This is a genomic window from Fibrobacter sp. UWOV1 (genome assembly GCF_900142495.1).
Taxonomy (GTDB): Bacteria; Fibrobacterota; Fibrobacteria; order Fibrobacterales; family Fibrobacteraceae; genus Fibrobacter.
Genome location: NZ_FRBA01000008.1, coordinates 1 through 111,744, shown reverse-complemented (window position 1 = coordinate 111,744; position 111,744 = coordinate 1). Strand labels below are relative to the sequence as shown.

Below are 111,744 nucleotides of genomic sequence, written 5' to 3'. Positions count from 1 at the left end.
GTGTAAGGGTAAAACAGCTTTTGAGAAAAAAAGTTCCTCAATTAGGAATTAAAATAAAGGACTGTTTTCATCCCTTATTTTTCTCCAACAAAATAAAATGATAAAATTATTTGGACCATGGCATGATCAGAAAGCTACCCTTCCACGACTTTCCATTCGCCGACGGTTCGCTTTTCTGCATCGAACGTAGCACCGATTTTGAACAACTTTTTCGGCGAGCCGTCCTTGGTCATCGTAGCCGAGTATGGAATCAAGTATCCCTTGTCGTCGATTTGTTTTAACGCATCATCCACAGTCGCGGAAGAGTCAAGCTTGAACTCGAAAACGTAAACAGCATCGGCTGTCTCCACGACGGCATCGGCGCGACCAGCGGCACTGCATTCCTCGGTACGCACGACATATGGCGTACAAAGCTTGAATATCAGAAACAGCACCGTCTTGTAGTGGTTTTCGTCCTTGCGTTCCGCATTGTACGGGATGCCGCTCATGAATGCACGGATGTGGGTCATCGCATCGTCGATTTTACCTTCCCGCAGCGCCTTCGTGAAACGGAGCATGAATATGTCGTTGTCAACAACGTCGTCCATCGCGTAATAGGGCATCAGCGCCTTCAGAAAACCGAGACGCACTTCTTCGTTCGGGAATCCAATCTTGTACGCGAAACCATCAAAATTCTTTATCGTCAGGTAACCGCTCTGGTAAAGCATCGGGATAGGGTTCTTGGCAGTCTCCGTCGGAGCGTCGAACATGTCCTGCGTAGCCTCGAACCCGGTATCGAAAGGAGTCGGATCCACCTTGTACTTGCGCATGAGCCGGGTCAGAATCGTCGGCGTACCGGTCGCAAACCAATAGTTGGCAAGCTCGCGTTTGCTCAACGCATTGATAAGGCTGAACGGATTGAACACGTCCGGCGAATTCTTGCTGAAGTGGTAGCCGTCGTACTGGCGTTTGAGCGCCTCGCAAGCCCCGTCGTACGTGAGCCCGTTCTTGTCGGCGAGCGCCTGAATTTCGGGCTGCATCTGTGTCAGAACTTCTTCCTTCGTGATACCGCAGATGGCCGCGTACTCGTCATCCATGGTAATGACGTTCAGGTTGTTTAGTTCGCTGAAAATCGAGAGCTGGCTGAACTTGCTGATACCCGTGAGTAACACGAAACGGAGGATGCCGCCCAAAGCCTTCAACGGACTGTAGAAGCTGCGAACCTGGACTCGAATATCCTCAAAAGATTCCATACCGAAGGTATCTAGCATCGGGGCATCGTATTCATCGACCAGCACAACCACCTGGCTACCAGTCTGCTCATGTGCTGCTTCAATTATTCGTGACATACGGACGCCCCAAGTATGGTTGTCCGGTTCAGGTGTAACCGCGAATCTTTTTTCTTGAGGCTCTAAAATTTTGTTCAACGAATTTGCGAGGGAATCTTTGTCCGAGTATTTTACAATGCTCATGTCAAGCCGGATGACCGGATACTTTTTCCACTCGGTCTCGAGCTTTTCCATCGCGAGGCCCGCGAACAGCTCCTTGCGGCCTTCGAAATAGCATTGCAGCGTGCTGACCAGCAGCGATTTCCCGAAACGGCGCGGACGGGACAGAAAGTAATACGGGTCCGTATGGGTCAACTTGTAGACAAGGTCAGTCTTGTCTACATAATACATACCGTCTTCGCGAATTCTCGCAAAATCCTGCACGCCAATGGGGAATCTCTTTAACGCCATACTGTTAATATAATAAAAGTGTGCAAGGCGAACAAGCGGGGCCGCTTGCGGACCCATTTGGGAGCCGCAGCCACGGACGCTGTAAGCGTCAAAAAACACCCCAGGAAATACGTGTCAACCATACATGTCAACCGCCTTGCTAGCCTTAATTTACGGAAAAAGGCCGCTGGGGCGACCTTTGATGATTGTACTACGCACAATACAAAATAACTAGGTACTCCCGTAGTATATGTCCTTGTCAAAGATAATTTATCTACAAAAATGAATGAGAGGCTTTAATACTCTGTCTGTATTAGTTTTCCGTTTTTTAACTCAGTGACTAGAATATCGTAGTTGTAGGCGGAACTTTCAGAACAGAGCCCGGTATCTGGATTTTGCAATTTCTCGAAAAATTGTGAATTATAAACAACCCCAAGAGCCGTTTGCAGAGTCATGCCCTGTTCTTCCATCAGCCACTTGGCAATGTCGCCTACAATGCTCTCGATAAGGAAATTCTGTTTGTTCGTCATTTGGAAGCCTGTCCAAAATCCTTAAACGGTCTGCACATGGCAAGGTCTATTTTTTCAATTTCACAGTTGGAACCATGATATAGAATCATAGAATCTGCCCCCCGTTCCTCTGACAAATTGCAGTCAAATCGTCTATGGTGTCATCAAACGAAAGCAAATGCTCTGCACCATAGTGGGTTTGCAGAAAATCAATTCCCTTAAACAAACTCAGGTAGTTAAATGCCTGCCTAACCGAAAGCTCCTTCGCCTTCGCAAATTCACCGATTGCGGCAATAGTCCATGTAATTTGTTTTTCCACATAAGGAAATATATAAAAAAGATGTGGAAAGTCAACGTATTTAAATACAGAAGGGGCGTATACCAATTGCAAAATTGTTGCTGATATCCCAGACTATCGCCGACCCTGCTTGTACATACGGAAAAAGGCCGCCGACGGCGACCTTTGGGGTGTTTCTTAATGAATATAGTAGCTTATGCGACCATCTTATTTAACCCCAGTATGGTTCAAAAAAGAACCGCGGCCAGCTGAAAGCTAGTCGCGGTTTCTTTAAAGGATTTTCCTTTAGGAATTAAGCGTTGCGCTCTTCGAGCGCAGGCATATCGCCTCGGTCATAGGGAAATGCAAGCATTTCCCTGCGACGCTCGGCTTATGGGACTGCTATGCAGTCCTTTGTTCTTCGCCTCGGTTATGGACAAGCAAGCTTGTCCGCAACTCTCGGTTTACGAACAATTATGCCTTATTCAAACGATCCTGGATCATGTCGATGATGTCGGAAAGTTCCTTCGGGAGGTGCTTGCCGAACTTCGGATAGTGGTTTTCCTTAACGTCAGCGAGTTCCTTCTTCCAGCCTTCCACGTCAACCTTCGTGATCTGCGGGAGAGTTTCCTTATAGTAGTCAGCGAGACCATCAGTATTGATGGCGCCTTCCTTCGGCATGTAACCGATCGGAGTTTCGACAGCGTTGTCAACACCGTTGCAGCGGTCGAAGATCCAAGCGAGCACGCGGCTGTTGTCGCCGTAACCCGGCCACATGAAGCCACCCGGAAGCTTTTCGTTGTTGGCATCCTTGCGGAACCAGTTCACGTAGAAGATCTTCGGGAGCTTGTCTTCGGTAGACTTCTTACCGATTTCGATCCAGTGCTTGAAGTAGTCACCCATGTTGTAGCCGCAGAACGGGAGGATGGCGAACGGGTCGCGACGGATCTTACCGACCTGAGAGGCGTCAATCGTAGAGGCAGCGGTGATTTCGGAACCCACGATGGAGCCGAGGAACACGCCGTGGTTCCAGCTGAGGGACTGGTGGACCAGAGGAATGGTGGACGGACGACGGCCACCGAAGAGGATTGCAGAGATAGGCACGCCTGCCGGATCTTCCCATTCCTTAGCAATGCACGGGCACTGCTTAGCCGGAGCGGTGAAGCGAGCGTTCGGGTGAGCCATTTCTTCGCCCTTAGGAGCCTTGTCCTTCGGGAGAGCGTCACGGGTCTTGCCCTTCCAGTCAACGAGCTTGCCCTTGGCCGGGTAGCCGATGCCTTCCCACCACACGTCGCCGTCTTCAGTGAGGGCGCAGTTGGTGTAAATGGTGTTCTTTTCTGCAGAGATAAGAGCGTTCTTGTTGGATTCTGCAGAAGTACCCGGAGCAACGCCGAAGAAGCCGGCTTCCGGGTTGATAGCGTAGAGACGGCCATCCTTACCAAACTTCATCCATGCAATGTCGTCACCGATGGTTTCGACCTTCCAGCCCGGGATAGTCGGGATGAGCATAGCGAGGTTCGTCTTACCGCAAGCAGACGGGAATGCGCCAGTCACGTACTTGACTTCGCCCTTCGGGTTGGTGAGCTTGAGGATGAGCATGTGTTCAGCGAGCCAGCCTTCGTCGCGAGCGAGAACGGTAGCGATACGGAGAGCGAAGCACTTCTTACCGAGAAGAGCGTTTCCACCGTAGCCCGAACCGTACGACCAGATGAGGCGTTCTTCGGGGAACTGAGTGATGTACTTGTATTCAACGTCAGCGCAGGGCCAGATGCCGTTGTCGCTTTCGCATTCGCGGAGCGGCTTACCAACGGAGTGGAGGCACGGAACGAAGTCAGCGTTCACGTCTGCATTGAAGATGTCGAGAACCTTCTTACCGGCGCGAGTCATGATGTCCATGTTGAGAACAACGTATTCGGAGTCCGTGACTTCGATACCGTTCTTGGAAATCGGGGAGCCGAGCGGGCCCATGCAGAACGGAATCACGTACATGGTACGGCCGTGCATACAACCCTTATAGAGCTTACGCATCGTCTGCTTGAGTTCAGACGGGTCGATCCAGTGGTTGGTCGGACCTGCATCTTCTTCCTTCACAGAAGAAATAAAGGTACGGGATTCGACGCGGGCCACATCAGACGGGAGAGAACGGAACAGGTAGCAGTTTTCCTTCTTGGCGAGCTTCGTGGCGAGGCCAGCCTTGACGCACTTCTGCATAAGGGCATCGTATTCTTCCTTGGAGCCGTCAACGACAACGACGTTGTCCGGTTCGCACATGGCAATCATTTCATTCACCCAAGTACTGATCTTCGGGTGCTTGATATCGTTAAGGGTAAGACTCATTATGAGCTCCTGTTTGGTTTAACGTTAAGTTTCGATAATTTCGAACGCGATAAAATTTACAAAAAACAATGTCCAAATTGCAGGGGCGTTGGCAATTTTTTGAACTAAATCACCCCATCCATCCGCCACACGCAGTCCGCCCCAAATACGGCGCTTGAAAAAATTTCACTTTTTTTGTTTTTTTTTGCTAAAAAGTTTACATTTCGGCCTGAAATTACATAAATTAGGCTTGTATACACGAAAAAGGGTTAATACCCCTCATTATAAGGTTATTGCTATATGAGTTGGTCTTATTCTAGAGAACACCAGAAAAACATCCTTTGCATGATCATGGCCGGCGGTCAAGGCAGCCGTTTACAGCCCCTCACCCGCGACCGCGCGAAGCCTGCCGTCCATTTTGGCGGAACTTACCGCATTATCGACTTTGTGCTGAACAACTTCATCAACTCCGGCATCTTTAAAATCAAGGTCTTGACCCAGTTCAAGAGCGATTCCTTGAACAAGCACATTTCTGCCGCCTGGAATTTGAACGCCAGTTTGGACCAATATGTGGACTTGGTGCCTGCACAGATGCGCACTGGCGACGACTGGTACAAGGGAACGGCCGACGCCATTTTCCAGAACATCAACCTGATTACCGACGAACGTCCGGACCTCGTGGCTATTTTCGGTGGCGACCACATCTACAAGATGGACATCAACCAGATGATTGATTTCCACCTCTCCCGCGCCGCCCTTTTGACCATTGCCGCTATTCCGGTGCCGGTCTCCGAAGCACGCGAATTCGGCATTATCGAAGTGGACGCCGACAACCGCATGATCGGTTTCGAAGAAAAGCCCAAGAACCCCAAAGAAATGCCCGGCAACCCCGGCTACTGTTTGGCCAGTATGGGCAACTACATCTTTACGAGCAAGTTCCTGGTGCGCGAACTCTTGAAGGGCGCTCAAAACGGCGCGACCGACTTCGGCAAGCACATTATTCCGAGCCTGTACAAGGACTACCCCGTTTACGTGTACGACTTCAACACCAATATCGTGCGCGGCGAACAGGCCAGCACCAAGGGATACTGGCGCGATGTGGGAACGCTCGATGCCTTCTTCGAAGCGAACATGGACCTGTGTTCCGAAAACCCGCCGTTCGACCTTTACAACAACTACTGGCCCATCCGTACTTTCAACTGGAACCAGCCTCCTGCAAGGTTCTTTGCCGGCGAAGGCAACGCCCACCAGGGTGCAGCCATTGACTCTATCGTGTCGTCGGGCTGTATCATCGGTGGCGGTACGGTGGTCAAGAGCATTCTCTCCCCCGGTGTTTCTATCCAGAAAGACGCCCTTGTCGAAGAATCGATACTGTTCCCGAACGTGACCATTGGCCCGGGTGCCAAGGTGCGCCGCGCCATCATCGAAAAGGGCCTGCACATTCCGGCCGGCTTCCAGATTGGCTACGACCTGGAACGCGACAAGAAGCTGTTCCATGTGACCGAATCCGGCATCGTCGTGCTCGCGAAGGATACAATCATTAAGGCTTAATCTATTAGCTTTTTGCGACTAAAAAACCCCGACAAAGTCGGGGTTTTTCCATATTCAAACGGATGGTTTAGTTAATCAACGATGATTTCTTCATCATCCCAATCACCCCAATCGCCGTAATCACCCATGTCCATGGATTCTTCGTCAAGTTCCCATTCGCCATCCTGGCAGATCACGGGCATGCCCATCATAGTGCTCTTTGCACCTTCCTGATTGCACTTCAGCATATCCTGCGCAGCGTCCTCATCCAAGGTCCATTCACCTTCGTCGCAAGTCAACGTCATAGAAAGACCGGCAATGACCGTGTCCTTCGTTGCGCCTTCAGTACTGCACACGAGGCCTGCCTCCATGGCTTCTTCATCGGCATCCCAAAAGCCATCTTTGCAAATCAAGGGTGCTTCCATGCCGAAGACAACGTCTATCTTTTTTTCACCTTCGACGGAACAAGGCTGATTGTAACTACCCATAGGGTTATTCACATCCGTTTTCGGATCAGGATCCGTTACAGGATCATCTATAGGATTATCTATAGGGTCATCAATAGGATTACTGTTGCCGCCATCAGACCCCTCATAAACAGGGGTGTCGTTGTCGAGACTGTCTTTCTTACTCGGATAATCATCCTCTTCCTCTTCGTCATCCATATTAACGCCAGAAGAGATATCCTTACACATACCTTCAGCTAGGGATTTGAGTTTGGCAACAGTCACCCCCGCAGCCTCAACTTTAGTCGTTACCGTATTGCCTTCGCAAGTGACTTCGGCATTTCTGTCGTACTTGGCTTCCTGGCATTCCTCTTCGACAGCCTCCTTCGGCATACCCTTGTAGGTCGAAGCGGTAATAAGATAATCGCCCTCGATAGTCTGCTTGACTTCAACGGTTTCACCGCCATAGCTCATGGATCTTGTTACGGAATTAGCGTCTGAACTCACGTTACAACTCGGCGTGCCGCCACTAGCGCTACTCGAAGAGTCTCCGCAAGCCATGAGGCCGAATGCAGCAGTCAAAGAAAGGGCAAATCCAAGTTTTTTCATATTCATCATCGTCTCCTTGTATGTTTTGCAAGAAAGATATCTTTTTATTACAAAAAAACAACAGTTTTTTTCAAAAAAATTTACCCAAGCATAAAATATGTGTTTATTCACAAAAAAAGCCCCGACATAGTCGAGGCTTTTTAGGTATTTTGGGAGAGAAAACTACTTTAAGCCAGGGGTTTGTTCAGGAATTTCGCCGCCACCCGGCATCGTAAAGCTGGAATCGCCCCAGTTGCCCATGCCGCCCGGGAATCCACCGGTGCTGTCGCCACCGAACATTCCACCGAAGTCGGGCATCTGCATTTCCCACTGACCATCCTTGCAGATATAGGTCATGTCCATGCTAAAGGCGTCACCCATTCCCATGGATTCAGTCTTCGTGGCACCTTCTTCGTCGCACTTGTTGGCTGCAGCAGTCGCTGTGGAATCATACACCCACTGACCGTCCGTGCAAACTAACACGGCAGCACCCATCATATTCTGGGTAGCGCCTTCTTCGTCACACTTCATCATGTCGGCGAAAGCCGTGGAATCAAAAGTAAAGCCCGTAGTATCGAAATCAAACGAACCTGGGCCAACATTGGCAGATGTATCTACCGGGGCGTCCGTATTGGGTTCTTCGTTTGCGGGTTCCTCGCTTGCAGAACTTGCTGCCGGAGGTTCATCTGTCTTGCCTTCAGAGCCTTCTTTTGCAGGGTCTGTCGATTCTTTTGTAGAACTCCCTACACTTGAAGAACTTGCAGGGGCTTCATCTCCACCGGCATTAGATTCACTCGAAAGAGTCGGCTGATCTTCACCGCCTGCAGGTGTTTCGGAACTAGCCGAAGAGGAATCGTCGCAAGCCATGAAAGTGAACATGGATGCAGCAACTACTGCAAAGCCCAACTTTTTTAGATTCATATTGTCACTCCTTGAAAAAGATATCTTCAATATAAGCATTTCTTACTCAGAAACACGCTGTTTAAACAATTTTAAACAATATTTCGAATAGTCTTGAAATAATTTTTACACACTTATAAAAACATTGCATTCTTCGCTTTTTCGCACAAAACAGCCCAAAATTTCTAAATTTGTGCCCATGAGTGAAGAAAACCTGAGCCAAGCGCCGTGTAACGAAATGTCCCAAAAATTGCAAGAAATTGCCAAGGCCCCCAAATACCGTGGCGCCATTTTCCAGATTGAAGCCGACGAAAAAGGCCTCGCCCTGGTCGATGTCAAAGAGGCTAGCCTTAAAGTTTATTTGATGATTGACCCGGAATGCGACAAGATTCTGGAAACCAGGTTCTTTACCTACGGCGGCCCGATTTTTACCGCACTCGCAGACACCTTCTGCAAAAAAATCCAGATGGCGACCATCGACGACGCCTGCGCGATTACCGCCGAAAGTTTGGAACTCGAACTCCGCGACACGCCGGACGTGCCTGCCATTGCTGCAACCGCGCCCGAGATCAAGCAGATGAACACGCTGATCAAGCGCGTTTACGACGTGTATCCCGAAAAAAAGGCAACCGCCATTCTGGTGCGAGAAAAGATGGAGCGCATCAAGTACCGCACGCAAACCGCCGAAGGCCGCGCCGAAGCGGACGCCGAATGGAATGCCCTCACCAAGGTTCAGAAGATTGAAAAAATCGAAGCCTGGCTGCACCAGTCCGTACGCGGCATGCTCCAGGGCGACGGCGGCGACGTTGAAATTCTCGACTTGACCGAAGATAACCGCCTGAAAATCCGCTACCAGGGTGCATGCGCCGGTTGCGGTTCTGCCATGGGTGGAACGCTCTTCTACATTGAAGACGAACTGAAGAACAATGTTTATTACAACCTGATTGTGGAACCGGAAGACCCGCTCGACAACATTCAGCAGAATGAAATGTCCGATGCCGACCGCAATTTGGCCGGACTGGACGACAACAATCCTCCCCCGAGCCTATTTTAAGATGTGAGATGTGACAAATGCACAAGGCGAGAGAAGCGACAATGCTTGCATTGGCATTTCCGAGCCGAGCATTTGGTACTTGAGCGTAGCGAAAGTACAAATGTGAAATTTGGAATTAATCATTACATATTACACATTGTTTTTTATATTGTAGTGAGTAAAACATCAAAGGAAACTCTATGTCCGAAGAACTCGTTTTGAAATTCGTTGACCCGAAGCCGATGCGCTACGGTGAAAACTCCCACCAGTCCGCAGTGTTCTACCGCGACCCGACCTGCACCGAAGCAAGCCTCGCTACCGCCAAGCAGCTCTGGGGTAAGGAACTTTCTTACAACAACATCGTGGACGCTGACGCAGCCCTCGAAATGGCCCGCGAATTCAGCGAAGGCAATGCCGTCGTTATCGTGAAGCACATGAACCCCTGCGGACTTGCAACGGGTGAATCCCTCCGCGAAGCTATGGAAGCAGCCTGGGCAGGTGACCCGGTGTCGGCCTTCGGTTCCGTGATTGCTGTGACCCGCAAGGTGGACCTCAAGACTGCTGAATTCTTGAAGGGCCGCTTTGTCGAAATTTTGCTCGCTCCGGCATTCGACGACGACGCTCTCGAATTCCTCAAGAACAAGTCCAAGGACATTCGCCTCCTCGAAGTCGGCGAAATCAAGAAGGCAACGCACTGCAAGGTGTACAAGCACGTGATCGGCGGCATGCTCGTTCAGGACCGCGACGTGGACACCTACGAAAAGTTTGAATGCGTGACCAAGGCCCAGTTCCCGAAGAACAAGGAAGACCTCGCCCGCTTTACCTGGCTCGTGACCAAGCACACCAAGTCCAACGCCATCGTGATGGGCTACGAATACAAGCCCGGCTACTTCCAGGTGATGGGTCTTGGCCCCGGCCAGCCGAACCGCATCGACTCCAACCTCCGTCTTTGTCAGCCGCGCGTTCGCGACAACGTCGCCCGCATGGAAGATGCCAAGCCCTTCTTCGACGAAAACGGCAAGTGCATTAACGAAGCCGGCCTCAAGGCTCTCGAAAAGAAGGTCTTCGGCGAAGTCGTGATGGGTTCCGACGCCTTCTTCCCGTTCCCGGACAACGTCGAAGCCGCCCACGATGCTGGCGTGCGCTACATCGTGCAGCCGGGTGGATCCAAGAAGGACGACCTCTCTATCGAGAAGTGCGACGAATTCGGCATCGCCATGGTGTTCACCGGCATGAGGCACTTCCGCCATTAAGGGTCGCCTATGGTTCCAACCTCCCAAAAGGAAATCAATCAGCGGGAAAAGGACCTGTATTACACGGTCCTTTCCTTCCTGAAAAAAATTCGCAAGGCGGGCAAGACTACAGCGAAAGAGTGGGACGAATACCGTTCCGCTATCAAGAGTGTTGCCATGACCGCCGATATGGGGAAGGCCGCTGACCTGTGGACCATGGACAACTTGGACCAGTTCAGCCCCGACAAAAGCCAGCTCCCGCCGCTCAACGACATGGAATACGTGGCACGTGTGTCACCGGAATTCTTGTCGCAGCTCATGGAAGCGCTCTATTACGGCATGCTTAACCCGACCCAGGCGAACATGATTTCCGACGAGATTCAGGACGCCGATCCGGAATACGTGACTTCGGCCTCGCTCGAGGAACTGCTCGTGAAGCTCTGGATTGGTAACGCCAAAAGCTACCGCAAGATGATTGCAAACTAATGAACGAACGCGTACGTGTAATTGGTGGCGGCCTTGCAGGCTGCGAAGCGGCTTTGCAATTGGCGAGCCGCGGTTTTAAGGTTGATTTGTACGAAATGCGCCCGGTGAAAAATACACCTGCGCACAAAGACGGCCATCTCGCCCAATTAGTTTGTTCCAACAGCTTTAAGGCTTTGGGCATTACATCTGCCCACGGACTTTTGAAGCAGGAACTCACGATGCTCGGGAGTTTTTTGCTGGATTCCGCCCGAGAAGCGGCCGTGCCCGCAGGCGACTCGCTCACCGTGAACCGCGACATTTTCAGCGAATCGGTCGAAAAGAAGATTGCTGAGTCGCCCAACATCACATTACACCGCGAAGAAGTCACGAGCCTCGAGGGCGACTGTCCGACTCTTGTAGCCGCAGGCCCCTTGGCAAGCGACGCTCTCGCCGATGACATTTTCAAGCGCCTCGGCAGCAACCGTCTACACTTCTTTGACGCCATCGCCCCGGTCGTCGAAACCGACAGCATTGACTTTGACCACGCCTTTTACCGCAACCGTTGGGAAAAGGGCGAAACGGCGGACTTTATCAACTGCCCGCTCGACAAGGAAACCTACACAGAATTTGTGCGTAAGCTCTGCGAAGCCGAAAGCACCGAGCCGCGCCCGTTCGAAAAGAACGAACTGTTCGAAGGTTGCCTCCCCGTCGAAGAAATGGCCCGACGCGGTTACGAGACGCTCCGCCACGGTCCCATGCGTCCGATTGGCCTTGGGCTAGGCAACAACGGAAAATTATGGTACGCGGTAATCCAGCTCCGCGCCGAAAACAAGCAGAAGACCTTGTTCAACATGGTCGGTTTCCAGACGCGCCTCAAGTGGGGCACGCAAAAGGAAATCTTCACGATGGTGCCGGCACTCCGCAATGCAAAATTTGCGCGCCTCGGCTGCATGCACCGCAACACCTTCATTGAATCGCCCAAGTTCCTGGATAAAACGCTTCGCTTGCGTCCGGACCTTGAATGCGCCAAGGGCATTCCGCCCACATGGTTTGCGGGCCAGATTACCGGCAGCGAAGGCTACACCGAAGCGGTCGCCACCGGCTGGTACGCCGCCTGGAACATGGCACAGACGATTCTGCACGGGCACGCCGACCCGCTCCCCGACGAAAGCTGCATTGGTTCTCTCATGAACCGCCTTGTGGAAGAAAACGAAGACTTCCAGCCGATGAATTTCAACTTCGGGCTGCTCCCCCACCACGAAGGTTTAAAGAAGAAGAACAAGAAGGAAATTCTTGCCGCCCGCGCCGAAGAATCCGTGCGGAAATGGATTGCGGATAGGAAGATTGTCTAGTCTTGGATACAGCAGACAAATCACAAAAAATTGTCTGATTTTCATTTTTTCTTCATATTCTCCCCTAAAAAGGTATATTCCATTAATAATGGAGGAAATATGAAATACAAATACGGAATTGTTCTACCCTTCGCATTTATTTGCATTGTCGCCTGTTCCAGCGACGACGTAAGCAAAGCTACAGACGATCCATCACCAGAATCTTCCTCCAATTCGTTAATAAGTTCTTCAAGTGATTTACAGACTAGTTCCTCCAGCGAATTACCCATGGACCAGTCATCCAGCAGCGAATTTCCCGCTATTCCTGAATTCTTTGAAGATTCCTGCACCGCGTCTGGAGGGCAGTTCCTGTATGGCGCCTGCATTTGCCGGTCTGAACTCTGCGACATTGCCGAAGCCTGCAATCCCGAAACAGGAAGATGCGCCAACTTTGTTGAAGAGGAATGCCCTGTAGACATAAACGAAAGAACTGCGGATTCGGCGCATTACTACCGTTTCAATGTGTATGGCGGTTGCCAGATTATCGGGGCCTACGACGGAAGCGATTCTACGGAATCTTTTTACGGGGATTTCTATTTGTTACGCAACCCGGGCGGACTCACCATGACATACACTAACTTACTGGCATCCTTAAGCATATACAACCGCGAATTTGTAGGCAGACATGGCGACATAGATGCTGAATCCGTGCATGCAACAGTCCCTATCACCAAGGCTCAGCTCAAGGCCAACGTGCCTGACTTCTTTAACGCTTTCTATCCGGATACGGCAGGCCATGAAAGAACGATTGTATTTGAATCAGACCTGAACGAGGACCACACTCTTGATTTGATAATGTACTGCGATGACAAGGTCTTTGGTTGTAAAAGCATGGCTTTGGAACTCGGTTGCAAGGAAGCCTATATAGACCATTCCGAAGTCCTGGCGGTTTGCGATTTGGAGACGACCCAGAAAATGCAAATGAGAGGAATTATCCTCGGGATTAACAGACCCGAGGAGCTAGATGTTCTGTTGCCTGATATTTTAGATTAGGAGAGAGGCATCGCCGCATTATCGGGGTAGCCAGAGTGCCAAAATACTCACTTTGTTTCGTATTTTGCCCTTCGGGCTTACTTGAACTTCGTTCAAGTTAAGGCCTAAAACCATCTGAGTTCGCTTCGCTCTCGATGGTTTTAGTCTAACTGATCAGTTCGAATGACTATACAAATATGAAAATCGCACCCCGTTGGGGTGCGACTTTCATATCGGGGTAGCCAGATTGCTGCGCCGGCTTCGGTTTCGCTTCGCTCACTTCCCGGCTTGCCCTTCGGGCTTCACCTTCGGTGAAGCTAATCTGGTTACCTATGATACAAGAAAAGCCCCCAAAAGGGGGCTATTCTTGTATCGGGGTAACCAGATTCGAACTGATGACATTCTGCTCCCAAAGCAGACGCTCTACCAGGCTGAGCTACACCCCGAGTGTGTGCAAATATAGCAAATTATTTCAACATTTTGGAAAGTTATTTATAGTTTTTATTCGGTCCTGACGGACCGGGGTAACCAGATTGCCAAAATGTTCACGTTGTTTCACATTTTGCCCTTCGGGCTTGCTTGAACTCCGTTCAAGTCAAGGCTTAAATCCGTCATGTTCGCTTCGCTCTCGACGGATTTAATCGAACTGACGACATTCTGCTCCCCAATAAGACAGCAAAGTCTTAAAAAGAAAAACCGATTCTAGAAAATCTAGAACCGGTTTCCTGAGCTACGAAGGGCTCGAACCTTCGACCCACGCCTTAAAAGGGCGTTGCTCTACCAACTGAGCTAGTAGCCCGAACGCACCCAAATATATTAAACGTTTCGCCTTTTGTAAAGGCGATTCTTGCATTTATTCGTAAAAATTAACGCTTTTTTGAGGATTTTCCCGCTCGCATTGCAACAATATTTGTAAATTTCAATCATGAATTTCAAACACCTTCTGACAGCGGTCTCGGCACTACTCGTAATTCCCGTAGCAAGCCATGCCTATTTCACTCAAGGCGATGCCGGACAAGAGGTGTTTTCGTTCATCAACACCTTTGATAGCCCGCGTAATGCAGCTCTCGAAAAATCGGCCGGTGCAGGCGTATCTACCGACCCGACGATTGTCCAGCTGAACCCGGCAGCAGTCATTTTGCCCGAAGGCAAGAACCACATTGCATCGGTTCACTGGCAAACGGGCGACATGGCTGACAACCAGGGTAGTATCAGCTATACCGGGCATTACGGCAAGTACATCTTCCAGGTTTCGTACAACTGGCTTTCTTACGGCAGCATTGAAGGTTACGATGAATATGGCAATGCCACGGGCAACGACTACGAACCGTTCAGCCAGCTGGCTACAGCTTCGGTAGCCTTCCCGCTCAAGCATATCCGTTTCGGTGCAACTCTTAAATTTGCAGCCGACAAGCTCACGGACGACGCCGGAGACCGCACGGCCCTGGGAGCCGCATTCGACTGGGGTCTCACCTGGCAGTCCGAAAGCAAACGCTACGGTCTGGCCGTTATGGCACGCGACTTCGGTTGCCTGTTGCGCGACTACGTAGACGATGGTGAGAACGATTACTACCCGATGTCGCAGACGTTTGCCATCGCGGGCTTTTTCAGACCCAAGGTTCTCCCCCGCCTCACAGTTTATGTCGACAACGATTTCCCGCGTTACCAGGAAGCCTTCTTGAGCTTGGGTGGCGAATACGCACTCGGCCAACATCTCTTTGTTCGCGCGGGCTTTCAGCGCACGTGGCTAGACTTGATCCGCGACGCCAAGGAACTGATGGCCTCTGAAGATCGCCCGGATGAAACGAACAACGCCCACATGTTGAGCGCAGGCCTTGGCTACGCCATGGACTTGCTTGCCCTTGATTACAGTTTCTCGTACCTTGCCCAAGGTATGGGTCACGAACACAGGCTTGGCGTGCGAGTGAATTTCTAATTCGGGCTTGCAATGCGGCAGTTTGACGTTATCGTTCTCGAAGAAAACTCCCCGCTATTCAATAATTGGATTCTCCCTTTTGAAGACCCAGCCCTCGGCTGGTTGCACGACAGCGACTGGAACCGCCCGTTACAAAGCATTGATGCCGAATGGGTGGTTTTTGCCAACCCCGCCGTGAAAATTGACCGCGACTTTCTGAATAGTTTGGCCGAATGCATCGAAGGATTCCCGATGGTGGATGCCTTTGCGCCGAGGGTTAAGTTTGAAAGTCACTTTTACGGCGGTTTGCTCTTGAACGGCGCGAAGGGTTTCGCCCCGATTTCTGAAAACGAGAAGATGCGATTTGTCGCGGCTCCAAGCCCGATGATTGCGGTATTTTCGAGCCGGATCATCCAGCGCACCGGGCTGTTCGATTTGGACCTGCCACCCGAATTCAGACTGCTGGATTACACGCTCCGCATGGCGCACGCCGGCGGCAAGATGTTCAATGTGCCGTACCTGGTAGCCTCATTGAACGAAGGCAATTATGCCAGACACTTAACAGGGCAATTCTTGCACGAAAAGCAGGCGATCGCTCCGCTGTGGGAAATCTATTACAAGAGCCTCCCCGTAGCCCAGCTATCTGCCTTCACGTTCCGCCATCTGACCATGCTCCCAAAATTCTTGGGGTTTGATAAAAACAAGAAACGCCGTCAGTTCAAGCGCGACAAGGCCACTTCGCTGTCGAAACTAACCGCGGATTACCTCAAGGAAATTTCCCTGTAAAAGAAAACGAATCTCGTTTCCTAATCACTAACCACTGTCTACTGCCTACTGTCTACTAAAAAAACACCCAGACGGCAAGCCAGAAGACCATCAGGCAAAATTCCATTTCCTTTGAAATTTTAGAAAGGAACGTGCTGCAAAGGGTCATGCAGAGTAGGGCCGCAATTCGGGTCCAGGCAATGTCGATACCGCGGTAATAAAGGGCGATGCCACCAAAAAGTTCAATCCAACACCAGAGCGATTGCGCAAGCACCAGATAACGCCTGCGATAAAGCGGAAGGGAGGTGGTCGAAAGGCAGAGGCAGAGAGCCAACATGCGGAACGGGTAATGTTCCAGAGTCGGGTCGTTAATGTCGCCGCCAAAATAGCAGAACACCCCGAACAGGACCAAGAAGCCGGCAAGCAGGCCTCCATTGCGGTATGGCGACGAGCCCTTGCGCCACAGGAACGAGGCGCAACCGAGAGCGATGAGGCAAGAGAGCGAATTGGCAAGAGGCGTCATTTTTCGCCCTCCTTTACCGATTCGGGTACGGCGTTTTCGGCAAGCACGCGCATGTAATTCACTAGCCCAAGCGCTTCTTCTGACGTCAAGCGGTCCGCGTAAGGGTTCATGTTCACGCGACCATTCAAAACGACCTTGACAAGAGAATCGACGCCAAGACTATCGATTCGCTGCACACTCAGTTTTTGCGGCACAGGGTAAAATTCGCGCACGAATTTTTCGTTGAAGCGGCCGTCTGTTCCGTGGCATGTGGCACAGCGGGCATTCCAAACGAGACGGGCATGATTTTGAGAAACCGGAGTATCAACACCTATCGGTTGCGAATCAAGTACTTTCGATGATTTTTCAGAAGAACCACCCGCAAAGAACGCCCCAAGGCAAACCGCCGCCAAAACGAGCAAAACTACGCACAGAGTTTTTTCACGGCGAGTCATGTCGAAGGATTTTTCAACAAAGTAAGCGCGAACACACAGCGTAAAGGCTGTCACGACAGCAACAATCGGATACAGGAGCGGAATCACGTTCGCAATCGAAAGATCGACATTCGCAAACACGCTCTGGCCCCACACCCACACAGAGAAGAGAATGGCAGCGGCAAAGCCCACAAGCAAGGGGAATCGCAGGATGCGGTATTCTTCGGAAGACCAGGGCTGCATGTAAAAGCCCTTTCTGAGTTTCTGGATGCCGCGCACGCCCGTGAAGTTTTCTTTTTCAAATTCTTCTTGTTCGGCTTCGGCCAGATCGGTGCCGTCGACTTCGCCAAAATAGGAGCCTGCACCTTCCATTTTCCTGTTCAAGTAGCGACGAATTCCAAAGAACAGCAGCATGAAACCGCCCACCGAGAAGGCGACAAGGCCCAAGTCAATCCGTCCAAAAGTTGCCGAGGCCGCCGTGGGCGAAACGAGATAGTAGCGTTCCAGGAATAGGCCGACGAGAATCGAGACCGAGAAAAAGATTCGGCCAAGACGGTGTTCGCGAATCACCGACACCATTCGGAGCTGCGGAAGGACTCCGGCAAAAATAAACGCCGAAGTGCAGAAATATCCTTTAAGAATGAGATCCCAAATCCAGATGGCGCAAAGAATCCAGGTGCAAATGAGTTGCAAGCGTTCCAAAAGACGCACGCGGTAGCCTTCGGCACAAATCAAGAGGTTCACGAGCGCAAGGCCCGAAAGAATTGCCCCCGCGATAAAGTAGACCGGAAAGAATGCGCCACGCCACTCCGGCACAAACGTGGTTGCAAAATCAAGGCTCACAACCGTATGCACCCAAAGCACCAACGGGAACAGGAGCCACGCCAAGGGCTTACGGTATTTATCGAGAGCCGGAATTTCGCGGGACTTTAAATGCACGCCAAAAAACAAGAGCGACAGGAGCGCATACACGGCTATGCAACAGAAGTCCCAAACCAGGGGCGAACGCACATTCGCGAAATTGCCGCGGGCATCGAGGAAGGGGGCCACCATGTAAAAGTTATCGATGACGCCCAAGTGCATCAGCGGGAAAATTCCTGCAAACACAAGGCTCACGAGCGTCGAAAGTTCCGCAATCAAGGCGGTGCGGCGGTCCAGCTTGATATCAAGCGCAAGGAATATCGCCGACAGGAGCGTGCCGGCATGGGCAAGCCCAATCCAGAAAACAAACAGGCTAATGGGCGTTCCCCAGAAGGTCTGGGAATCCACCATCCAAGCCGAGGGACCCTGATAAACAGAGTACCCTAGAGCATAAAGCCCCGGCAAGAACAACGTGAGCCCCAAAATCATCAGGTAGCGAAACATTAGCGCCTCCCCCGCATAAATACCACGGAAGGATCCAGATTGGCCAGTTCTCGCGGCGCGTACAGCACACGGTTCTTGGTGAGCTGGACAAGCGGTGACTTTTCGTCGAGCCAGTTTCCAAAGATGATGGCGTTCTTGGGACAAGCTTCGGCACAGGCGGTTTTGACGCCGCGGCCACGCCATTCGGCATCGGTGCCCACGGTGAGCGAGGTCTTGAATTCAAGGCGGTCGTTCTGCAGGCGGTGCAGGCAAAGACTGCATTTTTCCATAACACCCTTGTCGCGGAGCGGAACTTCGCGATTGAACTGGCGGGCAAGCCCGAGTTTTTGGGCGTCGTTGAAATTGAACTTTCGGGCCTGAACGGGGCAGTTCGCGCCGCAGAAACGGCTTCCGGTGCAGCGCTTGTACATCATGGCGCTCAGGCCGTCGGGGGTGTGATTGGCGGCACCTGTCGGGCATACGCGTTCACACGGGGCATTCCCGCAGTGCGCGCACATGAAGGGGGTGCCGCCGCGCATGTCGACCCAGTGCATAAAACGTCCGCGGGCGGCATCTTCTTCGGGAACGAGCGGAACATTGTTTTCAAGGTTGCAGGCCAGGATGCACTTGCCGCAACCATCGCAGGCATCCAGATCTATCGCCATGCCGAATCGATTGAGAGTCGAGGCCCCCGGAATCTTGAGGGCACCCGGAGTCGGAATCTTCACGAGGTCGAGGGATTTTTTCGCCTGAGACATGGCGAGCTTGACTTCGTCTTCAAAACGCTTGAGTTCGGGCACCGAGAGCTGCGACGCGATATCGCCGAGGACCGCCGACTTGCGGCATCCGTACAGCAGCCCCATGACAGCCACCAGCGAGCAACTCTTGATGAATTCGCGACGATCCATTCCCATAAGATACCTTACCGCGCTAGCGATGGCAAGCGGCGCAGTACGTGGCCGCCGGTTTAAAGCCTTTTTCTTTGAAAGTTTCACCGCGATGGCACTTTAAGCAACTCTGCATGTCGAATCTTTCACCGCCGTAGCGGTTTTGCATATGGTTTGAACCGTGGCAGTCGCTGCAAGCAACACCTGCAGCCGCATGCACGCCGTGATGGAACACCACATGTTCCGGCAAAATCCGCTTGTGCGACCAGGGGCGGTCATCGGCCTTGGCCAAGACGGAATCCAGCGTCTCGATTCCCGGATTTTCAGTCAACGGAAGCCTGTGGCAGTCCATGCAGTCCGCCTTGGAGGGCATGTAGGCATTCGCCGAGGCGCGAGCGCCCGTATGGCAGGCGGCGCAATCCAAACCGATGGAATCGCCGTGCAACGCGTGGTCAAAAGGAATCGGGCCCGGAGCATGTTCAGGAACGCGCGACTCCCCCATCAAGAAATCCGCCAAAAAGAACGCAAAGACCACACCGAACGCCAGCGCCGCTATTCTGAACGAACGATTCCGGAATAAAATGTTATGCCGAGTTGTTTTTTGCATTTTTAATTACACATTCCACATCCCACATTACACACTTTACTTCGGCCTTCCCGGATCATCCGGATTCTTGAGAATGTACAGGAGCCATGCCGTCATCATTTTCGCCTGTTCTTCGGTAAGCGGAGTGATTTCCATGGCCGGCCATTCTTCGGGGTGTTGCGGAGTCGGGTGCATCAGGTAGCGCACCATGCCTTCCGGATTTTCGGCATAATGCTCCACATTGTCGCGCATCGGCGGGGCGGCAAACTTGCGTGCCCAGCGGTGGCAGGCCTTACATTCGTAGTTATAGTATTCCTGGGCTTGCGTTTTAAGTTCAGGCGTAACCGGCGGAAGCACAGACAAATTCGAGACTGCATCTACCGCAAAAAGCGTACATGCCACTCCAAATACAAATGCTGCGACGCGCAATTTCACTAAAACACCATCCTTCAGGAGCGAGAGCCCCACGTGTCAAATATATGTTTTTATTTTTACACATAGGAGACACAAATGAAAAAAATCTTATTTTGCTTAATGCTTTTGGCAGGTTTTGCCGCAGCGAATACATGTACCGAAGCGTGGTTCAATGCCCAAACACATTTTTTGTCAACCCCACAAAATACTCCATACCTTGATTCTGTATATTCTGCATACTTGAATAGATCTTTGGACTCTATAAGAGAAGAACGATATGTCAAACTTTCTTACAACAATGGCTACCTTGAAAAAATAATCAACGGCTATGTCGGGGAAATTGTAAATATCTATCTTGATGTTGATTACATCCATGTATCCAAAGATGAAAGTGTCCTTTCTAAAAAAGGCTTGGAAGGGCTAATTTCTGATTCAACTGTTGGAGACACCACTTTTTGGGTTCGAAAGCACTATATCAATGGCAAACTTGACCAAGCTATGTTTTATAAAGAAACAGAATTCTTCTCCTCCTGCATGGATTCAACCTTCGATTACTATTACGAATATCTTTCTAGAAATGATTCCCTTATTTATATCTACATAGATAACTACAGTTCCGAAGCAGATCGAGAAATAGAATATGCCTACATTATAGAAGATCCTGCTGACGACCTAAAATGCTATGAATATAGTAACGACTCTTTAGAACATGTAATGGTCTATAATAAGAATGAAAAAGGATTTTCTATAAAGGTCTTTGAAAACGATATAGTCGTTCAAGAACTCTTTTTCGTTGATCCAAACAGCACCACCGCCATTCGCAAGCAACGTCCGGCGGTAAAGATTTCGCCGAAGGCTAGATATTTCGATTTGCTGGGTAGGTATAAATTCAGTAAGTAAAATGGGCATTATTGAAATCATCATTATCGCGATTGTAGAGGCGATGGATTGCTTCGCGGTCGCCATTGCTACTGGACTTTCAAAGAAAGGAATCAAGTACAGCCGCGCCATGCTCCAGGCGGTTAGCTTTGGCGTTTTCCAGGGCGGCATGACGCTGCTCGGGTATTTCCTCGGGAGTTTCGCCGAGCGCTGGTTCAATTCCGTGGGCACTCCCATCGCCTGCACCATCCTTTGCATTCTGGGCGGGCGCATGATTTGGGGAGCCGTCCGTGGTGATGCGTGCGAAGAAGAAGGCGAACAGATTGCCGCGAAAAACTTGACAATCGCAAACATTCTGTTGCTTTCGGTCGCGACAAGTATTGACGCATTCGCCGTCGGAATTTCGTTTGCATTCTTGAACGCGAACATGATTCTTGCCACCAGCGCCATTGCGCTTGCAAGCTTTATCATGGGCGTTCTCGGGTACGAAATCGGCCGTCACGCCGCCAAACGATTCAAGACAAAGATTCCTGAAATCATCGCAGGAATTATTTTGATTTCAATCGGAATCAAAATGTTTGTATAACGCCTTCGGCACGCCGATAATATAGCCCATACCTCAAAGTGCCGCAGGCACGAGCCCACACCTCACTACCTTAAACTCTTTCTATATTAGCAGGTATGGACCAGAAAGACATTGACCGCACCCGGTATTTTGAGCTAAAGAAACAGCTGGAAGAAGCGAGCCGCCTTTATTACGAGGATGGCATCTCCCCCATGAGCGACCAGGATTTCGACTTCGGGCTCAAGGAGATGGAAGCGCTCGAAGCCAAATACCCGGAGCTGCGCGGCAAGGATTCCCTGACGCAGCGGGTCGGCAGTGACCTGACGAATGACTTTGCGAAAGTCGCACATGCGGTTCCGATGCTCAGTATCGCGAACGTGTACAGCGCCGAAGAAATGGCTGAGTTCGTGAAAGCCGCCGAGGACGGAATTTCAGCCCTTGCCCCCCAAACCTCAAACCCCAAAGCGACCGAAGGTCGCGACCTCACACCTCATACATGGATTTGCGAGCGGAAAATCGACGGCGTTTCGCTTTCGATTGTCTACGAGAATGGGCGCTTGAAGCAGGCGGCCACCCGCGGCGATGGAGCCCAGGGCGACGACGTGACCCTGAACGCGCTCACGATTGCGGACATTCCCGAATATTTTGACGCGAAAAAACTGAAGATTGACCCGAGCGAAATCCCGCAGGGTACCTTCGAAGTCCGCGGCGAAGTCTACATGGAACGCGAGGCCTTCGAACGCCTGAACGAGCAGTTCATCCTAGAAGGCAAGAAAATTTTCCAGAACCCGCGCAATACGGTCTCGGGTTCGCTCAAGCTCAAGAGCGTGGCCGAATGCAAAACGCGTCCGATGCGATTCTTTGCCTACCACATTCCGCAGAGCAACAACAAGACGCACGAAGAGAACCTGCTGCAACTCAAGAAGCTCGGGTTCCACACGAACGACTACTGGACAGCCGATACCACCGACGAAATCATGAAGATTTCGGAGCAGATTGGCGCGAGCCGCGACAGCCTCCCCTTCGAAATCGACGGCATGGTCGTAAAGCTGAACGACCTTGCCATGCAGCGCGCCCTCGGCACCACGAGCAAGAGCCCGCGTTGGGCCATCGCCTACAAGTTCAAGGCCGAGCGCGCCTACACACCGCTCCTCTCCGTAGAATTCCAGGTCGGCCGCACCGGGGCCGTGACGCCCGTGGCAAACCTTGCCCCCGTGCGCCTCGCGGGCACTACCGTCAAGCGCGCCACCCTCCACAACTTCGACGAAGTCTCGCGCTTGGACCTGCATTACGGCGACACCGTCGGCGTCGAGAAGGGCGGCGAAATCATCCCGAAGATTACCGATGTCAAGAAGGAACTCCGCCCGGCGGGGGCCGTCCCCGTGACCGCCCCCGAAAAATGTCCCGTCTGCGGAGAACCGCTCACCCACATCGACGACGAAGTGATTCTCCGCTGCGAAAACATGCACTGCCCGGCGCAAGTCCAATGCCTCTTCGAGCATTTCGTGAGCCGCGAGGCCATGAACATCGAGAACTTGGGCCCCGCCCTTATCGCAAGCCTGATTGCCACGGGCAAAATCAAGCGCATTCCGGACTTGTACCGCCTCACACTCGAAGACCTGGAATCGCAGGAGCGCATGGCCAAGAAGAGCGCCAAGAACGTCTTCGACGCCATTGCCGCTTCGAAGGAACGTAGCCTCGAGAACCTGTTGCACGGCCTCGGAATTCGATTCGTAGGCCGCACCAGTGCCCGAAACCTCGCCAAGCACTTCCGCACGCTCGAAGCGATCCGTACCGCCACCGTCGAAGACTTGCAAAACGTCACCGACGTCGGCGAACGCATCGGAAAATCAGTCTACGACTTCTTCCACACGCCGCTCTACACGAACGAAATTGACGAACTCGTATCCCTCGGCTGCCCCACCGAATTCAAGGGCGTTGTAAAGACGCTGTTCCAGGGGCAAACCGCCGTCATCACCGGAACGCTCCCGAGCATGGACCGTGACGAAGCCCGCAAACTCATCGAAGAAAACGGCGGCAAGGTCAGTGGCTCCGTAAGCAAGAAGACGAGCTGGGTCCTCGCCGGCGATGCGGCCGGAAGCAAACTCACGAAGGCGAACGAGCTCGGCATTCCCGTGCATGACGAAGCCTGGCTTTTACAGCAAATCGCCTCCAGCGCAGACGAATCCGTTACAGATTCTGTAAACAACGCTGAAAACAACTCCGAAAATGGATTGCCAAGTCCCTCCAGGGCTCGCAATGACGTTCAAAACCCGAACGAACAATTAAGTCTTTTCTAGCCACATTTTCTATATATATGGCGTAAAATTCAATTAGGTTACCCTTATGGAAATCAACAAGGACATTGCCGACATCCGCGCCGCCGAAGCCATTCTTCACAAAAAGAAGAAGTACCTGCTGTGCTATCATAATTTTAACGTGAAAAACTGCAAGAAATCCGCCGAAGAAATTCGAAAGATTGCCGCTGCCGCCGGTTCACCCATCTCGATTGCCGTCGTTCCCTCTATCGGGGGCGTCCCTGAATCCGAAGCCGACGCCTTCCGCGAAGAAATCGGAAAATTCGTGCAGGAAGGTTACGAAATCTTGCTCCACGGTGTGCGCCACAACGCAGACCTGTTCATCAAGCGTAATCCCATCGGCAAGCTCGCGCTCGCCATTTCGCACAACGGGGCCGAATTTGCAGGCCTGAACAAGAAACTTTCGCAAATGCTCCTGAACCGAAGCATCGCCCTCTGGAAGGCACACGGCTTTGGCCGCCCATCCGGATTCATTGCCCCGGTTTGGCTCGACAACAAGCACCTCAAGAAGCAGGTGCTCGAAGAATTCAACTTCTACGAAGACATGCTCTACATTTACCGCAAAGTCGGTAAGAAAGTAAAGCAGTCTTTCTCGCAGATTTTGACCTTCTCAATTTTCCCGCAGGCCCTCCTCGGAGCCATGCAGGTTTTCTCGCGCCTCGCCCTCCTTATTTACAGGGGGACCCCTCGCCTAGTGATTCACGCCGGCGACATGAAGGCCATGGGCGAACAAAATCTACTCTCGCTCGTGAAATTTGCCTCTAGGCACCGCGAAAAAATCATGTACCAGGATCTATAAGAGGCCGGAGAGACACACATGATACTCAATAGATTCCTAACACGAACCGAGTACTCCTCTTACGAGGATCTCTACGAAAACTTTAAGCTCAATATTCCCGATGACTTTAACTTCGCCTACGACGTGGTCGACGAATACGCGAAGACCGAACCCAAGCGTGAAGCTTTAGTCTGGTGCGATGACAACGACGAAAGCCATATCTTTACCTTCAAGGACCTTTCGATTGCCTCGCAGCGCACCGCGAACTTTTTGGTAGAAAAGGGAATCAAGAAAGGCGACCGCGTGATGCTGATTTTGCGCCGCCGCTACGAATTCTGGTTTTTCCTCTTGGCGCTCCACCGCATTGGTGCAATTGCCATTCCGGCAACCAACATGCTCGCCGCCGAAGACCTGGAATACCGCTTTAAGGCCGCCGACATCAAGATGGTCGTCTCTTACGACGATCCGGCGCTCCAAAAGGAAATTGACACCGCCTGCGAACACACGCACATTGTCGAAACGCTCGTGACCATCGGACAGTCCCGTCAGAACTGGATTAACTTCTACGACGACTACGAAATCTGCCCGCCGAGTTTCCCACGCCCCACAGGCGATGCTGCCACGCACAACGACGACATTATGATTGTCTACTTTACGAGTGGCACCAGCAGCAACCCCAAAATGGTCGCCCACACCTTCAGCTACCCGCTCGGCCACATCGTGACCGCGAAGTACTGGCAGAACGTGATTGACGGAGGCCGCCACTTAACCGTTGCCGAAACCGGCTGGGCCAAGGCGCTCTGGGGCAAAATTTACGGCCAGTGGATTGCAGGTTCTGCCGTATTCACCTACGACATGAACGTGTTCATTCCGGGCAAGTTGCTCGAAAAGATGCAGGAATACAAGGTGACCACCTTCTGTGCGCCGCCGACTGTTTACCGCTACATTTTGCAGCACGGCGTTGAAAAGTACGACCTTTCAAGCCTCAAGTACTGCACCACCGCAGGCGAGGCATTGAACCTCGACATTTACAAGAAGTTCTTCGAAAAGACGGGGCTCCGCCTGCACGAAGGCTACGGCCAGACCGAACTGACGCTTACGACGGGCAACTTCGAATGGATGGAACCACGCCCGGGTTCTATGGGCAAGCCCTCCCCCGGCTACCGCATGGACATCGTGGATGCCGATGGCAACAGCTGCGGCCCCGATGAAGTCGGCGAAATCATCATCAAGATTGACGAAGGCAAGCCCTTCGGCATGTTCGGCGGCTACTACCGCGACGAAGAACGCACCCAGAAAGTCTTCGAGGGCGGCGTCTACCACACCGGCGACACCGCTACCCGCGACAAGGATGGTTTCTTCTGGTTCGTGGGCCGTACCGACGACTTGATCAAGAGTTCCGGCTACCGCATCAGCCCCTTCGAAGTCGAAGAAGTGCTCCACAAGCACCCCGCCGTCTTGGAAGTTGCAGTGACTGGCGTCGAAGACAAGTCCCGCGGACAGGCCGTGAAGGCAACCGTCGTGCTCCAGAAGGGCTACGAAGCCTCGAAGGAACTCGCCAAAGAAATCCAGCTGTTCGCAAAGAACGTGGCAGCCTCTTACAAGAGCCCGCGTATCATCGACTTCGTGTCGGAACTGCCGAAGACCATCAGCGGAAAAATCCGTCGCGCCTCTATCCGCGACAAGGATAAGGAAGACGCTAACGCCGCTAAGGACGCAGCCAATGCGGAGCAGCCCAAGACCGAAGAAAAGTCTGAAGGGTAAGAGGGGGCTTTGCCCCCTCCCCCCCGGTAGTGTCACACGGATTCGATTTTGCTAACGCAAAATCAGTTTATATATTTTTTCTAAAATGCCGTTAGGCATTTCTAATCCGTGTGGTTCATTATTTTCTTTATTCTCAGAATAAATTATTGAGGAAATGAACAAAAACAAGACTTTTCAACCGGCATAAAATGATGTTTTTCTATCTTTGTGCACATGACTAAAAGACGCGTAGTAATCACTGGTATGGGAGCCGTGACTCCCGTTGGCAAGAACATCAACGATTTTTGGGCAGCCATTCGCGAAGGCAAGTGCGGCGTTGGCCCCATCACGCTTTTTGACGCAAGCAGCTGTCCGGTAAAGATTGCGGCCGAAGTCAAGGACTTTAAGCCCGAAGAGCACGATATCGACCCGAAGGAAGCCCGCCGCATGGCCCGCTTCACGCAGTTCCTGCTCGCCGCCTCCAAAGAAGCAGTCAAAGACGCAAGCCTTACGCCCGAAGACTTAGCCCAGGATACCACGGGCATTGTCGCTGGTACAGGCCTCGGTGGCATGGACATTATCGATTCCACCTACACGCAGTACATGAATGGCGGCAAGCGCAAGGTATCGCCCTTGGCCATGCCGCAGCTGATTCCGAACGAAGCGGGCGCAAATGTGTCTATCGCCCTCGGCATTACAGGCCAGGCCCACACGGTCTGCACCGCCTGCGCTTCGGGCACCGATGCTATCGGTGTCGCCCTCGACGCAATCCGCTCGGGTCGCTTGGACATCTGCCTTGCCGGTGGTTCCGAAAGTGGCATTACCGATTACAGCATCAAGAGCTTTGCCGGCATGCACGCCCTTACAGACAAATTCAACGACTGCCCGGAAAAGGCCAGCCGCCCGTTCGACTTGAACCGCTCCGGATTCGTGATGGGTGAAGGCGGTGCCGTGCTCATTCTCGAAGAACTGGAACACGCCAAGGCCCGCGGCGCAAAGATTTACGCCGAACTCGCTGGCTACGGAGCTTCTGCCGACGCTTACCACATCACGAGCCCTCGCCCGGGTGGAGAAACTTGCGCAAAGGCACTCACCCGCGCCATCAAGGATGCAGGCATTGCCCCGACCGACATCGACTACTACAATGCCCACGGAACCTCGACGCACCTGAACGACGCGACCGAAACCGCCATGCTCAAGGTCGCCCTCGGCGAACACGCCTACAAGATCAAGGTGTCGAGCACCAAGAGCATGACAGGCCACTGCGTGGGTGCCGCCGGTGTGTGCGAGGCCATCGTCTCGACTCTTGCGATTCGCGACTCGTTCTACCCCGCCACCATCAACTACGAGACTCCGGACCCGGAATGCGACCTCGATTACGTTCCGAACAAGGGTGTCGAAGGCAACATCGACGTCGCCGCGTCCGCCTCACTTGGGTTCGGCGGTCACAACGGTGTCGTGATTATCAAGAAATATAAAGAGTAGGAAGTAGACTGTAGGAAGTAGACAGGATTTGCTCTTCTTAACGTCATCGCGAGGGGGCTTAAAGCCCCGAAGCGATCCATTTAAACTTGTTCGTCTAACCACCTCTGCAATATAATGGCGGCAGCGAGTTGATCGATGACCGCCTTATTCTTTTGCTTTTTCTTCTTGCTAAAGTAAGAAGTTTTTTCTTGCGCCTGCACGCTGGAATACGATTCGTCCTGCGTGTACACAGGCATGCCCGGGAATCGCGTTTTCAAGTCCTCGATGAACTTTTCCACCACCACGTTCTTGCCGTCCTTGCGGCCATCGGGGTGATACGGCATTCCCACCACAAAGGCGTCGACCTTGTTGATTTTCACCAACTCGTCTAGGCGAACAAACAGGTTTGTCATCTTCTGGTCAATCGTTTCTCGCGAAAAAGCCATACGGAATTCGGAATCGGCAAATGCGACCCCAACGCGGTGCTCACCATAGTCAAGCGCAAGGTAGTTCATAGAGCGAAATATAGCAATAAAGAATAGCGGTAGACTCGGCGAAAAAAAGGTCGCCAAGCGCGGGAAAATTTTCCCTTTTTTCATTTTCTTGATTTTCGGCAATTTCAGCCGATAAAAAGCAGTTTAAAAAGTTTACATTTTTCTATCTTTGTGCCCACTATGAGCAATTTGAAGAACGATTTATGGGTCGGCGTGGACGTTGGTTCCACCACCGTGAAGATCGCGGTTGTCGATCCAGAGACCAACAAGCTTTTGCATTATACTTACCAGCGCCACAATGCCATGCAGGCACAGAAGGTTTTCGAGGTGCTGCGTGAGGCCCACGGACTTTTCCCCGACAAGAATTTCAGAGTCGCCTTCTGCGGCAGTGGCGGTCAGCCCTTCGCCGAAGCCACCCACGCCTTCTTTGTGCAAGAAGTCGTGGCAAACGCCCTTGCGGTGCGTGCAACTTACCCGGAATCTAGGGTCGCCATTGAACTCGGCGGTCAAGATGCAAAAGTGGTATTCTTCGAAAAAGACAAGACTACCGGCAAGCTCATTGCCTCGGACATGCGTATGAACGGCGTGTGCGCCGGCGGTACGGGTGCATTTATCGACCAGGTGGCCGAACTTCTGCGCATCAAGACCGAAGCTTTCGAAGGCTTTGCCAAGCGCGGCCAGAAGGTCTACGAAATTTCGGGCCGTTGTGGCGTGTTCGCCAAGACCGACATCCAGCCGATGCTCAACAACGGCATCGCCAAGGAAGATATCGCCCTTTCCAGCTTCCATGCCATTGCCAAGCAGACCATCGGTGGCCTTGCCCAGGGTATGGAAATCAAGCCGCCCGTGATTTTCGAAGGTGGCCCGCTCACGTTCAACCCGACGCTTGTTCGCGCCTTCAAGGAACGCCTGGGCATTAACGACGAACAGGCCATTGTGCCGGAACACTCCGAAGTGCTCGTGGCCATGGGTGCAGCCCTCTCCTTGGGCTCCATGTTCGCCGACCAGGAATGCTTCTACCGCAAGGAAGGCTCCCTGGACGCGCTCATCCACTTTAACGAAACACGCCAGGCCGAAAACAAGGCCAAGGCCGCTGCCGACTTGTTCTTCAAGAACGAAGCCGAATACAAGATGTTCCTCGAAGAACACAAGATGGCCGGCAACCACTACCCGCAGCCCGTATCGGGCTCTACGCTCAACGTGTACCTGGGTATCGACGCAGGTTCTACCACCACGAAGTTCGTGCTCATGGACGAACAAGAAAACATCGTGGATGGTTTCTACGCGAGCAACAACGGCGAACCGCTGCAGGTGCTCAAGAACGCCCTCAACGAACTCAGCGACCGTTACGAAGAATACGGCTGCAAGCTCAACATTCTCGGTGTCGGTACGACCGGTTACGGCGAACAGCTCTTTGCGAAGGCCGTGCATGCCGACTTCCACACGGTGGAAACGGTCGCACACGCTAACGCCGCCCAGAAGATTTGCCCCGACGTAAGCTTTATCCTCGACATCGGTGGCCAGGACATGAAGGCCATCTCCGTGCAGGACGGCGTGGTCACGGGTATCATACTGAACGAAGCCTGCTCTTCCGGCTGCGGTTCGTTTATCGAGACCTATGCCCGCAGCCTCGGCATTCCGATGGAAAAGATTGCAGAACTCGCGTTCAACGCGAAGAGTCCTTCCCAGTTAGGCAGCCGCTGCACCGTGTTCATGAACAGTTCCATCATCACGGAACAGCGCGACGGCAAGCAGCCCGAAGACATTATCGCGGGCATCTGCCGCTCCATCATCAACAACGTGTTTACGAAGGTCATCCGTATCCGCAACCTGAACACGCTCGGCAAGAAGGTCGTGGTGCAGGGCGGTACGTTCAAGAACAATGCCGTTCTCCGCGCCTTCGAACAGTACACAGGCCTCAAGCCAATCCGTCCGGAACGCCCAGGTGAAATGGGCGCTATCGGTATCGCTCTCCTTACCAAGAAGTTCATGGAAGAAAAGCGCAAGACCGAACCGGAACTCAAGAGCCGCTTTATCGGGCTTGACGCCATGAAGACCTTCAGCTGGCACAACCAGCCGGGTCAGCTCTGCCAGTACTGCACCAACCATTGCTCGCGTACCATCGTGACCTTCAGCGACGGCCAAAGCTTCGTGACGGGTAACCGCTGCGAACGCGGCGAAGTCACCGCCGACCCGAACGATCCGAAGACCAAGGCACTCATCGCCGAAATCAACAAGAAGATGCAATCCGTGCCCGACATGATCAAGCGCACGAACCAGCTGTTGGTCAAGGACTACGCTCCGGCAAAGCTCGTGGAAAACAACGGCAAGACCATCGGTATTCCGCGCGTGCTCGAATTCTGGGCATCACTCCCGTTCTGGAAGGCCTTCTTTACGAGTCTCGGCTACACCGTCGTGGTAAGCCGCCAGAGCGACTACAAGATGTTCGAAGCGGGGCTCCACAGCGTGCCCAGCGACACGGTTTGCTTCCCGGCAAAGCTGGTGCACGGCCACGTGCTCAGCCTCATTGAAAAGAAGGTGGACCGCATCTTCTTCCCGATGATGGTTGCAGTCCCGAGTGACCACACCAAGTTCACGGCAACGTCCGTTTGCCCGGTGGTGCAAGCCTACCCGAACGTTTGCAAGAACACCGACGAGCCCGAAAAGAATTACGGCGTACCCATGGACCAGCCGATTTTCCACTGGTTCAACGCCAAGCTCCGCAGAAGCCAGACTATTGACTGGTTCCACGAAAACTGGAAGCTCGACAAGAAACTTTTGGACAAGGCCGTTACCGAAGGCGAGAAGGCACTCAACAACTACCGCACCACGCTTTTGGAAGAAGGCCAGAAGATTCTCGACGATGTACGCGCGAAGAACTCCTTTGCCGTAGTGATTGCAGGCCGCCCCTACCATGCGGACACGCTCATCAACCACAACATCGCAAGCCACTTTACCGCCATGGGCATTCCGGTGCTCACCACCGAATCGCTCCCCGGCGTTTTCGACCAAGATGTGCCGAGCCACACCCGTATCGAAATCAAGAACACCTTCCACTTGCGCATGATTGGTGCCACCATGATTGCCGCGAAGGATCCGAACATCGAACTTGCACAGATCGTAAGTTTCGGTTGCGGACACGACTCGATTTTGACCGACGAAATGATGCGCATGCTGCACCTTGATTCCAACAAGGAAATGCTCATGCTCAAGCTCGACGAAGGCGATGCCCGCGGCCCCGTGGGAATTCGTGTCAAGAGCTTTATCGAAACCGTAAAGGCCCGCCGTGCAGCAAACCTGCCCGACAAGCCTGAAAGCCACGAGCCCCTGTTCCATACGCCCTTCTTGCCCGAAGACAAGAAGCGTCGCCGCATTCTGACACCGAACCTCTCCCCCGCCTTTACCGTGCTCGCCAGCGAGTACATGAAGCGGGAAGGTTACATCGCCGAATACCTGCCGGTAGCCGACCGCAAGGCCATCGAACTCGGCAAGAAGTACGTGCACAACGACATCTGCTTCCCCTGCCAGGTGAACATCGGCGAAGCCCTCCGCTGGCTGGTGGAACACCCCGAAGTTCCGCAGAACCAGGTTTCCATGTGCCTTGCCAAGAACTGCGAAAACTGCCGCGCCGTGCAGTACGCGGTGCTGGCCCGTAAGGCCCTTGACGAAGCAGGTTTCAAGGACGTGACCATCATTACCACCGGCGTGGACTACAAGGGAATGCACCCGGGCTTCCAGCTGGGTCTCGACTTCAGACTCCACATGCTGTGGGGCCTCGTGACCATGGACGCTATCGAAACCATGTACCGCGCCGTGCGCCCCTACGAAGTGAACGCCGGCGACACCCAGAAGGTTTACGACGAATGGATGCCGAAGGTGATTGGCGTTGCAGGTCACCTTTCCACCGTGCAGCTGGTGCGTCCCTCCAAGCTCATCGAAGTCTTTGAACAATGCATCGAGGCGTTCAACGGTATCGAAATCACCGAAGAACGCAAGAAGGGCATCCGCAAGCCGCGCGTTGCCGTGCTTGGCGAAATCTTGATGAACTACCACCCGAGTGCAAACGGCTTTGTAGAAAACTACCTGATGAACAACGGCATGGAAGTCTACCTGCCGGGCATGACAGACTTCTTCCGCGTCGACGAAGTGGTGCGCGAAGAAAAGATCAAACGCGGATTCTCTGCAAACCCGATGATGGACCGTCTCGAAGGCGGCGTGACCTCAAAGGTCTATACGCACGCTGTAGAAACCGCCCGCAAGTCCATGCACAAGTTCAAGCTGTACGAACATCATGCAGACTGCGTGGAACTCAAGGACTATGTGTCCGATATCATCGACCCCACCTACAACACGGGTGAAGGTTGGATGATTCCGGGCGAAATCCTGTACAACGCAAAGCACGGCATCAACAGCTACATCATTTTGCAGCCGTTCGCATGCCTTGCCAACCACATCTCTGGCCGCGGCCTCACCAAGGCTGTGAAGGAACGTTGCCCGCATATTCAGGTTTTGAGCCTCGACTACGACCCGGATACGAGCTTCGCGAACATCGAAAACCGCCTGCAGATGCTCATCATCAACGCACGTGAACTCGAAAAAGCAAACGCCGAAGCATAGCTTCGGCGGAGAGTAGACAGTAGGAAGTAGACAGTAGACAGTAACTTCCTACTACCTACTTCCAACAAACCTGTCTACTTCCTACTTCAAACTTCCTACTAAACATGCTCAACGTTTCTAATGTCAGTCTTCAATACGGTAGCCGCGTTCTCTTCAAAGAAGTGAACCTTTCCTTCAAGCGCGGCAACTGCTACGGAGTCATCGGTGCGAACGGCGCCGGAAAGTCCACCTTCCTGAAAATCCTTTCGGGCGAACTCGAGCCCAACACCGGCGAGGTCACCAAGGACCCGGGCGAACGTATCGCCGTCCTGAAGCAGGATCACTTCGCCTACGAACAGAATACGGTTCTTGAAACTGTGATGATGGGCTACCCCGAACTCTACGAACTCGGCAAGAAACGCGACGAACTCTACGCGCTCCCCGAAATGACCGAAGAACAGGGCATGCAGGCCATGGAAATCGAAACCCGCTTCGGCGAAATCGGCGGTTACGAAGCCGACTCCAACGCGGCCGTGCTTCTGAAGGGCCTCGGCATTCCCGAAGAATTCCACTACAGCCTCATGGCCGACTTGGACGCGGGCCTCAAGGTGCGCGTGCTCCTCGCCCAGGCGCTGTTCGGCAACCCGGACATTCTGTTGCTTGACGAACCGACGAACCACTTGGACTTGGAAACTGTCGGCTGGCTCGAAGACTACCTGGAACGCTTCGAAAACATCGTCATCGTCGTGAGCCATGACCGTCACTTCCTTAACGCAGTCTGCACTCACACTTGCGACATCGACTACGGCAAGATTAACATCTACGGCGGTAACTACGAATTCTGGTACGCAGCAAGCCAGCTCGCCCAGAAGCAGCGCAAGGACCAGAACCGCCGCGCCGAAGAAAAGATTGAAGAATTGAAGGCGTTCATCCGCCGCTTCGCCAGTAACGCCGCCAAGGCCAAGCAAGCCACCAGCCGTAAGAAGCTCCTCGACAAGATGACCGTCGAAGAAATGCCGGCTTCCAGCCGTAAGTTCCCGTGGGTCAACTTCAAGATGGACCGCGAACCGGGCAAGATCGTGCTCGAAGTCAAGAACGCCACCATCGATGGCGGCGACGGCATCATCTGCAAGAACTTCGACTTCAGCCTGAACAGTGGCGACAAGGTGGCCCTCGTCGGTGAATACGACACACTCAAGACAGCCTTCTTCCAGCTCATTGCCGAAGAAACCAAGGCACCCGATGGCGTTCTCAAGTGGGGCAACACCATCAGCTACAGCTACTTCCCCAAAAACAACGACGCCTACTTCGGCTGCGACCTCTCCCTGGTGGATTGGCTGCGCCAGTACAGCAAGGAACAGGACGAAACGTTCATCCGCGGATTCCTCGGCCGTATGCTCTTTACCGGCGAAGAAGCCCTCAAGAGCGCGAACGTGCTCAGCGGTGGCGAAAAGGTGCGCTGCATGCTCAGCCGCATGATGCTCAGCAACGCGAACTGCCTCTTGCTCGACGAACCGACCGCTCACCTGGACTTGGAGGCCATCACGGCCCTCAACAACGGCCTCACCGCCTTCCAGGGCCCGATTATCTTCTGCTCTCAGGACCACGAATTCGTACAGACGATCGCGAACCGCGTGCTCGAACTGACCCCGAACGGCGTCATCGACCGCAGCATCACCTTCGACGAATGGCTCGAAACCAAGAAGAAGAGTAAGAAGTAGACAGTAGGAAGTAGACAGTTATAGAATCTGCTATTCTACAAGATACGAAGATTTACAACTTTAAACAAGAAACCCTGCCGTCGGCAGGGTTTCTTTCATTTTCATTCTGAAATTCATTATCGCGTCACAATCACGCGGTTTGCAAACAGGACCTTCTTGCCGTTATCGACTCGAACAAAATAGCTGCCCTTGGCACGCACCAGTTCCTTGAGCGGCACCGAGGCAGAGCTGCTGTAATAGCGGCTAGAAATCTTCTTGCCACGCATGTCGAACACGCTCACGCGAGCAACGGTTGCATTCAGGCGAAGCTCCAGATTGCCGTTTGCATAAGTTACTGAAGCGGAAGCCATGACCTTTGCAGACGGAGCAACCTTTGTCGTGCCATCGGAATTGGATGTCCCCATTTCCCAATTGCTCGGTACGCGGGCTGCAATGCCACGACCTGCCGTACTCATGTACACAACGCCATAAGTATTCATGTCGCCCATCACGAATTCGCCGTTGGCAAGGCCGCCGTATTCGTGACCATCGTCATTGACGCGAGTCCAGGTTTTACCCTTGTCGTCAGAGCCGAACACGCCCGTCACTTTACCGACTGTTGCGAAAATGTAAATTGCCGGATAGCCGCCCTTTTCCTTGGGTGCGCCATAACCCACCGCTTCGCAATAGCCGACGCCTTCAACCGCAGCCCAGGTAGCACCGCCATCGGTCGAATGCAAAAGTTTTCCGCTTGCCGGCGTTCCGTTCGACGGATCCTGAATAGCGACTGGCAGCCACAAGTCGCCCTCGTAGCCCGGAATGGCACGGAACTTCTTGAACGCACTTTCACCAGGCGTACTCACGGCCTTGAAACTTGCGCCCGCATCGGTGCTCTTGTAGAACTTGCCATCCGCCTTGGTATAGGCGTAGAACACGTCGTCGTTTTCAGGATCGCCCACCACGTAAGCAGAATTGTCGATACCCGAAACCTTTTCCCAAGTCGTGCCGTTGTAATTGCGGTAGACATCGGTCGTTCCTTCCATCGGGACCCAAATGGTGTACGTACCTTTTGCCGAAAGAGCCACGGTGCCTTTAGCGGCATTCTTATCAGGCCCCGTATAAGTTTCCACCGTCCAAGTCTTACCGGAGTCATTGGAATATTGCACCGGAGCAATCGGAATATCATTGTACAGACCTTCGTAGGCACGCTTGTCGGCCACCTTTGCCAGCTTACCACTCTTGGGTGCATAGGCAAGGCCTTGCGTCGTGCCTAACGATACATAATCGCCGCCAACATTCGTCCTATGCCTGAATGCGGGATATTTCGCGATGTCGTCGTGGCGGAAACCGTCATAGTCACCAATGATCGAAATCATCGGGCCACCCGGAATACTCACTACTTCGAAAGGCACCGTTTCTTCGACACCATGCGCCGAGAAATGCCACACCTGGTTCATGGTGAGTTGCGGTTCTTCCCAAGAATTCTCCGCTTCCTTGTACACATAATCGCTCAAGTTGTCGCAGCGGAAAATACCGTTACCCGAAGTCACAAAGACGCGGTTGTTGTCGAACGGATCCATAGCAACGCTACCGGACCAGTGAATAGAACCGTTATGCATCCAGCCAATTCCATTGGCATCCATCTGTTTGGTCGTCGGATACACACCGCCTTCCATCCAGTAATACTTGAAGCTTGCAATCCAGGTTTTGCCGCCGTCGGTCGTGTGGTAAATGTTAGTACCCCACTGGTCGCTCCACTTGCCGCTGGTGTCGCTTGTAGCCGTGTACCAGAACTGCGGTCCGCGATAGCCTTCAGTGGTCACCACCATTTCATTTGCATTTTTCGGATTGATGGCTATGCCACCATAAGGGGCAATGTAGGGGTAATATTCTTCGCAAGTCTTGCCGGTGCCGCCTGCGGCTTCGCAGTCGACCATGCCTTTCACGTCCACCTTGTCGTACTTGGCGTCACCGCCTTCGTCCAGGAAGTTTTCCGGAGAAACGTCGGACCAAGTCGCCGAAGCCACATCAAGCTGCAGCACCGCACCGCGACCAAAGCCGTCGTAAATCATGCCCCAGCCTTCGTCCCACATCATGGAATGCGGGCCTGCGCCATCGGCAAAGGTCACCGTCATCGTTTTTCCGTCGCCCGAAATCACCGCACGCTGCGGCATCAGGCGCACAATGCTCCCGCCGGCCGTGCTGCGCAATGAATCCGGAATCGGGAGCGCCTGCCAGCTTGCACCGCCGTCGGTCGAGGTGAACACGTTTTCGAACGAGCCCTTGGCCGTCGTCCCTTCGCGCAGGAATCCGGCGTAAAGCACCTTGGAGCTGCCCGGCGCATACTGCACAAAGCTGAATCCCGAACCATTCCAGGTCGTATCGCTCCCAGCCGCCTTGGTCCAAGCATCCACATGGCTCCAGCTCGAACCATTATCCGTCGATTTCCAGAGGCCCTTGTTCTTGGAGCCATAGAACATAATCTTCGAATCGTTCGGGTCGACCGCCAAGGCTTCGCCGTTTCCGCGGCCCATGCCGTTGCCGTGTGCGCCAAAGCGCGCCACTTTCGCGCCCTTGGTACCGTCTTCGTCCCAGGTGTAAATCACTTCCCAGGATTCGCCCTTGTCGCTACTGCGGAGGAACGCCGTACGGCCGTTGTTCCAGTAACTGGTTCCCGCCACCATATACACAACGCCCGATTCCTGCGGATCAACGGCAATGGCCTCGATTCCCAAAAGGCCTCGCTCGGAAACATCGACCCAGTCCATCATCGATTCCCAGCGGGCCGTCGATTCGTTCCAGCGGTAAGCGCCGCCCACGTCGGTACGGGCGTAGAACAGTCCCTTGTCTACCGGAGAGGCTATCACGGCGGAGACGAAGCCGCCCCCGCCCATGCTCACGTTGCTCCAGCTGAAATCTGCCGCCTTTTCGGCAGCATAAGCAGACATCGCCTGCGAACCCATCACGGCACACAGGCAAAGTCCAAAAGCACCAAACAATCCTTTTTTCATAAATTCATCCCTAAACTACAATAGGCAACAGGCCCTTGCATCCAATTCAAAAATATATTTCAGGGGCGAAAAACGATGCAAAAAAGCCTTCTGCAAGTTTTTTCCGTTTTGAAGACTTCAACACCCAACAGCCATTTCGGGAGGAAAATTCCCGAAAACGCAAAAATCCCGCTCTAGGAGCGGGATTTTCACTTATTAAGCTTTACTCAAATTCTTGGTAGAAGCTCGCAGAGCGAGGCCACTTATGGATTAGCGGCGCTTGCCCTTCTTGCGCTTACCCTTAGCCGGGGCCTTTTCTTCTTCCTTCGGCTCTTCCTTCGGTTCAGCCTTCTTCTTGGTGTCGCCACCGCGGAGGTCCTTCATCTTAAAGGAGACGTTGATTTCGGCAGTCGTCACCTGAGAGGCGAGTCCACCCGGATCACGCACCTTGAAGCTGAATTCATCGAGGCCGCTAAAGCCCTTGTTCGGCATATAGGTGAAGGAACCGTCACGTTCGTTCAGGTTGATCTTACCGTTGCGCGGCTTCTGCACAAGTTGCACAGACACCGGCTTTTCACCATCGGGGTCCTGCACACCAGACATCAGACCTTCAGAGGCGCTCACCTTGAGTTCTTCGCCTTCCTGGGTCATGTAAGTCTGAGCGGTTGCAACCGGCGGATCATTCACGGCAATCACGGTGAAGAGAGCAGACTTAGAAGCCTTGGCGCCATCCGGGTCGGTCACCGTAAAGGTAATACGTTCCGGCTTGCCGTTCCAGTTCGGGTGCGGCTGAGCAACCGTTGCCGTCTTCTTGTACTTGTCGTACTTCACTTCAAGGAACTTGTTACCGGTAAAGCTCCACTTGAGTTCATCGAAACGGTGATCCTTATCGCGAGCATACTGGTCAAGCTTAATGACAGCCACTACACCATTGTTGTCGTCTTCCTTGATGGTAAAGTCAGGAATATCGCGCATAATCGGAGCAGCGTTCACATGCTTGACGGTGAACTTCACCATAGCCTTGTCAGAAGCACCGGCCGGGTCCTTAGCGGTAAAGATCAGAGTTTCTTCACCGAACCAATCCGGTTTCTTCGGCTTCACGATAGCTTCGCGGTTACCGTTAATCTGCACGGCAAGGTTCTTGGCGCCAGTCACGCCCCAACGAATTTCGCTAACCTTGTGGTCAGGGTCAGAAACATACTGGTCGAGCTTGATTGGCTTGAAGGTAGAGCCCTGCAGAGTTTCCTGGTCAGGAATCTTCTTCACGACCGGCGGGTCGTTCACCGGCTTCACCGTAAACTTCACGGGCACAGAGGCCTTTTCGCCAGCCGGGTCGAACACGTTCACCGTCACGACTTCGGTACCGTTCCAGTACGGATTCGGGGTTTCAGCACGGAGCACTCCCTTTTCGTCAATCGAGAAGTTGATTTCATGCTTCACGGCCGGACCGCCCTTACCCTTCTTGCCCTTAAGGGCAGGAACTTCATTATCAAGAGTCCACACAAGTTCATCGAGCTTGTTGTCCGGATCAGAAACCATCTTACCGAAGTCAACCGGAGCGAAGGCCTTCTTTTCGTCAATCACGAACGGCTGCACCGGCTTGAGGGTCGGCGGGTCGTTCACCGGAGTCACTTCGAAGGTCGCCTTAGCGGAAGCAGAGGCACCGGCAATATCCTTCACCGTAAAGGTGAGGGTTTCCTTACCGAACCAGTACGGGTTCGGAGTCAGGATCTGCGCACGGCTACCCTTGATATCAACCTTCAAGTCCTTATTGCCGGTCACAGTCCAGTGGAGTTCATTGGGCTTGTTATCCGGGTCCTCGGCAGCCTTGGAGAGGTCGACGATTTCGAACTTTTCTTTTTCCTTGATCTTCTGGCCAGCAATGTGCTTGATGACCGGAGGATCGTTCACAGGCACCACTTCGTAGGTAATCTGCTGGGTTGCGCGAGCACCTTCGGGGTCGGTCACGTCAAGCTTGATCTTCTCGGAGCCGTTCCAGAACTTGTCCGGAGTGGAAACAACGAGTTCCTTCTTAGAATTGATAGAAGCCTTAAGAGCGCGAGTCGGAGCCACTTCAATCTTCAAAGCAGAAAGCGGATGATCAGGATCAGAGATGAACTGAGCGAGGTCGAGCGGCTTGAAGTGTTCCTTTTCCTGGATGCTCTGGATAGGAATCGGCTTGATTTCCGGAGCGTCGTTCACGGATTCAACCTTGAAGTTCACCGTCTTGGAGTCAGAGGCGCCTTCGGGGTCCTTCACCGTGAAGGTCACGTTGCGTTCACCATTCCAGTACTTGTTAGCAATCTTCACGCGGGCAATGTTCCTGCTGTCGATTTCAACCTGGAAGTCGTCAACCGGAGCCGGGGCGCTCTCTTCGGCAGCTTCTTCCTTGGCGCCCTTCTTGCCCTTCTTGGCAGGCTTCTTTGCGGGCTTCTTGGCAGGCTTTGCAGCCGGAGCGGCATTCACCTTGTCAACCTTCACAGACCACACCAGTTCAGAGAGCTTGTGGTCAGGATCGTGCACGAACTTGTTCAGGTCGATTTCCTTGAACGTACCCTTTTCCTTGATCTTCTGGTCAGGAATGTTCTTGAGCACCGGAGCGTCGTTCACGGAGGTGATTTCGAAGGTCACCGTCTGAGAAGTCGAAGCGCCTTCCGGGTCCTTCACTTCGAGAACCATGGTTTCCGGAGCGCACCAGAAATACTTGTCCGGGGCAGTCACGGTCAACACGCGGCTCGGAGAGATTTCAGCCTTCAAGAGCTTGTTGCCAGAAACGGTCCACTTGAGTTCACTCGGCTTGTTATCCGGGTCCTTCACGTATTCATCAAGCTTAATCTGCTTGAAGAGTTCCTTTTCCTTAATCTTCTGGTCAGGAATCTTCTTGGTGAGCACCGGAGGATCGTTCACGCGAGTCACTTCGAAAATCATCTTGTGGTGAGCAGAAGCGCCTTCGGGGTCGGTCACCGTGAAGGTCACGGTTTCCTTGCCGTTCCACTGCGGATCCGGCACTGCGATCTGGACAGTGTTGTCCTTACGCATATTCACCTTGAGGAACTTGTTGCCAGAGACAGTCCACTTCAGCTGAGCGGTCTTGTGATCCGGGTCAGAAGCGAGGTTAGAAAGATCGATGGTCTTGAACACGCCGTTTTCACGGATGGTTTCACCCTTCGGGGCGTTAGCAGCGATAACCGGCGGGTCGTTAATAGAACGAACTTCGTAATGGGCGGTCTTGGAGACCTTGGCGCCTTCGGGGTCGGTTACCGTAAAGGTAATGTCGGCGGCACCGTTCCAGTACTTGTTCGGAATCACGATCGTAGCAACATGGTTGTTGTCAACCTTCACGCTGAGCGTTTCGCCAGCCGGAGCCTTTTCTTCGGCCTTACCCTTCTTGCCCTTGGCAGGAGCAGCAGCCCCAACCTTGGCAGGCTTCACATCGAAGCTCCACTTGAGTTCGCTGTTCTTGTGATCCGGGTCCTTCACGAGATCGTCAAGCTTGATCTGCTGGAACTGTTTCTTCTCGTCGATGGACTGGTCCTTGAGTTCGCGCACGAACTGCGGAGCATCGTTCACCGATTCAACAGTGAAGGTCACGGAGCGGCTATCAGAAGCGCCTTCCGGGTCGGTCACTGTGAACTTGATGGTTTCGGCACCATGCCAATACGGGTTCGGAGTCATCACGGACACATTGTGACTTGCATCCATGGCAACCTTGAGTTCCTTGGCACCTTCAATCTTCCACTTGAGCTTGTTCTTCGGGTGGTCAAGGTCTTCAACAAAGTTGTCGAGAGCGATAGACTTGAAGCTGCCCTTTTCCTTGATGGTCTGGTCGGCAATGTCCTTCATGACCGGCGGGTCGTTGATGGACTTCACGGTGAAGGAAGCCGTAGCCTTGGCAGAAGCGCCTTCCGGGTCGGTCACGGTGAACGTGAGCTTCTCGGAGCCGTTCCACAACTTGTTCGGGGTCTTGATGGTGGCCTTGCCGTCCTTGCTGATATCGACCTTGAGGTCCTTGTTGCCGTTGACTTCAATTTTCAGTTTCTCGAACGGATGGTCCGGATCCTTGATAATGGAAGCGAGGTCAATCGGCTTGAATTCCTGCTTTTCTTCGATGGTCTGGTCTTCAATCTTGCCGATGGTCGGGGCGTCGTTCACAGAAGTCACAGTGAAGAGAGCCGTGCAGCTGGCCTTGCCACCTTCGGGGTCTTCCACCTTGAAGGTGATTTCTTCGGAGCCATTCCAGTACTTGTTCGGAATCACAATCTTTGCCATACGCTGGGCATCGACAGAAACCTTAAGCTGCGGAGTGTAACCCTTCGGGGCGCCCTTCGCCGGCTTCACGTCAAAGCTCCATGAGAGCTGTTCAGGCTTGTGGTCTGCATCCTTCACGATGTCGTTCAGGTTGATAATCGCAAATTCACGCTTTTCCGGAATCGCCTGGTCCTTGATGGGCTTCACGAATTCGGGCAGGTCGTTCACGGATTCCACAGTAAACTTCACCGTGCGCTTGTCAGAGGCACCTTCCGGGTCCGTCACCGTGAAGGTAATGTCTTCGGAACCATTCCAGTACTTGTTCGGAGCAGTAACCGTAGCGACATGCTTCGGGTCAATCACGACCTTCAGGTCCTTGTTGCCGGACACAGTCCACTTGAGCTTGGAATTGTCATGATCTTCGTCGCTCACAAACTTGTCAAGTTCGACTGGCTTGAATTCGCCCTTTTCCTTGATGGTCTGGTTAGCAATATCCTTCATGACCGGCGGGTCGTTGATGGACTTGACCGTGAACACAGCATCAGACTTGGCAGAAGCGCCCTCGGGGTCTGTCACCGTGAAAGTCACCTTTTCAGAACCGTTCCAGTTCTTGGAAGGCATCTTAATCGTTGCGACACCATTCTTGTCAATGTCAATCTTGAGCTGCTTGTTGCCCGTCACCGTCCACTTGAGATCCTTGAAGGCGTGGTCGGGGTCAGAAGCGAGTTCGGCGAGGTTAATCGGAGCAAATTCATGCTTTTCTTCGATCATCTGGTCCGGAATCTTCTTGAGCACCGGCACGTCGTTCACGGACTGCACGGTGAAGAGAGCCTTGGAAGAAGCCTTCGCTCCTTCGGGGTCTGTCACCGTGAAGGTAATTTCGGCAGCACCGTTCCAATACTTGCTCGGAATCTTGATGTTAGCCACATGCTGGGCATCGATTTCTACAGAGAGTTCGCCATCCTTGTTGCCCTTGGATACCGGCTTCACGTCAACCGTGAACTGGAGGTCAGAAAGCTTGTTGTCGAGATCGCGGACCATTTCGCCAAGCTTGATAGGCTTGAACTGTTCCTTTTCCTTGATGGTCTGCGGAGCAACCTGCTTAATGAATTCAGGAACGTCGTTCACCGATTCAACCGTGTAAGCGACAGAACGTTCGTCCGTTGCACCTTCCGGGTCGGTCACCTTGATGGTGAGCGTTTCAGAACCGTTCCACTGCGGAGACGGCGGAGTCACCTTCATCACGCGGTTACCGTCGATGGACACCTTGAGTTCGCGGTTGCCCGTCACGGTCCACTTGAGCTGGGCCTTGGAGTGGTCGAGGTCTTCGACATACTTGTCGAGTTCAACCGGCTTGAATTCGCCCTTTTCCTTGATGGTCTGTTCAGCGATATCCTTCATGACCGGCGGGTCGTTGATAGACTTGATAGTGAGCTTGAACTGAGTAGAAGCCTTGCCGCCTTCAGGGTCGGTAGCAGTCAGGGTAATGGTTTCGGAACCGTTCCAGAGTTCGGACGGAGTCTTGAAAGAAATTTCGCGAGTCTTGTTATTCAGGTTAACCTTGATGTCCTTGTTACCTGCGATGTCGATCTTCAACTGGGAGAGATCGTGATCGGCATCGGAGAGGTAATCGTCGAGCATCACGGAAGCAAATTCGTTCTTTTCTTCGATAGTCTGGTCCGGGATCTTCTTGAACACAGGAATATCGTTGATAGACTTGACGGTGTAAGTGACCTGCTGCTTTGCGGTTGCGCCTTCCGGGTCAGAGACCGTAAATGTCACGACAGCGGAGCCGTTCCAGTAGGGATCCGGAATTTCAACGGATGCCACGTGGTCGTCACCGATATTTACAGACAAAGTACCGGACTGCGGTTCCTTGCCCTGGTGCTTCACGTCGGCTTCCCAGGAGAGTTCGGAATTCTTGTGGTCGGCGTCCTTCACGTATTCGTCGAGCTTGATCTTCGCGAAGGTCTTCTTTTCGTCGATGGTCTGGTTCGGAATCTGCTTCACGAACTGAGGCACATCGTTCACGGAGTTCACCGTAAAGCTGTTCTCGGATTCGGCGCAGGCACCGGCCGGGTCACAGACCTTGAACTTGATCGATTCAGAACCGTTCCAGAGTTTGTTCGGAATCTTAATGGTAGCGGTCTTGCCGGCGATATTAACGGCGAGATCCTTGTTGCCCGAAACGGTCCACTTAAGTTGTTCGAAAGAGTGGTCAGGATCCTTAACCAGCTTATCCAGTTCGATAGGCTTGAAGTCCTGCTTTTCATCGATGGTCTGGTCCTGGACTTCCTGAACAAATTCAGGAGGATCGTTCACCGACTTGACCGTGAACTTGGCGGTCGTCTTGGCAGACGCACCGGCAGGGTCGGTCACCGTGAAGGTCACCGTTTCAGAGCCATTCCAGAATTCGTTCGGAATCTTGATATTTGCAGAACCGTACTTGTCGATATCGAACTTAAGGTCCTTGTTGCCCGAAATGGACCACTTGAGCTTCATGACATCGTCATCAACGTCAGTCACGTAATCAGTGAGGCTAATGGATTCGAACTCGTTCTTTTCGTCGATGGTCTGGTCCGGAATCTTCTGGAGAACCGGCGGGTCGTTGATGGGCCTTACCGTGAAGGTCGCCGTCTTGGAATCGCTAGCGTATTCGCCGTCGGTGGCCGTAAACTTGATCTTTGCGGAGCCGTACCAATTCGGGTCAGGAATAATCACGGAAGCGACGCGGTTCGGATCGATTTCCACATTCAGGTCGCCATCAGCTTGATCCTTGCCCACCGGTTGGATGTCGAATTCCCACAAAATCTGGTTCTTCGGGTGGTCCGGGTCAGACACGAAATCATCGAGCTTGATCTTGGTGAAGGTCTTGCCTTCGTCGATGGTCTGGTCCGGAATCTGCTTAACTTCGGGCGGGTTGTTCACGGATTCAACGTTGAAGTTCACCGTTTCAGAACCGACGGCACCCTTGGTGTCGGTAGCCATGAAGGTGATGTCTTCGGAACCGTTCCAATACTTGCTCGGAATTTCAATCGTTGCAACACGTTCGGGAGAGATAGAAACCTTGAGCTGCTTGTTGCCGGAAACCGACCATTTCAGCTTTTCGGGTTTGTCCATATCATCGGATACATACTTATCCAACTTAATCGGGGCGAACTTGCCACCTTCGTTGATCGATTCCCCAGGAATCCCCATAACAGAAGGAGCACTATTTTCCTCCTGTGCAATACCTACAGAAGCCAAAATACTGACTGACGCCAATAGGGCTGCTACAGACCAATTTTTTCGTTTCATTTATGATCTCCCATAAATTTCTTCTTCCAATTACACCTTTTGCTTTCACAAAAAACGTACCGCCCCCGCTAGTCCGAGCGCGATTTTACGAGGTCAAATATAACGTTTTTAAACGTGATAAAACGCACATTTTCAAAAAAAAACGCTAAAAAGTAAATTTTGAATAACCATTAAATTGCTTTTTTTTGAGCAAATTTAAGGGTTTATGCTTCGTAACTCATTGATACTCAACGACTTACGAAAAGCCCCCTCAAAAAAAACATCGAACGGGCCGAAAAAACTTTTTTTCGCAGTTTATACGAATTTTCACGATTTTACAAAGAATTTACATTCAAACGGAACAAAAAGTTCCGAAAGCAGCTGTTTTCACGCCTTTGTCGGCTGACAGTGTATTACCAAAAAAGTATTTTTGCTGCAAACAACAATCAAAAACAGGTAAAACAATGAAATTCGTATTCCTTTGCGACGCCAACTACCTCAAGGGCGACATGGTCAACTTCGTGAACAACTTCCCCACCAACCACGAACTGGTAACCATGACGAGCGACGAACTGCTCCAGACCAAGTCCATTTTCGAAGGCACCTTCGCCGTGCTCGCCGAACGTACCACTTGGCAGAAGAACTTCAGCCTGTTCCGTTACTTCGGTCTGCTCCCGCTCCTGGAAGTGCTCCCGCTCGGTATCGTGAGCCGCTCCCGCCGCAGCGAACCGCTGAAGGGCCGCACCCAGAACCGCAACCAGGAAATCTATTTCAACCCGAGCGCCTCTGCCGAAGAACTCTATCTTCAGGTCGACAAGTTCGTGGCCGCGCCGCCTGCAGGTTTCACCTACCCGCGTGGCACTCAGAAGGCCTAATTAGGGGACAATGCAGCACAAGGTCTTAAATGACCTGTACAGGCAAGGCGGAATCACCTTTTTTGCTTTTCCGGGCGAAACCGAAATTCCGCTTGAACCCTTACAGAACCTTGCGCTGGCGCTAAACGCCGGCGCTCGTTTTTTGGTTATTGACTTTTCGGGAAAAAACAGCCTGAAAGGGAATGCCCCTATTTCGGCAAGCGACTTGATCGAAAAGAGACTTTCGCAAGAAACTCTCAACGAGCTCGGTTCCGATACAAACAGCTGGACCATTACCGGAACCAGGTGCTTTCCGCAAGACGACGACCAATTCAGGAGCCTGTACCACAACCTGCAACAAATCAAGAAATCGATTGCGCAAATCGTAGCCATCCTGCCGTTGGAAATTAACGACCAGGAAGCCTATTACGCAAAACTGGTTTCAAGGCTCATCGTCATTGACGGTGAAAGCGCCGCAGAAGCGTCTGCCTATCTGGAAGACTTGCCGCACTTCAACAAGTCGAATCTACTTTGGCTGTTCCCGCAAAAGCCCGACAAGAAAAAATTTTACCACGCCTACAGGGCGGTGCGCCGGAGCCATTCTTTTTACAAGGAAATCCGCACCTGCGACTGGAAAAAGGATCCTGAAAAATTCGCAAAAATTATCGAGTACTTGCACAAGTTCTCGATTCTGGAAAAGAACCCGCTAGACGGTTCTTCGAAAGTATTCAGGACACTGTTCCCGATGTTGCTTCTGTTCGCGGTTGCATTGCCGTTCTTCTTTGTGACCAAAACGGAACCAGGCATTTCGAACACCCGCGACCGCATTCACGAACGCGACAAACTTTCGATTGCGCCGTCGTTTGAATACACCTTCGACGGCAAAGAAAACATGCAGCGCATTTCGCGCTACGCTATCGGCCGATTCAACGCCTTGATTACAAACGACAAGATGATCCAGCAGTATCTCAAGGTCACTCTCGAAGAAAACGGCTACCCCACCAATTCGTGGGAGAACAACGGAAAGAATATTCCGCCGGCAGGAACCGTTATCAAGTTCTCGCGTCCCGATTTCTTCGCGAAGTCGGCTTCGGATTCTATCGGCGCCGCCTGGAAATACTGGACATCGATTGTATCGGATAGCGTCGCCTACTTGACAGAATTTTACCACGCCCAAGCCACCGCCTCTTTCAGGCAACATAACGGCATCGACGTGGCCAGCCGACAGGGCGCCCGAATACTCGCCCCGTTCGCAGCAAAAGCCTGGACCGCACGCGACGAACGCGGCGGCATCGTGATCGGGCTCGTGCGCAAAAAAGATGTCGTCATCTTTATGCATTGCGACCAGTTGCTATACCTTGACGGACAAGAAGTTATGGCAGGCGACCCCATCGCAACAGTCGGTCTTACGGGACACACCACCGGCCCGCACGCCCACGTCGTTACTGGGCTCATCGACAAGAACGGCGACAAGCGAATCGGCAACGTTAGGTACAAAGTAATAGACCCAATCAAGTGGTTCTACATGTTCAAGCCGACTGCCGATGCAGTGAGAAACCGGTAACACTCACTCGTTGTAAAACAAACAACATAGCCGCAAAAGTGATAGCGGTCACAAAGCACTCCAAAAAGTGTTCTCTAAGCGTTTTTTTAGCCCCGATGTAAGCTATTTGTTACATATTGGGGGTCGCCAAAACACCCCGTTTTAAATAACTTTTATTCTGGAATTAGGGATAAGGTTCAAACAAAGAAAAAAGGAATAAAAAAATGAAATTACGTGTGTTGGCATTCGCTACCATGACCGCCGCCCTCCTTACCGGATGCTCCGGTGTCGTTAAACCCACTGTAGAAGTCGCCAATCACGATTCTGACCACAACATCCCTGCCATTGACGAAATGATCGTCGCCTACAAGACGGACTACATCAACAAATGCTACATCCCGGTCGCCAAGAAGCATCCGCCTGAAAACCAGTGTCAGTCCGAACTCTTCCAGATGTTGGAACGCAGCTATCACCTGGACTACAACCAGAATCACGTTGCAATGGCCTCTAACAAGTTGCTGTTCAAGGACATTGACGCCAAAATCATCGAAATGTCCCGCAACGATCCTGAAGTTCGCAATGCAATTCGCGCAGCAGCATTTACAAGCACAAGCGAAATGCTCAGCTACTACCACGAAAAGTACCAGTTTGACACCCAGGTCGAACAGTATTAGGAAGATTGAATTTTATTCTTCGGTAAACAAAAGTCCTGCAGTCATTCTGTGGGACTTTTACTATATTTACGCCGCAATTAATCAGCCTTGGAGAACAAATCGAAAAGGCATAAAAAAGAGACAAAATCATGGGAAAATCACTCTATCAGAAGATTTTTGAAAGCCACACGGTAGCTAAGCTCCCGAGCGGCCAGTGCCAGCTCTTTATCGGGCTCCACCTCTGCCACGAAGTCACGAGCCCGCAGGCTTTTGCGCAGCTCCGCGAAGAAGGCCAGAAGGTTCTGTTCCCGGAACGCACGTTCGCCACGGTCGACCACATTATCCCGACCACCTTCCCGGAACGCAACCGCCCGCTCAAGGACGGCATTTCCGAAGAGATGTTCTCCCATATCGAAAACAACACGAAGAACAACGGCATCAAGTTCTTTGGCCCCGCCACCGCTGAACAGGGCGTGATCCACATCGTGGGCCCCGAAGAAGGTGTGACCCAGCCGGGCATGACTGTTGCCTGCGGTGACTCCCACACGGCAACGCACGGTGCATTCGGCGCTATCGCGTTCGGTATCGGCACAAGCCAGGTGGCAGACGTTTTGGCAACCCAGACGCTCGCCATGAGCCCGCTCAAGACTCGCCGCATCAAGTTCACCGGCAAGCTCAAGCCGGGTGTAACCGCCAAGGACGTCGCCCTCGCCTACATCGCCAAGCTCGGCGTGAACGGTGGCGTTGGCTACGCTTACGAATTTGCAGGTCCGGTCATCGAAGAAATGGGCATGGAAGGACGTATGACGGTCTGCAACATGGCTATCGAAGGTGGCGCCCGCGTCGGTTACTGCAACCCCGATGAAAAGACTTTTGAATACCTCAAGGGCCGTCCGTACGCCCCGAAGGCAGACAAGTGGGACGAAGCCGTCGCTTACTGGAAGTCCGTCGCTACCGACGCCGACGCCCAGTTTGACGACGAAGTCGAAATCAACTGCGACAACCTCGAACCGATGGTGACCTGGGGCATTACGCCTGCCCAAGCCATCCCCCTCAACGGCAACATGCCGAAGATCGACGAATTTACCGGCAGCGAAAAGAAGGTCATCTCCGAAGCTTATGAATACATGGGCTGGGAAGAAGGTTCCAAGATGATTGGCCGCCCGATCGATATCGCGTTCGTGGGCAGCTGCACCAACGGCCGCCTCAGCGACTTGCAGGCAGCCGCCGAAATCATCAAGGGCCACAAGGTCGCCCCGACCGTGAAGATGTGGGTCGTTCCTGGCTCCATGAAGATCAAGGTGGAAGCCGAAGCTCTCGGTCTCGACAAGATTTTCAAGGAAGCCGGTGCCGAATGGCGCGAAGCAGGCTGCTCGCTCTGCCTCGCCATGAACCCGGATAAGCTCAAGGGCCGCCAGGTGAGCGCAAGTTCCAGCAACCGTAACTTCAAGGGCCGTCAGGGCAGCCCGTCGGGCCGCACCATCCTCATGAGCCCCGCCATGGTGGCTGCCGCCGCCATCGAAGGCTGTGTCACCGACGTCCGCAAGTACATCAAGTAACGCTAAGGAGATTTAAAAAATGAATTCTATCGACATTGTTAAAGGTTCCGGCGTTCCTGTACGCGGCAACGACATCGACACTGACCGTATCATCCCGGCACGCTTCCTCAAGTGCGTCACGTTCGAAGGCCTCGGCGACAACGCCTTTGCCGACGATATCGCTGGCCTCGCCGCTCAGGGCAAGGTTCACCCCTTCCGCGATCCGGCCTACAAGAATGGCTCCATCCTCGTTTCGAACCAGAACTTCGGTTGCGGTTCCAGCCGTGAACACGCTCCGCAGGCTCTGAAACGCTGGGGCATCCGCGCCATCATCGCCGAAAGCTACTCCGAAATCTTCTTCGGCAACTGCGTCGCTATCGGCGTGCCTTGCTACAAGGTGAGCCACGAAGTGGCTGAGAAGATCCTCGCCTGGATCGAAGCACACCCGAGCGAAGAACTCGTCACCAGCACCGAAAGCCGCACGCTCAAGATGGGTGACGAAACCATCGAGCTCACGCTCGCCGACGGCCCCCGCGGCCAGTTCCTCGACGGCTCCTGGCACGCACGCTCCGCCCTCATGGCCAACGCCGACAAGGTGCAGGAACTTGCAAGCAAGCTGCCGTATATGAACTTTTTGAAGTAGGAAGTAGACGGTAGGAAGTAGGAAGTGGTTAGTGGTTGGTAGGGCGAAGCCCGTTAGGAATGATCACGTCATTGCGAGCGTAGCGAAGCAATCCAACCCTAATCGTCATCCTGGAGCCGCGAAGCGGCGATAGGATCCACAGGCAATTCAAAAACGTCCAGGTTCAAAGCCTGGGCTTTTTTTTATTATTACTCAAGTGAGGTAAGCTTTTATGTCAAAAATTTATTTCTCTATACTTTCTTTTTTTTCCATTGGACTCGCTCAATCAAACCTGACAGAATCCGTAGGCAACGCCATCACCAGCGAACCAAGCAATATAAAATGGTGGATCATCGTTGCTATCATCGTCGGAGCTGCTTTTTACTTAAGAATGAAGTAGTCCGTGTTGGATATTTAAAGTCTGGACTTTTGGGGCATTACGAGCAAAAACACCCAAAGCTACAGTTCTTTTATCTAAAATTTCTGTTTTTTTTCCAGCGTCAAATCGCTTGCGAACCTGCATAAATAAAGGTATATTCAAAAATAGGTCTTATAGGGACTCTTTATGAGCAGATGCTTTTAGCACGCAACCCCACCCTACACCTTCTCGGCCTTGGGATTTGCGGCGAGTTCAATCACAGCATCATCGCATTTCAAAACTGGTTCGAAAAGTAAGCCAATTTACAATTCAGTTATCAATTTTATTCAGAAATTCCGAATACTGAAGAATTGGAATTCCTGCATGACTTTTCAACTCTGTTAAATCCTTGTCACCGCTCACGATGCAATCTACAGGGACACTTTCCGCCATAGAAAGAATGAAGATATCCTTAATATCCCTGATGGGCGATTTTGCCTGGATGGTAATCGGAGTCCAATAGCAAACATTATCGACCATGTCTTGGAATGCTTGCCGAGATTCCGCAGAAATGATGGCATCGAATTTCGGTCGAGCGATGACGGTCTGAATTTCTTCCAACAACTGCTCGCTCATATACACATAAACATCGTTACGGCATAAAACATCAGCAAGCGTGGCCAGACGCTTGCCTATCATAAAGGATATCCACAGGTTTGTGTCGAAAAGGACTTTCATTTTCCGTAACGGACCGCGTTGACTTCTGCTGCGATTTCTTCGTCGGTCATCATCGGAGTCTTGGGGCACGAATCAATGAATTTCTGGACAATGCTGCGCTTAGACCGCACGGTCCATCCCATACGAGTCGCCAGAGTTTCCATGATACCCAAGTCCTGGGTCGGTATTGTCAGAACTAAATCTTCCATATAAACCTCTCTCATAATATACATTATTTAAATTTGATGTGCAAACCCATCCTAGGTAGAAACAGCAAGTTAAAGCCTAACAGCCCTCTTTTTCACATAAAAACCAAGCAAAACGCTAAAACAACAGCCTATTTTGTCAACTACACCTTCCCGGCCTTGATTTTTTTCAATGAATTCTAAAAAAACTACATTTCAACTCATGCTCACCTCACCCATCGACAACATTCTCGTAGAAAAAGCGAAACGCCAAATGCACTTGCGCAACGGCGAGAACATCGTCAAGACGTACAGGATTTCGCTTGGCAAGAATCCCGTGGGAGCGAAGGTCAAGTCCGGCGATAACAAGACGCCCGAAGGCGACTACACCATCGTGCTTCACAACCCCAAAAGCATGTTTCATTTATCGCTCCGGATTTCGTACCCGAACGCGGAGCAAATCAAGGCCGCAAAAGAAGGCAATTACGAAACCGGCGGCGACATCATGATTCACGGCTATCCAAACAAAGTTCCGGCATTCCTCTTTAAATTCTGGCACAAGTGGAAAGACTGGACCGCCGGCTGCATCGCCGTCACGAACGACGAAATCGAAGAAATCTACGCCGCCGTCAAGGACGGCACTCCAATAACCATCAAGCCTTAGAATATCGCTTCATCGACCATTCCTTGCCGCGTCAATTTCGGCATTGATTTCGTCCAAAGACATTTCAGAAGCGCCGGCACGAGCCGCATCGGCAGAAAGCCGCTGCATGGTATTTAGCATTATTCCTTCCATCGAGGATGCATTTGCCAACGAAGCGAGTTCTTTCCTGCGTTCTTCGGTAATCTGTGGCTTGCCTGCATGATTCGCCTCGAAATCGGCAAGGATTTCTTGTTCCTCTTCGTCGAGATTGAACTTTTTCGCATGTTCTTTAAAAGACAACATTATACTTTCCTTTTTTATGCGACATAACAAATGTAAATCATTTGACTTTTTCGAGCGATTTTCGCTATTTTCTAATGCCCTTCGGGTTAGGAATAGGCAGTTTGACACCTTCGGACGGCCCCCCCCAACAATCCCCCTCTTTGCGGTTCTTTTCCGGCATGCGCCTCCTTTGCCATTTTCACAAACGGTTTCTTGTAACTGCGACTCATTATCGGCCCCCATTCACTTCAACACCCTTTTTTAATCGTCTTTCCACCTTTTTGACATTCTCGCCTGCCGGCAACTTTTCAGGAACGATACCGCGATCAAGCAACATCTTGCGGACTGCTTGATTGTTGTCCACATGTTCCTTTTCAATTTTCTTTTGTCCGAAAAGATTTTTGGCTTGCGTTTTGACAGATGTCATTTCAGCAGCAAGGTCCTTGGCCTTGATACTGACTGTCGGCAAAAAATCTGCCAACGGACGACTTGCAGGAACATTATACTTGCGCTTAAGCAAATTCGTATCAATATTGAATAATGCTTGATCACCCTTCGAACGAATAATAGCGAACCCCTTGCTATCTACGCCGCGTTCAAACAAGACTCCAGAAAGAATCTTCTCTGTCTGTGCTAGTTTTGCACGAGCCTGAACACGCTCAAGTTCATGAATACGAGTTTCTACAATTTCAGCAACACGGGTCTGAACAGCAAAATAATTCTGTGCAAAGGAAATTTCTGGCTTGCGGGAATCACCGTTCTGCGCAATCAAATAACAAGCATAGCGAGAAAGCATGTAATCATCTACTTCACGCCTTGCACCCTTAGCAAGATCGATCATTTTCCCCACGCGGGGAAAATGATCCTCAGAAAGTTCTCCCGCATTATCACAGGCTTCTTTTGCCTTGTCAATCACATTCAAAAATTTTTCCCACTTGCTATACCCAAGCAGAACAGCAAGTTCGCGAGCACTCCAGCATTCAATGCCTTCGTATTCGCATGCAATTTGTTCAAACTTGTTGAACAGTTCCTTGATTTCATTAGACTTCATATAGCCTCCGTTGTTATGGCCGCATTTGCGACCGGTTGTTTTTCAGAGGCGTTCTTTCGCAACGGGCAGGAAAGCCCAAATAACAAAGAACGCACCTCGCCTTTCCTTAGACGAGATGCGTTCGGGCTTTAATGTACCTATAATTCAAAAAACTGGCAAGGGGGCCACAAAAATTTTACAGAGACGTCAAATTTAAAAGACTAGACGTATTTTTATTTTGTATGTTTACAACCAGAAAAGAATATTCGATGAAGGAGAATTTTTTATGAAAATTTCGACCATTATCTCCGCACTGAGCATTATCACACTCATTGGCTGTGCGGGTGGCCCCCGTCAACGCAGCATCAACGAAATGCCGGAATACGGCAACCAGCCCAAGAGTCCCGAACTATTGCAGGCCGACCAAGAATTTCTAAACACAGTCAAAGGCAAGGAAAAAGAATCCTTTGACCACATGATGAATGTCGGATGGTCCTTTTTTCAACGAGGCGATATAGGTACTGCCATCAAGCGTTTTAACCAGGCATGGCTCATCGATTCTACCCGCTACGAGTCCTACTGGGGTTTTGCGGTCGCCGAAGGCCGTTTGAACAATCTCGAAACATCTAAGCACTATTACGAAAAAGCGCTCAACCATAACGGCGACACAAAAATACTGAACCCGGAATACGCCATCATACTCCGCGAAATAGCCAAAAAAGAAAACAACAGCGAAAAGCTCAACGAAGCGGGCAACCTGTTCAAGAGTGAAATCGAAGCGGGCAACGAAAAAGCCGCCTGCATTTATGCCTACCAGCTTTTCCGCGAAAAAAAGAACGAAGAAGTTTGCCAAATCATGGCAAGTTCATGCAAAGATGATAGAGACAACCTCAAGAAAAAAGCAGGCTGTAACTAATTCACCAAGCAGAGCTCAAGCCGTATGAAGGCGACCTTCCTAATCATATTTGTTCTAGTTGCGCAAGTTCTTGCGGGCTCCCACCGCATAGCTTATGACCGTGTTGATCCAGAGGCATACGAAGCAAGCGTAGACTCAATCCCAATCATAGCGGATTCCGTCACAAAGCTCTTTTCGTTGTCAGATTCATCCCTAATACACGCTGCAACAGATGCGTTTTCATTTAGAGAGATTTTCAACCCCATTCGGGACAGCCTTATTCTTTTTTATACAGAACATCCTGAAGAACCGCTGGATTCACTACGGCAAGAGGTTTTACTTAATTGGTCGTGCCGGTACCCGCTAAATTGTTATTCCCGAACACCCCTAGGGAGCGGTTTTTACATATCGCGAGGGCAATTTCAAGTTTTCGAAGATAACGACGAAGAAGGGATTGACCAAATATTCTCATTCCTTCCAGATTCATCGTATTACTGGATATACCTTGAGCAAAAGCAACATATCGATTCAACGGTAGCACAACAAAAACCAAATATCCGCCATAAGGTACAAAGAGCACTCTCGCAAATAACATACCGAATGCAGCGAGCATCTTTATCCAAAAAAGAACGTAAGGAACTAGTACAACTGATAGACCGGCAAACCGACTCCGTTGCAACGGATTACCATCTGGGAACATACGGGAGATCTCAGCTAGGGCGTTATGCATCACGTCGAATGTTCGCATTTGACCTTTCTTTCTTCATGGCAATGCCGACCATAGACGAGTCTTTCAACAATATCAGGTTCTATGGCGGGGATATTTCCGTAAAGGCAACAACGTCCAAAGGGGACTTCGGTTTAGGATTTAGTGTCGGCTATGGGAAAAATGAAGGGGACGACATCCACTACGAAGACATCTACCACAAGGGCGGGGAAACCGCGGGCGGCGTGACCCCGTATCTCTTTTACGGCTATCCGGTTTTAGACAATACGGACCACAAGATTGTCCCTACAGTCAAATTATGCTACTACAGCGGCAGTTCTGGGGATGAATCTATCCCAGCAGAGGACGATACGCACAAGCAGTTTTTCTATTCCCTGGGAATCCGTTACGAGTATACTATCAACGCCCCCGCCGACAAGGAGGACTATCATAAAGGTCTCCTACATGACGCCGTTTTCGCGACAATCCATTTCGGCTTCGACGTAAACATGTATGCCGCAGATGTCATCGCCATCAGGGCATTTGTCGGGCTTGGCTTGGGACTCTTTTCGTAAACAGCCCTACCCCATATACTTGGATTTGTACCCGTGATTTTCCTTGGGCCGCAGGTCGTTCGGGTACATCACGTCGGTGTAGATGTCTTCTTGCAGCTGTTTCACGAGCTTGTACACTTCTGCGTAATTGGCGATGCTGTCGATGGAAATGCCCGCGTTAGTCGACCTTCTTCGCCCGTTCAGCGTCGCCGGGTTCGCCTGGGCCGAGGTCGTGATGATATCGCCCACGCCAAACCACTGATCAAAAATGCCTCGGTGCAAATCTACGTGCGAAAGCTCCGCGAAGGGTTTTGACTTGTATGTTCTTGCGAAGATTCCGCCGGAAGCATAGATGGCCTTGTCCGTGACGATATAGGCCGTATTGCGATACCGCCTGAACGAAAGTAGCGCCCCACCCAGGTATAGCCAAACCGGCATCATGTGCAGCGCCATGAACGGAACGAGAAAGAAGGCAGCCTCATCGGCCTTGTCCGAAGAGAACGCAGCCCCGATAAAGAACATGTCAAAGAGTCCCCAGACGAGCGCAAACGGGAGTAGCGGATTGAAAATGCATTCAAAGATAAAGCACCTTTTGTCCGGCTTGCCGGCATAAAGGATCTTTTCCCCCTTCCCTATCAAAAGCGTCAGTTCGTTTTCCATAGCCACACCTCAAAATGGATAAACATTTCCCTATTAATATAAACAAAAAAGCGTGATTTACTCCTTTTTATTTACAATTTGTCCAAAGTTTTGGATTAATTCGTTTGCAAGAAAGCCTATTTTAAGGTATATTAAGAAAAAAAGGAGAACAAGATGTCTATCAGGAAGTACAAGCGCAAGCTCGCTTTATGCGTTGCCGCATTGTTTTGGGCAGGGTGCGACAGCGATTCCAGCAGCGCTACCGAAGCCATTCCAGAGAATCCTGGCGAGATTACCCCTCTCCCCAGCAGTTCCGAGGATACCGCCCCCAGCAGTTCTTCCGAAATGGAAACGGCTCATTCGAGCGAATCTTCTGAAATACTTTCCAGTAGCTCCGAAGGACTTCCCGAATCATCTAGCGAGGCGGAACCGTCTGGCGAAACTGAATCGTCGTCTAGCGTGAACAGCGATTACCCCTACACGCTAAGCACATTCCCGAATGTCCACTGCAAGGATTCAAGCTATTTCCATAAATCATGGTGTCCTTCAAGTAAGCCCTCTTTAAAACAATCCATTGCAGATATGGAAGCAGATATGCCTTTATACGGCATTGTTCAACCCGTCTGCCAGGATTACGACAGAACCGTCAACGTGTATACTTGCGATAACGGATGCACGTATTCACCAGGAGCATTTAATAAGCTGGAAGGTGACACGATCTTTCAGCAGGAATATTCTACCATAGACAACAAGTATATACCCATCCAGAAAAAAATCGCGCAAGACAGCGCACAAGCTGAAGCAAGCACCTCTTATCCGTATATGCTCGCCAGCGATACCACCGTCCACTGCAAAACAATGTACAAGACCAAAATTGCGAAATCGACTCCTTCGAGTTTGTGCGAAACTTACTCCGAAGGATACTATTTCAAATGCAAAGACGGCAACAATTACGAATGGGAAGAAATGCTCCGAGACGAGAACGGACTTATAGAACGAGAAAATCCGGATGAATAATCCGGCCCTCTCACAAACCTTTAACAAACTAACAATAATACAACACTACAAACTATGCGTAAAAAAACATACTCTCTCATGGCTTTATCGCTCGGCCTGATTCTTGCCGCCTGTGCAGGAACACAAATTGAGCGTAATTCTGTTCCTGGGCTCGATATCAACGGCAAGAAACTCTGGATCCTTGTCGATGAACAAAAGGCATACTCCGGCTACACCACCAAGCTCGATTCCATTTGGCAGCACGACGCGCAGAAAAACAATCTCGAAATTGAATACAAAAAGAACGAAGCTCTTGCTCTGGATCCTGTCAAACCCAAGTCTCTTTTTGAGCAATGTGGAGATTCCTACCTAATGCACACCTGGGTGTCTGGAAAATCACAAACCACGCAGTACGACGCTTCCACCGGCATGATCATGGGCGGTTCCAGTGAAGTTGAATACACCTCTGTCATGTACGACTGCAACAACGGCAAGGTCGTCTGGAAAGCAATCCTGAAAACGACGGGAATGGAACTTTGGGCCCAAAGCGAACTCGTCAAGGGAATTATCAAGGACTTTCATGAAAATTCAATCTTAAAAGAGGAGAAATAATGAAAAAATTAGTGTTACTCGCACTCGCTGCACTTCTGCTTTGCTCTTGTGCACCTGCAATCCAGAAAATGTCCAACTTTGACAAGGTTCACCCGCTGCAGGGCAAAACCGTGGTCGTCTATTCTGAATCCCACAAGCAGGTAGCCGATTTTGCAAACCAGGTCGCAACCACGATGGCCGATTCCCTGAAGGTTCACGGCGTCGAAGCCAAGGCTTACGTGCAAGACAAGAGTTCGCTTTCGCTTAGCGAAAATCCGGTTATCGATTACGCCAAGGAACAGAACGCCGACTACTTGCTGGTCCAGAACTTTACCAAGGTCAACCTCTACAACGCCGCTCTCGACAGCTTTGAAGAAGAACTGGTGTTGTATTCCATTGAAGAAAAGAAGCCCGTATGGAAGGGTTCCGTGACTTGGAACAACCCCATGCCCCTGGGCACCGGCCCCGGCATCACTGCCGCCCGCCAGGCCACCATGGAACTCTTGACGACCGACGGATTCGTGCCCGCCAAGCAGTAAGTTCCTAAACCATATATCTAAAAGGCAATAAAAGAAAAACCGCCGGTCCAATGACCTGCGGTTTCTTTTTACATCTGTTCTGAAATTAGCCGAGACGGTTGTTGATGACATTCCAGTCCACAATCTGCCAGAGTCCCTTAAGGTAATCGGGGCGACGGTTGCGGTAGTCAATGTAGTAGGCATGTTCCCACACATCGAACGTAAGGAGCGGCTTGAGGCCCTTGGTGAGCGGGTTCTGGGCGTTACCTTCTTGCGTAATCACAAGCTTGCCCTGTGCATCGGCAGAGAGCCATACCCAGCCGGAACCGAAGAGGCCTGCACCCTTTGTCTGGAATTCTTCCTGGAACTTTTCGAAGGAACCGAAATCGCGGGCGATGGCGTCGGCAATTTTACCCGTCGGAACGTTGCCTGCAGACGGAGCCTTGAACTGCATGAAATACATGTAGTGATTCAGGAACTGGCCTGCATTATTGAATACACCGCCTTCGGCTACTTTGACGATATCTTCGACAGTCTTGCCTTCGAAAGCGCTACCCGGAAGGGCTGCGTTCAAATTATTGAGGTAAGTCTGCAGATGCTTACCGTAGTGGAATTCAATAGTTTCCTGGCTGAGAACTGGAGCCAGGTCGCCTGCGGCATACGGGAGTGCCGGCATTTCAAATTTTCCGTTAGATTGTTGAATCATACTTTCCTCTTCTTTGATGGTTAAATGCTACTTTCAATAAATTCCTTGCGGAACGTGCCGTTACCGAGCAAAATGTCAATGGGCAACTTCTTGAATTCGTATTCGTAAGGCGGCTGTTTCCAGGCGAAATCCTTCGGATATTCGTTGAAAATGTACTGCAACAGCTTTACCGCCATATCAAAACTGCGGAACTTGTCGCGGTCGAGCACGTGAATCTGCGCTCCCCCGCAAATCTGGCCCACACCCTTGTGGAACGTGGGCTGGAAGTAATTTTCGCGGAAATACACGCCCGGGAGCTTGAGGTCATTCATGTACTTGCAAAGCTTGACGGCATCGATAAACGGGGCGCCGAAAATTTCGAACGGACGCGTGGTGCCGCGGCCTTCGCTCACGTTGGTCGCCTCGAACAGGCACATGCCGGGGTAAACGATAGCGGTATCGAGGGTCGGCATATTGGGGCTCGGCAAAATCCACGGAAGACCCGTCTGATCATACCACATCTTTTTGTCGTAACCTTCCATGCCGAGCACGTAGAGTTCGCACTTGGGGAAACGTTCTTCCTTGAACTGGACGGCCAATTCACCAATCGTCTTAGCATGGCGCGTACGGATACTGTGCAGGCCCACAAAACTCGTGTAGTCCAAATCCAGCACCGGGCCTTCTTCGTCTACGCAGTTAATGGGGTTCGGGCGATCCACCACAATCACGGGGATTCCAGCCTTTTCGCAGGCTTTCATACAAAGGAACAGCGTCCAGATAAACGTGTAGTAGCGGGCGCCCACATCCTGCAAGTCCACAAGCATCATGTCTACGTGACTGAGCATTTCGGCAGTGGGTTCGCGGTGTTCGCCATACAGGCTATAAACGGGAATGCCCAGTTCGGGGTCGGTGTAACCTTCCCATTCGATCATGTTGTCCTGGGTGTGTCCCTTGATGCCGTGCTGGGGACCGAAAAGGGCCGAAAGCTTAAAGAGTTTGCCGTCGTATTCCTTGAGCAAATCGAGGGTATAGTGCAAATCCGGGAGAACCGATGCCGGGTGCAAAACCGCGCCGAGGCGCTTGCCCTTGAGATTTGCGGGGAAAAATTTTTCAAATTGTGTAAGAGCGAGAGTTACCATAGTGATTAGTTGGCAGTTAGAAGAACTTAGTCAGCAGTGATTAAGGGTTAGGGGTTAGACTACTTTTTCAAGAAAATATAAATAAAAGGCGCCTGGCGGGGCCTGGAAACGAAAAAAAATCCAAAAATGGCACAAAGTGACAGACGGATTTTTTTATTTTTTACCCTAGAACAAAAAACAACTAGGATTAATTATGGCTTATTTGAATAAAGTGATGCTTATCGGCAATATCGGCAAGGACCCAGTCATTAGCGCAAGCGCAGCAGGTCGCAAGCGCGTATCGTTCTCCTTGGCCACCAGCCGTCGCTATCGTGATAACAATGGTGAACAGAAGGAACAGACCGACTGGCACAACATCGTGGGTTGGGGCAAAATCGCCGACACGATGGAAACGCTCGGCGTGCACAAGGGCATGACCCTCTATGTAGAAGGTTCGCTCACCAACCGCAGCTGGACCGACCAGACGACCGGCCAGAAGCGTTACAGCACCGAAGTCAACCTGGACACATTCCAGCTTTTGACGCCGCGCGGCCAGAACGGCGGCAACTTCCAGGGAGGCAACTCCTACAGCCAGTCCAACAACTTTAGCCAGGCAAGCGCCCCCTCTTACGATGCTCCAGCACCGGAAGGCGTCGACGACGATTTGCCTTTCTAAAAAATGAACCAGCAAATTGCAGATATCGCTTTGATGATGGTGCTCCCCCTGGGCATCACCTTTACAGCAATTCTCATGTCCGTTTCTGCAGAAACACGCACCAAAATCATGATGGGCGTGTTTTTGTCATTCCTGATTGTGGCAATGGATTGCATATTCTTCTTCGCGAAGAACTCGTTCATTGCCTACAACTGCGACGGCGGACTCCTGCTGTCATTCGCGAGCCTGTTTTTCTTCGCTATCATAGGCTTTATCCGCTTTGACGACCGCGCAGCGAAGGTCGGAAACATCTTTCTCGCCTTCTTTATGCTGTCGGCCTTCATGGGAATTGCCTACTGGGACCGTCCGACATTCATCCCCACTTCGGACTACACCGCCGAAGAAATCGCCGCGATGAATACCAAGTACCAGGACTACATCGCATCATTCCAAAACGGTGAAGGTGGACAGATTCTGCCCGGTTCCGACCACATGGTTCGCCATAGGATTCGCACCGGCGGTCAGGCAGGCAAAGCCGGCAGCGACGACAAGGACTTGAGCAGGCTCGACAGTTATCTGGTCGATGCAGAAACAGTCATCAAGCGCATGCAAGACATCATCAACTCCATGGATGCCTTCGGCACCCTGCCGTCCAACATTTCGGAATCAGAGCGTGAAATGCGCAGCAGCCAGGCGCTTGCCATCAACAACAATGCCATCGCGCTTAACAAAAAGGTTCTCGGGCTTTTCCACCCGCATAAATCCAGCGATGCGCACAAGGAACTGATTCAGGCAAGCGAATGCGTGCGACTCGCCGCCTACGCGCTCTACAGCTACACGCTCCAGGAAAACCCGGAGCAGCAACTGATCCAATACAGGCAGTCCAGAGACCAGATTGGCCAGATGAAAATCTACCTGAAGCGTTTCTGGAACGCCACAGAAGCTTTACAATCAAACAATCAACAACAAACCGAACAATAAAGGTTAATTATGATTCGCAACGTTGCCATCATGGGCGCCACGGGCGCCGTGGGCCAGGAAATCCTCTCCATCCTCGAAGAACGCAACTTCCCACTGCAGAGCCTGAAGCTCCTCGCTTCTGAACGCAGCGCCGGTAAGGAATTCAAGTTCAAGGGCGAAACCCTCAAGTGCGAAGTTCTGAACAAGGATTCTTTCAAGGGTGTCGACCTGGTGCTCAGCTCCGCTGGTGCCGCAATTTCCCAGGAATTTGCTCCGATCGCCGTCGAAAACGGAGCCGTGGTCGTGGACAACACCAGTTTCTTCCGCATGGATCCGGCAGTGCCGCTGGTTGTCCCGGAAGTGAACCCCGAAGACATCAAGCTCTACAAGCCTGAACTCGGCGGCAAGGGCATTATCGCTAACCCGAACTGCACGACCATCATGATGGTTGTGGTGCTCAACCCGATCGAGAAGATTTCTCACATCAAGAAAATCCACATTTCTTCTTACCAGAGTGCAAGTGGCGCAGGCGCCATCGCCATGGAAGAACTCAAGCAGCAGTACAAGGACATCCTCGAAACCGGTACGACGACGCACATCAACAAGTTCCCCTTCCAGCTCGCCTACAACGTGATTCCGCAGATCGACAAGATGACGGAAAACGACTACACGAAGGAAGAAATGAAAATGTATAACGAAACCCGCAAGATCATGCACTCTGACGTTCGCACGAGCGCCACCTGCGTGCGCGTGAGTTCGCTGCGTTCTCACTCCGAATCCGTGTGGTTCGAAACCGAACGTCCGGTTTCTGTCGAAGAAATCCGCAATGCCTTGAAGAACGCTCCGGGCGTGACCCTCAAGGACGATCCGCAGAACTACGTGTACCCGATGCCGCTCGAAAGCGCCGGCAAGGACAACGTGTTCGTAGGCCGTATCCGTAAGGACCTCGCCGACGAGAACAGCAACACGCTGTGGCTCACCGGTGACCAGATCCGCAAGGGCGCCGCCCTCAACGCCGTGCAGATTGGCGAGATTCTCGCTAAGGGTGTGTAATTCGAAAGATTGCGCGACTGCGCAACTTTCGCTTTAGCGAAAAACATTTAAAAAGCCGTCCCGATAAAGGACGGCTTTTTTTTATTTTCAATGTTTTTTTACGAACAACCGTTAGCGAAGAAGCGTCCTCGACAGAGCCTTGCCGTTCTGTTCCAGAACAATCAAAGCAACGCCTCGAGCTTCTACGGCACCACTCAAATTCACTTGATGCACGCCTTCGCTCATTTTGCCAAGCGAAACAACCTTTTGCAACACCCCCTTCAAATTATACACCTTGACGTTCGTCATTCCCGAACGGGAAAGCGTTACCATAGCTTGCAGGTTTCGGCGGTTTCCATATAGTTTAACGCCATTAGCGCCCTTCGCTACGACCATGTTGGACTTTACCTTTATAGGAGGATCGTCAACAGGAATTTCGGGAAGAACGCCCGCGGTAAACACAAGCTGCGGATACGACATCGTATCGTTCAAAGTCCAATACTTGTCGAAATCAGTCCAGTTCTTGTATAGAGACGCATTCTTCATTTCAGTAAACGCAACGCCGTCTACCGTCGAATCCGTTCCAAACCCGCAGCCATCCTTATTGTAAAGGGCATTTTTTACAGATCCGTCGTTTCCTGCCACAAAGCAGCCGGCACCATAAAGTTCAGCGCCGCTTGCAACAGTCTTTCCAGCAAAGAATACGTTTTCAATATTCTTTCTATTCGTACCGACAAATCCAGCAGGTTCAACCTTACCAGAAACCTTTCCCGTAGCATAGGCATTCAAAATGGTTCCACTGTTACTCGAAACGAAACCAGCGCCTGTGTATTCACTGGTGACATTTCCCGTAGCGTAGGCATTATTGATTTGACCTTCATTGGAACCGACAAAGCCGCCCGCCGTATACGACACATCATAACCTGTGATTTTTTCAAGAGATCCAGTCGCATAGCAATAGTAGATATTGCCCTTGTTCACGCCGACAAAGCCGCCAAAAACAGAATACGAATGCACATCACCCGTCGCATAGCAATTGAGAATTTTTCCTTTATTTACTCCCACAAAGCCGCCAGCATGCATGCCACCAACGACTTCCCCGCTTGCGAAACTATTCGAAATAATTCCGGTAGAGTCGTTTTGACCGACAAAGCCACCATAAGTATCACCGGATCCCTTATTACCGTTATTCACATGGCCCGTCGCATAGCAACTATCGATTTTGCCGCTATTGCGGAATACAAATCCTGCCAAATTGTTGAACGCATCAACATTTGCTTTCGAATACGAATTCAATATAGTGCCGGCGTTGTTCAAAGCGAAACCAGACACAAGTCTCCCAGAGAAAGAATCGGCAGAAACCGTGCCTTCCATACGGGAATTCTTGATGATACCAGCATTGTGAACGACGAAACCGCCAGAACTATCGGAATGGACATTCGTCTTGGCAAAGCCGTTTTCGATGACCCCAGTCGTATCGTTCGTTCCAACAAAACCAGCCGCACCACGGTATTCACCAAAAACCGTATCGGCATCGACACTGGAATTCTTGATGGTTCCGCTATTATACCCAACCAGGCCAGCCGAATTTTCATTCATCGAATAAATTGAACCATGAGAAACACACGAATCAATCGTTCCCGTATTATATCCGGTCACACCGCCCAGATAACGGTTTCCATGTTCAAGAATTCCATTGATTTCTGCAGAAACAATCAGGCCTTCATTGTCACCGGCAACTAAACCAAGTTTTTGTCCGTAATAAGTAGACCGCATGTCGGCATCGACTTTCACGTTACGAATAACCGATTTTGTTCCGGTATTGCTACCGACAATACCGCCGACACTTACACGATCATTAATGCCATAAACGACGCCACTAAAGTCTACATTTTGAATGATGCCGTTTTCATTAATACCCACAACACCACCCGTACTAACCGGGGCGCGCACCGTATCACGCTTGAGCTCAACATTTTCAATCAAGCCAAAATTCATTACGGCCACAGAGCCAGCTGCCCAGACAAACTTTACCGAAATAAAGCAATCGGACATTTTCAGATTCTTGACAACACCTTTAGTGCCTACAGCCATAAACATGGCCGTTGAACGAGTATCCGTCGACATCGAATAAAGATTCGATATGGTATGGTCCGCGCCGTCAAATACGCCGCCAAAATAAGACTGCTCTGTTCCATAGTACGCTATGCCTATCGGCTGGAAACCGGCGGTGGAATCGGCGGCATTCTTTTCGTTCCGGGAAGCAGACGCATCGATATCGGCAGTCAACACATAATGACCGTTCATGCTGTAGTCACCTAAACCCACAGCCTTGAGGTCCTCGTAATCGGCGACCTGCCATGGACTTTCGGCGGTTCCCGCACCAGCCATTTTACCATTTGTAGCCAAGCATGGTACAGCCAGCAAGGCCCCCAAAAAAATGGAGAGTTTTTTCACCATATTTCCTCCTTCTTATGAAAATCTATTTTCCCAGCTGGTCCGGGTTCAGGCACTTGAGTTCGTCAACCACGAACAGGCCGTCCTTGCGGATGAGCTTGTCATCGAACCAGATTTCGCCGCCACCGTATTCCGGGCGCATAATGAGCACCAAATCCCAGTGGATGGCGCTGATGTTGCCGTTCGGGGCTTCTTCGTAGCAGCGACCCGGCGTAAAGTGGATGGATCCCGCAATTTTTTCGTCGAAGAGAATGTCACACATCGGAGCGTTCACAAACGGATTGAAACCGATGGCGAATTCGCCTACGTAGCGGCCACCTTCGTCAGTATCGAAAAGGGCGTTCAGGGCCACATTGTCACCGGATTCGCAGGTGGCGTTCACAATCTTGCCGTCCTTGAATTCCAGGCGGATATTGCTGAAGTACTTGCCATCGTAAAGGGTCGGCGTATTGTAGTGTATCACGCCGTTCACGCTGTTGCGCACCGGTGCGGTATAGACTTCGCCATCGGGGATGTTCATGTTGCCGCAGCACGGAATCGCCGGAATGTCCTTGATGCTGAAGGTCAAATCGGTTCCGTTTGCCACAAGGCGCACCTTGTCGGTACGGTTCATGAGGTCCACGAGATTCTGGGCGGCCTTGGCCATCTTCGGATAGTCGGCAAGGCAAGCTTCGAAGTAGAAGTCTTCGAACGCCTCGGAACTCATCTTGGCACCCTGCGCCATGGAGGGGTTCGGCCAGCGGAGCACGCACCAACGCGTCTTATTCACGCGGTAGTTGAGAACGTCTTCGTTAATCTTGCGGTAGTTGAGCATCTGGCGGCCATCGATGTCGCAATTTTCGAGAGCGTTATCGGCGCCGCGAATGGCGATGTAGGCCTGCATCTTCTGCATTTCGGCCATAGCGAGGTCTGCCTGAAGCTGCATCTGTTCGATGGTCGCCGACTTAATCATTTCGCGACGGACACGGCCGCGGTAATTGTGCACGAATGCGTTACCGCCCACTTTAGCGACTGCCTTCACGAGTTCTGTCGTGACTTCGTCGGGTGTGTCGGTCGTTTCGATAAGGATGTTTTCGCCCTGCTTAAGTGCAATGGCATTGTTAATCAAATTTTCAGCTAGCTTTGTAACGCGAGGATCTGTCATTTCTATACTCCTATTTGCAGACTACAATATAGCAAAAGGAGATCGCCACGGCGCTACGCACCTCGCGATGACGAGAATACGTAACAACCGCAGCGAATTAACTTATTCCGAGAATGTAAACGGGATTGTCACCGTGGTATTGCCTGATTTCACCTTGCTGAATGTCCAGCGACCGACTGATTTCTTGATTTCATTGTCGAATTCGCTGTAATCCGTCGTGGACGACACCAGCGACATACTGATGATTTCGCCACCCGGAGCAATCGTGAACTTGAGCGTTACCTTTCCTTGGAACCCCGGCTTCTTTTTGAGGTATTTATTGTAGACATGCCGAAGCCCCGGAGTACGCTGGCGAACAACCTTCATGATATCTGCAGCGGAACGGGATGACGGGCCGGAGCCCCACTCAATATCCGTTTCCTTGGGAGCCTTTATATTTCCCATTGACTTAGTCGATATAGCTCCAGCAGAGCCACCGATCAAGTTCGAGATATCGTCGCCGATACCGCCGCTGCCACCGGCAAACATGCCTTGGTTAAATCCGTCTGAAATTTTTCCACGGACTTCACCAATCTTTGTCTTGCCGGTCACTTGCAAGCCATTCGTATTCTTGAGAACCTTGTCGATATCCTTGGCAAAACTTTGCCTGATCAAGTCGTAAGCGGCAGCCGAAGCATTTGCAGTTTGAGCCTCTAGCGCATGAATCACGCCACGATTGAGCGGGGCTCGAGGATTACCACGCCCTACGGGTTTCCCGCCAGTGCCAGGCCTTTTACTTTGGATATCTTTCGGTTTTCGTTCTGGTTTCTTGTCGGGCTTTTTTTCCTCCTTTTTGTCGATGATGTTCATGGTTGCTGTGATTTCGGTGGTTGGCGGATCCACAAAAATGGAATCGTCAATCAGCACCTCGTACGTCGTTGCCCAGAAGCACAGAAGAATCGCGACAAGAAGCGATACGCCTGCAATGCGCACCATCTTTTTGTCGGAATCCGGCAACAGGGACGCGATGAACGAATCCGGTGTTTGGATTACTGCTGTCATGATTTTATCCTCCCTTTAACAGGGTTTTGATGGATGTTTTAGGGTATAGGCAGGGACACTACCCTTTTGACAGGGCATTATTCTTGCCTTTGGAACAGACTCCGGAACGGGACTTTAAAAGGCAAGCCCATTACACAAAGTCAAATATGTCAGGGAAACAAAACGACAGAACAAAGGAATTAGTTTATCTGTATTTCATTCTATATCCGTTCCTTTACTCGGAATTAGAACAAGATATTTCTTTCTTCAAAATGAAAACTACAAACAAAAAAAAGAAAGGTTTCATCGCAAACGGTAAACAAATTTTCATCTGCAAAATTGTAAACTCATACAAAATAACAGACTCCGCGCCATTACTGAGATTGAACGCGAATTGAAGCTTAGGCTGCTGCCAGCTTGATTTACAAAAAACCTTTCAACTTGATTTATTCCACTATGGAATACCGATTATTCACGATAATTTTTCTACCGATTCCACGAATTTTTATCACAATCGCTAATCGCATGACTTTCGGCCAATTTTGGCCACACTCAAGATAATTAAAAAATTACCAAGATAAACGCGGATAATTCAAGTACAATGCACACATGATGCACAAAAAGCCGTACTGGAAGGCTTGATTTTGAAGGCCCCACGGCTTAAAATCTACTAAAAAACCTCTTGCATCTTCGGGAATTTTAGACTACATTTCTCTTACGTCACTCGATCCTGGAGAAATCAAGATGGCAAGACTTTTTGTCCTTTTCACCCTAATTTTCGCTTTCGGCGCATTTGCGCAGACGAAGGCTTTCAGCGTCCCGAAGACATCCACGTGCAACACGCAGGTCTCCGGCGGCCAAGACATCAACAATCCTACCGACTACGGGACGGGCCATTACTACGCCTACAAGGACGGATGCACGTCAAAGGTCATTGACGTGTCCACGGCCGAGGTCGTGTATCAGCTTGATTTGAAAGGCGTGGGAGCCAATACGGAATCGCAGTATTCCTACGTCACCCTCTACAGGAATCTAACCGATTCCGACAACTCGTGGGCAGCAATCTACACCGAGATTTCTCTTGCGACCAACCCCTACACATACACGAACGGGGTCATTGCAGGGGACAAACTGCAGATTTTGAGCAAGACGTCCACGGCATCGGCATCCCTGAACCTTGACGGATCCAACCTCTACATCGTTGTCAACGAGCCGGACAGGACGGATTTCTACATTGCGCGCAACAACGTGAGCGTCTCGGCACTGCCCAGACTTGAATTTCCCAAGCGTGAACACGCCTCCAAGGGCTTTAATTTATGGTCCGATGTGAACGCTATCGGGCAGAAGATGACGGACGGCTCTCTTTCAAGGAACATTCGGCTGTTGAGATAGAAACGTGCGGCGCCAACAATGGGGCATATGTCCGCTCGGCCGCTAGCCGTTGCGAGACAGAACGTGCGGATGTGTCCGCAACGCCGCTAGGAGTTTTACGACATGACGTTTGACGAAGAACTGAAAGATAAAATCCAAAAATCCATGGCACAGTCCTACAGGGTATTCCGCAAGGAAGTCGAACGTCTAGACTTACACGGATTTGACGAATACTTTTATCCGGCTCCAGTCATTGACAATGAACTGCCGCCGTTCTGCAAGTCCAGACATTGTACGCCACCAAGCGGCAAATGCGCTACTTGCGCTTACACTGCAATGAGCATCAACGAACGAGAAAGGTTAAACCATGGCTATACTATACACGATTGACAGCCGAACTGTCGACGAGACCGAATTCAAGGACCGCATCGGAGATACGGGCTATTACGAACTACCGCAAGGCGAAAGAACATGGACGCATATTCCAGCAGTCCACCAAATCATAATGGTCAAGACCCTGCACGGCAACGACGGCAACCTACACACGTTCCGAATCGCGATAGACACGTAAGAGGCGTGAGCATGGCTATCATTAACAAATTTGACTATTGCAAGAAAGGGGCGGAAATGCTTTCCGCAAGTATCAATTTCGACCCTTCGTACGTGAGGCGTAAAGGGTACTTTGAATTTTTATGCGTAGAACTAGCACACGCTTTTACACCAAAAATTGAAAAAGAATTTTCTGAAATAGCAACAGACAGGATTGAACATTTAATAGGTGCGTACAATATCGAATTTGGAAAAATAATCTGCAAAATACCTAAAGACGCGTTGAGTAATGTGACATCCGTGCAGGACTTTTTCAGGGCGTGCGAGTTGACGGTAATTGACTGCTGTTATGGGAAATCCTATATCGTAGACACGAAAGTTTAAAAAGCAAGTAATCATTTCGTTCTCCAGGACGAAAACAAAAAAGACGGCCTCCTTTCGGAGGTCGTCCTTTTTCGTACCTTCACCGGCACTAGGCGACACTTGCGGTAGCTTTCGCCACGCTTGCGCTGCCGTTGCCCTTCATGATCTCGGTGTAGTTCTTCAAGGCCTTCATACAGTCCTTGTAGGCATCAAGGGTCATGTGGTGCTTGATACGACCGCCGTCCTGTTCAACCATGTCGTTGAGGTCTTCAAGGTGGCGGCAGAGCACGCTTTCGGCGCGTTCCAATTCATGCTTCATCTTTTCGGTCATTCTTCAACCTCCGCGCTTTCCGCAGTTACCTGCGGCTGTTGCATCTCGGCAGAAGCGACACCCTGCATCTTCGCGACGAGGCCCTCGGCGTCACTCACATCGAAAGTGAAGTTGAGGTATGTCAGCGTCGGCACGTTGTTGAACGCCGAATCCAGCCCAGTTTTCAACATACCGATGTCAATCATGTCGTTTTCAAGCACTCCGAACATTTCAAGGTAAGGTTTCATCTTTTCCTTGATATGGTCTTTCTTGAGCTTGGCACCTGCGAGGCCGAAGAAACCGAGCCACTTGGGCAGGTCCTTCGGGACTTTCGCAAACTGCTCGGACATGAAGGCGATGAAGGTGTCAACTGCCTTGTCGTACGAAATGTGCATGGGTCACCTCCACTATGCGGCCTGTGCAGTTGTCTGCGTGGCGGGGGTGGAAGTGGTGCCGTTCTGTACCACGGGCGGAAACGGAGGCGGCATCGGAGCCACGAACGCAGGGCCGTAACCCGGATCAAGCACGTAGTTCGGAACCCTGCGAACAGAGATTTCCGACATCTGACGCTGCAGGCTCAAGATGCTGTCGCTGAGAATCTTGTCACGGAGCGGAGCCGCAGTCTCGATTGCGACAACCTTGGTTTCAAGGTTGGCCACCCTTTCGGCAAGGGCGAACGTCTTGTTGTCCGAATACTGCTGTGCCTTCAAGAGGGCAATCTCGTTGTCCTTCTGCGAAAGCTGGTAGACCGGGCTTGCGGCAGGGTTCTGGTTGCCACCGAACAGACCGCCGAGGCCACCATTGCCGCCGAGCAGGCCCGTGGCGATTGCAGTACCTACGGTACCGATGATGCCGGTAGTGAGGCCGGCAGTCCCTACGCCTTTGCTTGCGTATTCTTTTTCGTTGTCATTGTACACCATCTTATCATCTCCTTTCATCTGGTGTGTTTAAAGGCCTATCGGGTACCTCCCGAGTCGGCATTCTCTATTTCCACGGTACAGAGGGCCTTGCCCTTCTCGTACGTGTTCGTTACGCTATGGCTCACGACAACAGTCCAGCAATCATCAGCCAAGATCCCGACATCCACAAGCAAGTCGAATATACTGCTAGTACCGTTGTCGGCATCCTTACGGCGTTTTGTCGGGTGGACGAAGGAAAGCCTTACATTGACAGGACCCTCTATCCTGTCGCATCTGTAATGCGTCTTCAACCACAGGGCTGCGGCCTTGTGCCATTCGGTAAATCTCTTGTTGGGAAAAGTCCTTCCAGTCCGCGTGTCGGTAACGCGAGAATTCTTCTTGCTAGGCGTGTCGTACGGAATCTGGAATATCATGCAAAGTCCCCCTCAAGACTTCACGACAAAAGTATCTTTATGTGGCTTGATTATGGTGTCACCACCAAAACACGCCCAAAAACGCCAAATAACGGCAACTTGTTACCGTCTGTTACTGCAATTTATCGCAACCTGCGTAACGTTACGTAACAACACCACATAAAAACAATTGTCTTTATCTTGACGTTGTTTCGACGCACGGTTTTTGTTTTTATGCGGACGGCTTCTCTATCCAGAACGTAGATACGAGGTGTCGGTTGGCGTAGCACCAGTCGTCCTCCTTCGGCTCCCCGTACCACGAATCCGAAAGGCTCACTGCAAGCTGGATAACGGCGCACTTGCTCGGTCGGTACTCCGCAAGGTCACGGAGCATAGCATACAGCAATACGTTGGTGTCCTTGAAGGATAGGTCCTGGCCGTAGCCGTTGCAGTCGTGGACGAGCCAGCTCACCTTCTCGTATATGTTGCCGAGATTCGGAGCGTACCAATCCACTATCTTCGGGCCGCTACGCCCGTCAAAGGTGAACCCTGGTGCCGTCTGCACGTGCAGCGTCCCTTGGTTCGTGACTACGGAAAGGCGCACGCCTGCCTCTAGCGGATAGCGTCGACCATCGTTCTGCTTGAGGTCTATGAGCATCCTGCGTCCTTCACTGAACTCAAGTCGCTCAATCCTCAACTTTGACTTTTTCAATCGGTCCTTCATCTTTTTCCTCCCCAATCGTTCTTGTCAAAAAAAAGCCACCCAAAGAACATGAACGCGCCGAAAACGGCTACCATCGCTCCGCAACCCATAGCACTACCTCTTTGAAGCCGCACCTTCCATCTTGCCCCGAATGAACGCGACATCGGAACGGATCACGGAAAGCGCGTCACGCATGACTGACATGTCGGCATTGTAGGACTTGTGCTGTTCCTCAAGCGAAGATGTCTTCACCTCAAGGGCCGTAAGCCGTGAGTCCGTGTTGTCGCTGTCGTTGCGTTGCATCGCTGCCGTAGCCGCCGCAAGGAAAAGAGCGAGACCCGCAACAAGGGGTTGCAGGAACTTTCTCCATTTTGCCGATTCGTTCATATTCTGTCCTTCTAGATAGATTGTTTATTCCATGTTGTCGTCACTTGCTCTTTTTGTCCATCAAACACCTAGAATCAAGTCCAATTCGCCACGAACATCGGAATCCACGTAGACGATGACGTATGTCTGTAGAACGGGAGCGCACAGGCTCCCTGCGTCGTGATCGTTGTCGGTGAGCCGGCGGTTCCCTTGTTGACTACCTGCCCTGCCCTCAAGTACAGAATCGCCACGGCGTTGTCAACCGTAATGCCTGCGAGTTTCGTATCGACTACGATGTCTCCCGTATCGGACGTGCAGTCAACGATGCTGCCGCCCACTGCGATACCGCCGTTGAACTCGGCCTTGTTCTGGAAATCCGCGTGCTTGTAGAATTTGGCCCCGTTCGTTTCGGAGGCTTCAAGTACCTTGTTTCCGCTTGCGCCTACCTGCAGGGACTTCAAGCTCGCTAGTCCGTTGGACACGTTGAGGTTTGCAGGTACCGATGTACCGCCCTCATTATGGTACGTGAGGTTCAAGTCGCGCGTGATAGTCGTTGTGCCATTCAGTTCCGTAGGCCCTTCCACGATAAGGTACTGAGAGCCGTTGGTATTGGTGACGTGGAGCCCGGACGCGATTACGAGTTCCTTGGCGCTTTCGCTTCCCGTCCCTGCGGACGTACCTTCCACTTCCTTGGTGCGTACCTTGTTGTACAGCACCTCGGTCTTCTCCATTGCGGAACCCGTAGCCACGTAGCTTACGACTACGCCGTCCCTCGTGATTTCGGTAGCGGTGTCGTAGCCCTGGCTTGTGAGCGAAATCGTCATTCCGAGCATGGAAACGGACGTTTCAGTCCCGTCTGGGCTAGAACCGCCGTACTGCGAGAACTCCATGCTCTCGCCGTCAATAGTTACGACCTTGTAACCGCCGCCGACAAGGGCCTTCTTCAACTCGATTTCGGTAAGACCGCCACCGCCCATGAGCAGGTCACCGATTTCCCCGAGAGTAAAGGCCCTGTGGCGCTTGCTTCCGCTACCATGGTCTACCGGAATAATGTCGTTGATGTCCGGCGTAAAGCCTTCTGCGACAGTACGCTCGCGAATCTCGTTCAATGTCGTGATATGTTGTGCCATTTAGTTATCCTCTCTGTTAAATTTTTACGGCAGGTTCGGCATATCGTATATACGGCCGCCGGTAACCTTTATGCTGATGTTCGACACCTGCATCACTAGGTAATGTCCGTTAGATGTCGTTTGTACTGCACCGACGAATACTCTAGTGCCTCTCTGAATCGTAGCGTTCGCTCCCCTGCCGACCATGTGTACATGTCCCTGCACTTGGCCGCCAGCACCGATAAACCATATCGTTTCCTGCGCGCTTGCAAAAATGGACGATTTATCAATCGCAAAACCGTATATGAATGCATTGTTGGCAGTACACGCGGCAAACGATACTTTCATGTGCGACGGAGGATCTCCTGCACCTGCTACCGCAGTTTCGCCATATGCGATGTAATCAAAGTCTATCTCAAAGACAGCACCGGATTGGGCCAAGTTAGCACACCATCCGTAATATTTCTGTCCGCTGACGAGAGGCGCCTCGTGGCCAAGGCAAGTAAATCCGTTATATCCGTATGCAACATAGGCATCTGCACGAAGACATATCTTGCAGACATTGTTCGGCATCTGGTCAGTGCCGTTCTTCTGCATGGCCTGCATGCCCTGCGCAACCTTGTATCGTGTCGTTGCGACCTGCACCTGCGTTGCGCTCAACGTCACGTTCAAGAATCCGTTCGCATCGGCGGCTGTAGATGCACCTTCAAACGAATAGAAGCTGTCAACATACCCTGTTGTAGACGTTGTGCGAGTGACGGAATGTACGTACGCGTCCCTTATTTTCGCACCGCCGTGGTCGTTCGTGGCATTAGTAGCGGTGTCGGCATTTGCCGCATGGCCCGCGTTCGTTGCGTAGCCCACCTGCTTCGGCGTGGTAGTCCATCCGGTAGAATCAAGACGGTAGACCGCGATAGACCCGACTTCCGACGCTCCGGCGCGGTCGTCCTGTGTCTGCTCGAAGTAGAAAGCATTGACTTCTAGGTTGGCGTCGTATGTAATCAAGGTCAGCGGTATGCGGTACTCGAACCTACCGCTAGGCTGGATATTACCGCCCGTCACGAGGTAGAGTTTCTTCCCTGCGTTGTACAGGGCCTTCACGGACGAGTACGTAGCATCGCCATATACAATTAGAGCCACGTCGGCATCCGGGGCTATTGCCTGCGCCAATGCCGACCCACTCTCTGCGGCCGAAGCGTAGCCGACTGACATGCTAGACGGATTGCATTCCTTGATTTCTCCGCTTTCGTCTACGTATACCGGCTTTGACGAATCACCGACGGCAGACGTGGTAGACTCGTAAGGCACGCGCACCACCTTCATCACCTTGTCGGTTCTTGAACTCCCGTTGTCTACAAGAATCTTGAAGATGTTGAACGGGGACGATGAACCACCAGTACAAGGTTCAAGCGTAATCACGCAGTCGGTAGACGTTTGACCGCTTACGGTAAAACGATACCATTGGTTGTTCGGAATCGTAACGTTACCGAACACGTAAGGCTGTCCTCCGTAATCGTCACCTTTCAAAAGGAACGTCCCGGCCTTGAAATTTGAATTTACGATGAGGCTAACAGGCAGTTCGTCAACCTGTCCGAGCGACACCTTCTCCAGTTCTCCTGCAACCGAGGCCGAGCTTGCACTTCCGCTGATGTCGATCATGTACTTGCCGTTTGCATACGGCAACGAGTCCTGCTTGGTACTCCACCCGTGAACGACCATCTGGTTGCTTGAGTTAAGTTCCACGCCGCCGTTGGACGTGTTCAACTTGACGAGGCCGAGGACGCTCGTAGTCGCCACCTGCGTGTCGCGCACGTAGCCAGCGGAAGACACCTTCCACGAACCGCTTATAGTCCAGCGCACCTCGGATGGCGCCGTAATAATAACGCACGACTCGGAGCCTACCGTAATCGTTCCCGTGTCCGTCACGATTGCGTTGTCGCCCATCTTCGGGTTAGTGTAGGCGTTCATCTGCGCTACGGTCATGTTGCCGAGGAAACCGCCAACGTTACCGCTGACTGCCGACGAAATGGCCATGCTGACTGCCTCGCCGCTGTAGGCGTGGGTGTCGTCGTTGCCCATGCCCGAAACATCGGCGGCCTTCTTGAGGTCGTTCTCGATTGCGTCGTGGACAAAGGCCGTCGTCGCTATCTGCGTCGTGTCCGTAGAACCGCTTGCGGTAGGTGCGGCTGGGGTTCCCGTGAACGTAGGCGATGCAATCGGGGCCTTGGTATCGAGGGAGTCCTTGACGGCCTTCTGCGTCATCGGCGCGTCTGTGTTCGTGCCAGTACCGGAGTACATCTTCATGACCCTGCGGGTGGCTGTCAATTCCCCGTTCTCGTTCTGCGTAAACGTATCCACGAACGTGTTTGCGCTTCCGCTGCTTGCTGAGGGGTTGCTCTTGGCGGCCTGCTTAGTCTTGACATCTGTACCGCCGACCTTGAGCGACTGCGAGTCAAGAGAGTCAGCGGTGCGGTCTCCGAGGTTCTGTTCTGCCATAGCCTTTTCCAAGGCCACGAGGCGAGCCACCACGTCGTTGAAGGCGGCGGCGCTGACGTACCCTTCCCTCTTGATTTCGGAGGCCACGCCCAATAGCGTCTGCTCCGCGAGTTCCTTGCCGTTGATGGCCTTGTTGTCGTAAGTCTCTGACATAATCGTCTACACCACCTTCCTGCCCGCATAGCGGGAAATCAAATAGTCGTTAAAGTTCCTGACAAGGTTGAAACATTTCTTGGGCTCGTTCCATTTCACGTACTTGCCTATCCTACGCAATCCTTCCTCCCTGAATAACTCAAGGTGCCTTCTGTTGTTGTGTCCCTTGAATATCCCGCAGTACGTATTCAGAGAACACAGCATGCGGTTAAGGTCGGCCTTTCTAATCCTGCCTACACTAGCCCAATCGCGTAGCCTGCGGAATCCGCGCTTTACGGTCCCGTTGTTGGCGTACTGCCTATGGAACTTGAGTACCGTACCCAGCATCATCACGCCCTTGGAGTAGTGCTGCATGTAGAACTTACCCTCGTTGAATCGCACCTTGAGCGCCGCCAGCTTGGAGCGCAGAATCGGCATGAGAGCAAGAAACCTGGCCTTGTCCGATGTCACGACGTAGATGTCGTCAACGAACACCACGATGCGCAGGAAATCGTGGCCCTGTAGCCACTTCACGACCTCGTTTATGTAGTTCCCCATCGCGTTCTGCCAGCAGAGGAAACCTATCGCGCCGCCTACGCCTACCGGCTTGTTGAATAGGCTCTTTTCGGGAGCGATGGCAGACCAATTCGTCCTCGGGACGAAAACGTCGCAGTGTCTCGCAGGATCGGCGCGCATGCAGACCGTCATCATGTACTTGATGTCTTCCTTGTCCTCTCCATCATAGTACGTATCTATTAGGTCGAGCTGCTGCTTGAGCGCGATTTCCACGTCTGCGTTCGGGAAGTACCCCTTGATGTCTAGGTGGGCTATCCACGCGTCCTGCGTGTAGTCTGCGGTCATCTCGCGAACGTCCTCGCGGAAAGTCGCTATCGCCTTGTGCAGTCCCATGCCCTTGCGGTTGTTGAAGGTCCTGTCGCTGAAAACCTTCTCGTATATCGGGTGCAGTCTCCAGTCGAGGTAGTGGTGTACCACCCTGTTCCGCATCTCTGTGGCGAAAATCTCCCTCGGCTTGGGGGAGAACACGACGAAGGCGTAGTTGGAGCTGGCCGTGTATGTACGGCGGTTGATGTCGTCCATGAGCCGGACAAGACCCGTCTCGAAGCCAACCTCGAAACGGACGGAATCGTTGGACCTGCGCTTGTTTGCGCGGGCCATGAAATACGCTTCTGTCAAGTCTTCCAGCCTTACCATAGCCATCTCCAGCGGTAACGGGAAATCAAGTTCGCCACCGCACACGCCCGATTATTGTTGTTCAAGTTGTTGTTGTTGAAGTTGCCGTTGTTGTTCATGTACCACGCGTTATTGTTGTTATAGCGCGCAGGGACCCAACGCGAGACAACCCTACCGGAACAACCTGGGATGCACGGGATAAGGCGCACTGCCGATACTGGTATTTATGATACCGTCGCCTCCTCTTGTCTTTCGTTACCAGAGCCGCGGCCGTCGTTTGAACCCGCGGCTGCCTGAACCTTGGAAATTCCGTACTTGCGGTATTTCCCTACGCCTTCGTCGATACGCGCCACGTACTCGAAAATCGTCACGTAGTGCTTCGTCGAGATAATCTTGAGGTCACACGCCATCCGCATAAGCTCCTTGAGCCTGCCGAAGTCGAATATGAGCCTTTCGGTATATTCCACCCTCCTTTCGGGATACTGGTACGCGAAAGCGAAGTCCTCAACGCAGTCGAGGGCGAGTGACAGCATGCGATCGCCGAAGATTACGCGGTCGCGCTTCGCCATCGTGAACGAGAGCTTGTAGAGCCTCATCGCGAGCTGCTTGCAGTCCACGTAGATGCCGTTCTTGCGAGAGCCCTTTACGTTGTGAAGTTCCAGCATTTCGTGTAGTTTCCTTTGTGTAGAGGGTGCAGGGCGACGGCGCGGAGGCCGCCGCCAAGCGGAAAAAGGTTAAAGGTTTAAGAGCGCCACCGCACACGCCCGATGATAGCCGTACAAGTTGTAGTTGTAGAAGGCGCCGTTGGCGTTCATGTACCACGCGGTATTGGGGTGATAGCGCGCAGGGACCCAACGCGTCTGTTCCAGGTTTCTGGCGGTACTCCCTATCTTGACCATGGCGGAGTTCACGGGGTCGGAGCCGTCAACCTTCATCTGGCTGAATATCCCGAAGGCCTCCTCTATTCCCGGCATGTACCAATCGAGACCGGCGCCTCCGTCGGATACGCTCGCGGACACGTCGAAAGCCTTGAACACCTTCTTCTCGCTGCCGCTGATGACGGACGTGAACGTGACCGTCTTCGCCTTGTCCTGGATTTCCTTCGCCTTGCCGTAGTACACAGGCAGGGCGTCCGAGGAATACGCTCCGGCTGGAACCTTGAGCATCACGCTGTCGAGGTACTTGTCCCACGTGCCGTAGTAAGCCTTTACCGTCGGGAAGCTGTTGTTGTTCCACGCCTTCTCCGAGATAATGCCGCCGCTAGTAATTGAGTCTGTCGGTGAACCCGCGGAATCGCGGTTTGTGGAGGCCTTGTAGTAGTTGTAGAGCTGGTCCTTGTTCCATCCTGCACGCAAGTCGTGCGAGCCGTTGACACGTGCGTTCGTGGTCTTGTCGGATGTAAGTCCGAGCAGGTCCCACGTTGCGAGTGTTGCCGTAGCGCCGCTCTTTATGGGGCTCTGTCTGTGTGAGTAGTAGACGCCGCTTGACGAGTTGCCTTCCAGGAGCATGAATACGGCGTCGTTCCCCGACGCGTCATTCATCACGCATGCGGACCAGTTAGTCTGCACGGCTCCGGTCGGGTTCTGGTTGGTCGTGAGGAACGAGTTCATGGCGGTAGCCATGGCGCTGACGCTCGCCACGTTCTCTGCGGTAGGCGTGAATCCGGTCACTTCCACGTATTCGGTCGTATCGTTTGCGGTGTAAGCCTTGAAGACGATTGCCGTTCCTGCGGCGTATCCCGTAACCTTGAAGGCCCAAGCGTTGATGTACTTCGTTTCGGTCTCCGTCTTGTGGAGAATCCAGGCTTTCTGTCCCTTCCTCATGCCTACAACGCCGACGGAAGTCCACCCGCGACCTCCGCTTGCGACAGCCGTGGTAAGGTCGGTATTGTTGACCGTGCCGGTCGTGTCGATGAAGTGGAGATTGCCGCTGCCGTCAACGTACACGGCGTCGCCAACCTTGACAGCCTTCTTGGGGATTTCCACGTTCACGCCGTCGTAGTGCAGGACCCCGCTGTCGGATTCCAGCGATACGGTGCTCTTGCCGAGGGCCGAGCGTGCGGTGTCTGCCGCGTATTCGGCCGCGTCGGCGTACTTGTTGATATAGCTTCCTGCCATTGTTCAATTCTCCTTTACTTTATTCCGCGGGCGTGACAGTAAAAGCCACGTTATTGAATTTCAGACGCTTGTTGGCAACATCGATTTCGATGTCCAGAATGTCCTGCTTCTTCTTGATTTCCGATGCGGCGGATGTGAGGATAGTCTCAAGGTCCGCGCCCGTTATAGCCTTGTTGTCATAGGTCTGCGACATTTACGATTCTCCTTGTCATTATGCCGTTGCGGCTGCCCATGCGTTAGCCCAGAGGCTTGCCGCCTCCGAGGATGTCATGAACTGTACGGCTCCGTATGCGCTCGTGCTCGCGGCTGGAATGTCCACGACCTTGTTGCTGTCCGGCGTGAGTGCCGTTCCGTTCACCTTCACGCCTTGGATTGCAGAGCCCGCCTTGCCGGAGATGGCGCTCCAGCCGTTGACGGTTACGTTCTGTCCCGCTACCTTGACCTGCCCTTCGCTGTCGCCGCTTGCGACTACGATGTTGTGGGTGTGGTCTTCGCGGGCGAACTTGCCGGAGGTGCCAACAGAAGCGGAACTGCCTACCGCGCTAGGCGTAGCCGTGCCGGGGGCGATTTCGTCGCCGCCGATTTTCAGCGACTGCACGTCGAGGTTGTCGGCCGTGCGGTCGCCAAGATTCTCTTCGGTCAAGGATTCTTCCACCGCCTTGATGCGGGCGTCCAAATCGTTGAGCGATGCCGCCACAACCTCGCCCATCTCGGAAGCGCCTCCGTCAATAGCGTCGATAGCGGCACGTACAGCCTTCTCGGTCGGGTACTTGGTGTCGTCGGCGCTGGAGGCGTCACGGATTGTGGCGGTCTTGTTGTTTACGTTCTCGGTATTGTCGGTCGTGATGTTCACCGCCGAAACGATGCCGTCGGCAACCGACACCTTCACCTGCACGTTTGTGCCGTCAGAGCTGGTGGCGTTGCCGTCAAGTGCGTTAATGGCGTCACGGACGGCCTTTTCAGTTGCGGCCTTGTTGTTCTCGGATGCGACCGTGGAACCGATTGAACCTGCGAGCTGGACCACGCCAGTCTGCGAGGTCGTCGCGGAACGGATAGTCTTCTTCGTGGCGGTAATCTCGCCGTTAGTGTTCTGCTCGATGGAGTCGATGGCTTCAATTGTCGTGCCGGAGGCAGTCGGGTCGCTCTTGCTCGCCTGCTTTATCTTGTAGTTGCCTTCGGAGCTCTGCCAAATCTTAACGCTCTTGTCGTCGGACACGTAGAAGATGACTTCCTGACCATCTACTACGGTGAGGTTCCCGAGCGTGAGCGTTCCTGTGCCGGAGCCTTCCGGGTCGCTACTCGTAATCACGCGGTCGCCGTTATGCAGATTCGCCGCCGTCCACGTGTTGATGGTGGCAACGCTCTGCACGCCGCGATAGTGTCCTTCACCGGCAATCACGCTTTCGACGTATGCCTTGACCTGCGTTTTAGTGGCAAGGTTGGAGTTGGTGCCGTCGGCGATTGTACCGTCCGTCTCGTTGTACACGTTGGCGTTGAACTTCGCCTTGGTCAGCTCGCCATCCTTGACCTTGGAATTGGTCACGGCATCCGTAGCAATCTTGCTCTCGGTAACAGCACCTGTCGCGATAGTCGTAGAAAGGCCCAGCGACGGCGTAGACGAGTCGGGATCTGGCCCTCCTCCCCACGACTGCTGCGCGGTAACGTCGCCTGTCAACTTGACGGTGCGGTTCCCGTCAAAGCGTTTTGCCTCAATGTCGGCAATTACGCCGTTCTTGTCATAAACTTCACTTACACCAGGATTTGTAGGCATAGTCCATTCTCCTTATCCGAATCTCAATTGTCCGTTAAGGACCATCAGTCCCTTTCCGTCAACATATTCAACAGTTGCGATTTCTTCAACATTTACACCCAATGGGCTGCTTGTGCTTCCTTCACCGACAAGAGTCTCGTCGTGGTGCATGGTGTCTATAATCTTCGACTGCCATTCCTGCAGGCCGTCGACCCACATGATGTCGTCACCTACGTCTACGACGAGGTTTCCCGGCATCACGGTACCTGCATCCAGCATTGTCGCGGAATCGCCCTTCTTGTGCGTCGTGAGCGCGTTCACTTCTGCCACGGTGAGGTTGCCAAGCCATCCGCCTACCTCGCCAGACATAGCGTCGCTAATGCGGTCTTCTGTTTCCTGCTGCGTGTACGCTCCGACCTGGTGCGCCGTCACGTTGTGCGGGTTGTTGTGGTCGGCCTTGTGCGCTTCGAGGGCCGCACGCTCGTCGGCGTCGCCCTTCTTGACCTTTGCGATCAGCTTCTGCAACGCCTCGGTGTCAATCGGCTGTCTCGTCTGCAGTTCCGCCATACGCTACACCTCCCCTTCCGCAGGCGTGGAATCCCACAGTTCGTCAAGCGTAGCCTCGTCCATGGCCCTGCTCTTGACCGTGCCCTCGGTGTCGCTGTCGCGCACCATGTAGCTGTTGACATCGCCTCCGTCCGGCAGGTCCTTGATGCGGACGGCGTCAACGGGAGTCCCGTTCCATTCGGTCGTAATCGTTGGTATAGAGGTCACGGAAGGCCCATGCAGTACGACCATCACGGGTACGTTCTGCGGGCTTACCACGATGTTGCCGAGGTTGTCGGCAAGGAGGACGTCACGTTCAATGTTGTTGTCGTCAGCGACGAAAAGGAGCAACTTGCCGCCCCATTCGTCATCGTAGTCCACGACAAGGAGCAACGGGTCCTCGTCATCATCGGCCACGTTGAGCGCGGCTCCCGGAAGCCCGAGACAACCGCAAGGGGCGAGTTTCTTTACCTGCGCGAGCGAAAGCTGTACTGTGCCAGGCTCCTTTATGAGTTCATCGTCGTCTTCCCCGTTATGTTCGTAGACGGGTCCGTCATATACGAAGAACGTGCAGTCGGACTCGTCCATGTATTGCGGCTCCGTGTCGCTTGAAAGTATTGACGAGTTGTAAATCACGTTGTTCGGCGTGCCGGCATTGTCTTCCGAAACGGCAACGAGGAACCTCTCGTACAGGGCTTCGTCTGTTTCACCCTGCTTTCTGTACACGTTCTTCAACGATGCCACGAAATCAAGCAATGCACCGCTAGGACGTTCGCCCTTTACACGGCACTTGAAATCAAGAATCGGGGCGAGTTTCCATATCTCGCCCTCTATGTCGCTATACTCGTCTATGACGGCCTTTAGTATAGCCTTCAAATTGGACGCGTCCCTGTACTGCTCCAATATGAAATCGGAGACGGTCTCTGTCCAATGGTCTGTAATTTCTGTCAAGGCCATCAGCTATCCTTCCAGACCTGAACGTCCACAAGCCGTGCCTCGTCTTGGGGGCCTACGGCTATTTCATCGGTAGTGTATTCCGATGCGGACGGCCTTTCGGTCGTAGCGGTAAGGCAAACCTTTATCACGGCATCCTTGATGCCCGGAACCTTGAAAATAGGGGTGTAGAAACGCTTCGGCAGCACATCCTTGCCTGGCGAGAATTCGGTAGCGGCCCAAGCCTCCACCTCGCGCCTTATAGCCGTAACGAAATCAGTAGGAAGCGATTCCTCGGCGTATTGCGTCAAGGTTATGTCCACCCACAGGTACTTGCTGACGGGACGCGAGAAATACATCGTATGCTTGAGGTGTAGGGGCGTGTTGTCAACCGCATCACCGCTGACGTTGCCATACGGCCTTATGCCTGCGGGCTTGCAGTTCCATACGGCCTGTGCGATGACATCGTTGTCCCCGATTCCGTTCTTTATCACGAACTCGAAGCGGTGTGCAGGGATTCCGTTCTGCGCGGTGTCCTCGTCGTTTACCTGCAACGAGAAATTGCCCTCGCCTATCACGCTTGCCATGTACGCATACATCTTGTCGTAGGTTGCCAGGCCGCTACCTGCGTACTTTTTCTGTCTCTCTCGGAAATCGGCATCGGTTTCGGTATCTCGGCCGGAACCTCCTGCATTTGCGGCGACAACCTTGCAAGTCACTCCCTGCGGAGTGCTGGACAGCATCTTCCAATCGCCCACGTATATTTCAACGTAGCCTATTGATAGAGCCTTGCACGGACCCGTCGCAGATCCGTTGCTGTCAATCGTGAGCGTTTCCTGCAGTTCAAAGTCACAAGGCGCCCCGTCATAGCGCACCATCGTGCCTTCGGGCACTTCAGTACCGGGGTCCCCTTCAAACGTCACGTTTGCCGTGGAATAGGTGGCCTTGAGGCGTTCCATGGCCTTGTAGTCGCCTAGTATGTCAAGCCATACCCCACTCGCCTTCTCGGAGTCGAAGTTGGCAATTACTGCTTCAAGCAGTTGTGCGATGCTGGTGATGGTCTTGCACTCAAGGTCAATATGGTGGCCGTCAACAGAAGTAGGAGAAAGGTCAATAGTCTCACCGAACGTGGCGACCCATTGCTCACGCAGTTCCTTCTTCAACTCTTGGAAACTCTTAAGGGATATACCCAAGTCTGTAATCTCAAACGCGGCCATTGATTTCGTCCTCTATAACAGAGCCGTCTTCTAGGACGACCGTGTACTCAAATTTCGTATTGCGGCCATCTACCCTTACGGATATGTCCTTGACGGACTTTACGCCGCTGACGAGCATGATCTTCTCGCGAATCTCGGCCTTTGCCGCATCCACGGCAAGTACGTCCACACCGAGAACCTTGTCGTACCATTCCACGCCAGCTTCCCTTGCGGTAAAGCACTCTCCTACGAATGTCTGCAGGTAACTCTTGATTTTTTGGGCGGTAGAATCGGCAAAACCGACAGTACGGGCTACACACCTATTGACGGAATCGTAATAGATGTCGTTATTTTCCCTGTCTAGACTGCGCTCGTTCACGTCTACAAGATAAATTAAGGACCAAGTGCATATGCAACTCGGTCAAAACATGACAAAATTTGTCATAATATGGAGTCAACTCCAAAAATTTTTCTTTGAGAAATCGCGTTTGTAGGGCTTGATTTTATTGGGGTTGTAATGGTATTGGGTGGTTTTAAAGAAATTGTTTGCGATGCCCAAAAAACACGAAAAATGGGGTTTGCGTTTTTTGGGGTGGTTGTGATTATGGAGTAGGTGGAGCCATAGGCCCGTCAGTAGCGGATGCAGTTCCAGGCGGCACACCGATAAAGGCGTGCATATGGACATCGTACGAGCGGCCCAATTCCGTAAGATTGTAGTTTGAATCGTTGACCTCGCCTTCCACGTCAAGGTCGCCACCGATTTTTACCTTCTTGCCGGACTTTGGATTTAGGTCTATGGAGCCGTCCGAGTTGAATTTCAGCGACTGGCCGTACTTTGACTCTACAAGTACAGTACCGTCCACTCCAAGCGAGATCCTGCTAGCCTTGCCACTATCCCTGTCAGTACGGAACAGCGGTACCGCTACGAGGTCGTTGAGCATATTGCCGTACGGGCTTTTCGGTATTACGGCATCGTCCGAAGACGAACCGAGCCATTCACGCGCATGGCGTGACAGCCCTACGAGCAACACTTGGGAACCCTTCTCAATCTCTATGTCAATGCATGCACTTGAGTTGCCTATGGTAAAAGGCCGTATTCCGTCCATTACCATATTGTCCACGTCCACTATCCCGTCCACGGTGACCTTCTTTATGAGCGCCACTACGGAAATCGTGCCGTCTGCGGCGACTGCGGTCACCTTGGCAGGGATTGCCGTCTCAAAGTCGCATAGACGCCTTGATATGAGTTCTTCCGCTTGACTACGGTCCATACTGCGCTCCCTTGCATATGCAACTGAAATTACCGCCGTGATTGTCCCCGAGGAACCTCACTTCCGTTACCATGAATCGGCCGTAAAAGCCAAACTTGTCGTTCTCGTCAATTTTCCCGTCAACTATCTTGCGGTTGTCAATGTAAACGGGCAAATTGGGCGAAATCTCTGGAGTTAGAAGGCATTTGAAGTCCACCTCAAGCACGGGCTTTGCGGGTTCGGATTTTTCCTTCTCTATGCGCTTCTGCATTTCCTCGTACGTTTCCTTCCGCTCGGTTGAACGCAGGCCCATGTAGTAGTCAATGTTCTTCTTGAACTTTTCCTCAACGGACGTATTCTGCTTGCGAACCTTCTTTGCCTCAAACAGACCGCTACGTAGCGTTAGGGCAATTGTCTCGAAAGCGGTATGTCCGGCGCTCTCTACGAGTGTCCCGTCCTGCAACTCCGAAATATCTCCAACCTTCTGTATGTACAGCATCTCGTTGTTGTCAATGATAACGTCACCGCCGAGTTCAAGAAGCAAGTCGTTCTTGACGTGCTGAACAATCTCGGTTATGCTGCCTACATCGTGATAGCGGTATTCAAGCCTCATATCCTTTAAAGATGTGGCACCGGACAGCGGTACACCAGCAAAATCGGCAATATACTGCAGAACGTCAAAATAAGTAGTGCCTGCAGGGAACGAAACGGTCGTTATGACCCTGCCGAGAGGGTACTGCGCGCCCCTCTGCGATACGCATACGAGTGTTGTAACCACGTCGCCGTTGTTCATGCGGTCGGTATAGCACTCGTCTATCTGGCCGATGAAGATATTTCCAACCTTGTCGCTACGATGCCCTGCACGCAGTATAACGGCCTTGCCCGTTGACATGCAATTGTCTATCGTATCCTCGTTGGCGTTGTAGATTTTGATTACGGCCTTGTTCTTGAAATAGTTGACCGAGCGGATCACGTCAAAATTAAAATGCAGGTCGGCCACGAGAGTCCCGTTGCCAGCCTCTACGTCTTCCTGCGGCTTGTTTCCGCTAGGGAACGTTCCGATGTACAGCTCACACACCCTTTCGAAGGTCATCGTATTCCTCCCACTCGTACGATGTTCCCCATACAAGGATATAGTCGTTTCCGAAATTCTCGTACGTGATCTCGTCTTCTGCGGTCTTGTTGGCCTTCAATACGCGGAAATCCCCGTCAGCACCGATTTTGCTACGGCTACCGAGCAAAGCGCTGTCCTTGACCACCTTTATCCCGAGGTTTTGGCCGTTGCTACTGCTGAAATCGCAATACCAGCTAGAATCCCTCTCGTTCCAGAGAAAACGGAAACCGCAGACCACGCCGCCGATATTTACGGCGAGCGTGAAATGCGACGATTGCGTTGTGTCTATTGGAATGGTAATCATTACTGCGCTCCGAGCATCTTGAACAGCTTGTTCACTTCATGCACCGTCCCTGACGTTAGACCGCCCTTCTTCACGTTGGCGGTAAGCCTATCCACGGCATCCTTCATTGAACCCTGCCCGTACACCAAGTCGGAAGACACGTTGAAAAGCTGTACAGTCTTGAATTCGGTCAGCGTCATCGTGAACTTGATACTCTCGCCCGACTTGTCGTCACGGCTTGTTTTTATTGACTTTATGAGCATCTTCGGATAGGCTATCAGCGATGTCACAAGACGGACAGGTTCCCTGCGCTTTGCAAGGTCTTCAAGGTCAGTATATTTCTGCCGTGCTACATTTTCAAGCGGCTGTGCGTCCTCGTACCCGGCTATGGAAATGGTCTCCGTGTTGCCACGATTACGGCGTACGCTGTGGTTCGTGAACATACCCGTAATCTTGCACTGACGCAACTTCTGTGTAACGTGGTCGGTTATGACGGCCCCGTCCTGCAACGGATGCTCCGAAATCATGAACTCTAGGCCGTGGCTCTCGTCAATGAAAAGATCGAACGGAAAGTTCTCTATGCCCATGTCGGTATGAGCAAACAGAGAAGCGGTCAACGGCAATGCGCGATGACCTTCCATGTATGCTTTTTGTATAAGTCCTATCATTGCGCCATCTCCGCTCCGTTAAAGATGTCTTCCGTCTTTATCGTTTCATCAATGAATTCTCTCAACGTGGTACGCATCACTGCATAGGCTTCCGCTATGCTCGTTTCCATGTTGACGGTCTGCGAAACCACGTTCTCGCTGTTTACCTTGACATTTGGTGTGCCGTTCTTCGCAAGCGCCAAGGCCTCGTCAAGAGCCTTGCCGTAAGAACCTCTACCGCCAAAGCCTTCTACGAGGTAGGAACCTTCAAGCGAACCGAAACGTGATTCAAACTCGCTCAACGCACGTTGATAGTTTACTGCACCGCCAGCCTCGCCATTCTTCCAAGCCTTGCGGAGTTCAAGCAACTTGTCCATTTCCGCTTCGCGTTCCTTTATCTCGGAAATCGTCTTGTCCGAATCGCTACTTGCCTTGTACAGTTGATACACTGCCGACACCAAGCCACCTATCGCAAATGTCGTAGCGCCAATCGCGGCTCCTAGAGGCCCGAATTGAGAGGCACCGAAAGCGGCTGCCGCCGCCATTCCCTTCAATCCTGCCGTTGCATTGTCGGCTTCGCTTGCGCCCGAATTGTAGGCCATGGCCCCTGCTGCAAGACCCGTACCGCCGATAAGCATTGCGGAGGCCTTGTTCATTTTCAGCAACTCGGTATTCGTCTTTACGAGTTTGTCACCGAGATCGTCTGCGGCAAAGGCAGTCTCAAGGAACCCGTTCTTTATGGCCATCAATGCCATTACGGCAATACCGCTCATTACGGGGAAATCCACTACGAACGATACTACCTTGGCCAAAATTTCGCCAATCATCATGAACTGGTCCATATGGTCGGCTAGCGCATTTCCAATGGCGAGAAATGCGTTGGCCAGCGAATCCATCATCTTTTGAATCTTTGGTAGATTGTCCTGGACCTTGCTCATGATGCTGGCTACGACAGGAAGGAGCCTCTTACCGATGTCTTCCTTCATGTCGCCAATTGCGTTCTTGATCTGGACTATCTTGCCTTCGTCAGTATTGGCGAAAGTCTCGGAAAGCCCGGCCCAATCCGCAAGCGCCTCACGTATAGCCTCAATCTTGAGGTCTTCAATGCTCTTGCCCTTGTTGTCGTTGAGAAATTGCAAAGCCTCCCTGTCATCGGCAGAGAGTGTCTTCGGGCCTTCGCCCTTTGCAATCTTTTCCTGCAATTCAGTTGCCTTGGCGATTTTTTCAAGGCCGCTAGTGTCGAAGCCCTTTTTACGGAAGGCTTCGTACGTCCCGTCAAAAGCCTTGCCTAGACCCGTGGCGAGGTCTACCATTTGCTGTGGCGTCACCTCTCCACCGCCTGTCATGCCGGCGGCATAGTCTGCGAGCAAGTCCATCATCTTCGTCATTGAGGACGTACTCTTGACGTACGTTGCAAGTTCCCCTGCACCTGCGAGCATGGCCTCGTCGCCATACATCGTACGGCCTTGGATGCTTGCGGCGTGTTGCTTGACTACATTGAACTCGGCTTCGCCCATGCCCTTGTTCTTGAGCACGGTCTGCAGTTGCCGTTCCTGCCTTAATTGCTGATTGTAGAGGTCTATGGACTCGTTGCCGAAACTCCAAATCTTGCTTATGCCCTGCAAGCCGATATACGATGCAACTACGGATTTCAATGCACCTGCAAGACGAGAAAGCCCGCCCGACATCTTGTTCAGGCCAGGCTCCGCGTTTCTTGCGGCCTTGTTCAGTTCATTCGTTGCATCGGTTGTTTCCTTGATGTCTTCTGCGGTAGACTCAAACATACGGTCTACACGGCGCATCAACGATTCAAGACGTGCGAGAAATTCGGCGTTGCCACCGAACTTGAAGTCTAGTACGAAATTCTCACCTGCCATTACTTCTTCTCTCCCACGTCATAGAAAGCGTTCCAAGCGGACTTGTAGTCCTGTCTCATGTCAAGCAGGGCCGTGGCCTTTCGCATCTCGTCAAGTGTCCACGTGTCCAGCTCGGACGGAGAAAGCCGCAAGTTCACTACGAGGTTCCAAAATATGTACTCGTCCTCCACGGCTTGTGACAAATGGCCTATGAGGCCAAGGTCATTGAAGTCATTCTGCCGCGATGTCAGCATCTTACGGACTATGCTGTTCCCTCGGTCGAGGACCCAGCAAGCATCCTGAAAGGGGTGAGCTTGTGCGCCTCCCATGCCGCCACCATGACATTGTACATGTCAATCAGTCGGCCTTCAAAATGGTTGTAGCACTCGTCACCCTCAAGCGAAATGGACTTTTCGTTGTCACTCCCGTCAAACATTGTTCCACGGAACGTGAGCCTGCGGATTTCTTCAAACTTTTCTTCGGGAAGATTACCCATCTTTTCGCAAAGAAGCAAGGCTATGTCTCCTTGCGATAGTTTCTTGGATACCGAACCTAGACCGAACACGATTGGCGTAACCATCTTGTCCAGCCTTATGCTGTCACGGCCAGTCAACGGAATCGTAGTGTAGCTACGCCCGTCAACGGTGTACTTAACAGGATCTTTTACTGACATTTTTTGTCCCTCCAGGGAGCTTTGTGGTTGTTGTCGTTAAGCACCTCTCCACATCAATTCTGCATCGACGTGAAGCTTGATGTTCCTTGCAGAGCCGACCTTGCCGACAGTCGGCGGGTCAATCTGCGTGATAGTTGCTTGACCGACGAGCTTGTACCCTTCAATGCCACTTGCACCCGTAATAAGGTGGACTGCGGAGAACGGATACGGCCCGGCGCCAATCTTCTTGTCCGCGACAGAAAGAGCCTCAACGAGGTCAAGCTGTGCAGAGGTCGCCATCATCGGGAACGTGATGTCAAACGAGCGGTTTTCGTGCAGGGAACGCTCGGTAGCGTAATTCTGACCCTGCGTGAATTCCCAATCGTCTTCCATTGCCGCGAAGGTTACGTCTCCGTTGAAATCGGTCAGCGGGACTCCGTTGATTTGGAAGTTCCAGTCAAGGTGATTCCATGTACCACTGTGTCTTGCCATGATTCTGCCTCCTTATTCGGCTTCGGGATAGACAATGTTGAGGGTTACATCAAGCACGGTATGCACAGAGTCCATGACGCTGTAGTTGCCCTTGATATTGGGCACGTTGCGCTTGTCCTTCTGTGCTTGTGCGATAGATGCGTAGGTCGGGACGGTCACGGTGTAACCTTCCATGATGTACTGATGCGTAGAATCGGCGGCCTGCGTGAGAACCTTGGAAATAATGGCACCGATGGCCTGGATGCCGGTGTCATCGTACGTGAGGCCATAGCCTTCGTTGGCGTCACCGAGCAAGCGGTAGATTTCAGATTCGGTGTTGAACTTGATCCAGTCGCACTTGACGATGGTGTCGATGAAGGCGGTCGGACCGCAAGTCGTGCCCATGAACGTGCGGGCCACTCCAGCAATAGTTGTGTAGATATTGTAGCCGGCAGACTTTGCAGCGGCAACTTCGCTTGCCGTTAGGTTGTCCGGCGTGATACCGACAAGGCCCTTCTTGTGAGCCCACGTTCCACGTGCAGGGTCAACACCGCAACGCTGTGCGACAATAGCGACGGCAAGATGCTCATTCTCGTAGGTCGTGGTGTCGTGAGCCCAAATGGACACGCGCTCCGTACCACTTTCGGTAAGACCGCCTTCGCCACTGAAAATCGTGGACAGAAGGCTCGCATTGCCGTCAATGTTCACTTCGAGGTGGAACATCTTGAACACTTCGTTGGCCTTGGTGTCAAGGGCCTTAACGAACGCCACTGCGGCTGCAGCCTTTGCGGCGGCATCTACTCCCGAGAAGGCGTAGGACAGCACGACGTGGAAGAAGTCAAATCCGGAAGCGGATTCCACCGCGTCAATGACGTCGGAGGAGCTTGCGCTTGCGGCGGTAATGATTACAAGTTTGTCGGGGTGCGTCTTCTGCGAGAAGAACGTCTGCGCCATCTTGTACGCTTCGGTAGTCTTGGCGAAATCCTCCACGACGGAGTCAAGGTCGCTGTATTCACCAGCGGCCTTTGCGGAACCCGTGACCACGATAGCCACGGTGTTTACGGATGTGGTGAGGACACTGCTAGTCGCCTTGACAGTATTCACACGCACGATTTGGTTGAGTTTGTTGGCCATATCAGCTCCTTGCTACTTCAAAATCTTCTGTTCCAATTTTCCCGTTGACGGATTCAATCGGCCCGCGGCTATAGCCCACGAAATCGTTGAACTGAACACGGAAACTCAATACGTACTGCTCGATGAAGAAATCCCCGTCATTGATCGTCTCGTCGGCAATGTCGTTCATGTCCCATACGCTGAAAGAACGGTCAAGGCCGTCTGCCACGTTGAATCTCGCCTTGACGAAATCGCAGAACTCGGGTGAGATAAAGTCGTTACGGAACTTGCGTAACTTTTCACCATTTCCTGCAACTTCGTGGACGGTGACAGTTGCAACGTACTGCGCCACGCGGTAATGATCCTCGTTCGGCGCTTTCGGTGGCGGTTGAGTTAGAGAGCCGTATTGCGATACATGAATCACGCCTACGGCGTAATACTTGCCGTGGCGTGCTGCAGCATTGTCGGGAATCTGGACGGCGTACTCGCCATCGTTAGTAATCCACTTGCAAATGCTTTTCTTTATATCGTCAATCGTCATCTCTAGAATCCGGGGTCATCATCAGTTACAAAAAGTTCGGCAGGTTCCATATGGGGTGGAACGAGGCAGGCTATGTACTTCCAATGCGAAATGTCGCCCATGTTCAGATACGGCAACTCGTCCATGAGTTCATACATGAAACCGCCACATCTGACGAATCCGCGCCCGCTCCCGTCTACGGCCCTAAAGTCAAGACGCTCGCTTGAATACACCTTCACGGAACCCGTGTTGCGAGAGGCGATGGAATCCGGTATCGTATCCTTGCCGTTTATCGGCTGTACAGTACCGCGGACTATCCTTGTCTCTACGGTACCTGGAATCGGAGTGCCCTCGTCATCGTGCGTTGTCTGGCCGATTCGGATGAACTCAAAAGAGCGATTGAATACGGTCGCCACCGTCAAGTCCTCCACCGATACAGATTCCGTGCGTTATGCCAGGGTTCGGCTTGTACTGCGCCAACAGCGACTTGTACTCCTTGCCGTACACGGTCGCATCAAGTTCGTCCGTTGCGGTATCTCCGCTACCTCCATACGAAATGGAGATGTCACCTTCTCTCTTTTGCGTTGCAGGGCCAGCCACGCCTTCGCTTGCCATTTCGTCCATTATCGCCTTGTGCGCGACAATGCGCGAAAGGGCGTATATGTACGCATTGCCGAAGTAAGAACGAGAAACACGGAACTCCGCACCGCGAATCCATGCGTCCAGCATTTCGCTAGTACGCATGCTCACGGGCAGGTATCCTATAAGTTCTTGTCTCTCTGCGGCAGAAATCGGCATGGCTCGCTAGTCCTTTTCTTCCTTCTGCTTCTTTTCAAGTTCCTTGGCTTCGGCGTCAATCTTGTCAAGCTGTTGCTTGCGCTTCTCGCCAGCTTCCTTGGTCTTCTTGTCACCCTTGGACAAGTCGACAATCTCGTCCACCATACTCTGCGTATTGGCGTTCTTGACGGCGCTTGCGGTGTCTTCAACGATTACGAGATCGCCTTCGTCAATCAGTTTCTTGACGAGAGGATATTCCTTCTCGGCAATTTCTTCGGCTACGTTAGTGCCCGGCAGGAGCATAGCCTTGCCGAATACCATCACTCGCTTGGTTCTGTTGTTGTAAATCTTTTTCATCGTTTTTCTCCAGTCAACGTTGATTTTGAATCAAAAAACGGGTTTCCCGGGGACTACGCGGGGTCTCCCCCGCGCTCGTCCCTGGAGAAACGAGTTTCTTATTGCTTACACACCATCGCAGTAGATGATGCCCTTGATGTTCTTGATGATCGTGCCACCGACTCGGGCATAGCACGGCACCTTGTAATGGAGGGCGTGGGCCTGAGCTTCTTCCTGCTTGAACGGAATCGGCAAGATGTAGGACACGATGGTCGGAGCCTTCTTGTAGAGGACTGCGCGGCCACCACCGATTTCGTCCAGCTTGCGGCTCTCGTTCCAGTTCACGATACCCTGTTCACGGAAGATTTCCTTGAGGTAGTTGAGAATGGAAGTCGAGTTCTGCGCGCTGACCGGAGTCGTGGACAGGTAAGCGTAGGCTTCGTGGTCCCAGATGATGCTGTCAAGCACGATGGTGCCCTTGTTCAAGGCATACGCACCGTCAACCATGGTTTGCACGGTCTTCACGATTTCGGACAGGTCCTTGTTCTTGATCTTGGTCGAAGTGCCGGCGGCGTTGTTCGGAGAGGCGACCACGGTCACGTTCTCGTTGTTGAACAGGCCTGTGAGACCCTGGTCGGCATCACCGATAAGAATCACTTCATCAACCTTCTTGTCGATGTAGTGACGAGCGGAGATGGCGTCATCACGGGAAACGTCAATACCTGCGGTGAGGTACTGTTCCAGTTCGACGTTGGAGTAGGCGTAGGAGATTGCGAGCGTGCGGATGCCGGCGCTTTCAATCTTGAGGAAACGGCCCACGGGCGGAAGGTCGTCGGCGTAGTCGGCAACGAACTTTGCCATGCCGACATCGGAAATGACCTTGTAGCTGAACGAGCCGGCAAACGGGGCTACGCCAGTCTGCATAGGCACGAATTCGGTGGCATGAAGGGCTTCACGGTCGAGGCCGTAGGTTTCTTTTGCGATTACGCCAAAGAGAGCGAGGATCGCGGCATTCTGTTTGGTATTGAAAGGCATTTTCTGTTACCTCCTTAAGCGATTTCCAATTCGGCAAGTCGGCCGGATGCGGCGTTGGACTTGAACACGCCACCTGCAATAGCGGTTGCGCTAGAGCTGTTGGCGGTGAATTTTCCGGTGGAATTGTTGATGTAGGCGGCCTGACCAGCGAGGACTTCGCCATCGACGAGAACCCACAGACGGCCCTTCTTGAGCACGTTCACGTGGTCGCCAGCGTTGTAACCGCAGTTCATCATTTCGGCGGTCGTGTAGGAAGCGATACCGATGAAGGTACCACCTGCAACGGCGTCGGCACCTGCGGTCTTGTTGGTCTTGGTGATGGTGCCAGCGGCAGAGGTCTTTGCTACGACGAATTCGTCGGCATTGGCGGCTGCACCTGCGGTAGAAGCGGTAATGGTCACCTTTTCGCTGGAAGCGGAAGCGCCGTAGTTGTCGTCAGCACCCACAGCGGAAGCGAGAGCGGTTGCGATACCGCCAGCGGTCGGAGTGGACGGAGCGGTGACTTCGTACTTGGTGCCGTTGATGGAAACGGAGTACTTGTCGCCTTCTGCGACGGTACCGCCGATAACGACTTCAACCACGCGGGCAACTGCGTCGGCGGAAGCTGGCTTTGCGGCCCATACCTTGCCCGGCTGACCCTGGACTGCATAAAGCGGAAAACCGCCCACTTCGTCCTTGTTGTCCTGCAACGTGCCGGTTTCAATGGAGTGCGGCACGAACGGGAAAAGAAGGCCGGGCAGGCCCTTGCCTTCATTCATAGAATCTTCGGGAATATTAGCCATGATTAGGCCTCCTTCTTGGTTTTGCCGGACAGGGCGTCGCACATCTTCTGATATGCGTCATCCGGCGTGGTGTCATCGGCGGAGTCCTTTACATGGGACGGACCGTCAAGTTGCTTGTTGGGATTGCCTTCACCATCGTCGTCAAGTTTCTTCTTGAGCTGGGCGCAGGCGGCGTCAAACATCGCACCGATATATTCGTCGGTCTTGCCTTCGAGATCCATGCCGTCAAAGGCCTTGCCGATAATGGCGACCTTGATTTCCTTGTCGGACATGTCGCAAGCCTTTTCGATGCCGGCTTCGTCGGCGGCCTTGACGAGACCGAGGCGAGCCTTGACTCGGCTGTCGATTTCCTTTTCGTCCAATGCCTTTTCCTTGAAATCGGCAAAGTCCTTTTCGGTCTTGGTGAGGGAGGCCTTGGCGGCATCGCGTTCACCCGTCACGGTGTCAATGGTCTTCTGCTTTTCGTCGGCGGCATCCTTGAGCTTCTGGCATTCATCCTTGTAGGACTTCAGCTCATCAAAGACGCTTTCTTCTACTTCGACAATGGAGCCATCGCGGAGAGTGGTCTTTTTCATTGTTTTATCCTCATTCTTGAAAATGTTGAAGTCGACGGAATCTCCGCACCTTACGCGGAAATTCACCCCGTCTCCGGCCCGTCCGACAGGGACGAGGGCCATGTGGTTGTACACAATGTCGGTCTGGCGGGCGTCATAGTCCGTACCCTGCCAATTACCGCTGTCCTTTACGACACGGCAGTCATAACCCATTGATACGGCACGGATACGGCCGTTCTTGATGGCATCAATGGCCTTCGGGTCTTCAATGTCCACATGAATCTTGTTGTTTAGGCCGTCGAAAACGACCTCGTGACCGATTGTACCGACCTTGAGCTTGTCAACGTTGCGTTCCGTAACGTCCTCGCTCGGGTGCAAAAGAGTGATCGGCAGGTCGGCTATGCCCGGAGTTGCGGCCTTTACATCGTCAATGGAACGGAGAAGACGCACTTCCCTGCGGTCGGAATCGTAATACGAAAAGACTCCGGCGCCCGTACATACGATTTCACCGACAAGATGTCCCCTCTCGTCGGTTACGAGACCCGCAGTCTCCCAGCTAGTTTCTCTAAAGTCACGATACTTCACGGCCTATAATTTAGGCCCGTAAACACGGAAAAAGGACGTGTCAGCAAAACACGCCCTTTTAGTGCAAAAGATGTCAAAATATGACGAAGTTAAAACAAGGTTAAATATCCAGGCTTTGAGTCCTTTTCACGTTGATGCTCGGAACCACAATCATACGGCTCTGCTGATGCTTCAACGCCCTCGTTTCCTTGTATTGGAGATACTTGCCCCACTTCTTGCAGAGGATAGCCCTTTCTTCCTTGATTTTGTCCTCGGAACGGAAAAGGCTGCTACCACCGGAATTGGAGTCAATGTAGAGTTCAAGGGCGTAACGTCCCTCAAAGAACACAACCCTGTCATACAGGAGGTTTTGCAGGATATAGTCCACGTCTACCTTCAACCTGTTTTCCATGAAGCGGTATTTTCTGTCAATAATGCCGATAAACCCTGAACACGTACCCTTCAATGCGAACGGGAGGTGCGGATCGAACGTCATTCTGTTGCGTTGAGCGAAACAGAAGGTGTGCAATCCGGCATCGTCAGTCATCTGGGCCATATTGCATACGACGAATACGACTTCCTCGGGAGTGAGGGGCCTGGACTGTGCGCCACCGATGTACCTTACGCATTTTATGTCATCGTCAAAAATGGCGACCATCCTCGTCTTCACATGGTCAAGGACGAAGTTCCTTGTCTTGCCGAGACCAAGCGTGTCGTCGGGACAAGTCATGATAGGGTTGGAAAGGTGTGCCCTGTACTGCTGTTCCTGCGACTCTGGTACAACGAACGTGACCCACTTAGGCAGGACTTTCTGCGTTATCGTCTTTCCTGCCCGTCCCCGACTTATCACCACTATCGTCAAGTCTAAGTCTTTCAGCCAGCTTTGAACCTCTGACAACTCTTCCGAGACCGATTCTTCCATGTTTCTTTCCATTTCCTCTTACCTTTTGGATGTTGAATTCATTACACGCGGTAATGAAGTCGTTCTTGTTGTCAAATACGAACACCAAGTAGTCATGATGCTCAAATTCGTTAAGTTCCATGGACGCGATTGAGCGTTCCTCTTCCTTTTTCTCGGCTTCTTCCTCGTCCTCTTCCTCGTTGAAGAATCCGAACGGCTCCATGTCGAAACCTTGGTCGTTGAGCTGCCCGAGTTCCAGGTCCAGCTTGAAGTCGTCCCATTCGGAGAACTCAGCTACCTTGTTGTCGGCAAGACGGAACGCCTTGATCTGTTCTTCGTTGAGGTCGTCGGCCCTGATACACGGAAGCGACTCCATCTTGAGCTGCTTTGCCGCCTCGTACCTCGTATGACCGCATACGATGACGTTGTGGGTGTCAATGACGAGCGGAACCTTGAAGCCGAACTTCGCGATGCTCTCCTTGACGTACTTTATCGCGACATCGTTCAGTCGCGGGTTGTTGGCATAGGGTTTAAGGTCGCCCAACGCCACTTCTACTATGTTCACTAGGAACCTCCTTGTTTGTCTTGTGTATCTTTTCTTGTGAATATCTCCAGCGCCTCCTCCTTGTCGGACGGCAGGAGGTGCGAATACGTGTTCAGCGTTATGTTCACGTTCTCGTGCCTCGCCAAGTCCGCCACGCAACGTATGCTACAGCAGTTGGCACGGATAAGATTGCTGATAAAACTATGTCTAAATCGGTGCAGATGCACCTCGCCACCAAACGATGCCAAAATGGAATTTCTCCTGAAAAGCGCCTTTAAACTCCGATTTTGGGAGCAGTTGTATTGGTATTGAGGGAAAATTTTGAGGGATTTTGCGGTGCCTAGAAATTGCGAAAAATTGGGGTGTTTTGGATAGATTTGGGGGTTTTGGAATGTGGAGCTTATTTGCTCCTTGAGCCTAGTGCAAATTGGCACGAAAGCGACCTTCCCGCCTTTTCCCAAAATACGTAACTTTCTCTTTACATTCCCGTCATCTTCAAACACGTCGGCGTAGGTCAGCGACGCGGCTTCCGCGAAACGCAGGCCCGCAAAGGCCATGAACGCATACATGAGACGTAGCAACGGGTTTTCCTCGGCGGCGAGGATTGCCTCTACCTGCTCTATAGTCCAAAAATCCCTCGGCTTAGATTTCTCGCCCTTGACCTTTACCGCCACGAACGGGTTCTTCTTCCAGCGAGGCTCGTACATCTCCATGCACCACTTTGCCCAGCTACGGTAAATCGTCACGCGTTTCCTTTTGGTAGATGCTTTCCACGAATCCAGACTAGAAACGAAATCGCTTGCGACTATGTTGGTTATGTCGCCAAGCACGTTTATCCCCTTCTCGCGGAACCACTCTTCCAACACGATAAACGCACTGCGGTAGTTCCTTTCAGTAAGATCGGACATGTCGTTGGTACGGAAGAAAGACTCTATGGCGTTGGAAACGAGAACCGAGTCCCCTTTCCCCACGTTTCCGTTGAGCTGGTCTGCCACCATACGGTCCCGCCATGCCAAGGCGTCCTTTTTCTTGTCCACACCGAGCGACACGTACTGCGGAGGCCGGCCGGAATCCTTGTCGTAGATACGGCCGTACCACGTCTTGATGCCGCGGCTCTTGTGCCTCTGTACTACCGAGAACTTTTTCATCTGGAAACCTTGTCGATGTACATCTTCATCCACAATTCAGTAAACCATACGGCATGCTTGTAGCGGTACTTGCGGATAAGCCCCTGCCTAGCCTTCTCAAGCAGGGTGTTCCTGTGCATACCGAGCATTTCAGCCGCAAGGTCGGAGCGGTAATACGTCACCCCAAGCAGTACAACTATCCTTTCGTCATTTGTCGTTTCCGTCATCGTCGTTTCTCCTTTCGCTTTTCATGACTATTGTGATATTGTGCCTTGAGCGGATCTCAAGCATCGCGCCGCTCCAAAGTGCGACCAAGAGCGCCAATTCGTTCCCGGTCACGAAATACGCGACCACGAAATAGACCGACAGCGCAAAATAGGCCAAAAACAAGAGTTTGTCCATCATTGCATCAACCTCGCGATGAAAATTCCTATAAAACAGGCAACCGCACCGAGAACCATGCCGCAACCGCAACTGAAATTACTGCAATCACGGCTCATTTCGTACTTATCCTTCATTTCATCCCTCTGTTCTTCCACTTTCCGTAACATTTTGCACATTACGTAACATTTCTCGTCTTCCATGCTCATTCCTCCGGGAAAAAGTTCATCCAGCAGTTGTGGCACAGCCCGCTATTGAGCTTTTCCTTCTGCGGTTCGGTCAAGTACGGCATGGCCTCCCCTATCGGCTTGCCTGCAAGGAATTCCCCGTACCCCTTTTCGTCAACGGCGACGGAGCTTTCCTCGTGACAGAGCGGACAGCACGTATAGATTAAATTCAGTTTCACGCTTTCTTTCTCCTTATGGCTTTTATGCAGTCGAAGCAGTATGTCTGCCCCATCAGTACGGTGTAAATCCCGTTTGCGTCCACTTTCCTCTTGCACTCGCAGCATACGGGCGACTTCCTCACGTCGGCAAGCGTCTTCGGGATCCGCATCCACGCTTCCACGTCGTATCTCTTGGTAGAGAAGGCCCTTGTCGCGCACACCTCGAAAGGATAGACGCCATCACCGATTCCTCCCTTAACCATACGGCAGAGGACGAACTCCCCGTCCTTTTCCAACTTCGGCCAAGTTTCTTCATTTTCGGGATCATAGAAGTAAACCGTGTCCGTAACTCTAATCATTTCCTTTTCCTTCTTTCTCCGTTTGAAGCCAAAACCATCCATTCCTGGTCTTCTTCCCACCACCTATTCGGCAATACGGGCAAAAGCAACTCGGCTTCCATTCGTTCTTTTTCCGTCAGCTTGCGCTTGTCCTTGGGACCCATATAGTAGTAGTCCATTTTGAGGTGTACCGCCTCGCAAATCTTGAACTGGTGCTTCGTGAGGTTAATCATACTTTTCCTCCATCTAGTCTAAACCATTTGTTTCCGTCAAATAGAAGTAGCGTTCCATTGTAGACACGTTTCCTACTGATAATTGCATACCCTTCTTTTTTATGCTGATACGGCATTGTCTTTTCTTTTTTAGGTATTCCGTAGACCGTGACGGTGTCTCCAGCCTTGGCATCCGTCTTTTCTCTAATCCATTTAGGCGTTTGACAGCCATAGTATAAAGTCGTTTGTTTGCTCAACGCTTTCTCTACATAATTAAACACTTTACTTTTGGTTGTGTTAATCATGGTTTCTCCATATCTCACAGAACGCCCATCCTTCTAGGCGATCGTCGTTTTCGTTGATATATTCTGGCAATTCGGCAAATCCTATACCTTCGGGCTGCCAATGATTATACAGGTAGAACCAATTTCGGGAATTCTCAAAGTGTGCCTCATGTACGACACCGGAAACAATTATGAGAATAGGCTCTTGATTGTAATACCTATCGTCATCCATCGAGTTGAATGTTATTTCAGCCATCATTTCCTCCTGCAATTGATTTCGCCGCCCTTCGAATTAGGAATCCAGTTCGACTTGTGGTTTTCTAGCATTTCGCAAACAGGTTTGCAATTGGAAAAGAGAAAGAAATTACGTTCTATATTTTCAAGTTTTTGATGAATGAAATCAACACGGCCTTTTTCTTCGAAATTGTCAATTCGGTACAGCAACATATTCAACCGGCTATTTACTTCTAGACGGAAGTCTTCTACTTCGCTTCTAATGTATTGCGGTGTTAATTTCTCATTGTTGAGTGCTACAACTTCTTTATTCCACGCCACCTGTACAGCTTCTTCGGTTTCTTTTTCGAACACGGTATTGTACCACTTGAACACATTTTCCCATGTGTCGTAATGACCTGCGCTACCGCCGCAATCGCATGAAGGGTCGAAATAAGGTTTAAGCGCATCTTTTGAAACAACCCAACCGACCATTGATCTACACAATGAACAGTCGTGGTGTGGAATAAACGACATTTGTTTAAGTTCTGCAAGAGTTTTCATTTATTCTCCTTGTTCTTTAATCATTTCTTTCTGAACAAGTTCCATAATACGCAGAATCACGGCACCGCATTGCGCCAGCTCCTGCAAGGCGTGTTCCTTGTCGCCCGCTTGGTAGGCAGCGAACGCCTCGGCGACTTCTTCCATCAGTATGTTATCGGCACATTGAGGCCCCCGGCTGTTGCGTAGCTTGATTCGCGCTTCGGATTCTGCCCAGCTCACGCGCGACGACGGGTCAATGATAGCGGACACAAAATCCGGGTGCTTGCGACATGCGGTCTTGTGCTCGTCGATAATTCTGAACAAAAAGCCTTTCAGCTTTTCGGCATCTTCGTTCATTTTGTCAGCCATCGTTAGCCCTCTCTGTCGATGATGTCCTTGTATGTTTTACATTCGTCTTTTCTCATTTCAATTCTGTTCTTCGTGACCCTTCCGAAGAAGAATCCGATGAAGTAACAAATCAGCCCGAGCGCCATAATGAATACGAATTCCATCATTCACCCCACGTAATCACGAAATACAGCTTTCCATGTTCCGCGCCCCATTCCGGGCGACCCGTGCCGACGCGGATTTTCGGGTTCTTGAGCGTTATCTTCGGGCTGTCCGCACGGTAGCCGTTGCGAAGTACGAGCAGGTCGAAGTTCTTCTGGAACTGCTTCGTGTGGAAAACCTGGGGACGATCGAAGTGGTAGGGCTGCGGAGGTAAACCGAAGAACTTCTGCATTTCGGCGTAGTTGTAGAACTGGTGTAAGTAGTGATCCTTGATTTCCCGGTACTCTTCCTTTTTCTTTCCGTCCCGAATCATCGAGAACCACGGTTCGGCGATTGTAAGCGTGAGCGTTTTCATTAGTCCTCCTTCGGAGCCGACGGCAGCGGCATCCAGCCAATTACTTCATCAATTAAAAATTCACAACCCCAACCAGGTGTACTAGCGTAGAAAACAGCGAAACCTATTTCCATACCGTCAATATGACGGAAATCGCCAATCCATTCTCTTACTTTGTCTGTTTTGTACTTTGCGAGAAAAAGAACTCTTTGTCCTTTCGACGGCAAACCCTCACAGCACTTTCTCCAGCGGCGTTCTTCTTCCAGGTGGTGAATGTAGCCGTTCATCTTCGCAATCTGCAAGGTGTGCTCGGTATCCATGCGCTCAAGCTCCGCGATGCGGGACTTCAGGCGCGTCAGCTCGTCGTCGTGGCTGGGATGCAGGTGGTGCAGTTCAATAGCCATTATCCGTTCTCCTTCATCATTCCAACCGTGTAGTGCGCCCCGTCCGGGTCGTCAAAGTCTTCGTTCAACGATTCTGCATAATCTCTAGCTTGCAAGAGGTCTGCGGTCTTGTAGACAACCTTCTTGTCGCCGTTCATAAAATTCTTGATTACTGCGTACATCACTTCGCCTCCTCGTCAGTATGTTCCTCTACGAATCTTACCACCCAAGCAATCGGAATCAGCATTAACTCTATGGCAATTCCTATGGCCATTAAAGGCAGCCACTCTACCAAAAGTCCAATCTTGTTTTTTATGCAAAGAGCATGGAGGCAAAAGAACCGCCCCATCGTCTCTTACAAGAATGTTTAGTGTTGGATGCTTTGCTACTTTCATTTAAACCTCTCTGCAAGTTCCAGCCAACGCTGGTACCATTTATTTTGCCACCTTGCTTTCCGATATGTGATTGGGCATACGTGCTCAAGAACTTGCGCCATCGCCAAGCACCGCTTGCGCTTGGAGTGACGAGTTGCTGCAAGTTGCTCGTCCTTGATGAGGTTTGCAGTCTGCAAGCGGTCGCAGGCTTCCCTGTAATCGGCTTTCAGTTCCGCAATCACCTTGTCCTTATCCGCAATCCTCTTAATATACTCGCTCATTGGTATTTGCATATTGTGAATTTCATTACGAGCGCAGGAAAGGTTATAGCGGTATTCGTCGCGCTCCGCCCGAATAGTCGAGATCACCTTGTCGGCTTCGGACTTGAGGTAAACTTGTGCCTGCTCGTCATCCCCGGTCTTGGTGTATTCTTCGTACACGTCAAAGGCGTGTCTCGCTTTCAGTTCGCTCATTTGTCGGTCTCCTTTATATTGCCGATGATTCTATGGTCGGGGATTTCGTACCAGATGTCAATGTCGTCATATTCCCATTCATAATCTTCGTCTTGAAAGTGAAGGAATGTACTTACAGAACCATCACCACCTTCATCACATCCACCATAGGCAAGATGTGTAGTGCCATCCTTCATCTTGATGATATATTCTGCACCCCAATGCTTTCCGCACTCAAAGTAAATGTCTTTGTCTTTTTGTCTATGCCACTGACTCCGTTCTTTCAATTCCGCAATCACCTTGTCGGCTTCGTACTTGAGGTAGACTCTCATACTCTCTTCGTTAGGACAGTATGCGAGGTTGTTAATGACTAATTCTCTCGCATCTCTTTCTTTCAGTTCGCTCATACTCATGTTACTTTTCCACCATTTCTTTCTTTACGAAATTCATCATGCGGATGATTACGGCACCGCACTGCGCGAGTTCCTTGAGGCATTCTTCCATTTCACCATGGTCGTAAGCATAAACAGCTTCGAAAACTTCTTCAAGAAGAATCGCATCGGCGTGTTGCTTTCCTTCATTTACCTCTCTGAAATGATTAAGACTTGCTGCTACAGATTCTGCGTAAGCACTACTGAAATCGTCGCAGAATTTCGGGTGTTTCTCGACTGCGTTACGCAACTCTGTTTCAATCATCGTGAAACAATCGTGAGTTACAAGGAATCCATCAACGTAAGCCTTGAACTTGTCAATGTCCTTGAACAATAGCTGTCCTACGTTCGGAAAATCGCACAGGATTTTTCCCTCGTTGACAACTTGGTAATTAAAGCCTTTATAGCTGTTCATTCTTGAGTCTCCATTCGTTTAAGCATGTTTCGTATTTCTGCGGAACATCTTCCGGCTTGATTTCTCCGCGATCTAAGCGCCTTCTCCAATAATTCCAGGCGCACATCCCCACGCCTCCGTGTTCTTCCGACCATCTAGCTTGATAGCGCTCCACGTAAACCTTGACCTTCTCTGGGTGATTTCTCTGATAAATCATGCATTTTTGTGAGTTCGTCAGCTTTCCCTTCGGCGTGTCGCGGTAACGCTTTGACGCATCGCAGGCTTTTGCACGGTTTTCACGCAGACGCTTGTCGGTGCTTGGCTTGACTGCAAATGCGGATACATCTATATTTGCCAGCCGTTGTCGCGCTAGTTGCTGTGCAGTCTTTTCAGCCATAAATCAACTTCCTAACTAAAATGACGATTTCGCCGAAGTAGGCAATCACAGTCCATACAATTATCACATAGATAAAAGCCGCAACTATCCATGCCCAGAATTCTGTCAATTTGTCGTTCACTTATTTCCTCCCATCATCTTGTCAAAGCAAGGCTTGCAGATGTCGATTTCATTGACTATACTCTTTGTATTTAACTGCTTGCTCGTTGCAACCTTGGTAATAGTGAGGTGGTACATTTCGCCTTGGTCGCTTCTGTTCGTAAGGCACTTGTCACACACGTAGGTCATCATACTTCCTCCGTATGTTCCTTTTCGTAGTTCTCGCGGATCCAGCTACGGAGCTTCCACTTCGAGCATCCAGCTCCGTAAAGGTCGTGCAAAGGTCCCGGATTTCCGTCAAGGTGACACCAGCATTCGTGTATTGGGCCGTCACCGGAGTTCTTGCATGTCGTTGCCCCGCGGTAGGCGCAGTTGTCGCACTTCTTTACGATCTTCCAATCCTTAACAATCTGTTCGTCGTCAATCATTATGCCGCCTCCTTTTTGGCCATGAATTTCTTGAGGTTGTTTTCGTATTTCTTGAGCCACGTCATTAGGACTTCTGTCGCCTTCTTGCTAGGTTTCATCGTCTCAAAATCATGACCAAGCTCATTTCCGTAGAACTGCCCCAATTTCCCGTTCGGGAGAATTTCGGCGGTTGCGATAGGATTTCCTTTGTTGTCGGTTATGAAAGCAAGCACGCAACGTCTTTCTGCCATCTTTCCGATGTAGTCGCATGACATCAGGCACTGGTGCAACTTGTTGGCGTGTTCCCTCACGCTCTTTACGGAATCGGGTATGAACACGCACATGTTTGACTTATGGAGAGTGGCGTTGCAGAACTCTTTCGACAATGTTTTCATTATCTTCTTGCGTTCTTTTTCCCTAAGCGTCCTGGCCTTTTCTTCTTCTATCCGTCTAGCCTCAAGAATCAGATTGTATTCGTTTACAACCTTGTCATGCGCTTTCTTGATGTTCTTCGGCCATTTCCAATAATCTTCCTTGACATTATGGCCACAAGAAGCGGCAATATTTATATAGTCCCTATAGAAATCAAGTTTCGTCCTGTCGGCACCATATTTCTTGAACCACTTGAACTCGACCACCTTTCCGTTACAATCCCTAAAATCATTCCATTCGTCATACTCTTTTGCGGAACATTTTCCGTTCATGACGAACAGGATCTTGTTGAGCGTCCAAGTCCTTGCATCCTTGTTTTCATTGATAAAGGAGATAATACGCTTCTGCTTATCTTTCGTCATTCTTGCGAACGTCTTGTTGAAAACGAGTCGGTTCAGCTTAGCTCCTACGAGAAATTCAACCTTACGGTTTTGTTTCCAGCGTATAAGCAATTCAATCGCTGTCGCCCTATTGAGCGGCAGCGCCTTGTTCAGCGTGTACTTGAATTCGGGATATGTGGAAACGATAAGGTCATAATCATTCTTGCGAAGAAAATCAGTCTTGTCGTAACGGAACGCGTTGACTTTGATAATAGGTTCGTCCCATACGTTCATATCGTCGTCAGTATCAATAACGTATCCTGCTATATAGCTGTAACAAAGACACTTGACATTTTCCTTGTCTTCGTCACTTATGCGGTACACGTCAACGTTGCCAGCCTTGTATCTTCTTCTGTCTGGCCACGATGCGTTTACGATACGGACAATATGGCCGTTCTCTACGGCAATTCTGTCCTCGTATGTAACTTTACCGATCATAAAGCCTCCGCAAACAGGTCAATGGGCTTAGCGATTGCGATTCCGAGATTTTCATTAGCCTTTCGGATAAGTTCCTTGTGCTTGTCCGCGATTTTTTCGGCTTCTGTCTTTTCTCTCGGCGTAGGCGTGAATTTGGAAGGCATGGAAGCGTTCGCCTCACGTTCAGCCTTTTCCTCGGCTTCCCTCTTGGCCTTTTCTTCTTCTTCCTTTTTCCAAATTTCATCATCGAAATAGTCACGGCAGATGCGGTAACATACATCGTCTGGCACTTCGCCATTCTTTCCGCCGAGGATTTCCTTTGCGATCTTTACGAGATATTCCATGCACCCCTCAAACTTTTCTTCGTCATACTTGAAGCAGTTCTCAATGAGGTGCGCCTTGATTTTGGATTCCATGGTGTCGGGCGAAGCCGCCGCCATCTCCTTGTATTCCTTAATCATTTCATCGTTCATTTTTCGTTTCTCCAGGTTCAAAAGCTATCCGGTAGAGTTACACCTTTCTTTGTCTTCGACCATACAAATCCTTGATTTATATGCCGCCGAAGAGGGTCAGCGGTAAAGTAAAAATGGAGTATCTACGAGCCGCTCTCTACCGGTCTACACGGAATATGGCTTCCGAGCAGATGCAAGCCAATCAGTTGTTCATGACTTGCGATTCTTAAAGGTTTTGCACTCCGGCAGCGGTGCGTGTGTATGTTTACAGATTTTAGAAGAAAGTTCAGTTGTTGGTTTAACTTTCAGTTTATGCTGCCATCGTGCAAATTCGGGCCCTCCGGGTGCGGATTTCTTATAGGGGTTGTGTCGTACACATGTGTCAAACATGCTGCACCCATCGGGCTATCGGCACGGACGGACTTGAACCGTCAACCTCGGGGTTATGAGTCCCTCGCTCTGACCATTGAGCTACATGCCGTGTTGCTCACTCTCTGTTATCGCTTCTTGGCGCAAGTCGTCAGTGAGCTGACCCGTTCTACCGCCGTCATATTTTACCCTCCGGTGACTGCCGACAAAAATTGTGCGGAATGCACGCAATCATCGGAGGGTCGCAGGAACTTCCTGCTAATTCTTCTACAATTTCAATCTAGTCTGTCTCGTCATATCGCTCTTCTTCCTTACATTGTGTGGCGAATGTCCCTTGTATCCGTGTTTCATCGCCCACTGCTCAAGCGCATACGTAAGCCGATACGCTAGTGATTCGTGCCCACAGCGTTCCCCGATAATTGCAGATACCGGAAACTTCAACGGCCTACGTAGCGTCCTTCGCATCAGTACATCATCCTCACGTGCGGAATCTTACCCTTGACAATTGCCGTGATAATGGCCTTAGCTACACTCTTGGCATCTTCAACATCGCCTTCGGTCAGCTTGAGCAATTCGTCCATTTCTGCAATAGCGTCAAGGGCTTCGTTATTCACCTTACGCTTGTGTTCCCTTTCCATTTCTGGGAACAACGGCTCTACCTTCGGAGAATCGACTACCTTGCGTTGATCTTCGGTAAGTTTGTCCATGGCCTCGTTAGCCTTGCGCTCGGCCTCTTCTTTTTCTTCTTCGGCCTTGCGCTTGGATTCCTCGGCTTCACGGGCCTTCTTCTCCAATTCTTCCTTTTCCTTTGCGAGACGTGCGGCTTCTTCTTGCGCTTGCTTGAGTTCTGCTTCGTGCTTTTCACGTTCGGCACGTTCAATTTCTTCCTTGTGCTTACGCAATTCTTCAAGTTCACGCTTCTCGGCCTCGGCCTTTTCCGCACTTGCCTGCATATCCTTGAGCTGTCGCGTAGATTCAATCACGGCGCTTTCGGCGTCCTTGGCAGACTCTTTCCAATATTCCGGCGTCTTGGCCATTACGAGCAATCTTTCAAGGAGCATCTTGATTCCAGCGGAATCACAGCCGATACCTTGTGCCGGCAGATTCTCAATTTCCACGATTTCGGCCTGCCTTGCCTCAATTTCCTTAATCGGGGCAAGCACGTCGTCCTTGTACTTGATAAGGGAATCCTTGACGTGCTTACGAACCTTGTCAACGAGATTCGGCTTGGCCTTGAGTTCCTTGACTACGGCATCGTGGGCATTGTCAATTTCCTTGACGAGTGCGTTGATTTTCTTGGCGAGGGTCTTTCTTGCGATCTGGCCTTCCTTGGTCGTTGCATCTGCCACGAGACCTTCGGCACGCGTCTTGACAAATTTCACGATAGGGATAAAGTTCTTGTCATCGCAGAAGAAATCTTCCCAATTGTCAATTTTCCCTTCAATCGCGAAAGACTTGTCGGTCTCAGCTACCTTGACCAATGCAGTCGTTTCTACTTCTTCAATATTCTCTTTTTCCATTAGAACGGCACCTCTTCTGTATCAACTACGTTTTCAGTAACTTCTTCATTGGCGGTTTCCTTTTCTTCGACTACACCGCCGTCCTTTGCCATATAGAACCATTCAACCACGTCCTTGTAGCGGTCTGACGGAACCATCTTGGGCGTAGACCAGCCATTTTCCTTGAGCTTTTCAACCACGTATCCGTGAGCCTCGTCGTCTTGGTTGGCGAACATCTGCAACATGGCCGCGAATTGCTTGGTGTTATAAGTCTTGACAGCCGAAAGGAGGGACGCTTTCGCATCCTTCGGATCGTGCTTTTCCTTGGGCGGTTCGGTCGTAGGTTCGGAAGGCTTGGAGGCGTTCTGTTCCACGACCACTTCCTGATCGCCCTTGGAATTGAGGTCGTTGCGGCCAGGCATTTCGTCCGGCAGTTCGTCAGCGATATAGGGCATTCCGTTGAACACGCTCGGGAACGCACGGCGCAGGGCGGTAGCGATAGCGACCTTTTCAAGCATCACGTGCGGCTTCGTATTCCACATCGAGTTGTTCTGCGTATATTCACGCAGGTAGACCGTGGCACTCGTTTCGTGGTTCCTGTCCTTGCGGTACACGTTGCACGTGCAGCGCATTTTGGCGCCCTCGTCGGTAAAGAATGTCTGATACCCGTCATACTGCGGAAACTCTTCCGCACGGCGAAGGTAGACCTCATAGCCGACAATAATGGACAGCTTGCGGCCGTTACCCTGCCCGTAGGCGATAGGGTACACTTCCTTCTTCCAAGGGTTGAGATTGAAGGTCATTGCAATCGCAATGAACTGCTGCATCTCGTTCTGCATGAGGTTGGAATGTGTCTGATTGAGGTAGTCCATCAGCAATTCCTGCGTGACCTCGTTCTGTTTCGTAATAACGGCTACCGCGTTACTTGTCTTTGTCTGTTCCATGTATCGTTTCTCCAGGATTCATTGTTGTTGACAAATTGTGACAATTGTTAATAAGTGTTCATGAGTTGTCGTGCCATCCAATCTACGGTAGCGAAATCGTAAGCTCCCCTGCGTACGTGCGCTATCTGGTCAAGTACCTTGGGATTGTTGGCCATTTCTCCCGTCGCCTGCAGGTAGGCCCTATTGGGATTACCTCGGACGATGTACTGCGTGTTGGATTTCAAGCTCTTGTAGATTGTTTCAGCCATCTACCTTCTCTCCTTCTTTTAACGGAATGAAATCAAGTACCACGTGTCCCGTAGACTGACTCCAACTCCATCTAAATGCATCCCTCATTGTCATAACGCCCAGCGGTTCACCGCGTGCAATGACAAGGAATACGGGTTCTTTCTTGTTCATATTGCTTTCTCCTTGTTGGAATCAATGCCCTTGAACTTTTGGATAGGGTGCCACGGCATGTTGGGATTCTCGCCCAGCCACTTGCCGCATACCTTTTCCAAGAACGGGAGCATCTCATGGTCAAAGTGTTGTTTAAGTCCGGGGTTCTTGTACTCGTACTCGTCCTTACCGACTTTCTGCGTTTCGTACGCCTTGCACATATCGCCATATCTTCCGAGCTTGTAGGCCAAAAGCCTCAGCGTCTCCCTCACGTTTATCCTACGGATCAATGCGGACTTGGCATCGTACGTGAGAGAATTTGAAGGTGCCGGCGGTCGGTTGTTGACGATTATTTCCCATGCCTTCCACAAGGTCTTTATCGTGGGAATGTTGTCCAATTCCCTTGCAGTGACGAAAAGTTCCTTTATGTCATTGTCGTCACACGGAATCCTGGCAGCCATTTCCCTTGCGGCAGACATGATAGTCGTGTCCGCGACCTTGCGACCTGCAAGTTCGTAAGCCTCCGAAAGACAGACGAGGAAAGCGGCTTCTCTAGGAGTTCCGTTAGCCATTGGCACCTCCGAGCATTCCTATCGCGAGTCTTTGTGCTTGGCTCATGCTTGACACGTTCTTACGCGTTTCTTCTTCAACTCGGTCTATGACCCAATTGAGGGTGGCGGCATAGTCGCTCTTGTAACGCTTTCCGCTAGAAGCCTTGTAGTTGGAAAGGATTTCCACGGCACGGTCAAACCTTACCCCGAGCTTTTCTCGGAGTTTCATTTCCTCGTCCTCGGTGTAGGAGACGTTCTGCAACATACCGAACAGCTTCTTCTTGACCTTTACGGCGGGCTTTTCGGTAACGACTTCGGCTACACGTTCATATACGTCGGGCTTGGATTTGTTTTCCTTGCGTTCCTCACGTAGCTGGCGCATCTTGTCGGCCTTGCCCTTTCTCCAAGTCTCGACTTCGTTGAGCAGACGTAGCGCAAAATCGTCTTTCGGCTCGTTCGTACCCATCATAGCCAAGGTCTTTGAGAATGAAAGGACCCACTTGCCTATCGCTTCGTAGTCCTTGCCGAACTCGTTTACCTTTTCACGGAATTCCGCAATCGGGAGGTTTACATATGCAACTGGTCTCATTCTTTAGCGGCCCTCATGATCAACGAACTAGCCATTTCGCACAATTTCATTGGCGAACCGTCAACTTTCGGGTTCTTCTCTACAAGCTCGTGCAGGGTCTTGTATGCCAAGGGCGTTATTGCCACGGGCTTGTTCTTCTGTTTCTTCTTTTCTTCCATAACATTTCCTGCATTATTATTGAAGGTAATTTTACTCAGTATTTATGATAATAATATAATTATTATTAGTAATTTTGTGTAGATATAATTGAAAAAAAATTATTTTTTTTAGTAAAAAAATTATATTTGGGTCGTGGAATTCAGATCTAAAGATTTTCGCAAGCGCATACGCGTTACGCAGTACCAGCTAGCAGAACTGCTAGGCTGCGACCAGTCGCTCGTGGCGGCTTGGGAAAGGGGCAAGTTCCCTACCTACGAGAAAATCTGCAAGCTCATTGAACTCGGAATTACGATACAGGAACTGCTTGGCGACGAGATCGCGAACAGACTGATTTCAAACAGCTCAATATCGTTTGAAAAAAGGCCGGCACTTTTCGACGACAAGGAATTCGGCGGCGGCGTAGCAGAACAGCTAGACGAAATGAAAATCCGCGGCATAATCAAGAACGAAGTCCAGAAGGAAATACAGGACATGAAACAAAAAGGGCTTCTTTAGCCCTTTTTCATTTTCCGGTTGACTTTCGTGAAGAATTTAATTATCTTGGGTAATAAAGGCGTGGCGGCGTTTCACCGTCCGTCATAAAGAAATCACTGCCTGACAGCGGACTCCCCTCTAAGCTATAGTCTTTCTTATCATCTCGATAGCTTCTTCCGCTGTCAGGCGATTTTCCAATACCATAAGTATTATCGCATATACCTTGCCTATCGTCCTTTTCATAGAGCATGTCTTATACTGAAAAAAGTTGACACTACTCAAAAAAGCAGGAGTAGTGCCAATGAAGACAAAACAGGTAATAAAGAGAGTCGCGGAATACGACC

General features: G+C 51.5%; 124 protein-coding genes and 3 tRNA genes. 36 read left to right on the top strand and 91 right to left on the bottom strand.

Annotated features, from left to right (window positions below; all coding sequences use genetic code 11):
- Positions 1–134: 134 nt before the first annotated feature.
- The 4 genes from BUC02_RS11585 to BUC02_RS11565 form a co-directional block, all read right to left on the bottom strand.
- Positions 135–1,718 (bottom strand): ATP-binding protein, encoded by a 1,584-nt coding sequence (locus BUC02_RS11585; protein ID WP_073322818.1) that lies wholly within the window; start codon positions 1,716–1,718, stop codon positions 135–137.
- Between the two features lie 275 nt (positions 1,719–1,993).
- Complete coding sequence (locus BUC02_RS11580; RefSeq protein WP_073322749.1) at positions 1,994–2,227, bottom strand: hypothetical protein; 234 nt, start codon at positions 2,225–2,227, stop codon at positions 1,994–1,996.
- 85 nt (positions 2,228–2,312) lie between these two features.
- Positions 2,313–2,525, bottom strand: coding sequence for a DUF3791 domain-containing protein (locus tag BUC02_RS16760; protein ID WP_217653081.1), 213 nt, complete (start codon positions 2,523–2,525; stop codon positions 2,313–2,315).
- 432 nt (positions 2,526–2,957) lie between these two features.
- Positions 2,958–4,820 (bottom strand): phosphoenolpyruvate carboxykinase (GTP), encoded by a 1,863-nt coding sequence (locus BUC02_RS11565; RefSeq protein WP_073322745.1) that lies wholly within the window; start codon positions 4,818–4,820, stop codon positions 2,958–2,960.
- Positions 4,821–5,099: 279 nt separating this feature from the next.
- Here BUC02_RS11565 and glgC point away from each other — a divergent pair, with 279 nt between their 5' ends.
- Positions 5,100–6,350, top strand: coding sequence for a glucose-1-phosphate adenylyltransferase (glgC, locus tag BUC02_RS11560; RefSeq protein WP_073054276.1), 1,251 nt, complete (start codon positions 5,100–5,102; stop codon positions 6,348–6,350).
- Positions 6,351–6,421: 71 nt separating this feature from the next.
- Here glgC and BUC02_RS11555 read toward each other — a convergent pair whose 3' ends face one another.
- Together BUC02_RS11555 and BUC02_RS11545 are read right to left on the bottom strand one after the other, a co-directional pair.
- Positions 6,422–7,384, bottom strand: a complete 963-nt coding sequence (locus tag BUC02_RS11555) for a hypothetical protein (protein WP_139261137.1) — start codon at positions 7,382–7,384, stop codon at positions 6,422–6,424.
- Positions 7,385–7,546: 162 nt separating this feature from the next.
- Positions 7,547–8,284, bottom strand: coding sequence for a hypothetical protein (locus BUC02_RS11545; protein WP_139261136.1), 738 nt, complete (start codon positions 8,282–8,284; stop codon positions 7,547–7,549).
- Between the two features lie 178 nt (positions 8,285–8,462).
- Here BUC02_RS11545 and BUC02_RS11540 point away from each other — a divergent pair, with 178 nt between their 5' ends.
- From BUC02_RS11540 to BUC02_RS11515, 5 genes are all read left to right on the top strand, one after another.
- A complete protein-coding gene (locus tag BUC02_RS11540) occupies positions 8,463–9,317 on the top strand; it encodes a NifU family protein (protein ID WP_254794204.1) in 855 nt (284 codons plus the stop codon).
- A 179-nt stretch (positions 9,318–9,496) separates the two neighbouring features.
- Positions 9,497–10,549, top strand: a complete 1,053-nt coding sequence (locus tag BUC02_RS11535) for an IMP cyclohydrolase (protein ID WP_073322737.1) — start codon at positions 9,497–9,499, stop codon at positions 10,547–10,549.
- A 9-nt stretch (positions 10,550–10,558) separates the two neighbouring features.
- Entirely contained in the window at positions 10,559–11,014 is a 456-nt protein-coding gene (locus tag BUC02_RS11530; protein ID WP_073322735.1) for a hypothetical protein, read from the top strand.
- Entirely contained in the window at positions 11,014–12,345 is a 1,332-nt protein-coding gene (gene trmFO / locus BUC02_RS11525) for a methylenetetrahydrofolate--tRNA-(uracil(54)-C(5))-methyltransferase (FADH(2)-oxidizing) TrmFO (protein ID WP_073322733.1), read from the top strand. Before BUC02_RS11530 ends, trmFO begins: the two co-directional genes overlap by 1 nt.
- Positions 12,346–12,444: 99 nt before the next feature.
- Positions 12,445–13,377, top strand: coding sequence for a hypothetical protein (locus BUC02_RS11515; RefSeq protein WP_139261135.1), 933 nt, complete (start codon positions 12,445–12,447; stop codon positions 13,375–13,377).
- A gap of 351 nt (positions 13,378–13,728) precedes the next feature.
- On the opposite strand, the gene BUC02_RS11510 is transcribed toward BUC02_RS11515, so the two are convergent.
- Positions 13,729–13,802: transfer RNA gene (locus BUC02_RS11510), tRNA-Pro, on the bottom strand.
- 280 nt (positions 13,803–14,082) lie between these two features.
- Positions 14,083–14,155, bottom strand: a tRNA-Lys gene (locus BUC02_RS11505).
- A 126-nt stretch (positions 14,156–14,281) separates the two neighbouring features.
- Here BUC02_RS11505 and BUC02_RS11500 point away from each other — a divergent pair.
- Both BUC02_RS11500 and BUC02_RS11495 read left to right on the top strand, forming a co-directional pair.
- The gene (locus BUC02_RS11500) at positions 14,282–15,292 is read left to right on the top strand and encodes a PorV/PorQ family protein (protein WP_073322727.1); all 1,011 of its coding nucleotides are present in this window, start codon (positions 14,282–14,284) and stop codon (positions 15,290–15,292) included.
- A gap of 12 nt (positions 15,293–15,304) precedes the next feature.
- Positions 15,305–16,057 (top strand): hypothetical protein, encoded by a 753-nt coding sequence (locus tag BUC02_RS11495; protein ID WP_073322725.1) that lies wholly within the window; start codon positions 15,305–15,307, stop codon positions 16,055–16,057.
- A gap of 55 nt (positions 16,058–16,112) precedes the next feature.
- Here the strand turns inward: BUC02_RS11495 and BUC02_RS11490 are convergent, their stop codons facing one another.
- The 5 genes from BUC02_RS11490 to BUC02_RS11470 form a co-directional block, all read right to left on the bottom strand.
- On the bottom strand, positions 16,113–16,559 hold the full coding sequence (locus tag BUC02_RS11490; protein WP_073322723.1) for a hypothetical protein: 447 nt from the start codon (positions 16,557–16,559) through the stop codon (positions 16,113–16,115).
- The gene (nrfD, locus tag BUC02_RS11485; RefSeq protein WP_073322721.1) at positions 16,556–18,337 is read right to left on the bottom strand and encodes an NrfD/PsrC family molybdoenzyme membrane anchor subunit; all 1,782 of its coding nucleotides are present in this window, start codon (positions 18,335–18,337) and stop codon (positions 16,556–16,558) included. Before nrfD ends, BUC02_RS11490 begins: the two co-directional genes overlap by 4 nt.
- Complete coding sequence (locus BUC02_RS11480; RefSeq protein ID WP_175549857.1) at positions 18,337–19,224, bottom strand: 4Fe-4S dicluster domain-containing protein; 888 nt, start codon at positions 19,222–19,224, stop codon at positions 18,337–18,339. Before BUC02_RS11480 ends, nrfD begins: the two co-directional genes overlap by 1 nt.
- Positions 19,225–19,246: 22 nt before the next feature.
- On the bottom strand, positions 19,247–19,738 hold the full coding sequence (locus tag BUC02_RS11475; RefSeq protein ID WP_073322717.1) for a cytochrome c3 family protein: 492 nt from the start codon (positions 19,736–19,738) through the stop codon (positions 19,247–19,249).
- Positions 19,739–19,846: 108 nt separating this feature from the next.
- Entirely contained in the window at positions 19,847–20,224 is a 378-nt protein-coding gene (locus BUC02_RS11470; protein ID WP_139261134.1) for a c-type cytochrome, read from the bottom strand.
- A 75-nt stretch (positions 20,225–20,299) separates the two neighbouring features.
- On the opposite strand from BUC02_RS11470, the gene BUC02_RS11465 reads away from it, so the two are divergent.
- From BUC02_RS11465 to fabF, 6 genes are all read left to right on the top strand, one after another.
- Entirely contained in the window at positions 20,300–21,103 is an 804-nt protein-coding gene (locus BUC02_RS11465; protein WP_139261133.1) for a hypothetical protein, read from the top strand.
- Position 21,104: 1 nt separating this feature from the next.
- Positions 21,105–21,668 (top strand): manganese efflux pump MntP, encoded by a 564-nt coding sequence (locus BUC02_RS11460; RefSeq protein WP_073322710.1) that lies wholly within the window; start codon positions 21,105–21,107, stop codon positions 21,666–21,668.
- 95 nt (positions 21,669–21,763) lie between these two features.
- Complete coding sequence (gene ligA, locus BUC02_RS11455; RefSeq protein ID WP_254794203.1) at positions 21,764–23,947, top strand: NAD-dependent DNA ligase LigA; 2,184 nt, start codon at positions 21,764–21,766, stop codon at positions 23,945–23,947.
- 46 nt (positions 23,948–23,993) lie between these two features.
- Positions 23,994–24,764, top strand: a complete 771-nt coding sequence (locus BUC02_RS11450) for a DUF2334 domain-containing protein (RefSeq protein WP_073322708.1) — start codon at positions 23,994–23,996, stop codon at positions 24,762–24,764.
- Positions 24,765–24,782: 18 nt separating this feature from the next.
- Positions 24,783–26,507 carry an AMP-binding protein gene (locus BUC02_RS11445; RefSeq protein WP_073322706.1) on the top strand — a complete coding sequence of 575 codons (1,725 nt, stop codon included), beginning with the start codon at positions 24,783–24,785 and terminating at the stop codon, positions 26,505–26,507.
- A 213-nt stretch (positions 26,508–26,720) separates the two neighbouring features.
- Positions 26,721–27,971: a beta-ketoacyl-ACP synthase II gene (gene fabF / locus BUC02_RS11440; protein WP_073322704.1), complete on the top strand. Its 1,251-nt coding sequence runs from the start codon at positions 26,721–26,723 to the stop codon at positions 27,969–27,971.
- Positions 27,972–28,051: 80 nt separating this feature from the next.
- On the opposite strand, the gene ruvX is transcribed toward fabF, so the two are convergent.
- Positions 28,052–28,465, bottom strand: coding sequence for a Holliday junction resolvase RuvX (gene ruvX / locus BUC02_RS11435; RefSeq protein WP_175549855.1), 414 nt, complete (start codon positions 28,463–28,465; stop codon positions 28,052–28,054).
- A gap of 159 nt (positions 28,466–28,624) precedes the next feature.
- On the opposite strand from ruvX, the gene BUC02_RS11430 reads away from it, so the two are divergent.
- Both BUC02_RS11430 and BUC02_RS11425 read left to right on the top strand, forming a co-directional pair.
- Positions 28,625–33,061, top strand: coding sequence for an acyl-CoA dehydratase activase (locus BUC02_RS11430; protein WP_073322700.1), 4,437 nt, complete (start codon positions 28,625–28,627; stop codon positions 33,059–33,061).
- Between the two features lie 104 nt (positions 33,062–33,165).
- A complete protein-coding gene (locus BUC02_RS11425) occupies positions 33,166–34,761 on the top strand; it encodes an ABC-F family ATP-binding cassette domain-containing protein (protein ID WP_073322698.1) in 1,596 nt (531 codons plus the stop codon).
- A gap of 116 nt (positions 34,762–34,877) precedes the next feature.
- Here the strand turns inward: BUC02_RS11425 and BUC02_RS11420 are convergent, their stop codons facing one another.
- Together BUC02_RS11420 and BUC02_RS11415 are read right to left on the bottom strand one after the other, a co-directional pair.
- Positions 34,878–37,751: a T9SS type A sorting domain-containing protein gene (locus BUC02_RS11420; protein WP_073322696.1), complete on the bottom strand. Its 2,874-nt coding sequence runs from the start codon at positions 37,749–37,751 to the stop codon at positions 34,878–34,880.
- Between the two features lie 249 nt (positions 37,752–38,000).
- Positions 38,001–45,275, bottom strand: a complete 7,275-nt coding sequence (locus tag BUC02_RS11415) for a tandem-95 repeat protein (protein WP_083564577.1) — start codon at positions 45,273–45,275, stop codon at positions 38,001–38,003.
- Between the two features lie 443 nt (positions 45,276–45,718).
- On the opposite strand from BUC02_RS11415, the gene BUC02_RS11410 reads away from it, so the two are divergent.
- From BUC02_RS11410 to BUC02_RS11390, 5 genes are all read left to right on the top strand, one after another.
- A complete protein-coding gene (locus BUC02_RS11410) occupies positions 45,719–46,129 on the top strand; it encodes a hypothetical protein (protein ID WP_073322692.1) in 411 nt (136 codons plus the stop codon).
- 10 nt (positions 46,130–46,139) lie between these two features.
- Positions 46,140–47,672 carry a M23 family metallopeptidase gene (locus BUC02_RS11405; protein WP_073322690.1) on the top strand — a complete coding sequence of 511 codons (1,533 nt, stop codon included), beginning with the start codon at positions 46,140–46,142 and terminating at the stop codon, positions 47,670–47,672.
- 203 nt (positions 47,673–47,875) lie between these two features.
- A complete protein-coding gene (locus BUC02_RS11400; RefSeq protein ID WP_073322688.1) occupies positions 47,876–48,325 on the top strand; it encodes a hypothetical protein in 450 nt (149 codons plus the stop codon).
- Positions 48,326–48,453: 128 nt separating this feature from the next.
- On the top strand, positions 48,454–49,863 hold the full coding sequence (gene leuC, locus BUC02_RS11395) for a 3-isopropylmalate dehydratase large subunit (RefSeq protein ID WP_073322686.1): 1,410 nt from the start codon (positions 48,454–48,456) through the stop codon (positions 49,861–49,863).
- A gap of 19 nt (positions 49,864–49,882) precedes the next feature.
- A complete protein-coding gene (locus BUC02_RS11390; RefSeq protein WP_073322684.1) occupies positions 49,883–50,485 on the top strand; it encodes a 3-isopropylmalate dehydratase small subunit in 603 nt (200 codons plus the stop codon).
- Between the two features lie 667 nt (positions 50,486–51,152).
- Here BUC02_RS11390 and BUC02_RS11385 read toward each other — a convergent pair.
- The gene (locus tag BUC02_RS11385; RefSeq protein ID WP_073322682.1) at positions 51,153–51,560 is read right to left on the bottom strand and encodes a putative toxin-antitoxin system toxin component, PIN family; all 408 of its coding nucleotides are present in this window, start codon (positions 51,558–51,560) and stop codon (positions 51,153–51,155) included.
- Positions 51,557–51,748 carry a hypothetical protein gene (locus BUC02_RS11380; protein WP_073054137.1) on the bottom strand — a complete coding sequence of 64 codons (192 nt, stop codon included), beginning with the start codon at positions 51,746–51,748 and terminating at the stop codon, positions 51,557–51,559. The genes BUC02_RS11385 and BUC02_RS11380 overlap by 4 nt, the downstream gene beginning before the upstream one ends.
- A 199-nt stretch (positions 51,749–51,947) precedes the next feature.
- On the opposite strand from BUC02_RS11380, the gene BUC02_RS11375 reads away from it, so the two are divergent.
- Positions 51,948–52,388 carry a L,D-transpeptidase family protein gene (locus BUC02_RS11375; RefSeq protein WP_254794202.1) on the top strand — a complete coding sequence of 147 codons (441 nt, stop codon included), beginning with the start codon at positions 51,948–51,950 and terminating at the stop codon, positions 52,386–52,388.
- 9 nt (positions 52,389–52,397) lie between these two features.
- Here BUC02_RS11375 and BUC02_RS16580 read toward each other — a convergent pair whose 3' ends face one another.
- The gene (locus tag BUC02_RS16580) at positions 52,398–52,670 is read right to left on the bottom strand and encodes a hypothetical protein (RefSeq protein WP_073322678.1); all 273 of its coding nucleotides are present in this window, start codon (positions 52,668–52,670) and stop codon (positions 52,398–52,400) included.
- Between the two features lie 208 nt (positions 52,671–52,878).
- Complete coding sequence (gene dinD / locus BUC02_RS11365) at positions 52,879–53,700, bottom strand: DNA damage-inducible protein D (RefSeq protein WP_073322676.1); 822 nt, start codon at positions 53,698–53,700, stop codon at positions 52,879–52,881.
- Positions 53,701–53,965: 265 nt separating this feature from the next.
- Between dinD and BUC02_RS11360 the strand changes: the two genes are divergently transcribed.
- Complete coding sequence (locus BUC02_RS11360; RefSeq protein WP_139261131.1) at positions 53,966–54,595, top strand: hypothetical protein; 630 nt, start codon at positions 53,966–53,968, stop codon at positions 54,593–54,595.
- A 319-nt stretch (positions 54,596–54,914) separates the two neighbouring features.
- Here the strand turns inward: BUC02_RS11360 and BUC02_RS15920 are convergent, their stop codons facing one another.
- Positions 54,915–55,322: a hypothetical protein gene (locus BUC02_RS15920; protein ID WP_139261130.1), complete on the bottom strand. Its 408-nt coding sequence runs from the start codon at positions 55,320–55,322 to the stop codon at positions 54,915–54,917.
- Between BUC02_RS15920 and BUC02_RS15915 the strand changes: the two genes are divergently transcribed.
- Complete coding sequence (locus BUC02_RS15915) at positions 55,313–55,855, top strand: hypothetical protein (protein WP_139261129.1); 543 nt, start codon at positions 55,313–55,315, stop codon at positions 55,853–55,855. The genes BUC02_RS15920 and BUC02_RS15915 overlap by 10 nt on opposite strands.
- A 6-nt stretch (positions 55,856–55,861) precedes the next feature.
- Here BUC02_RS15915 and BUC02_RS11350 read toward each other — a convergent pair whose 3' ends face one another.
- On the bottom strand, positions 55,862–56,494 hold the full coding sequence (locus BUC02_RS11350; RefSeq protein ID WP_073322670.1) for a PH domain-containing protein: 633 nt from the start codon (positions 56,492–56,494) through the stop codon (positions 55,862–55,864).
- A gap of 153 nt (positions 56,495–56,647) precedes the next feature.
- Here BUC02_RS11350 and BUC02_RS11345 point away from each other — a divergent pair, with 153 nt between their 5' ends.
- The 3 genes from BUC02_RS11345 to BUC02_RS11335 are packed head-to-tail and all read left to right on the top strand — an operon-like array spanning position 56,648 to position 58,599.
- Positions 56,648–57,490 carry a hypothetical protein gene (locus BUC02_RS11345; RefSeq protein ID WP_073322668.1) on the top strand — a complete coding sequence of 281 codons (843 nt, stop codon included), beginning with the start codon at positions 56,648–56,650 and terminating at the stop codon, positions 57,488–57,490.
- Between the two features lie 54 nt (positions 57,491–57,544).
- Positions 57,545–58,081, top strand: a complete 537-nt coding sequence (locus BUC02_RS11340; RefSeq protein WP_175549852.1) for a hypothetical protein — start codon at positions 57,545–57,547, stop codon at positions 58,079–58,081.
- A complete protein-coding gene (locus BUC02_RS11335; protein WP_073322664.1) occupies positions 58,081–58,599 on the top strand; it encodes a hypothetical protein in 519 nt (172 codons plus the stop codon). The genes BUC02_RS11340 and BUC02_RS11335 overlap by 1 nt, the downstream gene beginning before the upstream one ends.
- 85 nt (positions 58,600–58,684) lie before the next feature.
- Here BUC02_RS11335 and BUC02_RS11330 read toward each other — a convergent pair whose 3' ends face one another.
- Positions 58,685–59,284, bottom strand: coding sequence for a superoxide dismutase (locus BUC02_RS11330; RefSeq protein ID WP_073322662.1), 600 nt, complete (start codon positions 59,282–59,284; stop codon positions 58,685–58,687).
- Between the two features lie 20 nt (positions 59,285–59,304).
- Positions 59,305–60,402, bottom strand: a complete 1,098-nt coding sequence (locus BUC02_RS11325; protein WP_073322660.1) for an exo-beta-N-acetylmuramidase NamZ family protein — start codon at positions 60,400–60,402, stop codon at positions 59,305–59,307.
- 193 nt (positions 60,403–60,595) lie between these two features.
- Between BUC02_RS11325 and BUC02_RS11320 the strand changes: the two genes are divergently transcribed.
- From BUC02_RS11320 to BUC02_RS11310, 3 genes are read left to right on the top strand one after another with little or no spacing between them, the layout of a single operon-like run.
- On the top strand, positions 60,596–61,057 hold the full coding sequence (locus tag BUC02_RS11320) for a single-stranded DNA-binding protein (protein ID WP_073054116.1): 462 nt from the start codon (positions 60,596–60,598) through the stop codon (positions 61,055–61,057).
- Positions 61,058–61,060: 3 nt separating this feature from the next.
- Positions 61,061–62,017, top strand: coding sequence for a hypothetical protein (locus tag BUC02_RS11315; protein ID WP_073322658.1), 957 nt, complete (start codon positions 61,061–61,063; stop codon positions 62,015–62,017).
- A gap of 9 nt (positions 62,018–62,026) precedes the next feature.
- Positions 62,027–63,049, top strand: coding sequence for an aspartate-semialdehyde dehydrogenase (locus BUC02_RS11310; RefSeq protein ID WP_073322656.1), 1,023 nt, complete (start codon positions 62,027–62,029; stop codon positions 63,047–63,049).
- Between the two features lie 111 nt (positions 63,050–63,160).
- On the opposite strand, the gene BUC02_RS11305 is transcribed toward BUC02_RS11310, so the two are convergent.
- From BUC02_RS11305 to BUC02_RS11295, 3 genes are all read right to left on the bottom strand, one after another.
- On the bottom strand, positions 63,161–65,488 hold the full coding sequence (locus BUC02_RS11305) for a GLUG motif-containing protein (protein WP_139261128.1): 2,328 nt from the start codon (positions 65,486–65,488) through the stop codon (positions 63,161–63,163).
- Positions 65,489–65,510: 22 nt separating this feature from the next.
- Positions 65,511–66,629 carry an aminopeptidase gene (locus BUC02_RS11300; RefSeq protein WP_073322652.1) on the bottom strand — a complete coding sequence of 373 codons (1,119 nt, stop codon included), beginning with the start codon at positions 66,627–66,629 and terminating at the stop codon, positions 65,511–65,513.
- A gap of 102 nt (positions 66,630–66,731) precedes the next feature.
- Positions 66,732–67,670, bottom strand: coding sequence for an AgmX/PglI C-terminal domain-containing protein (locus BUC02_RS11295; RefSeq protein WP_073322650.1), 939 nt, complete (start codon positions 67,668–67,670; stop codon positions 66,732–66,734).
- A gap of 723 nt (positions 67,671–68,393) precedes the next feature.
- On the opposite strand from BUC02_RS11295, the gene BUC02_RS11285 reads away from it, so the two are divergent.
- From BUC02_RS11285 to BUC02_RS11275, 4 genes are all read left to right on the top strand, one after another.
- A complete protein-coding gene (locus tag BUC02_RS11285) occupies positions 68,394–69,041 on the top strand; it encodes a hypothetical protein (protein WP_073322646.1) in 648 nt (215 codons plus the stop codon).
- A gap of 102 nt (positions 69,042–69,143) precedes the next feature.
- The gene (locus BUC02_RS15910; protein ID WP_139261127.1) at positions 69,144–69,410 is read left to right on the top strand and encodes a hypothetical protein; all 267 of its coding nucleotides are present in this window, start codon (positions 69,144–69,146) and stop codon (positions 69,408–69,410) included.
- Entirely contained in the window at positions 69,388–69,591 is a 204-nt protein-coding gene (locus BUC02_RS11280) for a hypothetical protein (protein WP_073322644.1), read from the top strand. Before BUC02_RS15910 ends, BUC02_RS11280 begins: the two co-directional genes overlap by 23 nt.
- 11 nt (positions 69,592–69,602) lie before the next feature.
- Entirely contained in the window at positions 69,603–69,953 is a 351-nt protein-coding gene (locus BUC02_RS11275) for a hypothetical protein (protein WP_073322642.1), read from the top strand.
- Between the two features lie 88 nt (positions 69,954–70,041).
- On the opposite strand, the gene BUC02_RS11270 is transcribed toward BUC02_RS11275, so the two are convergent.
- From BUC02_RS11270 to BUC02_RS15900, 18 genes are all read right to left on the bottom strand, one after another.
- Positions 70,042–70,263, bottom strand: coding sequence for a hypothetical protein (locus BUC02_RS11270; protein ID WP_073322640.1), 222 nt, complete (start codon positions 70,261–70,263; stop codon positions 70,042–70,044).
- Positions 70,260–70,637 (bottom strand): hypothetical protein, encoded by a 378-nt coding sequence (locus BUC02_RS11265; protein WP_073322638.1) that lies wholly within the window; start codon positions 70,635–70,637, stop codon positions 70,260–70,262. The genes BUC02_RS11270 and BUC02_RS11265 overlap by 4 nt, the downstream gene beginning before the upstream one ends.
- A gap of 12 nt (positions 70,638–70,649) precedes the next feature.
- A complete protein-coding gene (locus BUC02_RS11260) occupies positions 70,650–71,162 on the bottom strand; it encodes a hypothetical protein (protein ID WP_073322636.1) in 513 nt (170 codons plus the stop codon).
- Between the two features lie 35 nt (positions 71,163–71,197).
- Entirely contained in the window at positions 71,198–71,575 is a 378-nt protein-coding gene (locus BUC02_RS11255; protein ID WP_073322634.1) for a RusA family crossover junction endodeoxyribonuclease, read from the bottom strand.
- A gap of 211 nt (positions 71,576–71,786) precedes the next feature.
- A complete protein-coding gene (locus tag BUC02_RS11250) occupies positions 71,787–72,278 on the bottom strand; it encodes a hypothetical protein (protein WP_073322632.1) in 492 nt (163 codons plus the stop codon).
- 93 nt (positions 72,279–72,371) lie between these two features.
- Positions 72,372–72,644: a hypothetical protein gene (locus BUC02_RS11245; RefSeq protein WP_073322630.1), complete on the bottom strand. Its 273-nt coding sequence runs from the start codon at positions 72,642–72,644 to the stop codon at positions 72,372–72,374.
- Positions 72,645–72,718: 74 nt separating this feature from the next.
- The gene (locus tag BUC02_RS11240; protein WP_073322628.1) at positions 72,719–73,753 is read right to left on the bottom strand and encodes a hypothetical protein; all 1,035 of its coding nucleotides are present in this window, start codon (positions 73,751–73,753) and stop codon (positions 72,719–72,721) included.
- A 24-nt stretch (positions 73,754–73,777) separates the two neighbouring features.
- On the bottom strand, positions 73,778–76,381 hold the full coding sequence (locus tag BUC02_RS16280; RefSeq protein WP_073322626.1) for a hypothetical protein: 2,604 nt from the start codon (positions 76,379–76,381) through the stop codon (positions 73,778–73,780).
- Positions 76,382–76,387: 6 nt separating this feature from the next.
- Entirely contained in the window at positions 76,388–77,572 is a 1,185-nt protein-coding gene (locus BUC02_RS11230; protein ID WP_139261126.1) for a reverse transcriptase domain-containing protein, read from the bottom strand.
- Between the two features lie 203 nt (positions 77,573–77,775).
- Positions 77,776–78,216 carry a four helix bundle protein gene (locus tag BUC02_RS11225; protein ID WP_073322623.1) on the bottom strand — a complete coding sequence of 147 codons (441 nt, stop codon included), beginning with the start codon at positions 78,214–78,216 and terminating at the stop codon, positions 77,776–77,778.
- 69 nt (positions 78,217–78,285) lie between these two features.
- The gene (locus BUC02_RS11220) at positions 78,286–79,668 is read right to left on the bottom strand and encodes a hypothetical protein (RefSeq protein WP_073322621.1); all 1,383 of its coding nucleotides are present in this window, start codon (positions 79,666–79,668) and stop codon (positions 78,286–78,288) included.
- 19 nt (positions 79,669–79,687) lie between these two features.
- A complete protein-coding gene (locus tag BUC02_RS16275) occupies positions 79,688–79,861 on the bottom strand; it encodes a hypothetical protein (RefSeq protein WP_175549850.1) in 174 nt (57 codons plus the stop codon).
- 18 nt (positions 79,862–79,879) lie between these two features.
- Complete coding sequence (locus tag BUC02_RS11215) at positions 79,880–81,439, bottom strand: hypothetical protein (RefSeq protein ID WP_073322619.1); 1,560 nt, start codon at positions 81,437–81,439, stop codon at positions 79,880–79,882.
- Positions 81,440–81,451: 12 nt separating this feature from the next.
- Complete coding sequence (locus tag BUC02_RS11210) at positions 81,452–81,985, bottom strand: hypothetical protein (protein ID WP_073322617.1); 534 nt, start codon at positions 81,983–81,985, stop codon at positions 81,452–81,454.
- A gap of 3 nt (positions 81,986–81,988) precedes the next feature.
- A complete protein-coding gene (locus BUC02_RS11205; protein WP_073322615.1) occupies positions 81,989–82,921 on the bottom strand; it encodes a hypothetical protein in 933 nt (310 codons plus the stop codon).
- A complete protein-coding gene (locus tag BUC02_RS11200) occupies positions 82,921–84,114 on the bottom strand; it encodes a baseplate J/gp47 family protein (protein WP_073322613.1) in 1,194 nt (397 codons plus the stop codon). The genes BUC02_RS11205 and BUC02_RS11200 overlap by 1 nt, the downstream gene beginning before the upstream one ends.
- Complete coding sequence (locus BUC02_RS11195; RefSeq protein ID WP_073322611.1) at positions 84,101–84,472, bottom strand: contractile injection system sheath initiator; 372 nt, start codon at positions 84,470–84,472, stop codon at positions 84,101–84,103. The genes BUC02_RS11200 and BUC02_RS11195 overlap by 14 nt, the downstream gene beginning before the upstream one ends.
- 223 nt (positions 84,473–84,695) lie before the next feature.
- Positions 84,696–85,124 carry a hypothetical protein gene (locus BUC02_RS15900; protein ID WP_139261125.1) on the bottom strand — a complete coding sequence of 143 codons (429 nt, stop codon included), beginning with the start codon at positions 85,122–85,124 and terminating at the stop codon, positions 84,696–84,698.
- Positions 85,125–85,173: 49 nt separating this feature from the next.
- On the opposite strand from BUC02_RS15900, the gene BUC02_RS15895 reads away from it, so the two are divergent.
- Entirely contained in the window at positions 85,174–85,353 is a 180-nt protein-coding gene (locus BUC02_RS15895) for a hypothetical protein (RefSeq protein WP_139261124.1), read from the top strand.
- Here BUC02_RS15895 and BUC02_RS11185 read toward each other — a convergent pair whose 3' ends face one another.
- From BUC02_RS11185 to BUC02_RS16240, 46 genes are all read right to left on the bottom strand, one after another.
- On the bottom strand, positions 85,354–86,436 hold the full coding sequence (locus BUC02_RS11185; RefSeq protein ID WP_073322607.1) for a hypothetical protein: 1,083 nt from the start codon (positions 86,434–86,436) through the stop codon (positions 85,354–85,356).
- Positions 86,414–86,761 (bottom strand): phage baseplate plug family protein, encoded by a 348-nt coding sequence (locus BUC02_RS11180; protein ID WP_073322605.1) that lies wholly within the window; start codon positions 86,759–86,761, stop codon positions 86,414–86,416. Before BUC02_RS11180 ends, BUC02_RS11185 begins: the two co-directional genes overlap by 23 nt.
- Positions 86,761–87,408, bottom strand: a complete 648-nt coding sequence (locus tag BUC02_RS11175; protein ID WP_073322603.1) for a phage baseplate protein — start codon at positions 87,406–87,408, stop codon at positions 86,761–86,763. Before BUC02_RS11175 ends, BUC02_RS11180 begins: the two co-directional genes overlap by 1 nt.
- Entirely contained in the window at positions 87,405–89,264 is a 1,860-nt protein-coding gene (locus tag BUC02_RS11170; protein WP_073322601.1) for a hypothetical protein, read from the bottom strand. The genes BUC02_RS11175 and BUC02_RS11170 overlap by 4 nt, the downstream gene beginning before the upstream one ends.
- Positions 89,264–89,401 carry a hypothetical protein gene (locus BUC02_RS16270; RefSeq protein ID WP_175549849.1) on the bottom strand — a complete coding sequence of 46 codons (138 nt, stop codon included), beginning with the start codon at positions 89,399–89,401 and terminating at the stop codon, positions 89,264–89,266. Before BUC02_RS16270 ends, BUC02_RS11170 begins: the two co-directional genes overlap by 1 nt.
- A 104-nt stretch (positions 89,402–89,505) precedes the next feature.
- Positions 89,506–89,916 (bottom strand): hypothetical protein, encoded by a 411-nt coding sequence (locus BUC02_RS11160; RefSeq protein WP_073322597.1) that lies wholly within the window; start codon positions 89,914–89,916, stop codon positions 89,506–89,508.
- Between the two features lie 36 nt (positions 89,917–89,952).
- Positions 89,953–90,387: a hypothetical protein gene (locus BUC02_RS11155; protein WP_073322596.1), complete on the bottom strand. Its 435-nt coding sequence runs from the start codon at positions 90,385–90,387 to the stop codon at positions 89,953–89,955.
- A gap of 12 nt (positions 90,388–90,399) precedes the next feature.
- Complete coding sequence (locus BUC02_RS11150) at positions 90,400–91,500, bottom strand: DUF3383 family protein (protein ID WP_073322594.1); 1,101 nt, start codon at positions 91,498–91,500, stop codon at positions 90,400–90,402.
- A gap of 1 nt (position 91,501) precedes the next feature.
- On the bottom strand, positions 91,502–92,020 hold the full coding sequence (locus tag BUC02_RS11145) for a hypothetical protein (RefSeq protein WP_073322592.1): 519 nt from the start codon (positions 92,018–92,020) through the stop codon (positions 91,502–91,504).
- Between the two features lie 2 nt (positions 92,021–92,022).
- Positions 92,023–92,415, bottom strand: a complete 393-nt coding sequence (locus BUC02_RS11140) for a hypothetical protein (RefSeq protein WP_073322590.1) — start codon at positions 92,413–92,415, stop codon at positions 92,023–92,025.
- Positions 92,387–92,797 (bottom strand): DUF4054 domain-containing protein, encoded by a 411-nt coding sequence (locus BUC02_RS11135; protein WP_073322588.1) that lies wholly within the window; start codon positions 92,795–92,797, stop codon positions 92,387–92,389. The genes BUC02_RS11140 and BUC02_RS11135 overlap by 29 nt, the downstream gene beginning before the upstream one ends.
- Before the next feature lie 6 nt (positions 92,798–92,803).
- Positions 92,804–93,133: a hypothetical protein gene (locus BUC02_RS11130; protein ID WP_073322586.1), complete on the bottom strand. Its 330-nt coding sequence runs from the start codon at positions 93,131–93,133 to the stop codon at positions 92,804–92,806.
- Positions 93,134–93,238: 105 nt separating this feature from the next.
- Positions 93,239–94,147 (bottom strand): major capsid family protein, encoded by a 909-nt coding sequence (locus tag BUC02_RS11125; RefSeq protein ID WP_073322584.1) that lies wholly within the window; start codon positions 94,145–94,147, stop codon positions 93,239–93,241.
- Positions 94,148–94,161: 14 nt separating this feature from the next.
- Positions 94,162–94,929, bottom strand: coding sequence for a structural cement protein Gp24 (locus BUC02_RS11120; RefSeq protein ID WP_073322582.1), 768 nt, complete (start codon positions 94,927–94,929; stop codon positions 94,162–94,164).
- A gap of 2 nt (positions 94,930–94,931) precedes the next feature.
- A complete protein-coding gene (locus BUC02_RS11115; protein ID WP_073322580.1) occupies positions 94,932–96,068 on the bottom strand; it encodes a DUF2213 domain-containing protein in 1,137 nt (378 codons plus the stop codon).
- A 100-nt stretch (positions 96,069–96,168) separates the two neighbouring features.
- The gene (locus BUC02_RS11110) at positions 96,169–96,897 is read right to left on the bottom strand and encodes a GREB1-related protein (RefSeq protein WP_371341023.1); all 729 of its coding nucleotides are present in this window, start codon (positions 96,895–96,897) and stop codon (positions 96,169–96,171) included.
- Positions 96,845–97,513, bottom strand: coding sequence for a ParB N-terminal domain-containing protein (locus BUC02_RS11105; RefSeq protein ID WP_073322576.1), 669 nt, complete (start codon positions 97,511–97,513; stop codon positions 96,845–96,847). The genes BUC02_RS11110 and BUC02_RS11105 overlap by 53 nt, the downstream gene beginning before the upstream one ends.
- Positions 97,513–98,673, bottom strand: a complete 1,161-nt coding sequence (locus BUC02_RS11100) for a tyrosine-type recombinase/integrase (RefSeq protein ID WP_139261123.1) — start codon at positions 98,671–98,673, stop codon at positions 97,513–97,515. Before BUC02_RS11100 ends, BUC02_RS11105 begins: the two co-directional genes overlap by 1 nt.
- Entirely contained in the window at positions 98,637–98,846 is a 210-nt protein-coding gene (locus BUC02_RS11095) for a hypothetical protein (protein WP_073322573.1), read from the bottom strand. Before BUC02_RS11095 ends, BUC02_RS11100 begins: the two co-directional genes overlap by 37 nt.
- On the bottom strand, positions 98,827–99,024 hold the full coding sequence (locus BUC02_RS11090) for a hypothetical protein (RefSeq protein ID WP_139261122.1): 198 nt from the start codon (positions 99,022–99,024) through the stop codon (positions 98,827–98,829). The genes BUC02_RS11095 and BUC02_RS11090 overlap by 20 nt, the downstream gene beginning before the upstream one ends.
- Before the next feature lie 181 nt (positions 99,025–99,205).
- A complete protein-coding gene (locus tag BUC02_RS11080) occupies positions 99,206–99,406 on the bottom strand; it encodes a hypothetical protein (RefSeq protein WP_073322567.1) in 201 nt (66 codons plus the stop codon).
- On the bottom strand, positions 99,403–99,744 hold the full coding sequence (locus BUC02_RS11075; protein WP_073322565.1) for a hypothetical protein: 342 nt from the start codon (positions 99,742–99,744) through the stop codon (positions 99,403–99,405). Before BUC02_RS11075 ends, BUC02_RS11080 begins: the two co-directional genes overlap by 4 nt.
- On the bottom strand, positions 99,741–99,956 hold the full coding sequence (locus BUC02_RS11070) for a hypothetical protein (RefSeq protein ID WP_073322563.1): 216 nt from the start codon (positions 99,954–99,956) through the stop codon (positions 99,741–99,743). The genes BUC02_RS11075 and BUC02_RS11070 overlap by 4 nt, the downstream gene beginning before the upstream one ends.
- Positions 99,953–100,240, bottom strand: a complete 288-nt coding sequence (locus tag BUC02_RS11065; RefSeq protein ID WP_073322561.1) for a hypothetical protein — start codon at positions 100,238–100,240, stop codon at positions 99,953–99,955. Before BUC02_RS11065 ends, BUC02_RS11070 begins: the two co-directional genes overlap by 4 nt.
- A 234-nt stretch (positions 100,241–100,474) precedes the next feature.
- Positions 100,475–100,996 carry a hypothetical protein gene (locus BUC02_RS11055; RefSeq protein WP_139261121.1) on the bottom strand — a complete coding sequence of 174 codons (522 nt, stop codon included), beginning with the start codon at positions 100,994–100,996 and terminating at the stop codon, positions 100,475–100,477.
- Positions 100,997–101,344 (bottom strand): hypothetical protein, encoded by a 348-nt coding sequence (locus BUC02_RS11050; RefSeq protein WP_073322555.1) that lies wholly within the window; start codon positions 101,342–101,344, stop codon positions 100,997–100,999. It lies immediately after the preceding gene.
- 2 nt (positions 101,345–101,346) lie between these two features.
- Complete coding sequence (locus BUC02_RS16260; RefSeq protein WP_175549847.1) at positions 101,347–101,490, bottom strand: hypothetical protein; 144 nt, start codon at positions 101,488–101,490, stop codon at positions 101,347–101,349.
- The gene (locus BUC02_RS11045; RefSeq protein ID WP_073322553.1) at positions 101,487–101,840 is read right to left on the bottom strand and encodes a hypothetical protein; all 354 of its coding nucleotides are present in this window, start codon (positions 101,838–101,840) and stop codon (positions 101,487–101,489) included. The genes BUC02_RS16260 and BUC02_RS11045 overlap by 4 nt, the downstream gene beginning before the upstream one ends.
- On the bottom strand, positions 101,840–102,223 hold the full coding sequence (locus tag BUC02_RS11040; RefSeq protein WP_073322551.1) for a DUF551 domain-containing protein: 384 nt from the start codon (positions 102,221–102,223) through the stop codon (positions 101,840–101,842). Before BUC02_RS11040 ends, BUC02_RS11045 begins: the two co-directional genes overlap by 1 nt.
- Positions 102,223–102,387 (bottom strand): hypothetical protein, encoded by a 165-nt coding sequence (locus BUC02_RS16255; RefSeq protein WP_217653080.1) that lies wholly within the window; start codon positions 102,385–102,387, stop codon positions 102,223–102,225. The genes BUC02_RS11040 and BUC02_RS16255 overlap by 1 nt, the downstream gene beginning before the upstream one ends.
- Positions 102,388–102,593: 206 nt before the next feature.
- On the bottom strand, positions 102,594–103,049 hold the full coding sequence (locus tag BUC02_RS11035; protein ID WP_073322549.1) for a hypothetical protein: 456 nt from the start codon (positions 103,047–103,049) through the stop codon (positions 102,594–102,596).
- Positions 103,046–103,360 carry a hypothetical protein gene (locus tag BUC02_RS11030; protein WP_139261120.1) on the bottom strand — a complete coding sequence of 105 codons (315 nt, stop codon included), beginning with the start codon at positions 103,358–103,360 and terminating at the stop codon, positions 103,046–103,048. The genes BUC02_RS11035 and BUC02_RS11030 overlap by 4 nt, the downstream gene beginning before the upstream one ends.
- A gap of 82 nt (positions 103,361–103,442) precedes the next feature.
- Positions 103,443–103,874 carry a hypothetical protein gene (locus BUC02_RS11025; RefSeq protein ID WP_073322545.1) on the bottom strand — a complete coding sequence of 144 codons (432 nt, stop codon included), beginning with the start codon at positions 103,872–103,874 and terminating at the stop codon, positions 103,443–103,445.
- Positions 103,861–104,250 (bottom strand): hypothetical protein, encoded by a 390-nt coding sequence (locus BUC02_RS11020; protein WP_073322543.1) that lies wholly within the window; start codon positions 104,248–104,250, stop codon positions 103,861–103,863. The genes BUC02_RS11025 and BUC02_RS11020 overlap by 14 nt, the downstream gene beginning before the upstream one ends.
- 117 nt (positions 104,251–104,367) lie before the next feature.
- On the bottom strand, positions 104,368–104,541 hold the full coding sequence (locus BUC02_RS16250) for a hypothetical protein (protein ID WP_175549845.1): 174 nt from the start codon (positions 104,539–104,541) through the stop codon (positions 104,368–104,370).
- Positions 104,538–104,777: a hypothetical protein gene (locus BUC02_RS11015; protein ID WP_073322541.1), complete on the bottom strand. Its 240-nt coding sequence runs from the start codon at positions 104,775–104,777 to the stop codon at positions 104,538–104,540. The genes BUC02_RS16250 and BUC02_RS11015 overlap by 4 nt, the downstream gene beginning before the upstream one ends.
- Positions 104,777–106,006: a PcfJ domain-containing protein gene (locus BUC02_RS11010; protein WP_073322539.1), complete on the bottom strand. Its 1,230-nt coding sequence runs from the start codon at positions 106,004–106,006 to the stop codon at positions 104,777–104,779. The genes BUC02_RS11015 and BUC02_RS11010 overlap by 1 nt, the downstream gene beginning before the upstream one ends.
- A complete protein-coding gene (locus BUC02_RS11005) occupies positions 106,003–106,458 on the bottom strand; it encodes a Cas9 inhibitor AcrIIA9 family protein (RefSeq protein WP_073322537.1) in 456 nt (151 codons plus the stop codon). Before BUC02_RS11005 ends, BUC02_RS11010 begins: the two co-directional genes overlap by 4 nt.
- A 387-nt stretch (positions 106,459–106,845) precedes the next feature.
- Positions 106,846–106,918 (bottom strand) — tRNA-Ile (locus BUC02_RS11000).
- A 352-nt stretch (positions 106,919–107,270) separates the two neighbouring features.
- Positions 107,271–108,326 (bottom strand): hypothetical protein, encoded by a 1,056-nt coding sequence (locus tag BUC02_RS10995; protein ID WP_073322535.1) that lies wholly within the window; start codon positions 108,324–108,326, stop codon positions 107,271–107,273.
- Positions 108,326–109,249, bottom strand: coding sequence for a phage recombination protein Bet (gene bet, locus BUC02_RS10990; RefSeq protein ID WP_073322533.1), 924 nt, complete (start codon positions 109,247–109,249; stop codon positions 108,326–108,328). Before bet ends, BUC02_RS10995 begins: the two co-directional genes overlap by 1 nt.
- A gap of 47 nt (positions 109,250–109,296) precedes the next feature.
- Positions 109,297–109,497, bottom strand: coding sequence for a hypothetical protein (locus BUC02_RS10985; RefSeq protein ID WP_073322531.1), 201 nt, complete (start codon positions 109,495–109,497; stop codon positions 109,297–109,299).
- A complete protein-coding gene (locus BUC02_RS16245; protein WP_175549844.1) occupies positions 109,490–109,648 on the bottom strand; it encodes a hypothetical protein in 159 nt (52 codons plus the stop codon). Before BUC02_RS16245 ends, BUC02_RS10985 begins: the two co-directional genes overlap by 8 nt.
- A complete protein-coding gene (locus BUC02_RS10980; protein ID WP_073322529.1) occupies positions 109,645–110,199 on the bottom strand; it encodes a hypothetical protein in 555 nt (184 codons plus the stop codon). Before BUC02_RS10980 ends, BUC02_RS16245 begins: the two co-directional genes overlap by 4 nt.
- On the bottom strand, positions 110,192–110,767 hold the full coding sequence (locus BUC02_RS10975; RefSeq protein ID WP_073322527.1) for a hypothetical protein: 576 nt from the start codon (positions 110,765–110,767) through the stop codon (positions 110,192–110,194). The genes BUC02_RS10980 and BUC02_RS10975 overlap by 8 nt, the downstream gene beginning before the upstream one ends.
- On the bottom strand, positions 110,764–110,925 hold the full coding sequence (locus BUC02_RS16240; protein ID WP_175549843.1) for a hypothetical protein: 162 nt from the start codon (positions 110,923–110,925) through the stop codon (positions 110,764–110,766). The genes BUC02_RS10975 and BUC02_RS16240 overlap by 4 nt, the downstream gene beginning before the upstream one ends.
- Before the next feature lie 133 nt (positions 110,926–111,058).
- Here BUC02_RS16240 and BUC02_RS10970 point away from each other — a divergent pair, with 133 nt between their 5' ends.
- Positions 111,059–111,421: a helix-turn-helix domain-containing protein gene (locus BUC02_RS10970; RefSeq protein WP_073322525.1), complete on the top strand. Its 363-nt coding sequence runs from the start codon at positions 111,059–111,061 to the stop codon at positions 111,419–111,421.
- Positions 111,422–111,744: the final 323 nt, after the last annotated feature.

What these genes read in the sequence shown, in the direction of transcription:
- BUC02_RS11585 (WP_073322818.1), bottom strand. Translation starts at nt 1,718, where the DNA reads ATGGCGTTAAAGAGATTCCCCATTGGCGTGCAGGATTTTGCGAGAATT.
- BUC02_RS11580 (WP_073322749.1), bottom strand. Translation starts at nt 2,227, where the DNA reads ATGACGAACAAACAGAATTTCCTTATCGAGAGCATTGTAGGCGACATT.
- BUC02_RS11565 (WP_073322745.1), bottom strand. Translation starts at nt 4,820, where the DNA reads ATGAGTCTTACCCTTAACGATATCAAGCACCCGAAGATCAGTACTTGG.
- glgC (WP_073054276.1), top strand. Translation starts at nt 5,100, where the DNA reads ATGAGTTGGTCTTATTCTAGAGAACACCAGAAAAACATCCTTTGCATG.
- BUC02_RS11555 (WP_139261137.1), bottom strand. Translation starts at nt 7,384, where the DNA reads ATGAAAAAACTTGGATTTGCCCTTTCTTTGACTGCTGCATTCGGCCTC.
- BUC02_RS11545 (WP_139261136.1), bottom strand. Translation starts at nt 8,284, where the DNA reads ATGAATCTAAAAAAGTTGGGCTTTGCAGTAGTTGCTGCATCCATGTTC.
- BUC02_RS11540 (WP_254794204.1), top strand. Translation starts at nt 8,463, where the DNA reads ATGAGTGAAGAAAACCTGAGCCAAGCGCCGTGTAACGAAATGTCCCAA.
- BUC02_RS11535 (WP_073322737.1), top strand. Translation starts at nt 9,497, where the DNA reads ATGTCCGAAGAACTCGTTTTGAAATTCGTTGACCCGAAGCCGATGCGC.
- BUC02_RS11530 (WP_073322735.1), top strand. Translation starts at nt 10,559, where the DNA reads ATGGTTCCAACCTCCCAAAAGGAAATCAATCAGCGGGAAAAGGACCTG.
- trmFO (WP_073322733.1), top strand. Translation starts at nt 11,014, where the DNA reads ATGAACGAACGCGTACGTGTAATTGGTGGCGGCCTTGCAGGCTGCGAA.
- BUC02_RS11515 (WP_139261135.1), top strand. Translation starts at nt 12,445, where the DNA reads ATGAAATACAAATACGGAATTGTTCTACCCTTCGCATTTATTTGCATT.
- BUC02_RS11500 (WP_073322727.1), top strand. Translation starts at nt 14,282, where the DNA reads ATGAATTTCAAACACCTTCTGACAGCGGTCTCGGCACTACTCGTAATT.
- BUC02_RS11495 (WP_073322725.1), top strand. Translation starts at nt 15,305, where the DNA reads ATGCGGCAGTTTGACGTTATCGTTCTCGAAGAAAACTCCCCGCTATTC.
- BUC02_RS11490 (WP_073322723.1), bottom strand. Translation starts at nt 16,559, where the DNA reads ATGACGCCTCTTGCCAATTCGCTCTCTTGCCTCATCGCTCTCGGTTGC.
- nrfD (WP_073322721.1), bottom strand. Translation starts at nt 18,337, where the DNA reads ATGTTTCGCTACCTGATGATTTTGGGGCTCACGTTGTTCTTGCCGGGG.
- BUC02_RS11480 (WP_175549857.1), bottom strand. Translation starts at nt 19,224, where the DNA reads ATGGATCGTCGCGAATTCATCAAGAGTTGCTCGCTGGTGGCTGTCATG.
- BUC02_RS11465 (WP_139261133.1), top strand. Translation starts at nt 20,300, where the DNA reads ATGAAAAAAATCTTATTTTGCTTAATGCTTTTGGCAGGTTTTGCCGCA.
- BUC02_RS11460 (WP_073322710.1), top strand. Translation starts at nt 21,105, where the DNA reads ATGGGCATTATTGAAATCATCATTATCGCGATTGTAGAGGCGATGGAT.
- ligA (WP_254794203.1), top strand. Translation starts at nt 21,764, where the DNA reads ATGGACCAGAAAGACATTGACCGCACCCGGTATTTTGAGCTAAAGAAA.
- BUC02_RS11450 (WP_073322708.1), top strand. Translation starts at nt 23,994, where the DNA reads ATGGAAATCAACAAGGACATTGCCGACATCCGCGCCGCCGAAGCCATT.
- BUC02_RS11445 (WP_073322706.1), top strand. Translation starts at nt 24,783, where the DNA reads ATGATACTCAATAGATTCCTAACACGAACCGAGTACTCCTCTTACGAG.
- fabF (WP_073322704.1), top strand. Translation starts at nt 26,721, where the DNA reads ATGACTAAAAGACGCGTAGTAATCACTGGTATGGGAGCCGTGACTCCC.
- ruvX (WP_175549855.1), bottom strand. Translation starts at nt 28,465, where the DNA reads ATGAACTACCTTGCGCTTGACTATGGTGAGCACCGCGTTGGGGTCGCA.
- BUC02_RS11430 (WP_073322700.1), top strand. Translation starts at nt 28,625, where the DNA reads ATGAGCAATTTGAAGAACGATTTATGGGTCGGCGTGGACGTTGGTTCC.
- BUC02_RS11425 (WP_073322698.1), top strand. Translation starts at nt 33,166, where the DNA reads ATGCTCAACGTTTCTAATGTCAGTCTTCAATACGGTAGCCGCGTTCTC.
- BUC02_RS11420 (WP_073322696.1), bottom strand. Translation starts at nt 37,751, where the DNA reads ATGAAAAAAGGATTGTTTGGTGCTTTTGGACTTTGCCTGTGTGCCGTG.
- BUC02_RS11415 (WP_083564577.1), bottom strand. Translation starts at nt 45,275, where the DNA reads ATGAAACGAAAAAATTGGTCTGTAGCAGCCCTATTGGCGTCAGTCAGT.
- BUC02_RS11410 (WP_073322692.1), top strand. Translation starts at nt 45,719, where the DNA reads ATGAAATTCGTATTCCTTTGCGACGCCAACTACCTCAAGGGCGACATG.
- BUC02_RS11405 (WP_073322690.1), top strand. Translation starts at nt 46,140, where the DNA reads ATGCAGCACAAGGTCTTAAATGACCTGTACAGGCAAGGCGGAATCACC.
- BUC02_RS11400 (WP_073322688.1), top strand. Translation starts at nt 47,876, where the DNA reads ATGAAATTACGTGTGTTGGCATTCGCTACCATGACCGCCGCCCTCCTT.
- leuC (WP_073322686.1), top strand. Translation starts at nt 48,454, where the DNA reads ATGGGAAAATCACTCTATCAGAAGATTTTTGAAAGCCACACGGTAGCT.
- BUC02_RS11390 (WP_073322684.1), top strand. Translation starts at nt 49,883, where the DNA reads ATGAATTCTATCGACATTGTTAAAGGTTCCGGCGTTCCTGTACGCGGC.
- BUC02_RS11385 (WP_073322682.1), bottom strand. Translation starts at nt 51,560, where the DNA reads ATGAAAGTCCTTTTCGACACAAACCTGTGGATATCCTTTATGATAGGC.
- BUC02_RS11380 (WP_073054137.1), bottom strand. Translation starts at nt 51,748, where the DNA reads ATGGAAGATTTAGTTCTGACAATACCGACCCAGGACTTGGGTATCATG.
- BUC02_RS11375 (WP_254794202.1), top strand. Translation starts at nt 51,948, where the DNA reads ATGCTCACCTCACCCATCGACAACATTCTCGTAGAAAAAGCGAAACGC.
- BUC02_RS16580 (WP_073322678.1), bottom strand. Translation starts at nt 52,670, where the DNA reads ATGTTGTCTTTTAAAGAACATGCGAAAAAGTTCAATCTCGACGAAGAG.
- dinD (WP_073322676.1), bottom strand. Translation starts at nt 53,700, where the DNA reads ATGAAGTCTAATGAAATCAAGGAACTGTTCAACAAGTTTGAACAAATT.
- BUC02_RS11360 (WP_139261131.1), top strand. Translation starts at nt 53,966, where the DNA reads ATGAAAATTTCGACCATTATCTCCGCACTGAGCATTATCACACTCATT.
- BUC02_RS15915 (WP_139261129.1), top strand. Translation starts at nt 55,313, where the DNA reads ATGTTCGCATTTGACCTTTCTTTCTTCATGGCAATGCCGACCATAGAC.
- BUC02_RS15920 (WP_139261130.1), bottom strand. Translation starts at nt 55,322, where the DNA reads ATGCGAACATTCGACGTGATGCATAACGCCCTAGCTGAGATCTCCCGT.
- BUC02_RS11350 (WP_073322670.1), bottom strand. Translation starts at nt 56,494, where the DNA reads ATGGAAAACGAACTGACGCTTTTGATAGGGAAGGGGGAAAAGATCCTT.
- BUC02_RS11345 (WP_073322668.1), top strand. Translation starts at nt 56,648, where the DNA reads ATGTCTATCAGGAAGTACAAGCGCAAGCTCGCTTTATGCGTTGCCGCA.
- BUC02_RS11340 (WP_175549852.1), top strand. Translation starts at nt 57,545, where the DNA reads ATGCGTAAAAAAACATACTCTCTCATGGCTTTATCGCTCGGCCTGATT.
- BUC02_RS11335 (WP_073322664.1), top strand. Translation starts at nt 58,081, where the DNA reads ATGAAAAAATTAGTGTTACTCGCACTCGCTGCACTTCTGCTTTGCTCT.
- BUC02_RS11330 (WP_073322662.1), bottom strand. Translation starts at nt 59,284, where the DNA reads ATGATTCAACAATCTAACGGAAAATTTGAAATGCCGGCACTCCCGTAT.
- BUC02_RS11325 (WP_073322660.1), bottom strand. Translation starts at nt 60,402, where the DNA reads ATGGTAACTCTCGCTCTTACACAATTTGAAAAATTTTTCCCCGCAAAT.
- BUC02_RS11320 (WP_073054116.1), top strand. Translation starts at nt 60,596, where the DNA reads ATGGCTTATTTGAATAAAGTGATGCTTATCGGCAATATCGGCAAGGAC.
- BUC02_RS11315 (WP_073322658.1), top strand. Translation starts at nt 61,061, where the DNA reads ATGAACCAGCAAATTGCAGATATCGCTTTGATGATGGTGCTCCCCCTG.
- BUC02_RS11310 (WP_073322656.1), top strand. Translation starts at nt 62,027, where the DNA reads ATGATTCGCAACGTTGCCATCATGGGCGCCACGGGCGCCGTGGGCCAG.
- BUC02_RS11305 (WP_139261128.1), bottom strand. Translation starts at nt 65,488, where the DNA reads ATGGTGAAAAAACTCTCCATTTTTTTGGGGGCCTTGCTGGCTGTACCA.
- BUC02_RS11300 (WP_073322652.1), bottom strand. Translation starts at nt 66,629, where the DNA reads ATGACAGATCCTCGCGTTACAAAGCTAGCTGAAAATTTGATTAACAAT.
- BUC02_RS11295 (WP_073322650.1), bottom strand. Translation starts at nt 67,670, where the DNA reads ATGACAGCAGTAATCCAAACACCGGATTCGTTCATCGCGTCCCTGTTG.
- BUC02_RS11285 (WP_073322646.1), top strand. Translation starts at nt 68,394, where the DNA reads ATGGCAAGACTTTTTGTCCTTTTCACCCTAATTTTCGCTTTCGGCGCA.
- BUC02_RS15910 (WP_139261127.1), top strand. Translation starts at nt 69,144, where the DNA reads ATGACGTTTGACGAAGAACTGAAAGATAAAATCCAAAAATCCATGGCA.
- BUC02_RS11280 (WP_073322644.1), top strand. Translation starts at nt 69,388, where the DNA reads ATGGCTATACTATACACGATTGACAGCCGAACTGTCGACGAGACCGAA.
- BUC02_RS11275 (WP_073322642.1), top strand. Translation starts at nt 69,603, where the DNA reads ATGGCTATCATTAACAAATTTGACTATTGCAAGAAAGGGGCGGAAATG.
- BUC02_RS11270 (WP_073322640.1), bottom strand. Translation starts at nt 70,263, where the DNA reads ATGACCGAAAAGATGAAGCATGAATTGGAACGCGCCGAAAGCGTGCTC.
- BUC02_RS11265 (WP_073322638.1), bottom strand. Translation starts at nt 70,637, where the DNA reads ATGCACATTTCGTACGACAAGGCAGTTGACACCTTCATCGCCTTCATG.
- BUC02_RS11260 (WP_073322636.1), bottom strand. Translation starts at nt 71,162, where the DNA reads ATGGTGTACAATGACAACGAAAAAGAATACGCAAGCAAAGGCGTAGGG.
- BUC02_RS11255 (WP_073322634.1), bottom strand. Translation starts at nt 71,575, where the DNA reads ATGATATTCCAGATTCCGTACGACACGCCTAGCAAGAAGAATTCTCGC.
- BUC02_RS11250 (WP_073322632.1), bottom strand. Translation starts at nt 72,278, where the DNA reads ATGAAGGACCGATTGAAAAAGTCAAAGTTGAGGATTGAGCGACTTGAG.
- BUC02_RS11245 (WP_073322630.1), bottom strand. Translation starts at nt 72,644, where the DNA reads ATGAACGAATCGGCAAAATGGAGAAAGTTCCTGCAACCCCTTGTTGCG.
- BUC02_RS11240 (WP_073322628.1), bottom strand. Translation starts at nt 73,753, where the DNA reads ATGGCACAACATATCACGACATTGAACGAGATTCGCGAGCGTACTGTC.
- BUC02_RS16280 (WP_073322626.1), bottom strand. Translation starts at nt 76,381, where the DNA reads ATGTCAGAGACTTACGACAACAAGGCCATCAACGGCAAGGAACTCGCG.
- BUC02_RS11230 (WP_139261126.1), bottom strand. Translation starts at nt 77,572, where the DNA reads ATGGTAAGGCTGGAAGACTTGACAGAAGCGTATTTCATGGCCCGCGCA.
- BUC02_RS11225 (WP_073322623.1), bottom strand. Translation starts at nt 78,216, where the DNA reads ATGCTGGAACTTCACAACGTAAAGGGCTCTCGCAAGAACGGCATCTAC.
- BUC02_RS11220 (WP_073322621.1), bottom strand. Translation starts at nt 79,668, where the DNA reads ATGGCAGGAAGCTATATCAACAAGTACGCCGACGCGGCCGAATACGCG.
- BUC02_RS16275 (WP_175549850.1), bottom strand. Translation starts at nt 79,861, where the DNA reads ATGTCGCAGACCTATGACAACAAGGCTATAACGGGCGCGGACCTTGAG.
- BUC02_RS11215 (WP_073322619.1), bottom strand. Translation starts at nt 81,439, where the DNA reads ATGCCTACAAATCCTGGTGTAAGTGAAGTTTATGACAAGAACGGCGTA.
- BUC02_RS11210 (WP_073322617.1), bottom strand. Translation starts at nt 81,985, where the DNA reads ATGGCGGAACTGCAGACGAGACAGCCGATTGACACCGAGGCGTTGCAG.
- BUC02_RS11205 (WP_073322615.1), bottom strand. Translation starts at nt 82,921, where the DNA reads ATGGCCTTGACAGAAATTACAGACCATTGGACAGAGACCGTCTCCGAT.
- BUC02_RS11200 (WP_073322613.1), bottom strand. Translation starts at nt 84,114, where the DNA reads ATGGCCGCGTTTGAGATTACAGACTTGGGTATATCCCTTAAGAGTTTC.
- BUC02_RS15895 (WP_139261124.1), top strand. Translation starts at nt 85,174, where the DNA reads ATGGTAAAAGGCCGTATTCCGTCCATTACCATATTGTCCACGTCCACT.
- BUC02_RS11185 (WP_073322607.1), bottom strand. Translation starts at nt 86,436, where the DNA reads ATGACCTTCGAAAGGGTGTGTGAGCTGTACATCGGAACGTTCCCTAGC.
- BUC02_RS11180 (WP_073322605.1), bottom strand. Translation starts at nt 86,761, where the DNA reads ATGATTACCATTCCAATAGACACAACGCAATCGTCGCATTTCACGCTC.
- BUC02_RS11175 (WP_073322603.1), bottom strand. Translation starts at nt 87,408, where the DNA reads ATGATAGGACTTATACAAAAAGCATACATGGAAGGTCATCGCGCATTG.
- BUC02_RS11170 (WP_073322601.1), bottom strand. Translation starts at nt 89,264, where the DNA reads ATGGCAGGTGAGAATTTCGTACTAGACTTCAAGTTCGGTGGCAACGCC.
- BUC02_RS11160 (WP_073322597.1), bottom strand. Translation starts at nt 89,916, where the DNA reads ATGTCAGTAAAAGATCCTGTTAAGTACACCGTTGACGGGCGTAGCTAC.
- BUC02_RS11155 (WP_073322596.1), bottom strand. Translation starts at nt 90,387, where the DNA reads ATGGCAAGACACAGTGGTACATGGAATCACCTTGACTGGAACTTCCAA.
- BUC02_RS11150 (WP_073322594.1), bottom strand. Translation starts at nt 91,500, where the DNA reads ATGGCCAACAAACTCAACCAAATCGTGCGTGTGAATACTGTCAAGGCG.
- BUC02_RS11145 (WP_073322592.1), bottom strand. Translation starts at nt 92,020, where the DNA reads ATGACGATTGACGATATAAAGAAAAGCATTTGCAAGTGGATTACTAAC.
- BUC02_RS11135 (WP_073322588.1), bottom strand. Translation starts at nt 92,797, where the DNA reads ATGCCGATTTCTGCCGCAGAGAGACAAGAACTTATAGGATACCTGCCC.
- BUC02_RS11130 (WP_073322586.1), bottom strand. Translation starts at nt 93,133, where the DNA reads ATGAAAAAGATTTACAACAACAGAACCAAGCGAGTGATGGTATTCGGC.
- BUC02_RS11125 (WP_073322584.1), bottom strand. Translation starts at nt 94,147, where the DNA reads ATGCCTTTCAATACCAAACAGAATGCCGCGATCCTCGCTCTCTTTGGC.
- BUC02_RS11120 (WP_073322582.1), bottom strand. Translation starts at nt 94,929, where the DNA reads ATGGCTAATATTCCCGAAGATTCTATGAATGAAGGCAAGGGCCTGCCC.
- BUC02_RS11095 (WP_073322573.1), bottom strand. Translation starts at nt 98,846, where the DNA reads ATGACGGAAACGACAAATGACGAAAGGATAGTTGTACTGCTTGGGGTG.
- BUC02_RS11090 (WP_139261122.1), bottom strand. Translation starts at nt 99,024, where the DNA reads ATGATGGACAAACTCTTGTTTTTGGCCTATTTTGCGCTGTCGGTCTAT.
- BUC02_RS11075 (WP_073322565.1), bottom strand. Translation starts at nt 99,744, where the DNA reads ATGATTAGAGTTACGGACACGGTTTACTTCTATGATCCCGAAAATGAA.
- BUC02_RS11070 (WP_073322563.1), bottom strand. Translation starts at nt 99,956, where the DNA reads ATGATTAACCTCACGAAGCACCAGTTCAAGATTTGCGAGGCGGTACAC.
- BUC02_RS11065 (WP_073322561.1), bottom strand. Translation starts at nt 100,240, where the DNA reads ATGATTAACACAACCAAAAGTAAAGTGTTTAATTATGTAGAGAAAGCG.
- BUC02_RS11055 (WP_139261121.1), bottom strand. Translation starts at nt 100,996, where the DNA reads ATGAAAACTCTTGCAGAACTTAAACAAATGTCGTTTATTCCACACCAC.
- BUC02_RS11050 (WP_073322555.1), bottom strand. Translation starts at nt 101,344, where the DNA reads ATGGCTGACAAAATGAACGAAGATGCCGAAAAGCTGAAAGGCTTTTTG.
- BUC02_RS16260 (WP_175549847.1), bottom strand. Translation starts at nt 101,490, where the DNA reads ATGATGGAATTCGTATTCATTATGGCGCTCGGGCTGATTTGTTACTTC.
- BUC02_RS11045 (WP_073322553.1), bottom strand. Translation starts at nt 101,840, where the DNA reads ATGAAAACGCTCACGCTTACAATCGCCGAACCGTGGTTCTCGATGATT.
- BUC02_RS11040 (WP_073322551.1), bottom strand. Translation starts at nt 102,223, where the DNA reads ATGGCTATTGAACTGCACCACCTGCATCCCAGCCACGACGACGAGCTG.
- BUC02_RS11035 (WP_073322549.1), bottom strand. Translation starts at nt 103,049, where the DNA reads ATGAGCGAACTGAAAGCGAGACACGCCTTTGACGTGTACGAAGAATAC.
- BUC02_RS11030 (WP_139261120.1), bottom strand. Translation starts at nt 103,360, where the DNA reads ATGAGAGTCTACCTCAAGTACGAAGCCGACAAGGTGATTGCGGAATTG.
- BUC02_RS11025 (WP_073322545.1), bottom strand. Translation starts at nt 103,874, where the DNA reads ATGAACAGCTATAAAGGCTTTAATTACCAAGTTGTCAACGAGGGAAAA.
- BUC02_RS11020 (WP_073322543.1), bottom strand. Translation starts at nt 104,250, where the DNA reads ATGGCTGAAAAGACTGCACAGCAACTAGCGCGACAACGGCTGGCAAAT.
- BUC02_RS16250 (WP_175549845.1), bottom strand. Translation starts at nt 104,541, where the DNA reads ATGATGACCTACGTGTGTGACAAGTGCCTTACGAACAGAAGCGACCAA.
- BUC02_RS11015 (WP_073322541.1), bottom strand. Translation starts at nt 104,777, where the DNA reads ATGATTGACGACGAACAGATTGTTAAGGATTGGAAGATCGTAAAGAAG.
- BUC02_RS11010 (WP_073322539.1), bottom strand. Translation starts at nt 106,006, where the DNA reads ATGATCGGTAAAGTTACATACGAGGACAGAATTGCCGTAGAGAACGGC.
- BUC02_RS11005 (WP_073322537.1), bottom strand. Translation starts at nt 106,458, where the DNA reads ATGAACGATGAAATGATTAAGGAATACAAGGAGATGGCGGCGGCTTCG.
- BUC02_RS10995 (WP_073322535.1), bottom strand. Translation starts at nt 108,326, where the DNA reads ATGGAAAAAGAGAATATTGAAGAAGTAGAAACGACTGCATTGGTCAAG.
- bet (WP_073322533.1), bottom strand. Translation starts at nt 109,249, where the DNA reads ATGGAACAGACAAAGACAAGTAACGCGGTAGCCGTTATTACGAAACAG.
- BUC02_RS10985 (WP_073322531.1), bottom strand. Translation starts at nt 109,497, where the DNA reads ATGGCTGAAACAATCTACAAGAGCTTGAAATCCAACACGCAGTACATC.
- BUC02_RS16245 (WP_175549844.1), bottom strand. Translation starts at nt 109,648, where the DNA reads ATGAACAAGAAAGAACCCGTATTCCTTGTCATTGCACGCGGTGAACCG.
- BUC02_RS10980 (WP_073322529.1), bottom strand. Translation starts at nt 110,199, where the DNA reads ATGGCTAACGGAACTCCTAGAGAAGCCGCTTTCCTCGTCTGTCTTTCG.
- BUC02_RS10975 (WP_073322527.1), bottom strand. Translation starts at nt 110,767, where the DNA reads ATGAGACCAGTTGCATATGTAAACCTCCCGATTGCGGAATTCCGTGAA.
- BUC02_RS16240 (WP_175549843.1), bottom strand. Translation starts at nt 110,925, where the DNA reads ATGGAAGAAAAGAAGAAACAGAAGAACAAGCCCGTGGCAATAACGCCC.